Annotated in this window: 89 protein-coding genes and 1 pseudogene (1 of these 90 cut by a window edge); 37 read left to right on the top strand and 53 right to left on the bottom strand. The window is 61.3% G+C overall.

The annotated features are described in order from the left end of the window. Window positions 1–284 precede the first annotated feature (284 nt). The 10 genes from DL86_RS01335 to DL86_RS01380 all read right to left on the bottom strand — a co-directional run bounded on the left by DL86_RS01335 (window position 285) and on the right by DL86_RS01380 (window position 12715). Window positions 285–635 (bottom strand): hypothetical protein, encoded by a 351-nt coding sequence (locus tag DL86_RS01335; protein ID WP_156964416.1) that lies wholly within the window; start codon window positions 633–635, stop codon window positions 285–287. Between the two features lie 293 nt (window positions 636–928). Beyond that, window positions 929–1180: a formate dehydrogenase subunit delta gene (locus tag DL86_RS01340; protein ID WP_202899142.1), complete on the bottom strand. Its 252-nt coding sequence runs from the start codon at window positions 1178–1180 to the stop codon at window positions 929–931. Continuing rightward, window positions 1170–2018 (bottom strand): formate dehydrogenase accessory sulfurtransferase FdhD, encoded by an 849-nt coding sequence (gene fdhD / locus DL86_RS01345; protein WP_051952469.1) that lies wholly within the window; start codon window positions 2016–2018, stop codon window positions 1170–1172. The genes DL86_RS01340 and fdhD overlap by 11 nt, the downstream gene beginning before the upstream one ends. After that, complete coding sequence (gene fdhF / locus DL86_RS01350) at window positions 2015–4861, bottom strand: formate dehydrogenase subunit alpha (protein ID WP_036257391.1); 2847 nt, start codon at window positions 4859–4861, stop codon at window positions 2015–2017. The genes fdhD and fdhF overlap by 4 nt, the downstream gene beginning before the upstream one ends. 11 nt (window positions 4862–4872) lie before the next feature. Further along, the gene (locus DL86_RS01355) at window positions 4873–6420 is read right to left on the bottom strand and encodes a formate dehydrogenase beta subunit (protein WP_036257393.1); all 1548 of its coding nucleotides are present in this window, start codon (window positions 6418–6420) and stop codon (window positions 4873–4875) included. Beyond that, window positions 6417–6893: a formate dehydrogenase subunit gamma gene (locus DL86_RS01360; protein ID WP_036257394.1), complete on the bottom strand. Its 477-nt coding sequence runs from the start codon at window positions 6891–6893 to the stop codon at window positions 6417–6419. Before DL86_RS01360 ends, DL86_RS01355 begins: the two co-directional genes overlap by 4 nt. 127 nt (window positions 6894–7020) lie before the next feature. Further along, window positions 7021–7911 (bottom strand): LysR family transcriptional regulator, encoded by an 891-nt coding sequence (locus DL86_RS01365; protein ID WP_036257395.1) that lies wholly within the window; start codon window positions 7909–7911, stop codon window positions 7021–7023. Further along, on the bottom strand, window positions 7908–9416 hold the full coding sequence (locus tag DL86_RS01370; protein ID WP_036257396.1) for a glycoside hydrolase family 15 protein: 1509 nt from the start codon (window positions 9414–9416) through the stop codon (window positions 7908–7910). The genes DL86_RS01365 and DL86_RS01370 overlap by 4 nt, the downstream gene beginning before the upstream one ends. Window positions 9417–9426: 10 nt before the next feature. Then, complete coding sequence (locus tag DL86_RS01375; protein ID WP_051952470.1) at window positions 9427–10707, bottom strand: glucoamylase family protein; 1281 nt, start codon at window positions 10705–10707, stop codon at window positions 9427–9429. 172 nt (window positions 10708–10879) lie between these two features. Then, entirely contained in the window at window positions 10880–12715 is a 1836-nt protein-coding gene (locus tag DL86_RS01380; RefSeq protein WP_425348882.1) for an ABC transporter ATP-binding protein/permease, read from the bottom strand. A gap of 101 nt (window positions 12716–12816) precedes the next feature. Between DL86_RS01380 and DL86_RS01385 the strand changes: the two genes are divergently transcribed. Next, the gene (locus tag DL86_RS01385; RefSeq protein WP_051952471.1) at window positions 12817–15003 is read left to right on the top strand and encodes a glycoside hydrolase family 3 N-terminal domain-containing protein; all 2187 of its coding nucleotides are present in this window, start codon (window positions 12817–12819) and stop codon (window positions 15001–15003) included. A 38-nt stretch (window positions 15004–15041) separates the two neighbouring features. On the opposite strand, the gene DL86_RS01390 is transcribed toward DL86_RS01385, so the two are convergent. The 10 genes from DL86_RS01390 to DL86_RS01435 all read right to left on the bottom strand — a co-directional run bounded on the left by DL86_RS01390 (window position 15042) and on the right by DL86_RS01435 (window position 25893). After that, entirely contained in the window at window positions 15042–15563 is a 522-nt protein-coding gene (locus DL86_RS01390) for an RNA polymerase sigma factor (protein ID WP_051952472.1), read from the bottom strand. A gap of 342 nt (window positions 15564–15905) precedes the next feature. Continuing rightward, window positions 15906–16277 (bottom strand): hypothetical protein, encoded by a 372-nt coding sequence (locus DL86_RS01395; protein ID WP_036257397.1) that lies wholly within the window; start codon window positions 16275–16277, stop codon window positions 15906–15908. A 45-nt stretch (window positions 16278–16322) separates the two neighbouring features. Further along, window positions 16323–17072, bottom strand: coding sequence for an SDR family NAD(P)-dependent oxidoreductase (locus DL86_RS01400; RefSeq protein WP_036257398.1), 750 nt, complete (start codon window positions 17070–17072; stop codon window positions 16323–16325). Between the two features lie 172 nt (window positions 17073–17244). Continuing rightward, window positions 17245–18735: an amidophosphoribosyltransferase gene (gene purF, locus DL86_RS01405; RefSeq protein ID WP_036258019.1), complete on the bottom strand. Its 1491-nt coding sequence runs from the start codon at window positions 18733–18735 to the stop codon at window positions 17245–17247. A gap of 373 nt (window positions 18736–19108) precedes the next feature. Further along, window positions 19109–19720, bottom strand: a complete 612-nt coding sequence (locus tag DL86_RS01410; RefSeq protein WP_036257399.1) for a CvpA family protein — start codon at window positions 19718–19720, stop codon at window positions 19109–19111. 243 nt (window positions 19721–19963) lie between these two features. Then, entirely contained in the window at window positions 19964–21406 is a 1443-nt protein-coding gene (gene radA / locus DL86_RS01415) for a DNA repair protein RadA (RefSeq protein ID WP_036257400.1), read from the bottom strand. Between the two features lie 2 nt (window positions 21407–21408). Then, entirely contained in the window at window positions 21409–22551 is a 1143-nt protein-coding gene (gene alr, locus DL86_RS01420; protein WP_051952473.1) for an alanine racemase, read from the bottom strand. Further along, complete coding sequence (locus tag DL86_RS01425) at window positions 22548–24056, bottom strand: replicative DNA helicase (RefSeq protein WP_036257401.1); 1509 nt, start codon at window positions 24054–24056, stop codon at window positions 22548–22550. Before DL86_RS01425 ends, alr begins: the two co-directional genes overlap by 4 nt. Window positions 24057–24368: 312 nt before the next feature. Further along, entirely contained in the window at window positions 24369–25442 is a 1074-nt protein-coding gene (hemB, locus tag DL86_RS01430) for a porphobilinogen synthase (RefSeq protein WP_036257402.1), read from the bottom strand. 133 nt (window positions 25443–25575) lie between these two features. After that, on the bottom strand, window positions 25576–25893 hold the full coding sequence (locus tag DL86_RS01435) for a DUF3572 domain-containing protein (RefSeq protein WP_036257404.1): 318 nt from the start codon (window positions 25891–25893) through the stop codon (window positions 25576–25578). A gap of 110 nt (window positions 25894–26003) precedes the next feature. On the opposite strand from DL86_RS01435, the gene DL86_RS01440 reads away from it, so the two are divergent. Beyond that, window positions 26004–26375: a response regulator gene (locus DL86_RS01440; protein WP_036257405.1), complete on the top strand. Its 372-nt coding sequence runs from the start codon at window positions 26004–26006 to the stop codon at window positions 26373–26375. A 62-nt stretch (window positions 26376–26437) separates the two neighbouring features. After that, window positions 26438–27853, top strand: a complete 1416-nt coding sequence (locus tag DL86_RS01445) for a PleD family two-component system response regulator (RefSeq protein WP_036257406.1) — start codon at window positions 26438–26440, stop codon at window positions 27851–27853. Between the two features lie 500 nt (window positions 27854–28353). Here DL86_RS01445 and parE read toward each other — a convergent pair whose 3' ends face one another. The 6 genes from parE to DL86_RS01480 form a co-directional block, all read right to left on the bottom strand. Further along, window positions 28354–30432: a DNA topoisomerase IV subunit B gene (gene parE, locus DL86_RS01450; protein ID WP_036257407.1), complete on the bottom strand. Its 2079-nt coding sequence runs from the start codon at window positions 30430–30432 to the stop codon at window positions 28354–28356. Window positions 30433–30759: 327 nt separating this feature from the next. Next, window positions 30760–32169, bottom strand: coding sequence for a type I glutamate--ammonia ligase (glnA, locus tag DL86_RS01455; protein WP_036257408.1), 1410 nt, complete (start codon window positions 32167–32169; stop codon window positions 30760–30762). 78 nt (window positions 32170–32247) lie between these two features. Then, window positions 32248–32586, bottom strand: a complete 339-nt coding sequence (locus DL86_RS01460) for a P-II family nitrogen regulator (protein ID WP_036257409.1) — start codon at window positions 32584–32586, stop codon at window positions 32248–32250. Between the two features lie 589 nt (window positions 32587–33175). Next, window positions 33176–33559: a hypothetical protein gene (locus DL86_RS01470; protein WP_036257413.1), complete on the bottom strand. Its 384-nt coding sequence runs from the start codon at window positions 33557–33559 to the stop codon at window positions 33176–33178. 380 nt (window positions 33560–33939) lie between these two features. Next, window positions 33940–34791: a 3-mercaptopyruvate sulfurtransferase gene (gene sseA, locus DL86_RS01475; RefSeq protein ID WP_036257416.1), complete on the bottom strand. Its 852-nt coding sequence runs from the start codon at window positions 34789–34791 to the stop codon at window positions 33940–33942. A 125-nt stretch (window positions 34792–34916) separates the two neighbouring features. Further along, window positions 34917–35732: a S1 family peptidase gene (locus tag DL86_RS01480; protein ID WP_084572617.1), complete on the bottom strand. Its 816-nt coding sequence runs from the start codon at window positions 35730–35732 to the stop codon at window positions 34917–34919. Between the two features lie 48 nt (window positions 35733–35780). On the opposite strand from DL86_RS01480, the gene DL86_RS01485 reads away from it, so the two are divergent. The 7 genes from DL86_RS01485 to DL86_RS01515 all read left to right on the top strand — a co-directional run bounded on the left by DL86_RS01485 (window position 35781) and on the right by DL86_RS01515 (window position 42552). Continuing rightward, entirely contained in the window at window positions 35781–36107 is a 327-nt protein-coding gene (locus tag DL86_RS01485) for a PepSY domain-containing protein (RefSeq protein ID WP_036258022.1), read from the top strand. 30 nt (window positions 36108–36137) lie between these two features. Continuing rightward, a complete protein-coding gene (locus DL86_RS01490) occupies window positions 36138–36803 on the top strand; it encodes a response regulator transcription factor (RefSeq protein ID WP_036258023.1) in 666 nt (221 codons plus the stop codon). 119 nt (window positions 36804–36922) lie between these two features. Next, entirely contained in the window at window positions 36923–38353 is a 1431-nt protein-coding gene (locus tag DL86_RS01495) for a sensor histidine kinase (RefSeq protein ID WP_051952534.1), read from the top strand. A 60-nt stretch (window positions 38354–38413) separates the two neighbouring features. Further along, complete coding sequence (gene ccmI / locus DL86_RS01500) at window positions 38414–39565, top strand: c-type cytochrome biogenesis protein CcmI (RefSeq protein WP_036257417.1); 1152 nt, start codon at window positions 38414–38416, stop codon at window positions 39563–39565. Window positions 39566–39573: 8 nt separating this feature from the next. Continuing rightward, entirely contained in the window at window positions 39574–40035 is a 462-nt protein-coding gene (gene ccmE / locus DL86_RS01505; protein ID WP_036258025.1) for a cytochrome c maturation protein CcmE, read from the top strand. A 37-nt stretch (window positions 40036–40072) separates the two neighbouring features. Continuing rightward, on the top strand, window positions 40073–42061 hold the full coding sequence (locus DL86_RS01510) for a heme lyase CcmF/NrfE family subunit (protein WP_036257418.1): 1989 nt from the start codon (window positions 40073–40075) through the stop codon (window positions 42059–42061). 2 nt (window positions 42062–42063) lie between these two features. Next, window positions 42064–42552, top strand: a complete 489-nt coding sequence (locus DL86_RS01515; RefSeq protein WP_051952476.1) for a cytochrome c-type biogenesis protein — start codon at window positions 42064–42066, stop codon at window positions 42550–42552. A gap of 21 nt (window positions 42553–42573) precedes the next feature. Here the strand turns inward: DL86_RS01515 and aat are convergent, their stop codons facing one another. Next, window positions 42574–43251, bottom strand: a complete 678-nt coding sequence (aat, locus tag DL86_RS01520) for a leucyl/phenylalanyl-tRNA--protein transferase (protein WP_036257420.1) — start codon at window positions 43249–43251, stop codon at window positions 42574–42576. 192 nt (window positions 43252–43443) lie between these two features. Here aat and DL86_RS01525 point away from each other — a divergent pair, with 192 nt between their 5' ends. The 3 genes from DL86_RS01525 to DL86_RS01535 all read left to right on the top strand — a co-directional run bounded on the left by DL86_RS01525 (window position 43444) and on the right by DL86_RS01535 (window position 44827). Beyond that, window positions 43444–43746 (top strand): DUF6156 family protein, encoded by a 303-nt coding sequence (locus tag DL86_RS01525; protein ID WP_036257421.1) that lies wholly within the window; start codon window positions 43444–43446, stop codon window positions 43744–43746. 42 nt (window positions 43747–43788) lie between these two features. Beyond that, a complete protein-coding gene (locus DL86_RS01530; RefSeq protein ID WP_036257422.1) occupies window positions 43789–44127 on the top strand; it encodes a YbjQ family protein in 339 nt (112 codons plus the stop codon). Between the two features lie 241 nt (window positions 44128–44368). Then, window positions 44369–44827 carry an SRPBCC family protein gene (locus DL86_RS01535; protein WP_036257424.1) on the top strand — a complete coding sequence of 153 codons (459 nt, stop codon included), beginning with the start codon at window positions 44369–44371 and terminating at the stop codon, window positions 44825–44827. A gap of 73 nt (window positions 44828–44900) precedes the next feature. Here DL86_RS01535 and DL86_RS01540 read toward each other — a convergent pair whose 3' ends face one another. Further along, window positions 44901–45242, bottom strand: coding sequence for a (2Fe-2S) ferredoxin domain-containing protein (locus tag DL86_RS01540; RefSeq protein WP_036258026.1), 342 nt, complete (start codon window positions 45240–45242; stop codon window positions 44901–44903). A 433-nt stretch (window positions 45243–45675) separates the two neighbouring features. On the opposite strand from DL86_RS01540, the gene DL86_RS01545 reads away from it, so the two are divergent. The 9 genes from DL86_RS01545 to mazG all read left to right on the top strand — a co-directional run bounded on the left by DL86_RS01545 (window position 45676) and on the right by mazG (window position 55071). Next, entirely contained in the window at window positions 45676–46620 is a 945-nt protein-coding gene (locus DL86_RS01545) for a septal ring lytic transglycosylase RlpA family protein (RefSeq protein ID WP_036257426.1), read from the top strand. A gap of 178 nt (window positions 46621–46798) precedes the next feature. Next, complete coding sequence (locus DL86_RS01550; RefSeq protein WP_425348889.1) at window positions 46799–48001, top strand: D-alanyl-D-alanine carboxypeptidase family protein; 1203 nt, start codon at window positions 46799–46801, stop codon at window positions 47999–48001. After that, window positions 47998–48699 carry a dTMP kinase gene (tmk, locus tag DL86_RS01555; protein WP_051952477.1) on the top strand — a complete coding sequence of 234 codons (702 nt, stop codon included), beginning with the start codon at window positions 47998–48000 and terminating at the stop codon, window positions 48697–48699. The genes DL86_RS01550 and tmk overlap by 4 nt, the downstream gene beginning before the upstream one ends. Then, window positions 48689–49786 carry a DNA polymerase III subunit delta' gene (locus tag DL86_RS01560; protein WP_036257427.1) on the top strand — a complete coding sequence of 366 codons (1098 nt, stop codon included), beginning with the start codon at window positions 48689–48691 and terminating at the stop codon, window positions 49784–49786. Before tmk ends, DL86_RS01560 begins: the two co-directional genes overlap by 11 nt. 44 nt (window positions 49787–49830) lie before the next feature. Continuing rightward, complete coding sequence (gene metG, locus DL86_RS01565; RefSeq protein ID WP_036257428.1) at window positions 49831–51405, top strand: methionine--tRNA ligase; 1575 nt, start codon at window positions 49831–49833, stop codon at window positions 51403–51405. A gap of 47 nt (window positions 51406–51452) precedes the next feature. Beyond that, window positions 51453–52256, top strand: coding sequence for a TatD family hydrolase (locus DL86_RS01570; protein WP_036257429.1), 804 nt, complete (start codon window positions 51453–51455; stop codon window positions 52254–52256). Continuing rightward, a complete protein-coding gene (locus DL86_RS01575; protein ID WP_036257430.1) occupies window positions 52253–53050 on the top strand; it encodes an MBL fold metallo-hydrolase in 798 nt (265 codons plus the stop codon). The genes DL86_RS01570 and DL86_RS01575 overlap by 4 nt, the downstream gene beginning before the upstream one ends. Before the next feature lie 423 nt (window positions 53051–53473). Further along, on the top strand, window positions 53474–54133 hold the full coding sequence (locus DL86_RS01580; RefSeq protein ID WP_036257431.1) for a cold-shock protein: 660 nt from the start codon (window positions 53474–53476) through the stop codon (window positions 54131–54133). Between the two features lie 86 nt (window positions 54134–54219). Then, a complete protein-coding gene (gene mazG, locus DL86_RS01585; RefSeq protein WP_036257433.1) occupies window positions 54220–55071 on the top strand; it encodes a nucleoside triphosphate pyrophosphohydrolase in 852 nt (283 codons plus the stop codon). 162 nt (window positions 55072–55233) lie between these two features. On the opposite strand, the gene hflX is transcribed toward mazG, so the two are convergent. The 8 genes from hflX to DL86_RS01625 all read right to left on the bottom strand — a co-directional run bounded on the left by hflX (window position 55234) and on the right by DL86_RS01625 (window position 63604). Continuing rightward, window positions 55234–56613, bottom strand: coding sequence for a GTPase HflX (gene hflX / locus DL86_RS01590; RefSeq protein WP_036257434.1), 1380 nt, complete (start codon window positions 56611–56613; stop codon window positions 55234–55236). Between the two features lie 125 nt (window positions 56614–56738). Further along, window positions 56739–56996, bottom strand: coding sequence for an RNA chaperone Hfq (gene hfq, locus DL86_RS01595; RefSeq protein WP_036257436.1), 258 nt, complete (start codon window positions 56994–56996; stop codon window positions 56739–56741). A 181-nt stretch (window positions 56997–57177) separates the two neighbouring features. After that, window positions 57178–58038 (bottom strand): D-amino-acid transaminase, encoded by an 861-nt coding sequence (locus tag DL86_RS01600; protein ID WP_036257439.1) that lies wholly within the window; start codon window positions 58036–58038, stop codon window positions 57178–57180. Window positions 58039–58055: 17 nt separating this feature from the next. Further along, window positions 58056–58595, bottom strand: a complete 540-nt coding sequence (locus DL86_RS01605; protein ID WP_036257441.1) for a chromate transporter — start codon at window positions 58593–58595, stop codon at window positions 58056–58058. After that, window positions 58595–59167, bottom strand: coding sequence for a chromate transporter (locus tag DL86_RS01610; protein ID WP_036257443.1), 573 nt, complete (start codon window positions 59165–59167; stop codon window positions 58595–58597). The genes DL86_RS01605 and DL86_RS01610 overlap by 1 nt, the downstream gene beginning before the upstream one ends. A gap of 94 nt (window positions 59168–59261) precedes the next feature. Next, a complete protein-coding gene (ntrX, locus tag DL86_RS01615; RefSeq protein ID WP_036257445.1) occupies window positions 59262–60629 on the bottom strand; it encodes a nitrogen assimilation response regulator NtrX in 1368 nt (455 codons plus the stop codon). 8 nt (window positions 60630–60637) lie between these two features. Then, the gene (locus DL86_RS01620) at window positions 60638–62902 is read right to left on the bottom strand and encodes a sensor histidine kinase NtrY-like (protein ID WP_036257447.1); all 2265 of its coding nucleotides are present in this window, start codon (window positions 62900–62902) and stop codon (window positions 60638–60640) included. Window positions 62903–63391: 489 nt separating this feature from the next. Further along, window positions 63392–63604 (bottom strand): hypothetical protein, encoded by a 213-nt coding sequence (locus tag DL86_RS01625; protein WP_245276165.1) that lies wholly within the window; start codon window positions 63602–63604, stop codon window positions 63392–63394. Window positions 63605–64044: 440 nt separating this feature from the next. On the opposite strand from DL86_RS01625, the gene DL86_RS01630 reads away from it, so the two are divergent. The 6 genes and pseudogenes from DL86_RS01630 to glgX all read left to right on the top strand — a co-directional run bounded on the left by DL86_RS01630 (window position 64045) and on the right by glgX (window position 77524). Next, on the top strand, window positions 64045–66555 hold the full coding sequence (locus tag DL86_RS01630) for a glycogen/starch/alpha-glucan phosphorylase (protein ID WP_036257450.1): 2511 nt from the start codon (window positions 64045–64047) through the stop codon (window positions 66553–66555). 1 nt (window position 66556) lies between these two features. Continuing rightward, window positions 66557–68779: a 1,4-alpha-glucan branching protein GlgB gene (glgB, locus tag DL86_RS01635; protein WP_036257451.1), complete on the top strand. Its 2223-nt coding sequence runs from the start codon at window positions 66557–66559 to the stop codon at window positions 68777–68779. Between the two features lie 71 nt (window positions 68780–68850). Then, window positions 68851–70107, top strand: a complete 1257-nt coding sequence (gene glgC / locus DL86_RS01640; RefSeq protein ID WP_036257452.1) for a glucose-1-phosphate adenylyltransferase — start codon at window positions 68851–68853, stop codon at window positions 70105–70107. Further along, window positions 70104–71531, top strand: a pseudogene (gene glgA / locus DL86_RS20205) (glycogen synthase GlgA); the annotation flags it as partial. The gene glgC and the pseudogene glgA, both read left to right, overlap by 4 nt. 69 nt (window positions 71532–71600) lie before the next feature. Continuing rightward, the gene (locus DL86_RS20210; RefSeq protein ID WP_036258029.1) at window positions 71601–73229 is read left to right on the top strand and encodes an alpha-D-glucose phosphate-specific phosphoglucomutase; all 1629 of its coding nucleotides are present in this window, start codon (window positions 71601–71603) and stop codon (window positions 73227–73229) included. A gap of 17 nt (window positions 73230–73246) precedes the next feature. After that, a complete protein-coding gene (glgX, locus tag DL86_RS01650; RefSeq protein ID WP_051952478.1) occupies window positions 73247–77524 on the top strand; it encodes a glycogen debranching protein GlgX in 4278 nt (1425 codons plus the stop codon). On the opposite strand, the gene DL86_RS01655 is transcribed toward glgX, so the two are convergent. Next, window positions 77489–80860, bottom strand: a complete 3372-nt coding sequence (locus tag DL86_RS01655; protein WP_036257453.1) for a transglutaminase family protein — start codon at window positions 80858–80860, stop codon at window positions 77489–77491. The genes glgX and DL86_RS01655 overlap by 36 nt on opposite strands. A 317-nt stretch (window positions 80861–81177) precedes the next feature. Between DL86_RS01655 and DL86_RS01665 the strand changes: the two genes are divergently transcribed. Together DL86_RS01665 and fixJ are read left to right on the top strand one after the other, a co-directional pair. Beyond that, window positions 81178–82725, top strand: a complete 1548-nt coding sequence (locus DL86_RS01665) for a PAS domain-containing sensor histidine kinase (RefSeq protein WP_425348883.1) — start codon at window positions 81178–81180, stop codon at window positions 82723–82725. Continuing rightward, complete coding sequence (gene fixJ, locus DL86_RS01670) at window positions 82715–83332, top strand: response regulator FixJ (RefSeq protein ID WP_036257456.1); 618 nt, start codon at window positions 82715–82717, stop codon at window positions 83330–83332. Before DL86_RS01665 ends, fixJ begins: the two co-directional genes overlap by 11 nt. A gap of 37 nt (window positions 83333–83369) precedes the next feature. Here fixJ and DL86_RS01675 read toward each other — a convergent pair whose 3' ends face one another. Continuing rightward, window positions 83370–83837 (bottom strand): host attachment protein, encoded by a 468-nt coding sequence (locus tag DL86_RS01675; RefSeq protein WP_036257457.1) that lies wholly within the window; start codon window positions 83835–83837, stop codon window positions 83370–83372. A gap of 301 nt (window positions 83838–84138) precedes the next feature. Here DL86_RS01675 and DL86_RS01685 point away from each other — a divergent pair, with 301 nt between their 5' ends. Further along, the gene (locus DL86_RS01685) at window positions 84139–84483 is read left to right on the top strand and encodes a c-type cytochrome (RefSeq protein ID WP_036257460.1); all 345 of its coding nucleotides are present in this window, start codon (window positions 84139–84141) and stop codon (window positions 84481–84483) included. Window positions 84484–84556: 73 nt separating this feature from the next. Here DL86_RS01685 and DL86_RS01690 read toward each other — a convergent pair whose 3' ends face one another. The 5 genes from DL86_RS01690 to DL86_RS01710 form a co-directional block, all read right to left on the bottom strand. Beyond that, the gene (locus DL86_RS01690; protein ID WP_036257462.1) at window positions 84557–85204 is read right to left on the bottom strand and encodes a BON domain-containing protein; all 648 of its coding nucleotides are present in this window, start codon (window positions 85202–85204) and stop codon (window positions 84557–84559) included. A gap of 113 nt (window positions 85205–85317) precedes the next feature. Further along, window positions 85318–86466: an ABC transporter permease gene (locus DL86_RS01695; protein ID WP_036257463.1), complete on the bottom strand. Its 1149-nt coding sequence runs from the start codon at window positions 86464–86466 to the stop codon at window positions 85318–85320. Window positions 86467–86478: 12 nt separating this feature from the next. Next, entirely contained in the window at window positions 86479–89238 is a 2760-nt protein-coding gene (rbbA, locus tag DL86_RS01700; RefSeq protein ID WP_036257464.1) for a ribosome-associated ATPase/putative transporter RbbA, read from the bottom strand. 99 nt (window positions 89239–89337) lie between these two features. Next, entirely contained in the window at window positions 89338–90453 is a 1116-nt protein-coding gene (locus tag DL86_RS01705) for an HlyD family secretion protein (protein ID WP_036258031.1), read from the bottom strand. Between the two features lie 315 nt (window positions 90454–90768). Continuing rightward, window positions 90769–91455: a helix-turn-helix domain-containing protein gene (locus DL86_RS01710; RefSeq protein WP_036257465.1), complete on the bottom strand. Its 687-nt coding sequence runs from the start codon at window positions 91453–91455 to the stop codon at window positions 90769–90771. Between the two features lie 256 nt (window positions 91456–91711). Here DL86_RS01710 and DL86_RS01715 point away from each other — a divergent pair, with 256 nt between their 5' ends. From DL86_RS01715 to DL86_RS01735, 4 genes are all read left to right on the top strand, one after another. Beyond that, window positions 91712–92443: a hypothetical protein gene (locus tag DL86_RS01715; protein ID WP_051952479.1), complete on the top strand. Its 732-nt coding sequence runs from the start codon at window positions 91712–91714 to the stop codon at window positions 92441–92443. Window positions 92444–92514: 71 nt separating this feature from the next. Next, window positions 92515–92748, top strand: a complete 234-nt coding sequence (locus DL86_RS01720; RefSeq protein WP_036257466.1) for a hypothetical protein — start codon at window positions 92515–92517, stop codon at window positions 92746–92748. A gap of 208 nt (window positions 92749–92956) precedes the next feature. Further along, window positions 92957–93226 carry a hypothetical protein gene (locus DL86_RS01725; RefSeq protein ID WP_036257467.1) on the top strand — a complete coding sequence of 90 codons (270 nt, stop codon included), beginning with the start codon at window positions 92957–92959 and terminating at the stop codon, window positions 93224–93226. A gap of 513 nt (window positions 93227–93739) precedes the next feature. Next, entirely contained in the window at window positions 93740–94297 is a 558-nt protein-coding gene (locus DL86_RS01735) for a hypothetical protein (RefSeq protein ID WP_036257469.1), read from the top strand. 188 nt (window positions 94298–94485) lie between these two features. On the opposite strand, the gene DL86_RS01740 is transcribed toward DL86_RS01735, so the two are convergent. Continuing rightward, entirely contained in the window at window positions 94486–95178 is a 693-nt protein-coding gene (locus tag DL86_RS01740) for a DJ-1/PfpI family protein (protein WP_245276168.1), read from the bottom strand. Between the two features lie 133 nt (window positions 95179–95311). Continuing rightward, a complete protein-coding gene (aspS, locus tag DL86_RS01745; RefSeq protein ID WP_036258034.1) occupies window positions 95312–97120 on the bottom strand; it encodes an aspartate--tRNA ligase in 1809 nt (602 codons plus the stop codon). A gap of 222 nt (window positions 97121–97342) precedes the next feature. On the opposite strand from aspS, the gene rnd reads away from it, so the two are divergent. After that, complete coding sequence (rnd, locus tag DL86_RS01750; protein WP_036257472.1) at window positions 97343–98530, top strand: ribonuclease D; 1188 nt, start codon at window positions 97343–97345, stop codon at window positions 98528–98530. A 136-nt stretch (window positions 98531–98666) separates the two neighbouring features. Here rnd and DL86_RS01755 read toward each other — a convergent pair whose 3' ends face one another. From DL86_RS01755 to DL86_RS01770, 4 genes are all read right to left on the bottom strand, one after another. After that, complete coding sequence (locus DL86_RS01755) at window positions 98667–100184, bottom strand: Ppx/GppA family phosphatase (protein ID WP_036257474.1); 1518 nt, start codon at window positions 100182–100184, stop codon at window positions 98667–98669. 7 nt (window positions 100185–100191) lie between these two features. Beyond that, the gene (locus DL86_RS01760; protein ID WP_051952537.1) at window positions 100192–102360 is read right to left on the bottom strand and encodes an RNA degradosome polyphosphate kinase; all 2169 of its coding nucleotides are present in this window, start codon (window positions 102358–102360) and stop codon (window positions 100192–100194) included. Window positions 102361–102876: 516 nt separating this feature from the next. Continuing rightward, window positions 102877–103362 carry a DUF6163 family protein gene (locus DL86_RS01765; RefSeq protein WP_036257476.1) on the bottom strand — a complete coding sequence of 162 codons (486 nt, stop codon included), beginning with the start codon at window positions 103360–103362 and terminating at the stop codon, window positions 102877–102879. Continuing rightward, window positions 103359–104423, bottom strand: coding sequence for an enoyl-CoA hydratase/isomerase family protein (locus DL86_RS01770; protein ID WP_036257477.1), 1065 nt, complete (start codon window positions 104421–104423; stop codon window positions 103359–103361). The genes DL86_RS01765 and DL86_RS01770 overlap by 4 nt, the downstream gene beginning before the upstream one ends. 332 nt (window positions 104424–104755) lie before the next feature. Between DL86_RS01770 and DL86_RS01775 the strand changes: the two genes are divergently transcribed. Beyond that, window positions 104756–105739 carry a catalase family peroxidase gene (locus DL86_RS01775; protein ID WP_036257479.1) on the top strand — a complete coding sequence of 328 codons (984 nt, stop codon included), beginning with the start codon at window positions 104756–104758 and terminating at the stop codon, window positions 105737–105739. A gap of 221 nt (window positions 105740–105960) precedes the next feature. Here the strand turns inward: DL86_RS01775 and rpoC are convergent, their stop codons facing one another. From rpoC to rplJ, 4 genes are all read right to left on the bottom strand, one after another. Continuing rightward, entirely contained in the window at window positions 105961–110178 is a 4218-nt protein-coding gene (rpoC, locus tag DL86_RS01780; RefSeq protein ID WP_036258038.1) for a DNA-directed RNA polymerase subunit beta', read from the bottom strand. A 137-nt stretch (window positions 110179–110315) separates the two neighbouring features. Beyond that, the gene (gene rpoB / locus DL86_RS01785; protein WP_202899151.1) at window positions 110316–114434 is read right to left on the bottom strand and encodes a DNA-directed RNA polymerase subunit beta; all 4119 of its coding nucleotides are present in this window, start codon (window positions 114432–114434) and stop codon (window positions 110316–110318) included. Window positions 114435–114687: 253 nt separating this feature from the next. Further along, window positions 114688–115065 (bottom strand): 50S ribosomal protein L7/L12, encoded by a 378-nt coding sequence (rplL, locus tag DL86_RS01795; RefSeq protein ID WP_036257485.1) that lies wholly within the window; start codon window positions 115063–115065, stop codon window positions 114688–114690. Between the two features lie 56 nt (window positions 115066–115121). Beyond that, window positions 115122–115343, bottom strand: the final stretch of a protein-coding gene (gene rplJ, locus DL86_RS01800) for a 50S ribosomal protein L10 (RefSeq protein ID WP_036257487.1). Its footprint extends 294 nt past the window's final position; 222 of the gene's 516 nt are visible here — the last part of the coding sequence; its start codon lies off the right edge, out of view; it ends in the stop codon at window positions 115122–115124.

Raw genomic sequence — 115343 nt, forward strand, 5'->3', positions numbered from 1 at the left:
CGGCCCTAGAGCGCTTTCGGTTTCCGCGGAATCAGAAAGCATCTCGAAATCTTTAGTTTGTCCCGTCTTCGTAAGCGCGAGCCGGTATCCGCTTCCGCTTCGCTTGAAAGTGCTATAGGACCGCGCAACAATCTTCCGAAAGCCAACCTCCAACACTGCGACGCGACCTCGCCATGAACGAAATCGATGCGCCGGCTTCGCTACGAATGCGCGAGACTTATGTGGAGGAGCCAAATTCAGGCCCGCGTTGTGCAGCCTGACAAGCGGTCGCCGGGAAGAATCCTTCAAAGGCCCAGGGGAGGAGCGCGGGCGGCGAAGTAGAATTTCTGGGGCGACTGCGCGGCGATGCCGGAGAACGGCGTCCAAACGATGGCGGAAACCTTGCGCGCCGGGAAGTCGGCGGCTTCTGGCGGCGTCGCCACATAGGCGCCGCCCGCGACGGCGCAGCCCAGCACGCAACAGAGGCAATGCTGATGGGGCTCGCCGCCATTAGGCGACTCCGAGCCCAGGCTGCTCGGCGCGCATGTAATTTCGCCATAGGAATCGCGGGCCTCGGCCTGTGCGGCTGCGGCAAGAAAACCTTGCAGCAACAGCGCATAAAGCGAGATCACGCTAATCGCGACGCGCTTTGACACCGATCCTTGGCGAAAATTATCCATAGTTTAACCTAGCATGGCCATCGGCTATTGCAATGGATTGGGCGGCCGCTAGACGCGTGGATCCCGGCATCGGGGAGCGGCTTGTTGACGCATTGCCCATTTAATCTGTGGGAATACCAAGCGCTGCTTGGGGACTTGAAGGGGGGAACGAGGCTTCCGATCGGCGGCTTGACGCATATTTCCTTTTACCGAAGTCGCGGACTGTTTCCCTTTGGCGCACAGAGCACCTTCAAATTCCGCGGAAACGAAAGCGCTCCAGCCGCGACGCCTTAGTTGGCGGGTTCCGGGCAAGCGTGGTCTTTCAAATGATCCTTGCTTGCGAGCTTTTGCACCGCCTCCTTGACGAGCGCGTCGAGCCCCTCGCCGCCATGCTCAAGGTGGCTCTCTATCTTGGCGTGCATGCTTGGATCCCAGAATTTGGCGAGATGATCGGCGATGCCGTCGACCGGGGAGCCGGCTTTCTGGCTGGCGAAAAATTTGCCGATTTGGTTGGCCATATAGATCAGCTTGTCAGGCGACATGATGGGCGGCTCGATCAATGATGCGGTCAAAATGGGTGAAAACTTCGAAGTCCTGGCCTCGCGCTACCGCAACCAGCGTAATGCCGCAAGCTTCGGCGAGACGGATTGCGGCGGCGGTCGGCGCCGATACAGCCACGACGACAGGCGCTCCAAGCCGGGCCGCTTTTTGGATCAACTCGATCGAGACCCGGCTCGTCAGAAGAACGATGCCTTGCGCGGCCGAAATGCCGCCGCGGGCGAGCGCGCCAACCAGTTTATCAAGCGCATTATGGCGGCCGACGTCCTCACGCAAGGCGACAAGGCCGCGCACAGGCGCCCAAAAACCCGCAGCGTGAACCGCATGGGTCTGCTCGTGCAACCTCTGTCCTGCGGAGAGGGAGGCCATGGCGTCGACAATGGCCGCAGCGTCGAACCGGCGCGCGCCGACGACGGCAAGCGCCGGACGCATCGCCTGCTCCAGGCTTTCGATGCCGCAGAGGCCGCAGCCGGTCGGCCCCGCCATGCTGCGGCGGCGCGCGGAGTAGGCCTTGGCGCGATCCTCGGGCAACCAAAGTCGCGCTTCGATGCCGAGCTCCGTCGTAACCACTTCGAAGCTCGAAATCTCGGCCGGCGTTTCGATCAACCCTTCCGTGAACGCGAAACCCAGGGCGAAATCCTCGAGATCGGCCGGAGTCGCCATCATCACGGCATGAGTCGCGCCGTTCACAGTGAAGGCGACGGCGGTCTCTTCCGGGACAGTGCGGACGGAGGCGAAAACCTCCGATCCGCGCCGCGCGACGCAGGGCGCGCTGACGGCCGGCGCCGGCGGCGAGGCCTCGATGAGCGAGTCGTCGATCATTCCGCTGCTTCGACGGCGTGGACGATGCGGCGGCTTTGCTCGGCCTGTTCGCGATATTGCTCCTGCCAGTCGCTTGGGCCGTTTGAACGCGAGATCTGGACGGCCGTCACCTTGAACTCGGGGCAGTTGGTGGCCCAATCGGAGAAGTCGGTCGTCACCACATTGGCTTGCGTCGTCGGATGATGGAAGGTCGTGTAGACGACGCCTGGCGCGACCCGATCGGTGATCAGGGCGCGCAACGTTGTCTCCCCGGCGCGGCTATGCAACTTCACCCAATCGCCATCGCGGACGCCGCGCAGTTCTGCGTCATGCGGATGGATCTCGAGGAGATCTTCTGGATGCCAGGCGACATTTTCGGTGCGGCGGGTCTGCGCTCCGACATTATAGTGGCTGAGAATGCGCCCGGTGGTGAGCAGGAGCGGGAAGCGCGGCCCTGTCCGCTCGTCGGTCGGCACATATTCCGTGATGACGAACTTGCCTTTGCCCGAGGCGAAGCCGCCGATGTGCATCACCGGAGTGCCCTCTGGCGCGGCTTCATTGCAGGGCCATTGAATCGAGCCTGCCTCGTCCAGCTTGGCGAAGGAGACTCCGGCGAAGCTCGGCGTGGTCCGCGCGATTTCGTCCATGATCTCGCTCGGATGGGCGTAATCCATGGCGAAGCCCATCGCCTTGGCGAGCGCCAGGGTGATCTCCCAATCGCCGAGTCCGTTTTTTGGGCTCATGACTTTGCGGACGCGCTGGATGCGTCGCTCGGCGTTGGTGAAGGTCCCATCCTTTTCCAGGAAGGTCGAGCCAGGCAGGAACACATGCGCGTAATTCGCGGTCTCATTGAGGAACAGGTCCTGGACGACGACGCATTCCATTGCGGCCAGTCCGGCGGCGACATGATGCGTGTCCGGGTCGGACTGTAGAATATCCTCGCCCTGGATGTAGATGCCGCGGAACGCGCCTTCGACGGCGGCGTCCAGCATGTTGGGGATGCGCAGGCCAGGTTCATTGTCGAGCGGGACGCCCCAGAGGGTCTCATAGATTTGCCGCGCGGCGTCGTCCGAAACATGGCGATAGCCGGCGAATTCATGCGGGAAGGAGCCCATGTCGCAGGCCCCTTGCACATTGTTCTGACCGCGCAAGGGATTGACGCCGACGCCTTGCCGACCGAGGTTTCCGGTCGCCAGCGCCAAATTGGCGATAGCAAGGACGGTGGTCGAGCCCTGGCTGTGCTCGGTGACGCCAAGACCGTAATAGATCGCGGCGTTGCCGCCAGTGGCGTAAAGCCGCGCCGCCGCCCGGATCAGGTCCGCCGGGACGCCGGAAAGCTTTTCGACTTCTTCCGGGCTGTTGTGGGCGTCCGCGACGAAGGCCGCCCAGTCCTGGAATTCCGACCAGTCGCAGCGCTCGCGCGCGAATTTTTCGTTGACGAGCCCTTCAGTGACGATGACATGGGCGAGCGCGGTCAAGACCGCGACATTGGTTCCCGGCTTCAAGGGCAGATGATAGTCGGCCGCGACATGCGGCGTCCGCACGAGATCAATCCGGCGTGGGTCGATCACGATGAGCTTGGCGCCCTCGCGCAGCCTTTTCTTCATCCGCGAGCCGAAGACCGGATGCCCGTCGGTCGGATTGGCGCCGACGACAAGGATGACGTCGGAGTGTTCGACGGAATCGAAATCCTGCGTCCCGGCGGAGGTGCCGAAGGCGGTCTTCAGGCCATAGCCGGTCGGCGAATGACATACCCGCGCGCAGGTATCGACATTATTATTGCCGAAGCCGCCGCGAATGAGTTTCTGGACCAGATAGGTCTCCTCATTGGTGCAGCGCGAGGAGGTGATTCCGCCGATGGAGCGTTTGCCATAGGCGGCCTGAATCCTCTTGAATTCGGAAGCCGCATGGCCGATCGCCTCCTCCCAGGAGACTTCGCGCCAGGGATCGCTGACCTTGGCTCGGATCATCGGGTTCAAGATCCGATCCCGGTGGGTGGCGTAGCCCCAGGCGAAGCGACCCTTGACGCAGGAATGGCCGTGGTTCGCCTTGCCATCCTTGTGGGGAACCATGCGGACCAGTTCCTCGCCGCGCATTTCAGCCTTGAACGTGCAGCCGACGCCGCAATAGGCGCAAGTGGTCACGGCGGAATGTTCGGGTTGGCCGATGGCGATCACCGATTTCTCGGTGAGGGTCGCGGTCGGGCAGGCCTGGACGCAGGCGCCGCAGGAGACGCATTCCGATTCAAAAAAGGGCTCGTCCTGGCCGGGCGCGACGCGGCTTTCGAAGCCGCGCCCGTCGATCGTCAGGGCGAAGGTTCCCTGGACTTCCTCGCAGGCGCGCACGCAGCGATTGCAGACGATGCATTTGGCCGGGTCATAGGTGAAATAGGGGTTCGATTCGTCTTTCTTCTCGGCGAAATGATTGGCGCCATCATAGCCGTAGCGGACTTCCCGCAGCCCCACGGCGCCCGCCTGCGTCTGCAATTCGCAGTCGCTATTGGCGGCGCAGGTGAGGCAATCGAGCGGATGGTCGGAAATATAGAGCTCCATGACCCCTTTGCGCAGCGCCTTCAACCGCTCGGTCTGGGTCTTGACGACCATGCCTGGCGCGACCGGCGTCGTGCAGGAGGCTGGTGTTCCGTTGCGGCCCTGGATCTCGACGAGGCAGAGCCGGCAGGAGCCAAACGCCTCGAGCATGTCGCTCGCGCAGAGTTTTGGAATTTGCGTCCCGATCTCCATCGCGGCGCGCATGATGGAGGTGCCTTCAGGCGCATGGACTTCGACGCCGTCGATGGTCAGCGTGACCATCTTCTCCGACTTCGACGCTGGGGTTCCGTAATCGATCTCGGTGACAAGAGCCATGTCGGTCTACCTTATTCAGCCGCGAGCGCGCGCGGGGCGAAATCTTCTTTGAAATGGTGCAGCGCGCTCAGCACGGGGTAGGGGGCGAAGCCTCCGAGGGCGCAAAGCGAGCCGAATTTCATGGTCTGGCAAAGATCTTCGAGAAGCGCGAGATTTTCCGCAACCTTGACGCCCTCGATCACATGATCGACGACCTCGACGCCGCGCGTCGACCCAATGCGGCAAGGGGTGCATTTGCCGCAGCTCTCGATCGCGCAGAACTCCATCGCGAAGCGGGCCATCTTGGCCATATCGACCGTATCATCGAAAATAACGAGGCCGCCATGGCCAATAAGACCATCGCGCGCGGCGAAAGCCTCATAATCGAAAGGCGTATCGAACAGCGAAGGCGGGAAATAGGCCCCGAGCGGACCGCCGCATTGCACCGCCCGCACTGGCCGGCCGGACGCTGCGCCGCCGCCGATCTCTTCGACGATCTCGCCAAGGGTCAGCCCGAAGGCGACCTCGAAAAGTCCGCCGTAACGGACGTTGCCGGCAATCTGGAGCGGCATCGTCCCGCGCGATCGGCCCATGCCGAAACCAGCGTAGAATTCGCCGCCGCGATCGAGAATCAACGGCGTCGCAACGAAGGACAGGACATTGTTGACGACCGTCGGCCGTTCGAAGAGACCCTTATGCGCAGGCAGGGGAGGCTTAGCGCGCACGATGCCGCGTCTGCCCTCCAGACTTTCCAGCAAGGCGGTCTCTTCGCCGCAGACATAAGCGCCGGCGCCCATGCGCAATTCGATGTCGAATGCATGCCCGGAGCCTCTAACGTCCGCGCCGAGATATCCGGCGGCGCGCGCAATCTCCAGCGCTTCCGCGAAGGTCTTGGCGGCGTGGGGATATTCGGAGCGGCAATAGACATAGCCTTTGGCGGCGCCAATGGCGATGGCGCAGATCGCCATGCCTTCGATCAGCGAAAAAGGATCGCCCTCGACGATCATGCGATCGGCGAAAGTGCCGCTGTCGCCTTCGTCGAAATTGCAGACGACATAGCGGCGGTCGGCCGGAGCATCAGCGACGGTCTTCCATTTAATTCCGGTCGGAAAGCCCGCGCCGCCGCGCCCGCGCAAGCCCGATTTCGTGACCTCGGCGATGATCGCGGCGGGACCGATTTCGATGGCGCGCGAAAGTCCGCGCCAGCCGCCATGCGCTTCATAATCGGCGAGGGACAGCGGATCGACGATTCCGCAGCGGGCGAAGGTCAGACGCGTCTGGCGCGCCATGAAGGGATGCTCCTCGGGCCGACCGATGCGCAGGGGATGCGCGCCGCCCGAAAGGAGTCCTGCATCGAAAAGCGAGGCGACATCTACAGCCGCGACCGGCCCGTAGCCGATCCGGCCTTCGCCGGTCTCGACCTCGACCAGCGTCTCAAGAAAATGCATGCCTCGCGAGCCAGTGCGGATGATTTCGATCGCCTGCCCGCGCGTTGACGCCTCCGCCGCGATCTTCGCGGCGACCTTATTGGCGCCGACCGCGAGGGCCGCGACGTCCTTGGGAATGAAAATTCGGGTCATAGGCCGCGCGCCTCGTCGATCGCCTCGGCCAGCGTCGCGGCAGTGAGCCGCGCGAGCGGTTCGCCGTCGAGCAGAGCTGAAGGAGAGGAGGCGCAGAGGCCGAGGCAATAGACCGGCTCCACGGTCAATTCGCCATCGCGCGTCGTGCCGCCCCACTCGACGCCAAGGCGGCCGAGAAGGCTTTGCGCGAGCGCCTCGCTACCCATGCTCTGGCAGGCTTCGCCACGGCACAGCTTCAGAACGCGCCGTCCAGCGGGCTCATGGCGGAAATCATGATAAAAGGAAACCACCCCATGCACTTCGGCGCGGGATAGATTCAGCGCCGAAGCGATCAGTGGAACGGCGGACTCGCCGACATGGCCGAACTCTTCCTGCAACGCATGAAGAATTGGAAGCATAGGACCTTCAAGCCCGGCATGTTTGGTGACGATCTCCTGGGCGCGCTCCGCGTTCCAGGGGCTGGCCTCTAGCATTGGCTTCCACCCATTGATTGCTTATTTTTGAAACCATGCGACGATAATTCGCATCAATCAATAGAGCAGTCCCGTTGCTCCATAGAGCGATCCTATAGATCGACCGCGCGCGATTGAAATCGCAGCTCTACTGCTGCGCGAGCTCGAGCTTGTTGGCTTCCGCCAAAAGAGCTCGGGTGAGCGGCGGCATTGGCTCGCGGCGCGGCAGGACAAGCCCGATCTTGTGCACCTCCTGCGGTTCGATGATCGGGATGGAGCGCAGAGGCTCGCTCATTCCAAGCAATTCGGCGAATGTTTCCGGCACGATGCTGGCCCATTGGCCGGTCCGGACATGGGCGAAGAGAACCACCGTCGAATTGGATTCCAGCATCGGCGCGAGCGGCTTGCCCGAGGTTGAAAGCAGCCGGTCGATGATGCGCCGATTCTGCATGTCCGGGGTGAGCAGGCAGAGCGGAATCGCGCCGACCTCCGCCCAAGTGACGCTGGCGCGGTCGCCCAGCGGGCAATGGGCCGAGGTCAGGAGCCGGTATCGCTCGTAATAGAGGGGCGCCGTCCGAATCTGTCCAAGCGGCTCATTGTCGAGATAGGTCAGGCCGGCGTCGATCTGGAGATCGTCCAGCATCGTTAGGATTTCGCGCGATGTGTGGGACAGGATTGTAAATCGGACGCCGGGATGTTTGGCCCGGAACGGAGTCGTGAGCGTCGCCACCATCCCCAGCGCGGTTGGCACGGCGGCAATGGTCAAGTGCCCGGTGAGAGCGGTTTTTGACGCCCGAACGTCCTGGCGCATGGCCCGAGCGTCGCCGACGATGCGCTTGGCCCATTCCAGAACGCGCTCGCCCTCCGCCGTCAATCCATGAAAGCGCGAGCTTCGATTGATGAGCAGAACCCCCAGTGTTTCTTCCAGTTGTTTGATTCCCGAAGATAAAGTCGGCTGGGTCACGCCGCAGCTTTCGGCCGCGCGGCTAAAGCTGCGCTCGCGCGCCACCGCCAGGAGGAATTCGAGCTTGTCGATCACGCCGCTGCGCCAAGAGCGGCGCCGCGGCTCGCGTAGGCCGTGATGAAGGCGGCGTGGCTCCAGGCAAGAGACTTCGCCGATGTCTGCGCCCCGGTTGCCTGATCGAACTGTTCAGACAGTTCCCCCGACGCTGGCGCATAGGCCCTAACCGTCGCCATGAATTGATCTCCACGTCGAAGGAGCGCATCGAAATGGGCCGGGCCTCGCGCAGATGGTCCAGGACCCGAGCCGTTATTCTTCATGGAATTGGCGGCGAGTCGACCCAGGATATCCCGGAATTCCGGGCTCTCGGGGAGTACCGCTCCGACCGCCGCCGCTTCGGCGAGGCGGAAGTAGAATTGCGCGGCGGCGAGCGTCGCGAAGTAATAGGCGCCGCCGCTGTAATAGCGGTCGCCGGCATAGCGTCCCATCGCCGGGCCGCAATCGTCCGGGGCCGCCCGGTTGATCGGGTAGCGCGAGGCGAAAAGGTCCTCGAGCCGGATCAGCGTGGCCAGAGCTTTGGGATCGAGGATGCTATGGGGTCCCTCTTTCCGGTCGGCATGGATGACCGCAAGAATTACCGCGATGTCGAGCTCTTTCTCGGCTGTCTCGGCCGGGGCGCCAAGGCGGCTGAGGTAATATCCTTTAGCGGGACTCCAATAATCATCGAGATGGCGCGCGACTTCTTCTCCGGCCTGTTCGAGGGCGTCGGCGCGGGCGGAATCGCCGATGTCGTTCATCCATCTGGCCCCGTCGGCGAGAGCGGCGCGTTGAACCAGCCGCGTATAGTAATGGCGCCCCAATTCCTCCTCCCAAATGTCAAAAGAGGGTTGGCGCCAATGGCGATGGGTAAAGGCGAGATCCTGCTCGATCAAGGCGCGCATGCGGGCGCGGGTCTCGCTATCGCCAACTGCGTCGAGCCTCCAGAAGCGCAAAAGGACAAGGGCGCGCATGGCCGGGCCATCGTGCTGCGGCCGCGACCATTTGAGAATGTCGAGCCCGCCATCCGGATTGAACCTCGGTTCGCCCAGCACGCGCTCGCCAGTGATGTCGCGCAGATCGTCGTCGGACCGCACATATTGCAAGAACGCCGGATCGACTTTATCTCGGAAGTCTCCGGCTTGGGCGAGGAACGCGCCGCCGTCGAGCCCACTGAGTTTTGCGCTGAAAGCGAGAAAATCCTTAAACCGATCAATCTCTTCATTGGCGAGGCCAGCGCCTGCGATCGTCCCGTCGACGATCAGGCGGCGCAGGGCGTCTATGACGATGGCGGAATCACGGATCCAATGGAAGAAATAATCCGGATCAGGATCGTAGGAGGCGATGATCGGCGAGGCCAGCACGGAACCCTTGGCCGGCCGGATGACCTGGCCGAAGGCGCTCCGGTCCTTGACGAGATGGGTCGCCGATATGGCGCTCAACATTGCGGTCGCGGACAGGCGATATTGCCGCTCCATCCAATCGTGCAATGGCGCCGTTGCACCCCCCGCCCATTCGCTGTGCGTCGCCGGGCGGCTTTCCGCCATCGGTTTGCTCCTAAGCCAAATGCGGTCCCTCGAAGCCCAGGCGCTTCAAGCCTCTCTGTACGTCGGGATCGGCCATGAACAATTTCCAAAGGAGGCCGGTGCGATAATTTTCGATCATGATCACAATAGGCCCCTGATCGATTGCAAGATAGGACTTCGCGCACCAGTCCTGCGTTTCGCTGAAGGCGTCGACGAAGCCAAAGCGGCCCCATATCCGGTCGCCGAGATCTTCGTAAAAATGGCGCAGCGCGCGCATCGCTTGCTCCGGCGCGTAGGGAAAGCTCGAGAGAGCGGCGGTTGGCGAAATGACGCCATTGTCATCGTCCGGGGCATGCGCCTTATAGCCCTCTGGATCGTCGCTTGAGGTCAGGCCCCAACACGAGGGGCCATAGCCTTTATGGCGATTGGGATTGCGGACGCAATGTTCGTAATTGATCAGCGTATGCTGGACATTTTGGTGAAAATAATCGGCATAGGAGTCCTGCAGCCAGCGCGGGTCTAGGCCGCAGAAGGAATAATGGGCGAAGAACAAAGGCCCGCCGAATTCGGGCCCGAGCGGCAGTTCGATATCGTAATAGCGGCGCCGGTTGATAAAAGCGCGGCCTTGCGCCCAGCCATTGTGATAGAGCGCCGGATCGATCGGATAGGTCGGCGAGGCGGCGGCGAGCACATAGGCGATGAGGCATTCGTTCCAGCCCCTGACGCTGGCGTCGAGGCTCCAGCCATTGTTCGGGCTCCAATGCCAGGTTAAGGCATTGCGCCGCTCGCGGGCGTGCCAGCTCCATTCGACGTCGCGCCAAAGCCAAGTGATGCGATCGCGAAGTCTCTTTTCAGCTTGAATCGATCCATCAAAATATTGCCGGGCGCACAAGAGGCCTTGGAGCAAGAGGGCGGTCTCGACAAGGTCGCCGCCATCGTCCTTCCGGCCAAAACGGATAGTGCCGCCCGTGCGGCCGTCGAGATAATGAGAAAAATGGCCATGGTAGGAGGTCGCGCGCTCCAGAACGCCGACCGCGGACAAGAGGCGCTCGACGGCTTCATCGCGCCGGATCCAGCCCCGTTCCGTCGCGACGATGATAGCCATGACGCCAAAGCCGGAGCCGCCGGCGCAGACGAGATCGTCGTCTGGATCGGCATCGATCCTGCTGCGATCGCGCGCGAGGCCGCTGGCGGGATGCGCCCCCTCCCAAAAAAAGTGGAAGGTCTGCCTTTGCACAAGGTCAAGCAGCGCCTCGTCGGTTGAGCGGCCGCGAGGTATCCGGGTCGATGCATGCTTCTTGGAGTTTGGCATTGGAGGCGTGATCCTAGAGCGCATCCAGATGAAATGGAACCACATCATCTAGATGCGCCGGGAACCCAAAAGGATTCGCTTGAAGCCGAGAGCGGGAGCTGACGCTTTTTTCGGACGGCCGCGCCTGTCTCGCGATGCCCTCGATGCGACATGATCCAACTTCGTCGAGCGCTCAGGGGGCGGAGGCTGTCTGCTCCATCGCACGGGCCGGCGCCTTCGGGAAGATGGTGGGAACCAAGCGCAGTCCCTCCGGGTCCTTGGTCAGGCTTAGGACGCGCGTGAAGAAAGCTTCCTCGGGCTCCTGCCGTCCGATGTTTATGACCGCTGTCTGCGGCAACTCCCGCTGGAGCAAGTCAAGGACGCGGGCGCGGCCGCGGCTGTCGAGCGCATCAATGGCTCCGTCGATCAGGATCCAGCGGGGCTTATGCAGCAAGAGTCTTGCGAAGGCGAGATCTCGCTGTTCGGCATCGCTCAATTCCTTGTCCCAGCGCGCGCTGCGATCGAGCCCCGGCGCCAGCCGCGAGAGCCCCATGCGATCGAGCGCGGCGACGAATTCGGGATCGTTGAAATTGTCGGCCCGTGAGGGATAGGCGAGCGCGTCACGCAACAATCCGGCCGGGATATAGGGGCGTTGAGGCAAGAATTGCATGGAGTTTAGCGATGGCAGCAGGATGCGCCCGCTCCCCCACGGCCAGAGGCCCGCGATGGCGCAAAAGAGATTGGTCTTGCCGATGCCTGGGGCGCCGCGGATCAGAACATGCTCCGCCGGCGCAATCGCGACATGCGGCTCGCTCAGCTTGGTGCAGCCAGAAGGCGAGGCGATGCCCAAATTGTCAAAAGTCAGCTTGTCGTCGGTTGCCGGAACTCGTTCAATTCTATTGGTCTTATGGCCAAGCTTGTCCATTTGAACGAGCGCCAATCGAAAGCTCGCCACCCGAACAAGCGTCGCCCTCCAGTCGGCAATCGTGCTGAAATTGTCGACGAACCAGCGCAGCGCCTGCTGGACCTGGTTGAAGGCTCCAACGACCACCATCAATCCGCCAAGGGAAAGATCGCCCGAGAAAAATCCCGGCGCCGCGACGACGATTGGCGCGACGATGGCGAACCATCCATAGCCCGCCGTGATCCAGGTGAGCCGCGTCACTCCGGTGACAAGACTGCGCATGATGACGAGAACCTGATCCAGTTCGCGGTTCAGTCGATCTTTTTCATTCCTTTCGCCGCATCCGACCGCTAGGGCATTGGCGCGTTCGTTGACCTTTACGAGCGCGAAGCGCAGATCGGCCTCGCGCGCATAACGTTCGGCGTTGAGATCGATCAGGGGATGCCCGACCCGCCAGCTCAGCCAGGAGGCGGTGCCGGCATAGAGCAATGCGCACCAGACCATGTAGCCGGGAATGACGAAAGTCGAGCCATGGATCGTGAAGGCCACATGGTCCGACAGAATCCACAAGACGCCGACGAAACTTGCCAGGAGGAGCGTCGCCTGGAGAAGACCGATGCCAAGATCGGTCGACAGTTCCGTCAAATGACGGGCGTCCTCGTGAATGCGCTGATCCGGGTTAATCCCGATTTGGCCTGAGCCCGCGAGGCGAAACGCCCGCATGGGTTCGAGCCATTGATCGAAAAGGTCCCGGGTAAGCTGTTCGCGCAGCTTCATCTTGGTCATTTGATTGAGCCAGACCTGGGTCACATTCAAAATTAGCAAGATGACGGCGATGCCCGCGAAGATAGCGAGCTGATGCGCGAACTCCACAACGTCCTTGCGCGCGAGCGCGTCATAGAATGGCTGGTTCCAGGCGTTGAGCCGAATTTGGCCATAGGCCGTCGCGCCAACTACGGCGCATATGGCGACGCCGAGCGAAATCATTTTATAGCGCCCGGGCGACGCGATGAAGGCGCGGGCCATCGATGCGATCTGGGGTGCGAGCCCATTGTTGGATTCCATTGCGCCGAGAGCGTCGGCGGAGATTGTCTTGGTTTGTTCCACGATCGGCCTCGGTTTCATATTCCGGTCAGCCACAATAGCATTACGGGCGTCGCGGATCGCGCTGGATTGTTTCTTATACCGTCCATGGGCTGGGCCGAGGCCATGAACGGGAGCAGGCGATGAATCCGACCGGCAATCGCTTCGACGCTAATCTCCTGGCGGCCAATCTCCTTGCCGAGATGACGCTTGAGGAAAAGATCGGTCAGCTCACGATGGTCGCCGCGGGAGACGTCGTCACTGGGCCCATCCGCGCAGGCGAGGTGGCGGATGCGATTCGGGCGGGCCGCGTCGGCAATCTTCTCAATCTCTGGGGTGCGGAGCAGGTGCGCGCCATGCAGGCCATCGCAGTGGAGGAAAGCCGCCTAAAGATCCCGCTTTTGATCGGCTTTGATGTTCTGCACGGACATAGAACCATATTTCCGATCCCGCTCGCCGAAGCGGCGCTGTTTGATCCGCATTTGTGGGAGCGCAGCGCTCGGGCGTCGGCGATCGAGGCGGCGAGTGATGGGATTTCCCTGGCATTCGCGCCAATGCTCGACATTGCGCGCGATCCTCGATGGGGGCGAATTGCCGAGGGACCGGGGGAGGATCCCTGGGTCGCCGCAACATTTGCTACGGCCAAGGTGCGGGGCCTACAGGGCGCAAGCTTGGCCGCGGTTGACGCCGTCGCCGCGACAGCCAAGCATTTTTGCGGCTATGGCGCCGGTTTGGCGGGACTGGATTACGCATCCGCGGATATTTCCGAGCGCCTTCTGCATGAAGTCTATTTGCCGCCCTTCAAGGCGGCGGTCGCCGCCGGTTGCGCCGCGATCATGCCGAGTTTCAATGACGTCAACGGGGTTCCGATGACCGCGCATATTCCCCTTTTGCGCGACTGGCTGCGCCGCGAGCAGGGGTTCGAGGGCGTCATCGTCAGCGATTATTTTGCGATCGCGGAATTAATGCGTCATGGCGTCGCCGCCGATTTGGTCGAAGCGGCCGCCGCGGCGCTCGCAGCAGGGGTCGACATAGACATGATGAGCGACGCCTACCGCCTCGGCCTGCCGGCTGCGCTCGAGCGCGGCGTGGCGTCGATGAGCCAGATCGACGCCGCGGTGCGGCGCGTGCTCGCGCTGAAGGCGCGGCTCGGGCTGTTCGACGATCCGCTCCGGCGCGGCTGCACGGCAAGCTCGGGTCCGCTCGATGCAAAGGCTAGGCGGGATCTCGCTCGCGACGTGGCGCGGCGCGCAATTGTCGTCTTGACCAACAAGCGCGTCTCGCCCAATCGAAAAATCTTGCCGCTGGCCGCTGGGCTGCGCCGAATCGCCCTCATCGGTCCACTCGCCGATAATAGCGCCGATATGCTGGGTCCCTGGGCGGCCGTCGGGACTCCGGGGCAAGCCGTCACCGTCCGGCAAGGTCTCGAGGCGGCGCTGCCCAATGCCGAGATTGTCTGCGCGTGCGGCGTCGGAATAGAGGACGAAGATATCTCGGGGATCGCTGGCGCGCTCGAACTCTGCCGCGGCGCCGATGTCGTTTTGCTCTGTCTTGGCGAATCCGCCACCATGAGCGGCGAAGCGGCATGCCGGGCAAATCCCGTTCTGCCAGGTCGCCAATGGGCGCTTGCGCAAGCGGTGCTAGACTTGGGCAAGCCGGTCGTTGCGCTGATTTTCTCCGGGCGGCCTCTGATGATCCCTGCGCTGGTGGAAAAAGCCGATGCCGTGGTCGCCGCGTGGTTTCTTGGGATCGAGGCGGGAAACGCCGTGGCCGATGTGCTCAGCGGTCATTTCAATCCGACCGGCCGACTGCCGATCACCTGGCCGCGCGAGATTGGTCAGGTTCCAATTTTTTTCGCCGCGCGACCCTCGGGCCGGCCGGCCTATCCGGGCAATCGCTACACCAGCATATATCTCGACCTCCCGGTGGAGCCGCAATTCCCATTCGGACATGGCCTGTCCTACAACGACGCCACCCTGACCAATCTCCGCGCCAGCGCGAAAGAGTTCAAACTTGGCGATGAACTTGTAGTACTGGTCGATGTCGCCAATCTAGGGCCCGTCGCTGGCGAAGAAACGGTTTTCCTTTTCGCTCGCGACGTCGTGGCCAGCATCGCGCGGCCTCATCTCGAACTCAAGGGATTTGGCAAGATCGCGCTTCAAGCAGGTGAAAGCGCGACCCTCTCTTTGCCGCTGCGCGCGGACCAGCTTTGCTTTCCTGGTCCGGACCTTCGGCCTCGTTTCGAGCCCGGCGATTTCGAACTGTCCGTTGGCGCGAGCGCGGATCCGCTGCGCCTGCTGACGATCACCGTTCGCGCTCTGCCCGGTTGAGGCGTTGGATTAAAATTGATTCGTTTAGACGAGATCGATCATGCCGCTCGGCCCTTCTGCGGTCCCTGAAACCGTCGCCGCACATGGTTCAATGCCCTGACCATATGTCGATCGATCGTTCGGACCGACACGCCAAGCCGTCTTGCGATCTCGGCATGGGTCAGGTCATCGGTCAGGCTGAGGAGAAACGCCTCGCGGCAGGGAGCCGGAAGCTCTTTGAGGCATGCATGAAACCGATGTGCGACAATGGCGCCGTCGACGGTCGTCTCGGGACCGGCGGCGCTTGACCCGAGGCCGAGAAATTCGATCTCGTCTTCGGCGTAGCGGGTGCGCGTCTTGGTTTTGCGGGCGGCGTCCACCGCTAGATTAGAGGCAATGCGGAAGAGAAAGGCTCTTGGATGTTCGAGTGTTTCGAAACCGTCTTTCTGGAGGAGGTGCAAATAGGCGTCTTGCACGACGTCCTCCGCCTCCTGCCGTCCCACGCGGCGGCGGGCGAACCCGTGCAATTCGTGAGCATGGGCCTGGTAAAGACCCGCGAGCACAGCTTCAGGCGCGGACATGAGCCGCTCCTCTGGCCTTAAGGGTCTCGAACACAACAACTAGAATCAAGGCGAGCGCCATCGCGCCGCCGCCTGATGCAAAATGCAACATTGGATGACCTTTTTGAGAAGCGCCGCCGCGGGAAAGCGCGGGCGGGCCTTACAAAGGAAAATGGAGATTTTTGCCGCTGATCGACGGCGGCGCAGCGCATCGCGCGCCATGGTTCCAAGCCGGCTTGAAGCGGTGAGGGGGCCTTGCCGGGTTCAGCCAAGCCGCGCCAAAGGCGCGCTTAGTCTTGAGCCGGGAGCAGGCGGCCGTCAGGGCCTTCGCCAAGTCAGAGAAACCATGCCGAGAAGGCGCGATCAGAGGCTTTGGGGAGGACCGCGCGCGGCGAAATAAAACTTCTGCGGCGGGCGATTTGGCAGCGAAGGAGTCTGCGCCCAGACAAAGGGCGAAGCCGCGCGGATGGGAAAAATCGCGATCCCGGACGCCATCGCGACATAGGCGCAGGCGGCGGCGCAGGCCAGAATACAGCAGAGCCCATGGTGACGATGCTGTGCGCCGCCCGGCGTTGGCGTCCCCGACGCGTCTTGGACGCAATTCGAACCGTCAAGGAAATCGAAGCCGGAGGCGGGAGCTGCGGCGGCTACGAAAGCCTGCAGCATAAGCGCATAGAGCGCGATCACGCTGATCGCGACGCGCTTTGCAATCGAGCCTTGGCGAAACCGTCCCATGGACGCAACTTTAACACGCAACGCGTCTATTGCAATGGAAGGATGTTAGCTGGGCGCCCTGAAACACAGCACCCGATCTTGCGGAAAATCATACAGCTTGCCGGTCTGCGTCCACTCCGGCGCGCAGAGTGCGACGATTTTTGGCGCCAAGTCTTCCGGCGTCTTCAGGACCATCGGATCTTCGCCAGGCATCGCCGCCGCGCGCATGCGCGTGCGCAGCGGCCCAGGATTGACGGCCATGACCTTGACCGCCGACATATTCGCGGTTTCCGCGGCATAGGTGCGGACCAAGGCGTCAAGGGCGGCTTTCGAGATCGCGTAAGGCCCCCAATAGGGTTTGAAATTCGCCGTATGCCCCGCCCCCGAGGAGACGAACACGGCGCGCCCGGCCTCAGCAGCGCGGAGCAGCGGATCCAGAGACCGAATCAGCCGCCAATTGGCCGTGACATTGATTGCCAGCACATCGTCCCATTGCCGAGGATCGACATGGGCGAGGGGCGTCACTGGCCCGAGCATCCCTGCGTTGCCGATAAAGATATCGAGCTTTCCCCACCGCTCGAAGATCGCGGCGCCGAGGCGGTCGAGGGCGGGAAAGTCCTTTACGTCGCAAGGCGCCAGAGTCGCCTCGCCGCCCTCGCCGCGAATAGCATCGTCGAGTTCCTCCAGCGCGCCTTGGGTGCGGGCGAGGGCGATGACATGCGCGCCGGCGCGGGCGAGTTCGAGCGCGACCGCCCGGCCTATGCCGCGCGATGCGCCGGTCACGAGAGCGATGCGGCCATCAAGACGGGGGGACATAAGAGCGCTCGCGACGGATAGGTTTGGTGAAGCCAAGGCCGCGCATCAAGCCCCTTTTGCCAAGTCTGGGAGTAGCCGCACGTTCGCACATGCCAGCCACACTGATTAAAAAATCACTTTGTATTTACGCGTGATCTTGTCCAGCCAGTCGGCAACGTCTTGGAGCGATGCCTTAGCCAGCTTCGGCGAGAAGCGACAGCTGGCTTTTCGCCTCGCCGCTGACATCGGTGAGATGGGTCGGATAATCGCCGGTGAAGCAATGGTCGGTGAATTGCGGACGGAGCGGATCCCGGCCCTTCTCGCCCATCGCGCGGTAGATGCCGTCGACCGACAAAAAGGCCAGCGAATCGCAGCCGATATAGGCGCGCATTTCCTCCAGCGAATGGGTCGCCGCGAGCAATTTGTCCCGCTCGGGCGTGTCGATGCCGTAATAGTCCGGATGAGTGATCGGCGGCGAGGAGATTCTGAAATGCACTTCACGCGCGCCCGCCTCGCGCATCATCTGGACAATCTTGACGGACGTCGTTCCGCGCACGATTGAATCGTCGATCAGCACGATGCGCTTGCCCTCCACGACCGCGCGATTGGCGCTGTGCTTCAAACGCACGCCGAACTCGCGAATGGATTGGGTCGGCTGAATGAAAGTGCGGCCGATATAATGATTGCGGATAATCCCAAGTTCGAAGGGAATGCCCGAGAATTGCGCGTAGCCGATCGCGGCGGGGACGCCCGAATCGGGGACAGGCACAACGACATCGGCCTCCAGCGGCATCTCGCGCGCGAGTTCCGCGCCCATGGCCTTTCGCACATTATAGACCGGGCGCCCATGCACGATCGAATCCGGACGGGCAAAATAAATGTACTCGAATATGCAAGGGCGCATCGGCCGGATTGGAAACGGCCGCAGGCTCTCGATGCCTTCCTCCGAGATGACGACGATTTCGCCATTTTCGATGTCGCGCACGAAACGCGCGCCGATAATATCGAGGGCGCAGGTTTCGGACGCCAGAATGTAATGGCCGTCGAGTTCGCCGAGGACGAGCGGCCTTATTCCCAGCGGATCGCGGGCGCCGATCAATTTCTTATTTGACAGGGCGACGAGCGCATAGGCGCCTTCGATCGCACGTAGGGCTTCGATAAATCTTTCGACAAGGCGCTGCCGACGGCTTCGAGCGACGAGATGCAAAATAACCTCCGTGTCGGAGGTCGATTGATAAATGGCGCCGCCTTGTACGAGTTCCCGGCGGAGCGAGAGCCCATTGGTGAGATTGCCATTATGGGCGAGCGCGAAGCCGCCCGAATTCAGCTCCGCGAAAAGCGGCTGGACATTGCGCAGAATGGTTTCGCCCATTGTCGAATAGCGGACATGCCCAATCGCGGATTCGCCGGGCAGGCGGTCGATCGTGGAGGCGCTGGAAAAATGTTCGCTGACGAGGCCGAGTCGGCGCTCCGAATTATATCGGGCGCCATCGTAGGCGACGATGCCCGCCGCCTCCTGGCCGCGATGCTGCAAGGCATGCAAACCAAGAGCCGTGATCGCGGCGGCGTCGGGGTGGCCAAAAATGCCAAAAACCCCGCATTCCTCGCGCAATCGATCCCCATCGAGATCGAAATCCTCAAAATCCGGCCCTGCCGGGGATTCCGGGACGCGCGTTTGCTTCATCAAGGGATTGGAGCTGGAGCCCGGACTTTGTCCGCCGTCGGCCGCCTCACCCATGACCTATCTCCCGAACCTGTTCCTGTCGAGCTGCTCGACGCCCACCATCGCGCCACTCCGAGTAACCGCCCGCCGCTCCTTTGCGTAAAGCAAGTCGCAGGCCGACGTGGATGCCTAAAATCTATACCACGCGCCAATGCAAAGAGCCCATGCGTCATGGGCGAATTGCTGGCATTTCACAGGAATCGCTCTCATTCGCGCATTCGTGCAATTCCCGGTTCCTCAAACGCTACATAGTTGCCCTCGCTTCAAATGTCAGCATCGCCGGCTTGGACGTAAAGTCGCGTTTGCTTCGCCTGTGTCTTTGCTACGCCCGCGCTTAAGTCTTTTTTCCTGCGCCGGCTTTCTCCGCTGGGCCGGTGGGCGAGGGCTTCTGATCGTCGTCGCTGTCGGGCGCCGGCTCGCCGCTGGGCGCTGCGACTTTTGGCTTTTTCAACTTGGCGAGAAGGCCTTCGGGGTCGTCCGGAAGCACCGCCATGAGCTGATCGCCCGTCGCCAGCAAGAGCGGTCTCATGCGCGCGTTCTTGACCCATTCGGGCTGGGCCTGCGCGGGCACGAGCCAATTGAAGAAGATAAAGGCGATGACGCAAAGGAAGAGCCCGCGCGCCGCGCCAAAGACGAAACCAAGCGACCGGTCGAGCGCGCCGACCTTGGAATCGAGGATTGCGTCGGAAAGTTTGATCGTGATCAAGGAGACGACGATCAGGGTCGCGAAAAAAACCGCCGCGGCGGAGGCGGCTTGCGCGACGACTTCCTTGCTGATGTAGGGTTTGGCGTAAGGCAGGACGAACGGGTAAAGATAGATCGCCGCTACGGCCGCCGCGCCCCACGAGGCGATTGCAAGGACCTCGCGGGTGAAGCCGCGCAACATCGCGAGGAAGGCCGAAATCAGGACGACGACGATCAAGCCCAGATCGAAATAGGATGGCATTGTCTTTAGCCCTCGCGCCACGAACAGGAAAATATCTTGGAGCGGGCGCGCTCTAGCGCCGCAAAAAATTCTTAGGACGCATCGGCGCTTCGCTCAATGCTCATCCTGCAGCCAAAGGCGAGACCTGAGGAAAGCTCATCGGCGCGACGCGTCGCCGCAGCGACTTATAGCGGGGCGAATGGCTCCAGTCATCCTGCAAAGAGAAAGGTTTCCAGGCGTTTGCAGAAATTTTCCAGATCGAAATCAGCGCCCGCGAGGGTTTTGCGGCGGCCGTCCGGGATCAAGCGCCTTCGGTCTGCTCGCGGCGATCTCGGCGACGAGCCCGGAAATATGCTTGCAACTGCGCACGATGAGCTCCTTGGCGGAGCTGTCGCCTTTGTTCCGGCCCTGTTCCGGCGGGCCTTGCGGCGTGGTGGCCTGGCAAAAGCCGAGCTTGGCGGCCTCCTTGAGACGCGCCATGCCATGCGCCACCGGCCGGATCGCGCCCGATAGCGCAATCTCGCCGAAGAAGACCGAATCCGAGGCGAGACTAACTCCGGTCAAGGAGGAAACGAGGGCCGCCGCAGCGGCAAGATCGGCGGCTGGTTCGCCGACGCGAAGGCCGCCGGCGACACTGAGATAGATGTCATATTGGCCGAGTTTGAGGCCGGCATGAGCTTCGAGGACAGCGACGACCATGGCGAGCCGGGCCGTGTCCCAGCCAACAACCGCCCGGCGCGGAGTTCCAAGTGAACTTGGCGCGACAAGCGCCTGAAATTCAACGAGAAGCGGGCGGGTTCCCTCCATTCCTGCAAAGACGGCGGCTCCCGGCGCGGCGGCGTCGCGGGACGATAAAAACAAGGCGGAGGGATTGGCGACTTCCTCGAGCCCGCGCCCGGTCATTTCGAACACGCCGATTTCGTCGGTCGGACCGAAGCGATTCTTGACGGCGCGGAGCAAGCGAAGGTCGCGTCCGCCTTCGCCTTCGAACGAAATCACCGCATCGACCATATGTTCGACGACGCGCGGGCCGGCGATCTGGCCATCCTTGGTGACATGCCCAACGAGTATGACCGCCGCGCCCGTCGTCTTGGCGAAGCGGATCAGCGCCTGCGCCGCGCCGCGCACCTGGCTGACCGTGCCGGGGGTGGACTCGACAAGCTCCGTCCACATGGTCTGGATCGAATCGATGACGACGAGGGCGGGGCGCTTCCCATGTCCGAGCGTCGCGACGATGTCTTCGATACTGGTTTCGGCGGCGAGCTCCACCGGAGCGCCGCCAAGGCCAAGACGCTGCGCCCGCAGACGCACCTGATCCACCGCCTCTTCGCCGGAAATATAGACGACGCGCCGGTCCGTCGCAGCAAGCGCGGCGCAGGCCTGAATGAGCAGCGTTGACTTGCCGATGCCAGGTTCGCCGCCAAGAAGAATGACCGAGCCGGCAACAAAGCCGCCCCCCGTGACGCGGTCGAGTTCGGCTATGCCTGTCGTGATGCGCGCCGGCGCCGGCCGGTCGGTTTCGATAAGATTGGAAAGACCGAAAATCCGTCCCTTGCGGGCGCCGAGTGCCGTCTTGGCGCCAATTCCCGAGGCTGGGCTTTCCTCGGCGATCGTGTTCCACGCGCCGCAGGACTCGCAGCGGCCCTGCCAGCGCTGGCTGACCGCGCCGCAGCTCTGGCAAACAAAAGACGCGTGCTGCTTGGCCATCGTCAGAGCGTGGTGTAGCGGCGATAGAAGCGCTGGCCGAGATGAGTCAGAATTTCGTAGCCGATCGTGCCGGCGCGGGCGGCGAGTTCGTCGATCGTGATCGTCGGCCCGATCAGTTCCGCCTGATCGCCTCGCTGGACGTGCTCGACGTCGGTCACGTCGAGCACGGCGAGATCCATCGAGACGCGTCCGACGAAGGGGCAGCGCCGGCCATGGATGAGCGCCTCTGCGCCGGGCCGCCGATCGCTTCCCATTGCGCGGAAGGGAATGCCATCGGCATAGCCGGCGTTGATGGTCGCGAGCCGCCGGCGCGCCTTTGCGGTCCAGCGCCCCTCATAGCCGACGCTTTCGCCGGCTTCGACCTCACGAACTTGAATGATTTTGGCGTCGAGCCGGACCACGCCGCGCATCGGATTGTTCCGGCCCGGCGTTGGGTTGCCGCCATAGAGGGCGTAACCGGGCCGGACGAGATCGTAGAGAGGCGTCTGATCGAGAAAAATGCCGGCTGAATTGGCCATTGAGGCGGGGACATCGAGCCATTGCGCGCGCAATCTGCTGAACAGCTCGATCTGCCTCTCGTTCTTGACGTCATTAGCCTGGCCGGACCAGACGAAATGGCTGAGGACAAGAGCGATATTCAAGTGACGTGTGAGCTGTTCGGCGGCGTCGAAGTCCTTTTCCTTGAGCCCCAGCCGGTTCATTCCGGTGTCGATCTGCAAGGCGGCGGCGAGGGCGTCGCCGTCGGGCGCCCGGGCGCCCCCCCACAGAGCGACGAACTGCAGCCATTCCTCGATTTCGGGAAGGGAGCCGAGCACGGGTCGAAGCCCGTCCTGCGCATAGGCCGGCGCGGAGCCCGGGAGGAGGCCGTTCAGGACATAGATCACCGACTCCGGGGCGAGCCCGCGCACGCGGCGCCCTTCAAAGACATGCGCGACAAAAAATGTCTTGCAGCCGGCGTCCCTGAGCGCCTCGACGACAGGAGCCAATCCGATTCCATAGGCGTCCGCCTTAACCACAGCGGCGCATTCGGCGGCGCCGCAGACGGCCTGAAGCGTGCGCCAATTCTCGACTAAGGCGTTGAGGTCGATGCTGAGGATCGCGCCAGCTTCGAGGCAGGAGACGTCGAAGCGCTGGGCCGTGCTCATATGTGCTCCGGCAAGGATTCTTCGCGCGCCAGATTGGAGAATCGCGTCATTTCGGCCTCGAAGGCGAGTTCGACGGTTCCGGTCGGACCATGGCGTTGCTTGCCGATGATGATTTCAGCCTTGCCATAGGCCTTTTCCATTGCCGCCTGCCAAGTCACGAATTCCTCGGTTCCTTCGCGAGGCTGCTTGTTCTTCAGGTAATATTCCTCGCGAAAGACGAACATGACCACATCGGCGTCCTGTTCGATCGAGCCTGATTCACGTAAATCCGACAATTGAGGCCGTTTGTCGTCACGGCTTTCCACCTGCCGCGACAATTGCGATAAAGCGATCACCGGAACGTTCAATTCTTTCGCCAGGGCCTTCAGCCCAGTGGTGATCTCGGTGACCTCTTGCACCCGGCTGTCGGAGCGCGATTTTGATCCGCCGAGCAATTGCAGATAGTCGATGACCAGAACGTCAAGGCCGCGCTGGCGCTTAAGCCGCCGCGCCCGCGCCGTCAATTGGGCGATCGAGAGACCGCCGGTCTGATCGATGTAAAAAGGGATGGACTGCATTTCCCGCGCCGCCTCGGCGAGACGGTGGAATTCCGGCTCGGTGATGTCGCCCCTGCGGATCTTATAGGAGGCGACGGCGGCCTGTTCGGCGATGACTCTGGTGGCCAATTGTTCGGCCGACATTTCGAGCGAGAAAAATCCGACGATGCCGCCATTGGTGGTTTCCGCCGAACCGTCCGGCTTGAGCCTGAATTCATAGGCCTTGGCAATGTTGAAGGCGATATTTGTCGCCAGCGCGGTCTTTCCCATGCCCGGCCGGCCGGCGACGATTACGAGATCGGAAGCCTGCAAGCCGCCCATATAGCGATCGAGATCGGCGAGGCCGGTTGCGATTCCGGACAATCTTCCGTCGCGTTCGAAAGCCTTGGCCGCCATGTCGACCGCGATGGTCAAGGCGTCGGAAAAGCGCTGGAAGCCGCCCTCATAGCGGCCGAGCTCCGCGATCGAATAGAGCTTGCGCTCGGCTTCCTCGATCTGGTCGCGCGGCGAGGCTGCGACCGGCGCGTCATAGGCGGCGTTGACGATGTCTTCGCCAATAAGGATCAGATCGCGCCGGACCGCGAGGTCATGAATGGTGCGGCCATAATTCTCGGCGTTGATGACGGTCGTCGCCTCGGCCGCGAGGCGGGCGAGATATTGCGGCACGGTGACGCCGCCGAGATCATGCTCGCCAAGAAATGTCTTCAAAGTGATCGGCGAGGCAAGCTTGCCGGCGCGGATCAACTGCCCCGCGACCTCATAGATGCGCCGGTGCATTTCCTCGGAGAAATGTTCTGGCCTCAGAAAATCGGACACCCGATCAAAGGCGTCATTATTGACGAGGATCGCGCCCAGCAAGGCTTGTTCGGCTTCGATATTATGCGGCGCAAGGCGAAACGCCGGCTCGGGGGATGGGTTCGAGGCTGCTGAAAAGCCAAGTCTCTGGGCGAATTGGTCAATCGCTGGCATTGGACTTTCTTGGGTCCGCGCTGGCCTTGCGCAAGGAGGCGCGAGGCCGACGCCGAATCAGTTTGGATGCGGATCGTTCTTGTCGCACGTCATCGCGGGCAAAAGGAGAGGGTTTTTTACGGGCGGCGCAGGCGGCCACCGCTATCCACACAGGTCCACAGACATGAAAAAAATGAAAATAAATGCCTGGACTTCCTGCGATTTCCGTATGATCGCAGCATCGGAGAGACAGGGATGAACAGCCTTTATCCGAGTGTCAGCTTCAAAGGCGGTCGTCGTCTTATGCGAGGCCGCCGCCAATTGCAGCCAAGGTCACGCTTGCTCCTTCAATCTCCGCGCTGCGCGTGGCGCGAAATAGGTGAGAATCGCATCCGCTCCGGCGCGCTTGAAGCAAAGCAGGGACTCGAGCATCGCCTTATCGCCATCGATCCAGCCGTTGTTCGCGGCTGCCATGATCATCGCATATTCGCCGGAGACCTGATAGGCGAAGGTCGGCAGGCCGAAGGCGTCTTTCACCCGGAAAATAATGTCGAGATAGGGCAGGCCGGGCTTCACCATCACCATATCGGCGCCTTCCTCGATGTCCTGGACGACCTCGCGCAGGGCCTCGTCGGAATTGCCGGGGTCCATCTGATAGGTCCGCTTGTCGCCGATCAGCGTCGCATTGGTGCCGACCGCATCGCGGAACGGGCCATAGAAGGCCGAAGCGTATTTGGCGGCATAGGCGAGAATCTGCACCTGTTCGAAATGCTCCGCATCGAGCCCGGCGCGGATCGCGGCGACGCGGCCATCCATCATGTCGGAGGGCGCGATGATGTCGGCCCCCGCGCGCGCTTGGTTCAGGGCCTGCTTGACGAGGACGAAAACCGTCTCGTCGTTCAAAATCTCTTCCCCGCGCAGAAGTCCATCATGGCCGTGGCTGGTGTAGGGATCGAGCGCCACATCGGTGATCAGGCCGAGCTGCGGCGTCGCCTGCTTGATCGCGCGGCAGGCGCGGCAAACAAGATTATTTGGGTTGAGCGCTTCGCTGCCCTGTTCATCGCGCAAGGAAGGGTCGGTGTAGGGAAACAGCGCGATCGCCGGAATGCCATATTCGACGGCCTCGGTCGCGGCGCGAACCGCTTCGTCGATCGAGAGGCGCTCGACAAGCGGCATGGAGGGGATCGGCTCACGGCGGTTGTCGCCCTCGACGAGAAAAATCGGCCAAATGAGGTCGGCGGGCGTCAGCACATTTTCGCGCACGAGCCGGCGCGCCCAGTCCGCCTTGCGGTTCCGCCGCAAACGCAGCGGGAGGGCCAGTTTTTTGGCCTCCTGCGGCCGCTCCGACAGCGCTTGCGCTTGCCGCAACGGCTCGAATTTAGCTTTGGGCTTGATGGGCCAAATCATAAAGGATTCATCCGCGCCGAATTCTTGCGCACAAGGCCGCGCGCAGAGGAGGCTGGCTCTGGTGGCTCTTTAGGCTGGGCATTCCGCAGTTGCAAGCGAACGGCATCAAGATCACATCTGCCGAGCGCCCGGGTCATGGCGTGGGCTCGGGCGGCGCGAGGCTTTGCCTGGCCTTTGCAATAGTGGCCGGATCGCGCCCTGCATTTGCGGCGAAGGCGAGGAACATCGGTTCATCCGCCGCGAGGTGATCGAGGATCGCGGTGAAAAAGCCGGGCTCCGTTGCAGCGGAGCGCAAATGATCGACAGAAAGGCCGGACAGCGCCATGAAACGCTCAAGGCGCTCGGAATCAGCGGCGATAAAGCTCAAAACCTCGATGGCGATTTCTTCGGCCGCTTCGCGCGACAGCGGCGCCGATTTGAGCTGGGCGGCCTGAATAGGTCCTTTTTGCATGACCAAGATTTCCCTTTCGTCAATTTCTGTCCGTTAAAGCCTGGAAGTATGATTGGACTGTTCCTGGTGGAAATCGTCCGCCGCCCCGCCGGGTGGAATAGGTTCATATTATGCAAAAAAGCATTCTGATCGTCGAAGACAATGAATTGAACATGAAGCTGTTCAACGATCTTCTCGAAGCGCATGGCTATAAAACGGTGCAGACGCGCAGCGGCGTCGAAGCCCTGGCGCTTGCGCGCCTCCATAAACCCGATCTCATTTTGATGGACATCCAATTGCCGGAAGTGTCGGGACTTCAGGTCACCCAATGGATCAAGGATGACGAGGCCCTTCGCCATATTCCGGTGATTGCGATCACAGCTTTCGCGATGAAGGGCGATGAGGAAAAAATCCGGCAAGGCGGCTGCGAGGCCTATCTTTCGAAGCCGATCTCCATCGTGAAGTTTCTCGAAACCGTGCGCAATTATCTGTACGAACAATAGCGCTTTCAGCAACGCTGGCGCGCGGGCGCTGGAAAGCAAAGGCTAAGGGAAAGGAGAAAAGGATGAGCGCCCGGGTCTTGGTCGTCGACGATATCCTTCCCAATCTCAAGCTGCTCGAAGCGCGGCTCACCGCCGAATATTTCGAGGTTCTGACCGCCACGAATGGAGCGCAGGCTTTGAAAATCTGCGCCAGAGGGGAATGCGATATAGTCCTTCTCGACGTGATGATGCCCGGACTAAATGGATTCGAGGTCTGCCGCCAGCTGAAGCAAGACCCGGCAACGTCGCATATTCCTGTCGTCATGGTGACCGCGCTCGATCAAGCCTCCGACCGCGTGGCGGGCCTTGAGGCCGGAGCGGATGATTTTTTGACCAAGCCGGTCGATGAGATCGCGCTGCTCGCGCGGGTTCATTCCCTCGCCCGTCTGCGGCTTGTCCTCGACGAATTAAGGAGCCGCGCCATGCGCTCTGCGAAGCTTGGCGTCGACGATCCCTTCGCCAAGGCGGCGGCGGACAATGGCGCCGACGGCCGCATCCTGCTCGTCGACGACCGCCGTTCGTCGGCTGAGGCGATCGAGGCCGCCTTGCGAGGCGATCACGATGTTGAACTTAGAGCAGACCCTCGGGAGGCGCTGCTGGAGGCCGCCGTGGGCGACTACGATCTTTTCATCGTCAGCCTTGGCCTGACCAGCTATGATGGGTTGCGGCTTTGCAGTCAGATCAGATCGATTGACGCCACCCGGCACATTCCAACGCTTGCTATCGCTGAGGCGGAGGATCGCGGCCGCATCTTGCGCGGTCTCGACCTCGGTCTGAATGATTTCCTCTTGCGTCCGATCGACCGCAACGAGCTCATTGCGCGCGTGCGCACGCAAATCCGGCGCAAGCGCTACGCCGATTGCCTGCGCCAGAACGTCGAGGCCTCGATCGAAATGGCGGCGGTGGATCCGTTGACGGGGCTAAACAATCGCCGCTCCCTCGACGTCTGTCTCGCCGACCTTGTCGATCAGGCGGGCCGCGACAGCCGGCCGCTGTCCTTGATGATCCTCGATATTGATCGCTTCAAGGCGGTCAATGACAGCTATGGCCACGAAGCCGGCGATCGGATCTTGAATGGATTTGCTGCGCGGGTCAAAAGCCTCATCCGCGGCGTGGATCTGTTTTTCCGGCTGAGCGGCGACGAATTTGTAGTCGTCATGCCCGATGCCCGAATTGAACAGGGCGCCAAGATCGCGGAGCGGGTTCGGTCTGGGGTCGCGGCGGATCAATTCCGCCTGGCGGCCGAAAGAAGCGCGATCGGCGTGACGGTTTCGGTTGGCGTCGCGCAAAGCGCCGATGACGCCTATCCCGAACTCCTCCGCCGGGCGGATAAGGCTCTCTATCGCTCAAAGCAAAATGGCCGCAATCGGATTTCGCTGGACGCAGGTCAATCTCCGGCCGAACCTTTCGCCGGGTTAAAGGCAATCAAGGTTTTTTGAGCATTTTGGCGTTAACGAAAGATCAACCATGATCAACAAGCCGATTGCCTTTTTGCGCTGGCGCGCGATAACGTTGGCTTGCCGGGCCTCGTTTCGATTGGGCGGCTTGGAATGGGCTTCGTTAAGAAAGCCTTAACCGCGCCTCTGCGCATATTCATGCGTTATCGGCACTGTGACTTAAAGATACCCTGCGGAGTGCTCAGGTCCGCCGCATCTCCTGGGTCCGTAGGGTTGGCCGGCGTGCAAGTGGAAGGAGTGGCCTCCTCGAAACGCCACTTGCCGCCGGCCACCTTCGCGCAGGCATACCGCGCCGCATGTTGGATGCCGTCGGCGCGCGGGCGTCAGTGGCCGTGAAGTTTCATTCTGGTGAAATTTGCAGAGGTTATTGACGCAAGTCGATGCGCGGCTTGAGACATTGGCAAAGCCCGCGGGAAGAAAACGAGACCTCCCGCAACTCTTTCTCCACCCGGCCATTTATGCGGCGGCGGGTCCGGGCCTGTTCAAACGACGACAAGATCAGCGGCGGCGGCGAAGGCGGCGCGCTCCTGAATGAAGACGAACCTCGCCTCTGGCCTATTGCCCATCAAGCGTTCGACGGAATCCGACGTGCCTTCCTGATCTTCCGCGCGCACCACCACGCGAAGCAGATGACGCTTCCTTGGATCCATTGTCGTTTCTTTGAGTTGGGCGGGAAGCATTTCTCCTAAGCCTTTGAAACGGCTAATCTCTACCTTTCCTCGTCCGGTCAGGGTCTTGGCGATCAATTCATCGCGATGGGCTTCGTCGCGGGCATAGACCTGGCGCGCGCCTTGGGTCAGCCGGTAAAGCGGCGGAACCGCGAGATAAAGATGGCCGGCCTCGATGAGTTTGGGCGTCTGCCGATAGAAAAACGTGATGAGGAGGGAGGCGATATGAGCGCCGTCCACATCAGCGTCGGTCATGATGATGACCTTCTCATAGCGAAGTTCCTGCTCCTTATATTGCGCGCCTACGCCGCAGCCGAGCGCCTGAATGAGGTCTGCAAGCTGCTGATTGCCGGCGAGCTTATCGCGCGTGGCGCTAGCGACATTCAAGATCTTGCCGCGCAAGGGCAGGATCGCCTGATTGGCGCGATCCCGAGCCTGTTTCGCGGAGCCGCCGGCAGAATCGCCTTCAACAATAAATATTTCAGAACCTTGTGCTGTATTATTAGAGCAATCTGCAAGCTTTCCAGGGAGCCGAAGTTTGCGGCTGGCCGTCTTGCGGGCGACGTCTTTCTCGGCGCGGCGGCGCAGCCTCTCCTCGGCGCGCTCGATCGTCCAGTCGAGGAGCCTCAAAGCGTGCGAGGGCGCTGCGGCGAGCCAATGGTCGAAAGCATCGCGCAAGGTTCCCTCGACGATGCGCGAGGCCTCGGTGGTCATCAACCGGCCCTTGTTCTGTCCTTGAAACTCCGGTTCGCGAATGAAAACGGAGACCATCGCGGCGCAAGAGGCCATGATGTCGTCGCTGGTAACGGCTGCGGCGCGCTTGGCCTGCCCGATCCGCTCGGCGTGATCCTTGAGGCCGCGGAGCAGGGCGGCGCGCAAGCCGGCTTCATGAGTTCCGCCGTCGGGGGTCGGAATCGTATTGCAATAAGAATGGACGAAGCCATCGTCGACGGTGAGCCAGGCCAGCGCCCATTCGAGTGAACCATGACCGCCGGGCTTTTCGACCTTTCCGGCAAAAATCGGCTCGATGACGAGGTTCTTGCCTTCGATGTCCTGCGCGAGATAGTCCTTAAGGCCGCCAGGAAAGCGGAAAACCGCCTCTGGCGGGATATTGGCGTTTGCATCGAGCCATTGCGGCGCGCAATGCCAGCGGATCTCGACGCCGCCGAAAAGATAGGCCTTCGCGCGAGCCATCTTGAACAGGCGGGCCGCCTTGAAATGGGCGCCCTTTCCGAAAATCTGCTCGTCGGGCTTGAAACGCACGCGCGTGCCGCGCCGGTTCGGCGCCTTGCCGATCTGTTCCAGCTTGCTCTTGGGGCAGCCGCGCTCGAAAATCTGCCGGTACAATATCTGGCCCCTCGCGACCTCGACCTCGAGGTGCTCGGAGAGCGCATTGACGACCGAGACGCCGACGCCATGCAGGCCGCCGGAGGTCTGATAGGCGTCGGAATCAAATTTGCCGCCCGCGTGAAGCGTGGTCATGATGACCTCAAGCGCGGATTTCTTCGGAAATTTTGGATGCGGATCGACAGGAACGCCCCGCCCATTGTCCGTCACGGCAAGAAAGCCCGAGGCCTCAAAACTGACATCTATGAAAGTAGCGTGTCCGGCGACAGCCTCATCCATCGCGTTGTCGATGACTTCCGCGAAAAGATGGTGGAGCGCCGCCTCATCGGTGCCGCCGATATACATGCCGGGCCGGCGCCGGACTGGCTCCAGCCCCTCCAAAACCTCAATCGAGGCGGCGGTATAGCCGGATTCACCCGGCGTGCCGAGCTGGGCGGATGCGCGAGTCGGCGCACCCCCGCTTGTGGCGGGGGCCGCTTTCACATCGCGCCGAGCAGGGGCCTGCTTGCGGGCTGCGCCGCCGAAGAGGTCGCCGCTATTGGCCATGAAACTTACCTTACAGGCTGATTCGTTCAGCCCATTTTATAGCATGAAGCGGGCGAGAAAGAGAACAAATCAAAAACAGAAAAAGCGCTGGCATTTGCGCCAAATGTAAAAATTTGGAGGCAGCTTTGCGGAGGGAGTGGGCTGGGAGCGCATCGTCCGGCGCTACGCTGCAATGCAGCAAGATTTGTCGCACAATATTGGATGCGGGTTTCGCGCACATTCAACGCAATGAACGAGGCGCTCTTCGCCTTCGAAAGAGCCAAACGATCCCGGCCCGAGCCGGGATCGCAGAGTGCATCCGCAAGATCGCGTGATGGTCGATTCAGGTCAATACGAATAGTACATATCGAACTCAACCGGGTGCGGCGTCATCTCGAAGCGCATGACGTCGGCCATCTTCAGTTCGATATAGCTGTCGATGAAATCATCGTCGAAAACGCCGCCGGCCTTGAGGAAGGCGCGATCCTTGTCGAGATTGCTGAGCGCCTCGCGCAGCGAGCCGCAGACGGTCGGAATTTTCTTCAATTCCTTCGGCGGCAGATCATAGAGGTCCTTGTCCATCGCCGGACCGGGATCGATCTTGTTAAGGATGCCGTCGAGACCGGCCATCAGCATGGCGGAGAAGGCGAGATAGGGGTTCGCCATCGGATCGGGGAAGCGGACCTCGACGCGTTTCGCCTTGGGATTGGTCGCGAAGGGAATCCGGCAGGAGGCGGAGCGGTTGCGCGCGGAATAGGCAAGCAGCACCGGAGCTTCATAGCCCGGCACCAGGCGCTTGTAGGAATTGGTAGAGGGATTGGTGAAGGCGTTCAGGGCGCGGGCGTGCCGGATAATGCCGCCGATGTAGTACAGGCACTCCTGGCTGAGATCGGCGTATTTATTGCCGGCGAACAGCGGCTTGCCGCCTTTCCAGATCGATTGATGGACATGCATTCCCGAGCCATTGTCGCCGAAGATCGGCTTAGGCATGAAAGTCGCGGTCTTGCCATAGCTCTGCGCGACTTGATGGATGCAATATTTATAGACCTGGAGATGGTCCGCCATCGTTGTCAGCGGTCCGAACTTGAGGCCAAGCTCGTGCTGAGCGGAAGCCACTTCATGGTGGTGCTTTTCGACTTTTGCGCCCATCTGCGCCATGGCGGCGAGCATTTCGCCGCGCATGTCCTGCGCGGAATCCTGCGGCGGCACCGGGAAATAGCCGCCCTTGGTGCGGATGCGGTGGCCAAGGTTTCCGCCCTCGTAAGGGGTGCCCGAATTGGACGGCAATTCAGCCGAATCCAGCACAAAACCGGTGTCATAAGGATCGGCCTTGAAGCGGACGTCGTCGAATACGAAAAACTCGGCTTCAGGACCAAAATAGACCGCGTCGCCAATCCCGGAAGAGGCGGCAAAAGCTTCGGCCTTCTTGGCGATGCCGCGTGGATCGCGACTATAGGGCTCGCCGCTGCTGGGCTCCAGAATGTCGCACACAATCACAAGGGTCGACGCGGCGAAGAACGGATCGATGACGGCGGTAGACGGATCGGGCATCAAGGTCATGTCGGACTCGTTGATCGCCTTCCAGCCGGCGATCGAGGACCCGTCGAACATCGTCCCTTCGGTGAAGATTTCCTCGTCGATCATCGTGACGTCGAACGTGACATGCTGCCATTTGCCGCGAGGATCCGTGAAACGGAAATCGACGTATTTTATGTCATTGTCCTTGATCGCCTTGAGCACGTCTTTGGCGGTCTTCATGTCTGTCCCTCTTGGTCTGAATGAATGTCGTTGCGGTGGGATGGGTGGTGAAAGAGAGGATCGGCCCGAGGCGGGGCGTCAGATCGCGTCGGTTCCGGTTTCGCCAGTCCGAATGCGGATCGCGCCTTCTATATTGGATATGAATATCTTGCCATCGCCGATGCGCCCGGTCTGCGCGGCTTTACGGATCGCCTCGACCGCGGCATCGAGAACCGCGCTGGAAACGACGACTTCAATTTTGACCTTGGGAAGGAAGTCGACGATATATTCCGCGCCGCGATAGAGTTCGGTATGGCCTTTTTGCCGGCCAAAGCCCTTCACTTCCGTGACGGTGATTCCAGCCACTCCCGCATCGTGCAGAGCCTCTTTGACCTCATCAAGCTTGAAAGGCTTGATAATCGCCTCAATCTTTTTCATTGGCGTTTCTTATGTCGCATCGTTTTGGCGAATTCGGTCCCGGCGAATGTGCGGAAAACCAAAAATTGCTATTTCGATCAGCTTTTAGCACCTGCCCAGCTAAACTGCCATGCAAAAGTAGCAAAAAAACGTCATCTGAGGCGCTGGATCGAAGGGAATCGCGGCAGGCGGCGTCGACAAAGCAATAGCTGGGCCAAACTGGCGCGCGCCTCTCGAAGCTTCGTCGTGAGGCTAATAGGCTCCGTCGCCGCGCCACATGCCGTAAGGACGTTTCGGCCGACGCCGCCCAGCAATGGCGTCGATCCCGCCTTAATAAGCGCTGCGATCGGGGCTCGCTCATTGACCGGCGCGGAAAATGCCACGAACCGAAAAAAAACCGTTCCGCGCCGAAGCCGCGGAACGGATCTTGTGGGCCTGAGCAAGGGGACCGCTGGGCGCGCTTTCCAACGGACTCATTGAGCCGATGCTTGGTCTCGAGCCGAGCGCGGGACCATGTCCTTCGGCATTAGCGCGCGATCCGGTCAGCTGATCGCACCGCGCGCTTAAGCACTTGGCAAAGCATGTCGCGAAAGCCTTCGCGAATCATGCCTTAGTCGATCGTCTCGAGCGTGGCTTGACGGTCGCGGACGACTTGTGGCTTGGCCGCTGGGACAACGAGCATCGCGCCGACGCCCGAGCCGAGAAGCTGCAACGATATTTCCTTGCCATTGTCGAATTTCACGCCGTCGCGATAGGCGCCATGTTCCAGCCGAGCAAAGACAACATGCTCGCTGGCGGCGACGCCCAAACGCGTTTGCAGATCGTTCGATATTCCTTCGAGATTGAGATGCGTATCATATTGAACGCAGACTGCGGTCGTGCAGTCGCCGGGCGCGGCGAGGCCAATGCTTCCGGAAGGAAAACGGGTGGTCACGTACTTCTCGGACTCGCGCGCAGGCCGGGAGGCATACATTTCAAGCGAATAGTCACACATTTGTGTCACTCCTAATGTCTCGAGACGGATTTATCCCCTTCCATGCAACGCCCACCCGCCAAGAGGACATATGGCAAGGTCAAGCTTTAGAGCTGAAAGCGGGTAGCCTCCCAAAGCAGGGAGGAAAAACGTGGAGGCCTCACAGGGGGCCAGCTGGCTCGATCCTGAAGAATGCGCCAGCGCGGGCCAGCGTCGGATAAGAGCCCCATCCGGCGATCGCCAGATGTTCCACCTAGGCGTCGAACGCAAGAAACCCCTAAAAGTTTCAAGCTCATTCGCGCTTAACTGTATGCTAGCGCAGCCCTTTGCGGCGTCAAGCTTTTTCGCAGGCATCGTTCGCTTTGTTGCGAACAAATCGGCGCGCTGGAGTCAATCCGCGTTCAGCCCTTCGCCACTGGCAGATCAGCGCGGGAGCCCCATTCGCTCCATGACCCGTCATAGAGAACAACGCCGCTCTTTCCGATCGTTTCAAGCGCCAAGAGAAGGATCGAGGCGGTCACTCCCGAGCCACAAGTCGTGATGACGGGCCGCGCGACGTCGACGCCCGCCTTGGCGAAGACAGCTTTGACATCCTCCGCCGGCTTAATGCGGCCCTCGGCGACCACCTCGCGCCAGGGGATATTGGCGCTGCCCGGGATATGGCCCGAGCGCAGCCCTGGCCGCGGTTCGGGCGCCTCTCCCTTGAACCGCGCCGCCGCGCGCGCATCGACAATTTGCGCCGAACCGGATTCGCTGGCCTGCTTCACATTTTCGGCATCGGCGACGGCGGCGGCGGAAAAACGCGCCGCAAAAACCCCCGGCGCGCGCGTTGCCGGACCGGAGTCGAGGTCCCGCCCTTCGGCGCGCCATTGCGGCAGTCCGCCTTCAAGAATCCTGACGCTTTCCGCGCCAAAAACCCGCAATGTCCACCAGACTCGCGCCGCGCCGAGCAGGCCAGTCGCGTCATAGACGACGAAGCGCATGCGATCGCCGAGGCCGAGTTGCCCCATCGCAGTCGCAAACGCCTCCGGCGTCGGCAGCATATGCGGCAGGTCGGTCGCTTGGTCGGCGATCGCATCAATGTCAAAAAAGACCGCGCCGGGAATATGGCCGGAGAGATATTCCGCTCTTGCGTCGCGTCCTTCGTCGGGCATGAAAAACGTGCCGTCGATCACCGCAAGATCGGGTGCGGCCAGGTTTTCCGCGAGCCATGCTGTCGAAACGAAAAAGGAGGAATCCGTGCTTGCGGTCATGGCTGCGGCCTTTGCCTGGCGAAGAACTTTGAAGTTTCTGACCCAATAATGGAGAAATGGACAGAGCAGAAGGGGGCCCGGCTTGGCTACGATTCATGGGCGGCGTAGGCCGCTTGGCAAATAAGTCAGCGCCGGTCGTTTCCGGTCATGCTCCAGAGCCGCAATATATCCTCGATCCATCGCCGTTGCGGCGCGATCAGCACTGCTTGGGTTAAGGCGCCGCATAAATTTCCGTTTTCGCCTTGGGCCCACACCGCGACGGCGACGAGGACCGGCTGTTTTGCCGTGAAAATGGGCGCGCCGGAATCGCCCGTGCAGGCTCCAAGACCTCGATTATTGGGGTCTCTCGCCCAAAGAAGAATCGCCGATTTCGGTCCGCTCGCAACGACATTTCCGGCCCGCAAGACGCCTCCTGTCTTATGATTGGCTTCATCGGCGATGCCATAGCCAGCGATGCGGAACATTTGTCCGACGTCGACCGGCCCAGAGTAAAATGAATCAATTGGCGTAAAATTCGAAGGCAAAGGCTCGGCGAGTCTGACCAGCGCAAGATCGATCGAAACCAGGCGTCGACGGATGGCGTCCGGCCTATAACCGGGGTTGATGGCGATAGACGCCACGTCGAGCAAAATCTTTTGCCCTTGCGCGTCGCGGAAATGAACCCGTGTGTCGGCCGGAGTCGTTACGCAATGGGCGGCGGTCAGAACAACATTTTGCGCTATCACGCTGGCGCTGCAAAAGCTGGCGCTGCCGCCGCTCCGGTTCAACACCATTACGACGAAGCGATCGAGTTCCGGCGCCTCGATGGCGGGCCCGACCAAGGCGACGGCCGACGTCGGCAAAAGCATGGCGAGCAAACGGGCCAGCGCCCCAAGGCATCGCCTCTTTCGCCAGGGCTGAAAGCAGGCCGGGCGGCGGGCCAATTGAAAAGCGGTTCTCATGATCGACTATTCATCGTCCATTCATTGTCGCTGCGCCAGCATCAATCCATGAACTCTTGCGTCTTGGTCTTGATCGCAGCCACGTTTTGCGGCGGCTTTGGCGCGGGTTGCCGCGCGGAACCCGCACGGCCGCGGTTATGTTATTCCACGGCCGAGACGCGCGACAAGATCGCCTCTCATGGACTGTTCGAGCCATTTCATATGATGCTGAGCGAGGCGTCGAAGTTGCAGGCGGAGGCGATCGGCGCCAAACTTTGCCGGTGGAGCGACGAACTCGTCTATGAAATAAGCCTCTTGCGCCGCGATGGCCGCATCATCCACATTTTCATCGATGCGAAGGACGGCCGGGTCGTCGGTTCGAAAAACCAGGATTGAAATCGATCTCCAAGCGTGGGATGGGCGACGGTGCGGCTGCTCGTGGTCGAGGACGACAAAGACCTCAATCGTCAGATCGTCGCGGCGCTCGGGCTGGCGGGCTATGCCGTTGACCGCGCCTTCGATGGTGAAGAAGGCTGGTTCTTGGGCGATACGGAGCCCTATGACGCTGTCGTGCTTGATCTCGGCCTGCCGAAAAAGGATGGCGTCTCCGTCCTGTCCGATTGGCGGAGGGCAGGGCGCACCATGCCGGTCTTGATCCTGACCGCGCGCGATCGCTGGGGCGACAAGGTCCAGGGCTTCGACGCCGGCGCCGACGACTATGTCGTAAAACCTTTCCATATGGAGGAGATCCTCGCCCGGCTGCGCGCGCTGTTGCGGCGGGCCGCGGGTCACGCCTCCAGCGAGTTTTGCTGCGGCCCGGTGAGCCTTGACGCGCGCGCAGGGCGGGTCTTCGTCGATGGCAATTTGATCAAACTCACATCGCATGAATATCGGCTCTTATCCTATTTGATGCATCATGCCGGCAAGGTCGTGTCGCGCGCTGAAATCGTCGAGCATCTCTACGATCAGGATTTCGATCGCGATTCCAACACGATTGAAGTTTTCGTCGCAAGGTTGCGGAAAAAGCTTGGCGTCGACATCATTCAGACAGTGCGCGGGCTCGGATATCTCTTGGGGCCGCCGGACGCCTAAAGCGTTCGCAGACGTGAAAGTTTTCGGGCAGCTGGGCGCCAATGAGCCGCAATCGAAGGGCATTGAAGCCAAGCCGAAAGCGCTTTCCGGCGACGAAGCTACCGTTCGGCAACGCGAAAATGCAGCAACTCCAAGACAAAGAGCCGAAGCGGCCAAAGCCGAGCGCAAAATCCATCGCGACGCGGCTTTTTCTATCCGCCGCGATTCTGAGCTTCACGATTCTCCTCGTCGGGGGACTTGGTCTCTCCACGGTCTACCGCCGCGCGGCTGAAGCCAATTTCGACGACCGTCTCAGCGTCTATTTACGGGCGCTCGTGGCCGATATCGCGACGTCCGACGAAGCCGGCCCAGACGAACTCAGCGATCCGCAATTCGCATTGCTCTTGTCCGGCTGGTATTGGCAGATCACCAGACTGGACATGGACAAGGCGCGAATCAGAAGTTCGCGCTCGCTTTTCGCGGCGCGGCTTCCGCGCCTGTCCGACCAGGGCGTCGCAGCGGGGATCGGCGGCGCGCGCAAAGGCTATGTGAAAGGGCCCGATGAACGGCCCTTGCGTCTGCTTGAACGGACCATCGACACTGGCGATCAAGGGATTTTTCTCGTTCAGGTCGCTGCGACCACGCGAGAATTCGAGGCGCAGATCACTCGCTTCGAGCTTGATCTCGTCATTACGTTTGCTTTGCTGGGCTTGGCGCTGGTCGGCTCGGCGGCGCTCCAGCTGCGCTATGGACTTAAGCCGCTCCGGAAATTGCAGGATGGGGTCGCCGCGATCAGGCGGGGCGAAAGCGAGATGATCGAGGGCGACTTTCCGCCGGATATTTCGCCGCTCGCCGGCGAGCTTAACCAGCTGATCGCCGCCAATCGCGAGGTGGCGGAGCGCGCCCGCACTCAGGTCGGCAATCTCGCCCATGCTCTGAAGACGCCGCTGAGCGTGATCATGAACGAGGCGGCCGGCGACGCCGGCCCGCTTGCGGCGAAGGTCGAGGAACAGGCCTTGATCATGCGCAATCAGGTCGCCTATTACCTCGACCGCGCGCGCGCCGCCGTTCGCGCCGGCGCTTTAAGCGGCGGCGCCGATGTCGCCCCGGTCGTCGAAGCGCTGGTTCGCACCTTCGAAAAAATCTATTCTTCGCGCCCGATTCACTTCACCGCGGCGGCGGCCGAACCGGTTCGCTTCCTCGGGGAGCGCCAGGATCTTGAAGAAATGATCGGCAATCTCGTCGATAATGCCGGGAAATGGGCTGTTAGCGCGGTGACGATCAGCGTTGCGCCGGAGTCTTCGCGCGACGCTGCGGGGCGCTCCTATTTTCATGTTGAAATCGACGATGATGGACCAGGGCTCGCGCCGGAACTGCGCGAGAGAGCGCTTCATCGGGGCGGGCGGCTCGATGAAACCAAGCCGGGATCGGGACTTGGCCTTTCGATCGTCGCCGAGCTCGCCGCGCTCTATGGCGGCGGGCTGGCGCTCGATTCAAATCCGAAAGGCGGACTTCGCGCGCGGTTGAGGCTGCCCTCGACGGCGAACCCTGGCACCCTCACGCGATCGTAATGACGATCGCGATCGAATGAGCCTTTGCAAGCGTCGGGGCAATCACTATTAAGTGGCGCCATGCTATGGGTGATTTTCGCTATTTTGACCGGATTTGCGGTCTTGAGCATCCTTTGGCCGCTCGCAAAAACGCCGCGCGGCGTTTCCCGCGGCGCGTCGGACATTGCTTTCTACAAATCGCAGCTTGCCGGGATCGAGCGGGACGCCGTCCAAGGGCTCATGACGCCGGAGGACGCGCAAGGCGCGAGCGCCGAAGCCGCTCGCCGGCTCATGGCTTTGGCCGAGCCGCCGCTTGAACGCTCCGTGGCGGGGGCGGGAAGGGCGGTGCGATTCGCCTCCATCGCCGTCTTGATTTTCGTGCCGGCGCTCGCCCTTGGGCTTTATTCGGTCATCGGCGATCCGGCGCGGCCAGACCTGCCTCTCGCGGCGCGGAACGAGGCCTCGCCCGCGCGCATGGACCTCATGGCGGCGGTAGCGAAAATCGAGGCGCATATTGCTCAAAACCCCGACGATGGCCGCGCCTACGAGGTCTTGGCGCCGGTTTACCTTCGGATGGGCCGCGGCAACGACGCGGCGCAAGCCTATGCCGCCGCGCTTCGTCTGTTGGGGCAGACCCCCGAGCGGCTGGCCCTTTATGGAGAAGCGCTTATCTACGCGGCCAATGGCGCTGTGACGGAGGAAGCCCGAAAAATCTTCGAGGCGGCGGCGAAGGATCCTTCATTGGCGAAGCCCCGGTTCTTCCTCGGCCTTGCCGCCGCACAAGATGGCGACCTGTTGCGCGCCCGCGATATCTGGGAAAGGCTTCTAGCGGAAGCGCCCGATAATCCGCCTTGGGCGCAAGCGTTGCGGGAGAGGATGGCGGCAATGCCCGGGGCACCTGCGGCGGCGCAAAATGAATCAGCGGCGAGAGATGCGCCCGCCGTTGAAGGCGGCTCGGGGGCGAAAGCCAATTTGGCGGCGAAAATCCAAGCGATGCCCGAGGCCGAACGCTCAAGCGCCATTCGCGGCATGGTGGACGCTCTCGCTGCGCGCCTCGCGCAAAATGGGCAAGATGTCGACGGCTGGCTTCGCCTCGTGCGCGCCTATGCGGTTCTGCGCGAGCCCGACAAGGCGCGCGCGGCCTTGGTTGACGCCAAGCGCAATCTGGCCAATGACGCGACGGCGATCGGCCGGATTGAGGCGCTGGGGCGCGAGCTTGGCTTAGAGGGTTGAAGCTCATCATGACGCGCAAAAAACGCCGCCTGGTTCTGATTTCCTCCGCGCTATTGACGCTCAGCCTCGCCGTGGGCCTGGTGCTCTTTGCGCTGCGCGACAATATCGTCTTTTTTTATGGGCCGAGCGAATTGGCGCAAAAGGCCCCCCAACCAGGGACAAGGCTGCGAATTGGCGGCCTGGTCAAGGAAGGCTCCCTGAAACGCCTGGACGGCCAAAGCGTGCGCTTCGCCGTCACCGACATGAAGAGCGAAGTCGAGGTCGCCTATACCGGGCTTCTGCCCGATCTTTTCAAAGAGGGACAAGGCGTCGTCGCCGAGGGCGCTTTGGGAGAGGACCATGTGTTTCGCGCCGACAGCGTTCTCGCCAAGCATGACGAACGTTATATGCCGCGCGATGTCGCGGACGCCTTGAAGAAACAAGGAGTTTGGCAAGAAGGCGCGCAACAGCTGGCGAGCCCTGGCAAATGAGGGTCTATGAGGCGGGATTCGCAAGAGCGAGGTCGAAATGATCGTTGAAACCGGCCACTATGCGCTCGTGCTCGCTTTAGCCCTGGCCCTGGTCAATTCGGTCTTGCCGATATGGGGAAGCGTGACCGGCGACCGCCGTCTGATGGCGGTTGCGCCCTCAGTCGCGCTGATGGGCTTCGGACTCGTCGCCTATGCATTTTTCGCTTTGACCTACGCCCATGTCGCGTCTGACTTTTCGCTCGCCAATGTCGTCGAGAACTCGCATTCCGCCAAGCCCTTGATTTACAAGATCAGTGGCGTCTGGGGCAATCACGAGGGCTCGATGTTGCTGTGGGTGCTGGTCCTCGCCCTTTTCGCCGCGGCGGTAGCGCTGTTTTCGAGTTCGATGCCGGACGATTTGCGCGCGAATGTGCTGGCCGTCCAATCCTGGATCGCCTCGGCGTTTCTCTTGTTCATTCTCCTGACCTCGAATCCATTCGCCCGCCTCGCCAATGCGCCGGCGGAGGGCAATGACTTGAATCCGCTGCTTCAAGATCCCGGCCTCGCGATCCATCCGCCTCTGCTCTATCTCGGCTATGTCGGTCTTTCGATCACCTATTCTTTCGCGGCGGCGGCCTTGATCTCCGGCCGGATCGATGCGGTCTTCGCAAGATTCGTGCGGCCTTGGACCTTGCTTGCCTGGATTTGCCTGACGCTCGGCATCGCGATGGGCTCTTACTGGGCCTATTATACTTTGGGCTGGGGCGGCTTCTGGTTCTGGGACCCTGTCGAAAACGCCTCGTTGATGCCATGGCTCGCCGCGACGGCTCTGCTGCACTGCACGGCGGTCATGGAAAAGCGCGAAGCCCTCAAGATCTGGACGATCTTTCTCGCGATCCTCGCCTTTTCTCTGTCGCTCATCGGGACCTTTCTCGTTCGCTCCGGCGTCCTGACCTCGGTTCACGCCTTCGCCAGCGATCCCCAGCGCGGGATCTTCATTCTTCTCATCCTCGTTGTATTTATCGGCGGATCGCTCGCGCTCTTCGCCTGGCGGGCAGGGGGACTGAAACAGGGCGGCCTCTTCGCCCCGGTCTCGCGCGAGGGCGCCCTTGTCTTGAACAATTTGCTTTTGACGACCTGCTGCGCCACGGTTTTCATCGGCACGCTTTATCCGCTCGCGCTCGAAGCCCTGACAGGGGAAAAGATTTCGGTCGGGCCACCCTTCTTCAATCTGACTTTCGCGCCTTTATTCGCGCCGCTGTTCGTTCTGATGCCGATTGGCCAGAACCTCGCTTGGAAACGCGGCGACTTTTTTGGCGCGGCGCAAAGGCTTATCGTCGCCATCGGAGCGGGGCTCATCGCCATGCTTGCTCTGGCGGCGTGGCGCGGCGGTCCGGTCGTGAGCGTCGTCCTCTCCGGGCTCGCGATCTATGTGATCGTCGGCTCTTTCGCCGATCTCGGCCGGCGGCTTTTTGTTGGCGGCGGGGCAACTGCCATCATGGGAGCAGGCCAGCGGGCGCTTAGGCTCCCGCGGCAGGCGTTCGGCACGGCTTTCGCCCACGCAGGCCTTGGCGTCACCTTGCTCGGCCTCGCCGCCACCGGCTGGGGAGCAGAGAAGATCACCGCCTTAAGGCCGGGCGATGAAGTTGAGATCGGTCCCTACCAACTCACTTTCGAGAGCGTTCAACCGCGCGCCGGCCCAAATTTTGCCGAACGCATCGGGCGCACCGCGATCCGCTCCAGCGGCGTCTTGATCGCGACGATCGAACCTTCGACCAGATTTTATCCCGCCCGCAAGATGAACCGGTCCGAGGCCGGCATAGCGACGATCGGCCTTGGCCAGGTCTATATGAGCATCGCGGACGTAGCGGCGAATGGCTCGGTCAACGCCCGCGTCTTCTGGAAGCCGCTCGTGTCCTTGATTTGGATCGGCGCCTTGATCATGGCTTTCGGCGGCTGCCTTTCCTTAAGCGACAGAGGCTTTCGGATCGGCGTCGCCCGCCGCGCCGCCAAGGCGGCCGCGTCGAGCCCGCAACCGGCGGAATGACGATGAATTTTCCGTGTGGGCGGGCATTCGCGGCTGTGGCCTTCTTTGGCCTTGTTCTTCTTGCGCCGCGCATGGCGATGGCGGTTCAGCCCGATGAAATCATGGCTGACGCCAATCTCGAAGCGCGTGCGCGCCATCTCTCCGCGGAGCTGCGCTGCATGGTCTGCCAGAATGAATCGATCGATGATTCCAACGCAGAGCTCGCGCGCGACCTCCGGATTCTCGTCCGCGAACGGCTTCAGGCGGGCGATAGCGACGAGGCGATCCGCGCTTTTCTCATCCAACGCTACGGCGACTTCATTTTGTTGAGGCCGCCGTTCAAGGCCACGACCTGGCTGCTGTGGGGAGCGCCATTTCTCGTCCTTGTCGTAGGCGCCGCTGGCGTCATCCTCGCCGCGCGGCGGCGCAGAACGCGTTTTGAGGATGCCCGGATTTTGACCGACAGCGAGCGCGCCAAACTCAAGACCTTGCTCGAGGAAGAAGGCTCTTAAAGCTGCGCCTCGGAACATGCTCTAGCGCTTGGCCGCCGGCAGCGCGGCGAATGCCTCCCGACCAGAGACGCGCTGTCCTTTCGGCCAGGTCCAGAAATTGCCCTCGCGCGAGATCGCCTGGGTAAGCTCACGCCGATAGCGTTCTTTCCCCACCTCTATGGCCCCGAGCGAAGCAAGATGCGGCGTGACGAATTGCGCATCGAGCAAGCCGAAGCCGCCGCGCACTAGCCGCGCCACGAGATGCGCTAAGGCCACTTTCGAAGCGTCGGTCTCGCGGTGGAACATGCTTTCGCCGAAAAATGCGGCGCCAAGGCAGACGCCATAGAGGCCGCCGACGAGCGCGCCATCGCGCCAGGCTTCGACCGTATGGACCCGGCCTACATCGAATAGCTGGCGATAGAGTTGCTTGATGCGCGCATTGATCCAGGTTTTGTCCCGATCAGGGTAGGATGCGGCGCAAGCATCGATTACCGCATCGAAATCATGATCGACCCTGATTTCAAAACGATCCGAGCGGATCGTTTTGGCGAGGCTTTTCGATATGATCAGACCATCGAGCGGGAAAATGCCGCGCAGTTCCGGATCGACCCAGAACAGATTTGGGTCCTCGGCGCTCTCGGCCATCGGGAACAAGCCGATCGAATAGGCCCGAAGCAAAATATCGGCGGTGATCTCGAATTGTTCGCGCGGGCGGCTCATGCCATGAGACTGGGCTTCGCAGACAGGCCCGTCAAGCGGGACGATGATCGCCGGGCCGCCCGCGCCGTCGTGCTAGTCGAACTTGCTTTTTCGGAAGCGGGGCCATTGTGAATCCGCCGGCTTCTATCGTATTGTCGATTTTCTATCTTCCTCTCGCACTTCCTCTCGCACTTCCTCTCGACGAACCAGGACATGACCGCGGAAAACCCTGACAACAGCCGGTACTTCGTCTCCTATACGGGAGTGAAGCTTCCCTTGAGACTGATCAATCCGATCGAAATCGCCGATTTGACCAATCGCAACACCTTCATCCGCGCCTCCTTCGACGCGCAGGAGCGGCTGGTCAGTTTCGAAAAGATGGTCTATGGCGAAGTGGAAATGTGGCATCGCTATGAGTATGACGCCGAGGGCGTGTTGCGGCGCGCCGAGATCAGCATGGATGAAGAAATCACCGAGTTGCGTTTCGATGCGAGCGGCGCCTTGGTGCCCGCTTAAGATCTTCTGCGCGGCCCAGGCCATACAGATGCGGGCGAACTCATGATCGTTTCCACGACGAATGATGTGGCTGGGTTCAAAATCGTCCGCCATCTTGGGCTCGTCCGGGGCATCACGGTCCGCTCCCGCAGCGTCGTGGGGAATTTTGTCGGCGGGATCCAATCGATTTTTGGCGGCCAGATTAGCGCTTATCTCGAGCTTGCGGAACATGCGCGGCAGGAAGCCTTCGATCATATGTGCGCGCATGCCGGCCAGGCAGGCGCCAATGCGATCATCGGGATGCGCTACGACGCTAATGACATCATGGATGGCATTACCGAAGTCCTCGCTTACGGAACGGCGGTTTGGGTCGAGCCAGCAGGAGAGGGCTCCAACGCCTAGACCGCTTTCAACCTCCGCAGAGTTAGAGCATTTTCGAGCGAAATGGGTACCGGTTCGCGTTAAGAAAATGCGACAAAACAAAGACCTAGAGCTGCTTTCTGATTCCGCCGAAACTGAAAGCGCTTTAGAAAGCAGCTCTAACTTTTAATATTATTGGATTTTCTTAACGCGAACGGGAATCCACCTCGCTCGAAAAATGTTCTAGAGATCGCGCGGCCCATGCTGCGAGGGAGGTTGAGTCGTGGCGGATCCAGAGGAATCGCGTTCGATCGTTGTCGAAGGCATGCTTGTGCAGCCAGCCGAAATCGTTTGGCGCGCCTTGACGGAACCCGAGCTGATCGCCCGCTGGTTCATGCCAAATAATTTTGCCGCCGAAGTCGGACATGAGTTTACCTTCCGCAGCGCGCCCATGGGCGATTGGGATGGCGTTTCGGGAGGCGAGGTGCTCGAGGCCGAGCCCTATTGGCGGTTGCGCTATTCCTGGCGCGGCGGCTCCCAGACATTGGAGGGCTTTGGCCGCTATATCGACACGGTGCTGACCTGGACGCTTTCGCCTTTGCCGAACGGGACCCACGTGCGGCTGGAGCATACCGGTTTCACGGCGGATTCCGCGCCGGTCCATGCGATCATGAATGGAGAAAATGGCTGGAGCGCCGTGGTCAATAGATTGGCGAAGGTGGTCGTCGAATTGGCCGATTGAGCGGCTTCTCTGTTCTCATTGGCGCCGAGCCGCGCATCGAGCTTAACAACAATATCTTTTTAAAACAATATTTTCAGTCACTTTCTTCAAGAATCAGATCGTGCATTGGCCGGTGGTTCAGGACATGCTCGCGTAAAATAAGCAAAAGATTTTCCACAGAGAGCCGATGGTACCAAACGCCGTCCGGCTCGACATAGGCCAAGGGTTCGCCGGTGCATTTGCCGAGACATGAGCGGCGAACGCAGGAGACCGCGCCGATCAAGTCTCCTCCATCCTGGTTTCTTGCATCCAGGAGCCGCGCCCGAAGCGCCTCGAGCAGAGCCTGGGCTTCACCGGTCCTGTTGCAGCATGGCCCGGTGCAAATCATCAGGCGCCGGGCCGCCGCGGGGCGATCAAAAATATCCTTGACGAGCATGGAGGCAGCCTCGGGCGCTTCCCGATCGGAGGGAGTCATTCGATTGACAGCGAACCGCTGCTATCCCGAGGAATGGAGCATGTCGGAGTCGAAAAGCCGATCAACTTTGAAAGTTCGTTGCGCGACTCCGACGAGAGGTCAATCCGCATTCGTCAAGCGCCGAATTGCACGCACTGTTGCAGAAATATCCAACACAATGATTTTCAAGGAGATTTTTGCAGGCCATCACGAATTTTCGGAGGCATCAATCGTGGGCTGCGTCAAAATTATGTCGGAATCTCCAGGCTTCTAATGCATATTGCCCAGCGTTGCCGCTGCCTTAAGCCTTCGGCAACGGATGTCATGGAAGCTGCTAGTCGGACCAATTCCGGGCTCTTCGCCTTTTTGATATCGGGCGCCACGAGCCAAAGCTTGGAAGCGAGAGGAAACACTGATGCGGGCGAAGGAGCATTTGTCCTTCTCATCAAGGCCTTTCGCGGCTCTTTGGGGCCTTTCCTTCAAATCCGACGCGCCGCGCGGCTCCGTCATCGCGGGGCTTGCCGGACTCGCGGCTTTGGGTCTTGGAGGCTGCGCCCAGCAGCCTCAGACGCAGCAACGCGTCGCCCATTCCAAAGAATATTTCCCATCCTCGATCTATGGGCGGGCGAGCCCCCGCGTCGTCGCCGATGGCGAGCCCGTGCCGCGCGGCGGCGGCACATATATGGTCGGGAAGCCCTATTCGGTCGCCGGCCAGACCTATTATCCCAGCGAGAAGCATTACGCCGCGGTCGGCCTTGCGTCCTGGTATGGCGATGCTTTCCATGGCCGCCGCACCGCCAATGGCGAGGTTTACGACAGCGCATCGATTTCAGCGGCGCATCCCACGATGCCTTTGCCGAGCTATGCCCGGGTCACCAATTTGCGTAATCACCACTCGATGATCGTGCGCGTCAATGATCGTGGACCGTTCAGCTCCAATCGGATCATGGACGTGTCGCGCAGAACCGCCGAAACCTTGGATTTTATGCGCACTGGCACGGCGCGGGTGAAGGTTGAATATGTCGGCGCGGCAGGCCTTGCCGGCTCTGACGATAGCAAATTGCTTGCAACCTTGCGTCTGGACGGCCCCGCGATGCTCGATGGCCAGACCACCCGCACGATGGTCGCCGAGCGCGCGCCCCTGCGCACTGCGTCAGCGGAGCCAACGCGCAGTGAAACCGCCGCTGCGGCCTCCAATGCCGCTGAAGCGGCGACAGCCGGCGCGGCTGTCCCGATGCCGATCAGCCGGCCTATCGTGGGCGCGGCGCCGCTGCCGCCCGCTCGGCCATTTGACCTTGGGACGATCCGGAGCGCCGCCGCGCCGCTCGCAACGCGGACCCGGCAAGCCAACTTGCGCTGATAAATCGCCTCGGGCCATTGATCTTGCCTTGTTTCCGATGCAGGATTCTTCGCCGGACCCGGCAAATCAAATTCGACTGATTCTCGTAAGGGATTTGGCTGGGGTGGCGCGGGACGGCGATCGATAGCCGCGGTCGGTCGGCCGGCCTCGCTGCGATGCGGAAGGGATCTGCTTGACCATTCAACTCTCGCTCTCCTGGCCCTCGCGCCTAATTGCGGGCCTCCGCCTGGCGCCATTTCTGATTGCCCTGGCCGGGGTCGCTGATACGGCCATCGCCCAAGCGATTCAGACTAGCGCGCCTCATGCCATCTTGATCGATTCAGACACCCAAAGCGTTTTGTTTGAGAAGGACGCCGACACGCCTGTCATCCCCGCTTCGACGGTGAAGGTCATGACGGCCGAAGTGGTGTTTCACGAGATCGCCGAGGGGCGCCTGAAGCTCGACGATGAATTCCTGATGAGCGAAACCGCTTGGCGAAACGGCGGCGCGCCGTCGCGCGGCTCCAGCATGTTTGCTCCCTTGAACAGCCGCGTCAGAGTCGAAGATTTGATCCGCGGCCTCGTGATTGTATCGGGCAATGACGCGGCCATAGCGCTTGCGGAAGGAGTCGCCGGCTCCGAGGGCGCATTCGCCACGCTCATGATGAAGCGCGGCCGCGAACTTGGCGTGACGCATTCGACTTTCACAAATTCATGGGGCAGGGGCGACCCCGAGCAAAAGGTCAGCCCCAGGGACATGACCCTTCTGGCCAATCACGTCATCAAGACCTATCCCGATCTCTATAAATATTTCGGCGAGAAGGAATTCACCTGGAACAAGATCAAGCAGTCCAATCGCAATCCGCTGCTGACAATGGACATCGGCGCGGATGGGCTGAAAACCGGCAATATTGACGCGAGCGGCTATGGCCTTATCGGATCGGCCGTTCAAAATGGCCAACGACTAATCCTAGCGCTCTATGGCGCGACGAGTTCGAAGGAGCGCGCCGACGAAGCGCGCAAGATTTTCCTTTGGGGATTCCGGTCATTCGACACGAAGACGATTTTCCAGGCGGGCGAAACGATCGGGAGCGCCAGGGTCTATGGCGGCGCCCTCTGGGACGCGCCGCTTGTCGCCGATTCGGAAGTTAGGATTCTCCTTCCGCGATCTGGCGGCGAAAAATTCACCGGCCGCATCGTCTATAATGGCCCATTAATGCCGCCAATCCCCGCGGGAAAGGAAGTTGCTCGCCTCAAGGTCTTTCGTGGGACCGCCCAAGTGCTCGATCTGCCGTTGAAGACCGCGGCGGCGGTGGAGGCGGGTTCGCTGCCGCGCCGGGCGATGGATGCCGGGCTCGAATACGGCGCCGTTCTTTTCCGAAGATATGTCACAAAGCAATGAGTGAGGCGCCGGGGCAAGCCCAGCCGCCGCGGCGGCGTGGATGTTTCATCACCCTCGAGGGCGGCGAGGGCTCTGGCAAGACCACACAGATGGGCCATATTCTAGAAAATTTGCGCCAAGCCAGGATCGAAGTGGTAGCAACTCGCGAACCGGGCGGATCGCCTGGGGCCGAAATCCTGCGTAGAGTGCTTCTATCGGGCGCCGTCAAATCGCTTGGGCCCGCGGCCGAAGCGATCCTTTTTTCAGCGGCGCGAATTGATCATATCGACAAGACAATCGCACCCGCCTTGGCGGCGGGGCTTTTTGTCGTTTCCGACCGCTTTTCGGATTCGACGCGGGCCTATCAAGGCGCGCTCGGGCGAGTCGATCCTGCTTTCCTGCGCGCGCTCGAGCGCGTCACTTTGGACGGATTGCATCCCGATTTGACTTTGATCCTTGATCTTTCGCCAGAAGAAGGCCGCGCTCGCGCTGAGCGGCGTCGCGGGACGGAGGAGGGGCTCGACCGCTTTGAACGCGAAGACATTCGCTTTCATCAAAGCGTGCGCGCCGCCTTTCTGGCCATCGCAGCCGCCGATTCGCACCGCTGCGTTGTGATCGATGCTTCGCTCTCCGAAGCCGAGGTGGCGCAGGCGATCTGGGACGCGATTTTCGGCAGGTTGATCGCTCGGCCGGAGCCGGCGCGGGCGCATGGCGCTTAGACCATCCGCGTCCGGCCCGCTTGACGCCATCCCAGAGGCAGACCGATTTGACACAACGCCGCATCCGCGCGAAGCGACGCGGCTGTTCGGTCACGCCGAGGCCGAGAAAGATCTTCTCGATTCCTATCGGGCGGGGCATTTGCCGCATGCCTTCATCATTGGTGGGCCGCCAGGGATCGGCAAAGCGACCTTCGCCTGGCGGCTAGCGCGCTTTCTCCTCGTCAACCCCGACCCTGCGAGCGCCGCATGCGCAGAGGCGGTGGATCTTTTTGTGCCGGGCGACCATACCATCGCACACCAGATCGGCTCGCTGGCGCATCCTGATCTTTTTCTTCTCCGGCGCTCATGGAACGAGAAAACAAAGAAGCTTTTCACGGACATCCGGGTCGAAGACGTCCGCGAAGTCATTCACAAGTTCCACCAAGCGGCGGGACGGGCCGGCTATCGGATTTGCATTCTTGACAGCGCTGAGGATCTTAATGCCTCGAGCGCCAACGCCCTTCTGAAACTCATCGAGGAGCCGCCGCCGCGTTCGGTCTTCCTCATTGTCGCGCATAAGCCTGGCCAGGTGCTCGCCACCATCCGCTCGCGCTGCAGGAAAGTGGCGCTGAAACCGCTCGGCCCCGCTGACATCGCTCTGATCGCGGCCGCGCTTGGACCTCCCTGGTCGCTGGCCCCGGAGGGAGCGCTGACGGCCGCGATCGCGCGGGCGCACGGCTCCATGCACGAGGTTTTGCGGTTGCTGAATGGGCCTGGGGTCGAACTCGACGCTCAACTAAGCCAGATGTTGGACGATCTGCCGGAGATCGACTGGCGCAAGGTCCATGCTCTCGCCGATCGGGTCTCGCTGCGCGACAATGGCGATGATTACGCTGCGCTGCTTGTTTCGGTTTTCGACTGGCTTCATGCTTGCGTGCGGCGCCAGGCCGAGGCGGGAGAGGCGCGGGCGCTTGCGCCCTACGCGCAGGTGTGGGAAAAAGTGAGCGAGGCGGCGCGCGAGGCCGATACGTTCAATCTCGACAAGCGCCCGCTTGTTCTGTCCATTTTCGCCGATCTGGCGGCCGCTGCCCGGGCTTTTTCATCCTGATGCGCTTCGGCTGGAGCCCGCGCGAACCTTAAGATTGCAGGTCCATGTCCGCCCTGTCCGCGTCCGCCCGCCCGTCGTTTTATATCACGACGGCGATTCCCTACGCCAATGGCGCCCCGCATATCGGGCATGCTTATGAGCGGATCGCCACCGATGCAATCGCAAGGTTCAAGCGGCTGGATGGCTTCGACGTGTTGTTCGTCACAGGGATGGACGAACATGGCCAGAAAATGCAGCAGACGGCGGCGCGCGAGGGCCTTACGCCGCAGCAACTCGCAGATCGCACCGCCTCTCAATTTGCCGCGTTGGGAGATGCGCTGAATGCCCCGGCCGATGACATTGTCCGCACTACGCAGCCGCGCCATCATGCGGCCGCGCGGGAGATCTGGACCAGAATGGCGGACGCCGGAGACATCTACCTGTCAAAATATCCAGGTTGGTATTCGGTCCGGGACGAAGCCTTTTTCGATGAGTCCGAACTGACCGAAGGCGCCAATGGAGCGCGCCTTGCGCCCACAGGCGCGCCAGTCGAATGGGTCGAAGAAGAGAGTTACTATTTCAAGCTGTCGGCCTATCGGGATCGGCTGCTCCAGCTTTATCGAGACCGGCCCGATTTCGTGACCCCCGAAAAATACCGGAATGAAATCATTGCCTTCGTCGAGCGCGGCCTGACGGATCTTTCGATCAGCCGCTCGACCTTCGACTGGGGCATTCCGGTGCCGGAGGATGCCAGACATGTCATGTATGTCTGGGTCGATGCATTAACAAATTATATCACCGGCGTGGGTTTTCCCGATAAGAAATCGCCGCGGGCGCATTTCTGGCCGGCCGACGCCCATGTCATCGGCAAGGACATCACGCGATTTCACGCGATCTATTGGCCGGCGTTTCTGATGTCGGCCGGTCTCGCTCTCCCCAAACAGATCGTCGTGCACGGATTCTTGTTCAATCGGGGCGAGAAAATGTCCAAGTCGGTCGGCAATGTGATCGATCCTTTTGCACTGGCCGAGCAATATGGCGTCGACCAGTTGCGCTACTTTCTGCTCCGCGAAGTGCCCTTTGGCCAGGATGGCAATTACTCACATGACGCGATCGTCGCGCGGATCAACGCCGATCTCGCTAATGACCTTGGAAATCTCGCTCAGCGCTCTTTGTCGATGATCGAAAAATACTGCGCCGGAAAATTGTCGGCCCCGGCCGCATTGACCCCAGCTGACCTTGCGATTCTTTCGCAGGCGACAGAGCTCGTGGGGAAGGCCCGCGCGTTGATGCAGGACCATGCGTTGCATCTCATCTTGACCGAGATCTGGCGCGTGGTCGGCGAGGCGAACCGCTACTTCGCCAGCGAAGAACCCTGGATCAAACGCAAGACCGACCCCGATCGGATGGAGACGATTCTCTATGTGGCCGCCGAGGTTTTGCGGATTGTCGCGATCATGGCGCAGCCTTTTATGCCGGCGTCGATGGCGAGGCTTCTCGATCTTTTGAATGTCGCTGGCGACCATCGCGGTTTTGCCCAAGCCGAAGGCGCGCAAGGGCTTGTCACGGGTGGGCCTTTGCCTGCTCCTGCGCCGATCTTTCCGCGCTATATTGAGCCGGAGGCGGGCGCCTCCGCCTGAGCCATTGGTCCGCGCCAATTGGCCCAAGTTTTGGATTGAGCCATCGCATGTTGATCGACAGTCATTGCCATCTCGATTTCGAGGATTTCGAAGCAGAGCGCGACGCCGTGGTGGCGCGGGCTCGCGCCGCCGGGGTCGCCCGGATGATCACGATTTCGACGCGGATGGAGCGTTTTTCAGCGATAAGCGCTCTCGCCGAGGCCTATGACGATGTTTTTTGCACGGTCGGCGTCCATCCCGAATATGCAGATGAAGGCGCGCAGGCCACAGTGGCTGGTTTGGTCGAACTGGCTCGCCATCCAAAATGTGTGGGAATTGGCGAAACCGGCCTTGATTATCATTACGATCGGGTTCCGCGCGCCATAGCCGAAGTGGTTTTCCGCACCCATATCGCGGCCGCGCGGCAAACCGGCTTGCCGCTCGTCATTCACGCCCGCGACGCCGACGCAGATATGGCGGCGATCCTGCGGGACGAGATGGGGAAGGGGCCTTTCAAGGCCCTCCTCCATTGCTTCACATCTTCGAGAATGCTGGCGGAAGCCGCGTTGTCGCTCGGGCTTTCGATCTCGTTTTCGGGCATTCTCACCTTCAAGAAATCGGATGAACTCCGGGACATCGCGCGCGCTGTGCCAATGGATCGGCTTTTGGTTGAGACCGACGCGCCTTTCCTGGCCCCGGTTCCTCATCGAGGAAAACGCAACGAACCGGCCTTTGTCGCGGAAACCGCTAGGGCGCTCGCCGAAGTGAAAGGCGTATCGCCGGAGAAACTGGCTGCGGAGACCAGCGCCAATGCTTTGCGCCTGTTCGATAAAATGCCGGCTCCCAAGCAGAGCGGAGCGGAGGCCGCATGAGCCTCGCCATTACGATTCTTGGCTGCGGATCCTCCGGCGGCGTCCCGCGCGTCGGGCAAGGCTGGGGCGCTTGCGATCCAAACAATCCAAGAAACCGGCGCCGCCGCTGCTCCATACTGGTCGAACGGGATGACGGCGGAACGGCAAAGACTCAGGTGCTCGTCGATACATCGCCCGATCTCCGGGAGCAATTGCTGGCGCTTGGAATCACCCATCTCGATGGGATCTTGCTGACCCATGCGCATGCGGACCATACGCATGGGATCGATGACGTTCGCCCATTGGTGATCATGGCGAGGCGCAAAATCGACTTGCATATGGACGCGCCGACCTCAGCCGTCGTGCGCTCCCATTTCGGCTATATATTCGAGACGCCGCCCGGCAGCCAATATCCGGCGCTTTTGAACGAACGCCGTCTCTATCCCGGCGAAGTCGTCAGCGTTATGGGCCCCGGAGGCTCGATCGACGCCTTGCCATTCCGCTTGGAACATGGCGAAATCGACGCACTCGGCTTTCGCTTCGGCGATATTGCTTATTCGCCGGACGTCAATGCGATCCCCATCGAGAGTCGCTCCAGCCTTGAAGGCCTCGATCTATGGATCGTCGACGCCTTGCGCTATACGCCGCACCCCAGCCATTTTTGCTTGCCGGAGACGCTGGATTGGATCTCCAAGCTTCAGCCGAAAAGGGCGATTCTAACCAATCTTCATACAGACCTCGACTTTGAGCGGCTCAAGGGAGAGCTTCCAGACAATGTTCAGCCGGCGTTCGACGGCATGCGCATCGTCGCTTGAGGATCAGATTGGAAGCTGTTGAATTTATTGAGAGCTACCGCTCTCCATTTGACGTCACATTAGGTTCCATAATATCGATTATGCGAATCATGGAGAGTTCTGCTCTTTTTGTTTGGCGCTGCTTGCCGCCATCGTTTGCGGCGCGGTCTCCTTTCCAGCTCGGACGACGCCGAACCGCGCGATTGCAGTAGCCAAGCCCGCTGACAGTTGATATGTTTTGCCGGACACGGGGCTTTCGGCATTCAGAATGGATACCATCGGCGACTACTTTGGGCTGGCACCTGTTGGTTGCTGGCCTTTTGGCGTAACCAAGCCCGTGATGGCTTCGGAAGCTCCGCCCGGCGTCATCAAACGACAGCGGCGGGCGGCGCACGCCGGATGGACAGCACATCGCGGTTATAGGCGGAGACGAGCAGGCACATCATGAGCAAAGGTAGAGATTTCCGGGGACCCAAGAAGCGCGGCTTCGATGATGACGGGCCCTCTCCCTATGACCCGCCACGGCAGAGCCGCACCCCACGCTCAAGCTTCGGCGGCGGAAGCGGCGGCGGTCCGGAGCTGTCGGCCCCCCCAAGCGGTCCGAGCATCGACGCGGTCGTCAAATGGTTCAAGGGTGACAAAGGCTTCGGCTTCGTCGAATTGGGCAATGGGAGCGGCGACGCATTTCTTCATATTGGCGCGCTGCAGGCCGCGGGATACGAAACCGTTCCTCCAGGCGCCAAATTGAAGGTGAATGTCAGCAATGGCATCAAGGGCGCGCAAGTGACGCGGGTTCTCGAGGTCGATACGGCCGGCGCCATGGAGAGAGCGCCGCAGCCGCGCACATTCGGCGATGCTCCCCGGCCGCCGCGCCGGGCTCCGGATCCCTCCACCGCCGTCTCGGTCACAGGAACGGTCAAATGGTTCGATGACAACAAAGGCTTCGGCTTCGTGCAATCGAATGACGGCGGCAAGGACGTCTTCGTCCATATCTCGATACTCGGTCCATCAGGCATCCAGCATCTCGCGGAAGGACAGCCGGTGAGCATGCGGGTCGTCGATACGCCAAAAGGGCGTGAAGCTCTGTCGCTGTCGCTCGAATAGGCGATATCAGGCAGATTTGTTCGCATTGTTGCAACGAGCGAGGGAGCGGTTCCGCTGCGCCCTCGCTTTTGACTGCCTTGGCTAGCATGCAGCCCTCTTCCGATATCAATCGCCTCATCGAAATCATGGCCGCCTTGCGCAGCCCTGAAACAGGCTGCGGATGGGATCTCGATCAAACGTTCGAGACCATCGTCCCTTTCACGATCGAGGAGGCTTACGAAGTCGCCGATGCCGTGGCGCGGCGCGATATCGCGGATTTGAAGGATGAACTGGGCGACCTTCTCCTGCAGGTGGTCTTTCAGGCCAGAATCGCCGAGGAGACCGGCCTTTTCGATTTCGGCGGCGTCGTCGAGGCGATTACGCAAAAGATGATCCGGCGCCATCCGCATGTCTTCGGAAAGGCGCAAGGCCTCTCTCCAGAAGAGGTCAAAGCCCTCTGGGCGCGGATCAAGGCCGAAGAATCCGCTGAAAAAGCAGCTGCGCGACGCGCATCCGGCGGCGTTGACGGCGCGGCGGCCGAAGCTCCGGAAATGAGCCTTCTTAGCGCAGTTCCGCTTGCCCTGCCCGGCCTGACCCGCGCCGTGAAATTGCAGGCGAAGGCCTCAACCGTCGGATTCGACTGGAACGACGCGCGTCTGGTGATGGCCAAGATCCGCGAGGAAACCAACGAAATAGAAGCTGCGCTTGACGCCGCGGATTCGGGGGCTGTCGCGGAAGAAATCGGCGATCTGCTGTTTACGATCGCCAATCTCGCCCGCCATATGCGAACAGATCCGGAGGCTGCGATACGCAGCGCCAACTCCAAATTCGAACGGCGTTTCCAATTCATCGAGAAGGCATTGATGCGCGAAGGCAAGGCGCTGGGCGATGCAACCTTGGCGGAGATGGATGCGCTCTGGACAGAGGCGAAGCATCGCGAAAAACAAAACGGAGGCTAGGGCGCTGTCAGATTCATTGGATGAGATCACGCATTAGCATGCGCATCTCATGATAGGCTTATGCATTAGAAATAGTTTATAACTATTTGTTTTATATGTATATTTAAGGCGAACCTACAAAATGAGTAGCGCCTAACCATTGTGGCGAGGCGCGGCCTCGCATCATGCATGGTTGATCGCGGACCTTAGAAACCTCCGCCGCACAGGCTCGGCGCGCTCAGGAGCCACGCGAACAGTCACATGGACCGCGCCATCGGCCGCCGTGCTTTTGCGCATGACTTCTGTGTTCTCATAAAGCCAGTTGAGACCTTTGCCATTGACCGGATCGAGGGCAATTTCGAAGACCACCCGGCCAGTGGCCAGCCGCGCCTCGATCGCGTCGCGGAGGTCATCGAGCCCCTGCCCGGTCAGCGCCGAAACAATGATCGGTTTGGCATTTGCAGATTTTCGGAGCGCTCCGTTTCGCGCCGCCGCGAGGCTGTCTTCGTCGAGAAGATCGGCCTTGTTCCAAACCTCCATCAGACGGCGGTCGCCGGCCATATCGATGCCGAGATCGGAGAGAATGGCCTCGACGTCGGCCAGTTGCGCCTCCGCGTCCTCATGCGCGATATCCCGGACATGCAGGATAATGTCAGCTTCGAGAACTTCCTCGAGCGTCGCGCGGAAAGCGGAGACAAGCATTGTCGGCAGTTCGGATATGAAGCCAACGGTGTCCGACAAAATGATTTCAAATCCATGCGGAAGCTTCAGGCTTCGCAAGGTTGGATCGAGGGTCGCGAAGAGCATATTTTCCGCAAGGACGTCGGCCTGCGTCAATCGATTGAAAAGAGTTGATTTACCCGCGTTAGTATAGCCGACAAGAGCGACGATCGGATAAGGCGTCGTCCGGCGGCTCTTGCGGTGCAGTCCACGCGTCCGCTTAACGCCTTCCAGTTCGTGTTCGATTTTGGTCATCCGTTCTTGGATGAGGCGGCGGTCGGTCTCGATCTGGGTTTCGCCGGGGCCGCCGAGAAAGCCGAAGCCGCCGCGCTGGCGTTCGAGATGGGTCCAGGACCGGACCAGCCGCGATTTCTGATAAGCCAGATGGGCGAGCTCGACCTGAAGCGCGCCCTCCCGGGTGCGCGCGCGCCGGCCAAAAATTTCGAGTATCAGTCCGGTCCGGTCGATAACCTTAGCGGAAAACGCCTTTTCGAGATTGCGCTGTTGCACTGGGGACAAGGCGCAATCCATGATGACGAGATCGATTTCTGAAGCGCTGACCAGATCGGCGATTTCGGCGACTTTGCCTTTGCCGAGAAAACTTGCAGGACGAATCTGCCCGAGCGTCACGATTTTGCCATCTGCGATATCGAGATCGATGGCTTCGGCTAGTCCCTTCGCTTCCGCGAAGCGCGCCTCCTGCGAGCGCTTGCGCTGCGCCAAAGCCCCGGCGCGCTCTGCGCTTCGGCTCGCTCGCTCATCGAGATAGGGGCCGATGACGAGGGCGCGCGTTCGGCGCGCAAGCGCATTTCCAACATCACCCTTTGAAGAAGCCGATTTCACTCCGTTCCTTGAACCTTCGATGCTTCTCTCCTGTCCGCCATCGATTTCCGGCTTTAAAGCCGGAGCGGGATCATCCGCGTCAAAACCACATATGGTGTCGCAGCATCAATTTTGGTAATAATTTTTTACACGCCGATTTGCCCGCCGTCGTCCCCGGTTTCGAACATTTGGATCGGTTGCCCGGGCATAATGGTCGAAATTGCATGCTTGTAGACAAGTTGAGAATGTCCGTCGCGACGCAGCAGAACACAGAAATTGTCGAACCAAGTAACGACACCCTGCAGTTTCACGCCATTGACCAAGAAGATCGTCAACGGAACTTTGTTCTTGCGCACAAAATTAAGAAAAGTGTCCTGAAGATTCTGTGGCCGTTCTGCCGCCATCGTAAAATCCTATTTTTTCTTGGCGCCGTGGCCAGCGCGATTTGAATATTTAAGCGGCTGGCGCTGCTTCGCCCCGGTTGGAGACCGATTGGCCCAGCCATAGATGTCATATTAGACCGATCTAGAGCGACGATGGCAAATTTTGTTGGGCCCACGCGAATTGCCCGCGCGCCGGGCAATGCTACGATGATCGCGCCGCCGTGTCATGAAAGATTGCCCGCAATCTTTGCGCCACCGGTCCCGGCGCTCCCGCGCCTATCTTGCGCCCATCAATGGCGATAACCGGCATGACCAGCGTGGTCGCGCCGGTGACGAAGGCCTCCTGCGCGGCGAAAGCTTCTTCGACGCTGAATTTTCTTTCCTCGAAGCGCAGCCCCTCGGCGGCGATAATCTCGATCAATGTGGTTCGGGTAACGCCGCGCAGGACGCAATGATCGAGCTGGCGCGTGATGATCGCTCCGGAGCGATCGATGATCCAGGCGTTCGAGGCCGCCCCTTCGATGACCATGCCCTCAGAATCGATCAGCCAGGCTTCATAGGCGCCCTGCTCTTTCGCTGTTTGGCGCGCCAAGACATTTGGAAGCAGAGAGATCGTCTTGATGTCGACCCGCTTCCAACGAAGATCGGGCGTCGTGACCACGCTAATGCCCTTGCGCGCGGCCCTTTCGCCTTTTTCCGGATCGATCTGGCGCCCCGTGACGACCAGGCTCGGGCGCACCGGCTTTTCCGGGAAAGTATGCTCGCGCGGCGCCACTCCGCGCGTCACTTGAATGTAAACATATCCATTCGTGACTTTGTTTCGGACGATCACTTCACGCAGGATAACTTTGAGCGCGCCAGCCCCTAAAGGCGCGTCGATGCGCAATTCGGCGAGCGAGCGCGCAAGTCTTTCCATATGCCGTTGCTCGTCGATCAAGGCGCCGTGAAAGACTTCGCAGACTTCGTAGACGCCGTCGGCGAATTGGTAGCCGCGATCCTCGATATGGACCTTGGCGTCGCGGCTGAAGACATATTGGCCATTGACATAAGCAACCCGGCTCATGCGTGCTCCACAAAGGTTCAGAGGGAAAGACCGAGCCGGCCGCAGGCCAAGCCCAGAATCGCGCCCGTCGCAATTCCCCACAGAGGATTCAGCCGCGTGAAGGCGATGACGAGGGTCATGCCGGCCGTGATCGCGATCGTCAAGCCGCCGCGGTCGGCCGCCCGCGCCATGATGAGGCCGCTGGCGAGCATGAGGCCGATGGCGATCGGTGCCAAGGATTTTTTCAAAACCAAAATTGCGCGGCTCGACGAAAAATGCCGCATGGTTCGTCCAGCCCCCAGGGCGACCAGCGAGGATGGCAAAATCATCGCCAGCGTGGCGACGCAAAGACCGCCGAGCCCGGCGAGATGCAAGCCGATCGCGCTGGCGACCAGGACATTTGGACCCGGCGCGGTTTGCGCGATCGTGACCAGCCTGGCGAAAGTTGCGTCGTCCATCAGATGCAATGCGCCGACGACCTCCCGGTGGATTTCCGGCAGGGTCGCGTTCGCGCCTCCAACCGCCGCAAGCGACATCACCGAAAAAGTCAGGCCGATCTGCCCGAGGATTGAGCGCATCAGCGCCGCCGCTCAACGACAGCGACGGCGAGAATGCTTGCCGGGATAAGTGTGGCCAAAGTCGCGACGAGCGGAAGATGTAAGACCCCAGCGGCGAGGAAAGCCGCTCCCGCAATGAGGATAGCTGCGGCGTCGCGGCGAATCGCTCGGACCATCTTATAGGCGTTTCCAATCATCAGCCCCGCTGTCGCCGCCGCCGCCCCGCCAAGCGCGCCCTGCACGTCGGGAAGAGCCGCAAAACGATCATAGAGCGAGACGACCGCGATAAGGATAAGAATTGGAGCGATGAGGAGACCGAGCAGCGCCGCTGCGGCGCCGGACGCGCCATTATAGCGGTCGCCGAGCATAGTCGCCAAATTGACCGTATTTGCGCCCGGCAACACATGAGCGACGCCAAGCAGTTCGGCGAATTCGCGATCGTCGAGAAAGCCGCGCTCCTCGACGACGATCTGGCGCACCCAGCCCGTGACGCCGCCAAAGCCGAGGACGCCGATCTTGAAGAATGCCGTGAACAGCGCGCGATGCGAGACAATGGTTGCGCACTGGCGCGGCGAAGGGGATGCCGGAATCATGATGCAAACCGCTCGAGAGCGCTTGCCGATCGCATTGATTTGGAACGCAACGCTCGTCCTTTACGCCGCCGCGGCTGCTTCGCCCGAAAGCGCCTTAATCGACCCGCAGCGACTTCAGCTTGCGATGAAGCGCCGAGCGCTCCATGCCGATGAATTCGGCCGTCCGTGAAATATTGCCGCCGAATCGGTTGATCTGGGCGACGAGATATTCACGCTCGAATCCCTCGCGCGCCTCACGCAGCGGAAGACTCATCAGCTTCTCGCCGCCGGCGCCATTGGGCGTTGAGGGAACCAGCGCGCCAATCTCGGCCGGCAACATATCCGCGGTGATCGCAGCGTCGGGATCGCCGGCGGCGAGGATCATCAACCGCTCGACATTGTTGCGCAACTGCCGGATATTGCCTGGCCAGTCATGCGACTGCAATACCGCCATCGCGTCATCGGCGATCTCGCGTCGAGGCAAGCCGGTCGTCGTCGATACCTGGTCCATGAAAAAAGCGATTAGCTCCGAGATATCTTCACGCCGTTCCGAAAGCGAAGGAACCCGAACTGGCACGACGGCGAGGCGGTGGAACAGATCTTCGCGAAAGGATCCGTCGGCGATCAGGGCGGCGAGATCCCGCGAACTCGAGGAGAGGATGCGGACATCGACGAAGACCCGGGTCGCGCCGCCGACGCGCTGAAAATTCTGCTCGACCAGCACGCGGAGAATCTTGCCCTGAGTTTCCTTCGGCATGTCCGCGATCTCGTCGAGATAGAGCGTGCCGCCATGGGCCTCTTCGAGCGCCCCGACCTTGCGGCTGCGATCCTCCCTGCCCTCGCTTCCGAACAACTCCATCTCCATCGTTTCGGGCGCGATCGTCGCTGAATTGATGACGACGAAGGGACCGCTGGCGCGGCTGGAGGCTTCGTGGATCGTTCGCGCCGCGAGCTCTTTGCCTGAGCCCGGGGCGCCGGTGATGAGAATTCGCGAATTGGCGGGTCCAATGCGTTCGATCACTTGGCGCAACTGATTGATCGCCGTCGACTTGCCGATGATCCGATTGACCACGCCGGCGCGCGAGCGAAGCTCGCTCACCTCGCGCTTCAGACGCGACGCTTCAAGCGCCCGCTCTGCGACAAGCACCAATCGGTCGGCCTTGAAGGGCTTTTCGATGAAATCATAGGCGCCGAGCTTGATCGCCGAGACCGCCGTTTCGATATTGCCATGACCGGAGATCATGACCACCGGCAACATCGGATTCTGCTCCTTGATGATGCCGAGCAGCTGCAAGCCATCGAGCCGAGAGCCCTGAAGCCATATGTCGAGAAAGACGAGATTGGGACGCCTCGCCTCGATCACAGCCAAAGCCTCGTCGGAATTCTTGGCGGTGCGCGCGCCATGGCCTTCATCCGACAGGATTCCGGACACGATGTCGCGAATGTCGGCTTCGTCGTCTACGATCAGGATATCGCTCGCCATGAGATCCTTCACGATCCTTGTTGCGCCGCCGCCGGGGCGGCTTCATCCGAAGCGTCGGCGAAATGATCTGCTCCGTCGCTCCACGGGAAATAGAGTCTGACCCAGGCGCCGCGGCTTGTCGGCGCGTCGCGCAACTCGAGCCCGCCGCCGTGATCCGCCAGGATCTTGGCAACGATCGGGAGGCCGAGTCCAGTGCCCTCCGACCGCGTCGTCATATAGGGTTCGAGGAGCCTTTGCCGATTTTCGCGTGGAAAGCCCTTGCCATTGTCGATAACGTCGATTGTAGCCGTCTCCGCCGCGACGGAAAGCCCCACTGAAATTTGCCCCCTAAAACCCGCGTCGCCAGCATGGGCTTCGATGCCTTCGGTCGCGTTCTTAACGATATTCGTCAAGGCCTGCGATATCAGCCGGCGGTCAAACCTTCCAAGGACCGGATGGTCCGGCAGCTGCTCCTCGAAATCGATATCCGGATGAGCGACGCGCATCAGGAAAAGCACGCGGCGCACGCATTCACCGAGATCGTCGATTTCGACGCGCGGCTTGGGCATCCGCGCGAAAGCTGAAAACTCGTCCACCATGCGCTTGATGTCATCGACCTGACGCACGATCGTATCGGTGCATTGATCGAAAATGTCGCGGTCCTGAGTGATCAGACGTCCATATTTGCGTTTCAGCCGTTCCGCGGAAAGCTGGATCGGGGTGAGCGGATTCCTGATTTCGTGGGCGATGCGCCGCGCGACATCGGCCCAAGCGGCAGTCCGCTGCGCTGTGACGAGATCGGTGATGTCGTCTAGAGTCACGATATAGCTCTTGTCGGCGCGCTCCGTCGGCTCGCTGGTGATGCTGACGCTAAAAAGCCGATCAAGGCCGCCCCGCGACAGCGAGATCTGGCGCGGGGTCAGCCGAGACTGGCCAGCGCGCGCTTCGGCGAGCGCCTCCTTGATTTCCGGCAGGACGGCGTCGGCCGCCTGGCCAACGAGCTTGGTCGCCTCTTCTCCGGTTCGTGGGATAAGGCGCTCCGCCGAAGGGTTCAGAACGGTGATCTCGCCTTTGGAGCCCACGCCGACGACAGCCACAGGGACGCCGGAGAGCACCGCCTCCGTAAACAGACGGCGTTCGTCGATGAGATTGCTTGCCGCGATCAGGCGATTTTGCTGCAGGCGCAATTCAGATGTCATCTTGTTGAAGGTTTCGCCAAGATGCGCCAGATCGCCCTCCGATTTGCTCACCGCCACTTGCACGTTGAGATTGCCGGAGGACACCTGGTCGGTCGCCGCGATGAGACGCCTGATCGGCGCGACCAGACGATTTGCGAAGGCGAGGCCGAGCCAGGTCGCCGACAACAGCATGATCAAGGCGATCAAGACGAACATGGTCGCGAAAACGATCTGCAGCACGCGCCTATGGCTGTCGAACGCATCATAAAGCGTGACGAGCTTTTGCGCCTGACGCGGAAATTCGACTGTGAACGGATCGACTGGCCGCCCCACATAGAGAAAGGTATCCTGGAACGAGAGGAGCCGGCGCAAGGCGACGAAAGTTCGCCCTTCGTCCAGGACGATGCATGTGGATTCGTTTTTCTTTGCGTCTTCGAAATCACTCGCCTCCGGCCGAACCACCGAATTTCCGACCATGGCGCCGGTGTCGATGCGCTCCACGACCGTCCCGTCGGCCTTGAGGAGCGCCGCCGCCGTGAAACCGAGAAATCGCGCCCGCGACTTGAAAAATTCTCCAAACAGGGATCGGTCGAGCTCGAACATCGGTTTGGCGCGATCGAGATCCAAGGCCGTCAAACTGGCTTCCTGGAGCAGAGATTTGCACTGCGCCTCCCGAAACAGCTGCGCCGCGTGGATCGTGTTGAGCACGAAGCCGCGGCCATCCTGCATGAAAGCTGGATTGAGGCTGCGCTCCAGCGCCACCGAACCGACCCAGGCCATGAGAAGGGCCGGTGCCACGGCGACGATGGAGAACAGTCCAACGATCCGCACGTGCAGCTGCGCCCCGGCGACGCCGGCGCGTCGCGCCCTGAAAAGAGCATAGGCTTCGGCCGCCACGAAGCAAAAGACGAGGAAAATTCCAAGGACATTGGCGAAAAACAGTCCGAGAACGACGGCGTCGGTAACCGGAATCGGCGTATAGCCGGCAAAAATCAGGAAACTGACCAGCGCGACGACCAAGGATAGGACGACGACCGCCGGCCCGAAGCGAGCGGTGAACCGGCGTTCGCCATTCCCTTCGACTGATGTGGTCCACGCTGCTTGTTTGTCGCTCATTTGCCGTCAGAAAAAAATAACAAGCTAGAGCGCTTCCAGATCAAAGGGACTTATCGGATTGAAAAGGAATCGCTCAGAAACAAGGGTGGCGCATGCCGGATCCGACAAAGCTGATCACGTTTTTGAAACATGCTCTCGATGCATGAAAGAAATGAATCGGCCCAGTTGCGATTATGCCACAGTGTTGCCAGATTACGACATTTCCAAGGCTTAGGATTTAAGGCACAAAAATACAAATATTTCAAAGAAAATGATTCAGCACTGACCGTCTCGAAAGCGCCGGAGCATATTCTTAAAAAAGTTGATCGACATTTTCGATATTTAGACATCGGATATATCCGACAGCCAAAATGAGATGGACCAGGAGCAGGCTCAGCGCATAGCCGACCTTCCTCCTCATGATAGGACATAGCGGTCCACTCATACCCAGCGCCCGGCGGCAGCGCGCTCTTGGCGATTTCCTGAAGAACCGTCAGGCCTTGTCCCGAACTATAGCCTTGCGCCGTGTTCGCGATGATCATCGCCGCGGGATGCGGGATAAAGATTGTAGAGGCTGATGAGCGAGGGGCCGGCGACGGTTCTGATGTCGGCCAAAGCGCCAAGCGGCGCCATGGCGCCGCCGCCGTTGCGCACTTGCAGTGTTTTCAAGGAATCGGCGTTGATGCGCGCTGAGGCCTCGGCCTGGACATCAATCTGAAACACGCGACCGAACCGGTTGAACCGCCCCACATAGCTATGGCCCCCAGTATGTCCGATTGAGCGGACAAGCGCAGAACGTCTCCAAACGCTCAAGGAGTCGCGGGCAGGCCAAGCCCTGAAGACCAGCGCCTTCGAGGAATTCCCCACCCCTTCCAACCCCTTTCAACCCCTTCCGCGCGCGGAGCGTCCAAACGGGCCCCGTCCCGCAATGATTTCCGCGTTGATGCACATGCCCCGGACAAGCACAACCTTTTATGAGCGGCATGGATGCGTTAGGATGCGGCTCATAAAAGCGACGGCTGGCGCGGAAGACGTTTAGCATCCGCCGACCGCTGATAGCGATCGCACGCAGGGCGACAGGTACGGCAGCCGTCATCTGGAAGTCACATCGAGCGGTTGCGCCCTTGCTGGTTGGCGCGGGCAAACGAGGGATTTCCGTCGCAATGGTATTGGACACCGAAATCGCGCCAGCCGCCGAGACCCCTTCTCGCCCCGACCGGGCGTCGCCATCCGGCGGCGGCGACGTCGCAGCCCTCAGGAACGCAATCCTCGCCAAGCTCACCTATTCGGTTGGAAAAAACAGCGCGGCGGCGCGCCCCCATGACTGGTTCATCGCGACGGCGCTCACTGTGCGGGACCGGGTCGTCGAACGCTGGATCGCGTCAAATGACGAAAGCCGTCGGACCGGCCGCAAGCGGGTCTATTATTTGAGCCTCGAATTCCTGATCGGCCGTCTTTTGTTCGACGCCTTGACCAATATGGAGATGGTCGAGCCGATGCGCGCCGCGCTCGCCGAACTTGGCGTCGATCTCGACGAATTGCGCGAGGTCGAGCCGGATGCGGCGCTCGGCAATGGCGGCCTGGGGCGCCTCGCCGCCTGCTTCATGGAAAGCATGGCGACGCTCTCGATCGCGGCCTATGGCTATGGCATCCGCTACGACCACGGCTTGTTCCGCCAGCGCATCAAGGACGGCGTTCAGCTCGAATATCCTGAGGAATGGCTGTCCTGCGGAAATCCCTGGGAGTTTCAACGCCCGGAGGTCGACTACGAGATCGGTTTCGGCGGCGGGATCGAGGCCGAGTATTTGGCGGACGGGACAGCCAGGCACATCTGGCTCCCCGGCGAGACCGTCGAGGCGATCGCGTATGACACTCCGATCGCGGGCTGGCGCGGCGCCCACATCAACACCCTGCGGCTATGGTCGGCCCGGGCGCCCGATCCGCTGCGGCTCGACAAATTCAACAGCGGCGACCATGTCGGCGCCCTGATGGATCAGGTCCGCGCCGAATCCATCTCCAAGGTGCTCTATCCGAGCGACGCCACGCCGGCCGGTCAGGAGCTCCGCTTGCGGCAGGAATATTTCTTCGCGTCCGCCTCGCTACAAGATCTCGTGCGCCGCCACCTTGACCAGCATGGCGACATCCGTTCGCTCGCCGACAAGGCCGCGATTCAGCTCAACGACACCCATCCCGCGATCGCGGTGGCCGAGCTGATGCGCATCCTCGTCGATCTTCATAACGCGCCCTGGCGCGAGGCCTGGGCAATCACACAGGCCACATTCGGCTACACCAACCACACGCTTCTGCCGGAGGCCCTTGAGACCTGGCCGGTGCCGCTGATGGAGCGGCTGCTGCCGCGCCACATGCAGATCATCTACCTGATCAACGCCATCCATCTCGATCAGGTCAGCAAGCTTCCCGACTCGACCGGCGAAACGCTCGCCGCGATTTCGCTCATCGACGAATCGCACGGGCGCCGGGTCCGCATGGGCCATCTCGCATTTTTAGGTTCGCACAAAGTGAATGGCGTATCCAAGCTCCATTCGGATCTGATGAAGGTCACGGTGTTCCGCCAGCTCGACGCCGTGCTTCCGGGGCGGATAACCAACAAGACCAATGGCGTCACATTCCGTCGTTGGCTGAAGGAGGCCAATCCCGGATTGACCGCCCTCCTGACCGAGGTCGTCGGCGACCGGCTGCTCGACAACGCGATGCTGCTCGAAAAGGTGAGCGCGTTCGCCGACGATTCCTCCTTTCAGGAGCGCTACGGCGCCGCACGGCGGACGAACAAAGTCGCGCTCGCCAAGCTGGTGCGCGAACAGCTCGGGATCAGGATCGATCCCGATGCGCTGTTCGATGTGCAGATCAAGCGCATCCACGAATACAAGCGCCAAGTGCTCAATATTCTGGAGACCATCGCAGTCTATGACGCGATCCGGGCGCAGCCGATGCGCGACTGGATTCCCCGGGTCAAGATTTTCGCCGGAAAGGCGGCGGCGAGCTACGCCACCGCGAAGCTGATTATCCAGCTCGCCAATGACGTCGCCAAAATCATCAACGCGGACCCGACGGTGCGCGGACTTTTGAAGGTCGTCTTCCTGCCCAACTACAATGTGAGCTTGGCGGAGAAGATCATCCCAGCCGCCGATCTTTCGGAGCAGATCTCTACCGCAGGCATGGAGGCGTCGGGCACGGGCAACATGAAATTCGCGTTGAACGGCGCGTTGACGATCGGCACGCTCGATGGCGCCAATGTCGAGATCCGCGAGAAGGTCGGCGCCGCCAATATCTTCATCTTCGGGCTCACGACGGAGGAGGTCGAGGCGCATCGGCGCCAAGGCATCGACGGGCGCGAGGCCATCGCCCGCTCGGCGAAGCTTGCCGAGGTGCTCGAAGCCGTCGCTTCTGGCGTCTTTTCGCCGGGCGAGCCGGACCGTTACCGCGGCCTCGTCGATGCCCTGAGCCATCACGATTATTTCATGGTGACCGCGGACTTCGAGAGCTATTTCGATGCCCAGCGCGCCGTATATCGGCGCTGGCGCGACAAGCCCGCGTGGTGGCGCGCGGCCGCGCTCAATACAGCGAACATGGGCTGGTTCTCCTCCGATCGGACCATCGCCGAATATGCCGAGGAGATCTGGAGCGTTCCAGTTACGCCGCCTGGACGGGGCTGAAATGAACCACGTCCGCGGGACCCAGGATGCCGGGGCGGAATGGCGGGTCGACGCCAAGACCGCGCAAGCCATCGTCGCCGCGCGCTGGCAAGATCCCTTCGCCGTGCTCGGACCGCATGAGACGCCGCAGGGGACCGCGATCCGCGCCCTGGTCCCCGATGCCGAAGCCTTGAGCGCCATCCCCAAGGATGGATCGGCGGAAATTCCGCTGACGCCCCGCGGCGGCGGCCTTTTCGAAGGTTTGGCCGCGGGGCGCGAAGGCCGGTTTCGTTATTCGCTGAGGGCGGCCAATGCCGAAGGGTCCTGGGAGTTCATCGACCCCTATGCGCTAGCGCCGGTGCTCGGCGCAATGGATGATTATCTTCTGGTCGAGGGCACGCATCGTCTCTTGTATGAACGGCTCGGCGCGCATCCGATGCTCTTCGACGGGTTCGATGGCGTGCATTTCGCCGTCTGGGCGCCGCATGCGCAGCGGGTTTCCGTCGTCGGCGATTTTAACGGTTGGGATGGGCGCCGCTGCCAGATGCGCAAGCGCATCGATTCCGGCGTTTGGGAAATTTTTGCGCCGGGCGTGCGCGAAGAGGCCGTTTATAAATATGAAATCATCTCCCGTGACGGCCGCCTCCTGCCGCTGAAGGCCGATCCGCTCGGCTTTGCCGCCGAACTGCGGCCCTCGACCGCCTCGATCGTCGCACGAACCGACCGCTTTGCATGGACGGACGCGGATTTTCGCGCGCGCTGCGCGAAGGGCGATTTCCGACGCAAGCCAATGGCGATCTATGAGGTTCATCTGGGGTCCTGGAAGCGCGGCGAGGCGGGGCGGTTCCTCACCTATGACGAACTTGCCGACGAATTGATCCCCTATGCCGCCGATCTCGGCTTCACCCATCTGGAACTGCTGCCGATCTCCGAACATCCGCTCGACGAATCCTGGGGCTATCAGCCGATCGGGCTTTTCGCGCCGACCCGCCGATTTGGCGATCCCGCCGGCTTCGCGCGCTTCATCGATAGAGCTCATGCCGCCGGGCTCGGCGTGATCCTCGATTGGGTTCCGGCGCATTTCCCGACCGACATCCACGGGCTCGCGGCGTTCGACGGCGAACCGCTCTACGAACATGGGGACCCGCGCCGCGGCTTCCACCCCGACTGGAACACCGCGATTTATGATTTTGGCCGCCGCGAGGTCACGAATTTCTTGACCGCCAACGCCCTGTTCTGGCTCGATCGCTATCATACCGACGGCCTGCGCGTCGATGCGGTGGCCTCCATGCTCTATCTCGACTATTCGCGCCAGCCGGGCGAATGGGCGCCCAACCCGGACGGCGGCAATGACAATCGCGACGCCGTCGCTTTTCTCAGAAGCGTCAACGAACTCGCTTATGCAACCGATCCAGGCGCCGTCACGATCGCGGAGGAATCCACCGCCTGGGACGGAGTCTCAAGACCGACGAGCGCCGGTGGCCTTGGCTTCGGCTTCAAGTGGAACATGGGCTTCATGCACGATACGCTCGACTACATGGCCCTCGATCCGGTGCACCGAAAATGGCATCACGACAAGCTGACTTTCGGCCTGCTCTATGCGTTTTCGGAGAATTTCGTGCTGCCGCTGAGCCATGACGAAGTCGTGCATGGCAAGGGATCGCTGTTGCAGAAAATGTCCGGCGACGATTGGCAAAAGTTCGCCAATCTTCGGGCCTACTACGCCTATATGTGGGCCCATCCTGGCAAGAAGCTTCTCTTCATGGGCCAGGAATTCGCTCAGCGGCGCGAGTGGTGCGCGGATCGGGGGCTCGACTGGAGCCTCCTCGAGGCGCCCATACACAAAGGGGTGCAGGATCTGATCCGGGATTTGAACAAGCTCCACCGGACAATGCCGGCGCTTCACGCGCGCGATTGCGAGGCCGAAGGCTTCCGCTGGATTGTTTCGGAGGATCGCGATCAGTCAGTCGTTGTCTTTGCGCGGTTTGGAGCCGAGCGCGACGCGCCGGTCGTCATGGCGACGAATTTCACGCCGGAGCCGCGCCTGCGCTACAAGATCGGCCTGCCTCGGCCGGGGACGTGGCGCGAGATCCTCAACACCGACGCAAGCCCTTATGGCGGCTCGGGCATGGGCAATTTCGGCGCGGTCATCGCAAGCAGCGAGCCGTCGCATGGCCTGCCCGCCAGCGCCGAACTCACCCTGCCCCCGCTCGCCAGCCTCTATTTCACGCCTTCCGATGCATGAGAAGGCGCGGCGCGCGGCGAGCGATCATTCGCGCCGGTTCGATCGCGTAACCGGACCACCGGGAGGACCCTATGAGATTGAGCGCGCCGATCGGGCGGCAAGCCATGGCCTTCATTCTTGCCGGAGGGCGCGGCAGCCGCCTGATGGAATTGACCGACCGGCGGGCGAAGCCGGCGGTCTATTTCGGCGGCAAGTCGCGGATCATCGATTTCGCTCTCTCCAATGCGCTGAACTCAGGCATCCGCCGCATTGGCGTCGCGACGCAATATAAAGCCCATAGCCTCATCGGCCACCTCAATCGCGGCTGGAACTTCTTCCGCCAGGGCGCCAACGAAAGCTTCGACATCCTGCCCGCGAGCCAGCGCGTTTCGGAGACCCAATGGTACGCTGGCACCGCCGATGCGGTTTATCAGAACATCGACATTATCCGCGACCGCGCTCCGAAATATATGGTCATCCTCGCCGGCGACCATATCTACAAAATGGACTATGAAATGATGCTCCAGCAGCATGTCGATTCCGGCGCCGCAGCGACCATCGGCTGCCTCGCCGCGCCGCGCAAGGAAGCCAGCGGTTTTGGCGTCATGCATGTCGACGCGAGCAATCAGATCATTTCCTTCGTCGAAAAGCCGGAGGACCCGCCAGCAATGCCGGGCGATCCGGAAAAGTCGCTCGTCTCGATGGGCATCTATGTTTTCGAAACCGATTTCTTGTTCGATCAACTCGAACGCGACGCCGCCGACCAGCATTCGAGCCGCGATTTCGGCAAGGACATCATTCCCTACATCGTCAAGCACGGCAAAGCGATCGCACACCACTTCTCCCAATCCTGCGTGCGCTCCTCGAACGAGGCGCTGGCCTATTGGCGCGACGTCGGGACGGTGGACGCCTATTGGGAGGCCAATATCGATCTAACCGACGTCGTTCCCGATCTCGATCTCTTCGATCAGGAATGGCCGATCTGGACCGATGGCTCGGTGACTCCTCCGGCGAAATTCGTCCATGATGTGGACGGCCGACGCGGCATGGCGATTTCGTCGCTCGTATCGGGCGGCTGCATCATCTCCGGCGCAAAGATCAAGCGCTCGCTTCTCTTCACCGGAGTGCGGGCCCATTCCTATTGCGACATAGAGAATGCAGTCCTCCTCCCCTATGTCCAAATCGGCCGTTCGGCGCGGCTCGCCAAGGTGGTGGTCGACCGCGGCGTCAAGATCCCCGAAGGCCTCATCGTCGGCGAGGACCCCGCGTTGGATGCCAAACTGTTCCGGCGGACCGAAAACGGCATCTGCCTGATCACCCAGCCGATGCTCGACAGGATTGGCGCATGAGCGGCGTCGCGGTTCTGGCGATCGCCTCGGAGATCTATCCCCTGATCAAGACCGGCGGCCTCGCCGATGTCGCCGGCGCCCTCCCCGGCGCCCTCAAGGCGCAGGGAATTTCGGTGACGACGCTCGTTCCCGGCTATCCTTCTGTCATGGGCGCCATCGAGGCGGCCGAAGTCGCCCTCGTCCTGCCTGATCTTTTTGGCAGCGACGCCAGGCTGTTGCGCGCGCAAGCGGCCGGTCTCGATCTCTTTGCGCTGGACGCGCCGCATCTCTTCGCCCGTCCCGGCGGCCCCTATGCTGGACCAGATGGGAGCGACTGGCCGGACAATCCTTTCCGTTTCGGCGCGTTGTGCCAAGCCGGCGCCCGGCTCGGATTGGGTCTTGCTCCGGGCTATGCGCCCGATATCGTCCATGCCCATGACTGGCAGGCAGGCCTCGTTGCCGCCTATCTGACCTATGACGGGAGGGAGCGGCCCGGGACTGTCTTTACAGTTCACAATCTCGCCTTCCAGGGCCAATATCCAGCTCATCTCCTCGCCCCCCTCGGGTTGCCGGCGCATGCCTTCGCGATCGAGGGCGTCGAATATTATGGGATGATCGGTTTCCTCAAGGCGGCGCTGCGCCTTTCCGACGCAATAACGACGGTGTCGCCGACCTATGCCGCGGAGATCCAGACCCCGGAGGGCGGGATGGGGCTCGACGGCCTCCTGCGGGAACGCGCGAAGGACGTGACCGGCATCCTCAATGGGATCGACGACAAGGTTTGGAATCCGGCGACGGATCCGCTGATCGCGGCAAATTATACGCTTCAGTCACCGGCAGGGCGGCGCGCCGACAAGGCCGCCTTGCAGCGGCTCTTTGGGCTCGAAATCGATCCGGCCGCGCTGCTGTTTGGCGTCGTGAGCCGATTGTCCTGGCAAAAGGGACAGGACCTCCTCCTCGCCAATCTCGCGGTTCTGGAGCGGCTCGGCGCACAGCTCGCGGTCCTTGGCGCCGGCGAGCCCTCGCTCGAGGAAGGCTTTCGCGCGGCGGCCCGAGCGCGGCCCGGCAAAGTCGGCGCGATCATCGGCTATGATGAGCGGACCGCCCATCTCATTCAAGCAGGCGCCGATGCGTTGCTGATCCCTTCGCGCTTCGAGCCTTGCGGACTGACGCAGCTTTGCGCGCTGCGCTATGGCGCGCTCCCGGTTGTCGCCCGCACCGGCGGCCTCGCCGACACAATCATCGACGCCAATGAAATGGCGCTCGCGTTAGGCGTTGGGACTGGCGTTCAGTTTTCGCCAGTCGTCAGCGAGATGCTCGGCGCGGCGATCGAGCGCGTCGGCCGCCTCTGGGCGCAGCCAAAGGTCTGGGGCCAATTGATCGAAAATGGCATGATGACGGATGTCTCCTGGCGCAGGCCGGCCGCCGCCTATGCCAGACTGTACCGGGACCTCATTGCGCGGCATCGCGCCGCGAATGGCAACAAACGTGAAATCCCCACATTGGAAAGCCCCATGATCCAAACGCTCGCCACAACGCCTTTCGAAGGCCAGCGGCCTGGAACCTCCGGCCTGCGCAAAAAAGTCAAGGTGTTTCAACAGCCTCGCTATCTTGAAAACTTCGTCCAATCGATCTTCGATTGCCTCGAAGGCGCGCACGGTCAGACCTTGGTCGTTGGCGGCGACGGGCGGTTCTTCAATCGCGAGGCGATCCAGATCGTGGTGAAGATCGCCCTCGCCAATGGCTTTGGCCGAATTCTGATCGGGCGCGGCGGCATCCTCTCGACGCCGGCCGCCTCGAATCTCATCCGCAAATATGGCGCCTTCGGCGGCGTCATCCTCAGCGCCAGCCACAATCCCGGCGGCCCGGACGGCGATTTCGGCATCAAGTATAATGCGTCGAATGGCGGTCCGGCGCCCGAAAAACTGACCGAGGCCGTGTTCGCTCGAACCAAGGCCATCAAGGAATATCGAATCCTCGATGCGCCCGACATCGACCTTGACCGCCTGGGCGCCCTCGGCCTCGGACCCGGCCTTATCGAGGTGATCGACCCTGTCGATGACTACGCCCTGCTGATGCAGAGCCTGTTTGATTTCGACAAGATTCGCGGCTTGCTGCAATCCGGCTTCCGCTTGCGTTTCGACGCAATGTCGGCGGTGACCGGACCCTATGCCAAGCGGATCTTCGTGGACCTGCTCGGCGCGAGCGCGGACTCCGTCCTGAATGGGACGCCGCTTCCCGACTTCGGCGGGCATCATCCAGATCCCAATCTCGTCAATGCGAAGCATCTTCTCGACCTCGCCATGTCAAAGGATGGTCCAGATCTCTGCGCGGCATCGGATGGCGACGGCGACCGCAATCTCATCATCGGCGCTGGCCGCTATGTCACGCCGTCTGACAGTCTCGCGATCCTGGCCGGCAACGCGCATCTGGCGCCGGGCTATGCGAGAGGCGTCGCCGGCGTCGCCCGCTCCATGCCAACGAGCGCTGCGGCGGACAAGGTCGCCGAGCGGCTGGGCGTCAATCTTTACGAAACGCCGACGGGGTGGAAGTTTTTCGGCAATCTGCTCGACGCTGGGCTGGCGACAATCTGCGGCGAGGAGAGCGCCGGCACCGGGTCCGACCATGTCCGCGAAAAGGACGGGCTCTGGGCGATCCTGCTCTGGCTCAATATTCTCGCAGTCCGGGGGCAGAGCGTCGCCGCCATCGTCGCCGATCATTGGGCCGAATATGGGCGCAACTATTACTGCCGGCGCGATTATGAGGAGGTCGAGGCGGAGGGCGCCAATGCGCTGGTCCAGGCGCTGCGCGATGCCCTGCCCGAATTGCCGGGCAAATCCTTTGGCGGGCTCAAAATCGCCAAGGCCGACGACTTCGCCTATCACGATCCGGTCGATGGGTCGGATACGACCCAACAGGGCATCCGCCTGCTCTTTTCCGAGGGCGGCCGCATCGTCTATCGGCTCTCCGGCACCGGCACGTCCGGCGCGACGCTTCGGGTCTATATCGAGCGCTATGAGCCAGATCCCGCCAAGCAAAATCTCGATACGGAAACTGCGCTCGCCGATCTGATCGCCCTCTCGCAGGAGATCGCCGGCATCGCGCATTACACCGGGCGTCTCGCGCCGTCGGTCGTCACCTGAGGATTGGGGCCGCAAAGATGGGCCTGAAGGTCAGCGCAGGCCGGCCGGAGCCGCTCGGCGTTTCGATCGATGGCAATGGGATCAACGCGGCGCTTGCCTCAACCAGCGCCGAAGCGGTTTTTCTATCGCTCTTCGACGATGCCGACAGGGAGAGCGCGCGGATCAAGCTTCCCGCCCGGACCGGAGATGTTTTCCATGGCCATATACACGGCGTCGGCGTCGGCGCCGGCGCGCGCTATGGCTTTCGCGCCCAAGGGGCCTTCGATCCGACGCGCGGCCACCGCTTCAACCCTGCGAAATTGCTTGTCGATCCCTTCGCGACAAGGCTTGATCGCCCGTTCAGTCTCCATCCCGCCTTGTTCGATGCGCGGATACAGGGCGCGGCGTCCGATGAGATCGACAGCGCCCCCTTCGCTCCAAAAGCAATTGTCGAGGCGCCCGCGCCGCTCATGCCGCCGCGCCGTCCTGACGTCGCGTGGCGCGACCTCGTCATCTACGAGATGCATGTGCGCGGCTTTACCCGCCTGCGCGAGGATATCCCGGAGGCGATCCGCGGAACCTTTCAGGCGTTGGGCCATCCCGCCTCGCTCGGCCATCTGACGAGGCTCGGGATCACCGCGGTCGAGCTTCTGCCGGCTGCGGCCTTTGTCGACGAACGCCATCTGCCGCCGCTCGGGCTGAGCAATTACTGGGGCTACAACCCGGTCGCGCTGCTCGCGCCCGATCCGCGCCTCGCTCCCGGGGGCTTCGCCGAAGTGCGCGGCGCAGTCGACGCGCTGCACGGCGCCGGGATCGCCGTGATCCTCGATGTCGTGCTGAACCATACCGGAGAGAGCGATGAATTCGGCCCGACCCTATCGCTTCGCGGTCTCGACAATGCCGGCTTCTATCGGCTCCGGCCTGGCGACCCTACGCGCTATGTCAATGATTCCGGCTGCGGCAATGTGCTGGCGCTTGAGCGCCCATTGGGCCTCCGGCTCGCGCTCGACGCCTTGCGCATATGGGCGACGCGCGCCGGAATCGATGGCTTCCGCTACGATCTCGCGGCGACGCTCGCTCGGCGCGAGAACGGGTTCGACCAAGAGCACCCCCTGCTGGCCGCGATCGCGCAAGACCCCTGCTTGCGCGAGCTGATTCATATCGCCGAACCTTGGGACCTCGGCCCCGGCGGATACAGGCTCGGCGCCTTTCCGACTGCCTGGGGCGAATGGAACGACCAATCCCGCGATATTTTCCGTCGCTATTGGCGGGGCGACGAGCGGTTGACCGGCGCGCTGGCGACCCGGCTCGCCGGCTCCGCCGATATTTTCGCTGAACGCCGCCGGCCGCTCTCGCGCTCGATCAATTTCGTCACCGCGCATGACGGCTTCACGCTGAAAGATCTTGTCTCCTATACGGCCAAGCGCAACGAAGCGAATGGGGAGGGCAATCGCGACGGAGCCGACGAAAATCTGTCCTGGAATTGCGGCGCCGAAGGCGAAAGCCGCGACCCCGCCGTCGCAGCGCGGCGCGCGGGCGATATCCGCGCCCTGCTGGCGACCCTGATCGCGGCGCGCGGGACGCCGATGCTGACCATGGGCGACGAACTTGGCCGCTCCCAGGGCGGCAATAACAACGTCTATGCGCAGGACAACGCGCTGGCCTGGATCGACTGGGCGAGCGCCGATGCAGACCTGACCGATTTCACCGCAAGGCTGATCCATTTGCGCCGTTCGACTGGAGCGCTCAATGGGGAGGCGGCCTTGACCGGGGCGCCCATCGACGCCAGCGGCTTTGCCGATGTCGAATGGCTGACCGCGGAAGGCGCCCCCTACGCGGTCGCCGACTGGGAGGAGCCAGGCGCGAAGCCGCTTATCGCAGTGTTCTATGATCCCGGCGAGGGCTTGCGCGCGCCGAGCCGCGCCGCCGTGCTGCTGAATCGGGACGGCGCGGCGATCGAGGTCCGCTGTCCCCCTCTGCGCGACGGCCATGGCTGGAGCATCGAAATCGACTCCGCTCACCCGGCTCGGGCGGCAGAGATCACCGTCGAGGATCGTATCGCGCTTGCCGGCCGATCGGTCGCCATCCTGGTTGAGCGTCCGGTCCCTAGAGAGGCGCGACGCCAAACCGGGGCCGCCGACGATGTGCTCGACGCACTCGCCGAGGCGGCGGGAATTGCGCTGGAATGGTTCGATGTCGATGGCGGGCGCCATTTGGTCGGGACCGAGACGAAACGGGCGCTGCTCGCGAGCCTCGACCTTGCGGCGTCGACGACGGGCGAGGCGCGCGCCCGCCTCGCTGAGCTTGCCGAGGAGCGCGCGCTTCGACCTCTGCCGGTCGCATCCACGATCCGCCTTGGTGGCGACTCTGCCCTGCGCCTCGGCGGTCCGCTCGCCAATCTTGAACGAAAATTTGCGCTATCCATTGCCCTGGAGGATGGCTCGACCCGCCAAATCGAGATCGCTTCCGATGCTGGAAGGCGTTGCGCCATCGCGGCGGCGGATGGACGCCAAGCGCTGGTTCGGCATGTCCCGCTGCCGGACCTGCCGCTTGGCCGCCACACAATTGTGAGCGACGCTGCGCCAGACCGCCCGGCGCATCTCGCCATTGTTCCGGCTGCGGCCTTCCTGCCGCCGCTACTGCGCGATGGCCCTCCGGTCTTTGGCGTCAGCGCGCAGCTTTATGGACTGCGACGCGGCCCTGGCGATCAAGGAATCGGCGATTTTACGACGTTACGCCTGTACGCCGAAGAAGCGGCGCGCGAAGGGGCGAGCTTGGTTGGCCTCAATCCGCTCCATGCCCTGTTCCCCAGCGACCCGGAGCGCGCCAGTCCCTACCACCCATCGGACCGGCGCTTTCTCGATCCTTTGGCGATCGACGCCTTCGACCTGCCCGAGCCGCTCCTGTCACTGGGGGTCCGGACTGAGATTGAGCGGGCGGGGCCAGAAGCCGCGCGCCTTGCCGCCAAACGTCTGGTGGACTATCGCGCTGTCGCCGCGCTCAAAAACCCGCTGTTCGACGCCGCCCATGCGGCTTTTGCGGAACTCTCCCTCGCCCGGCCCGATCATCCGCTCGTCGCAGATCATGCCGCTTTCGTCCGCGCGGGCGGGCAAATGCTTTGGCGATTCGCCATCTTCTCCGCAATCGAGGCGCATTTCGGCGCGACGCTCGGGCAATTCCCCAAGGCTCTGAAGGCGCCCGACGGCGTCGGGATCGCCGCTTTCGCGCGGACTCATGAAGAGCCCATCGCGCGCGCGATTTTCCTGCAATGGCTAGCTGACCGGCAATTGGCCAGCGCCGCTTGCGCCGCGCGCGCGGCGGGCCTGCGGCTTGGATTCTATCGCGACCTTGCTGTCGGCTGTGCGCCTGATGGGGCGGAGGCCTTTGCCGAAGCGGACAAATTGATGCGAGGCGTCTCGATTGGCGCGCCGCCCGACCCGTTGGGGCCGAACGGGCAGGTCTGGGGCCTGCCGCCCTATGATCCGAGGGCGCTTGCGCGTGACGGCTTTGCCGGATTTGCGCAACTGATCGCCTCCAACATGGCCCATGCCGGGGTTCTGCGGATCGACCATGTCCTTGGCCTCAAAAGGCTATTTCTCGTCCCCGATGGGATGCAGGGGGCGGAGGGCGCCTATCTCGCTTGCCCCTTCGAGGATCTTTTGGGCCAGGTGATGCTCGAAAGCGTCCGCGCTGGAGCCGCCGTCGTCGGCGAGGATCTGGGCACGGTTCCAGACGGCATCCGCGCGCGGCTCGCACACGCCCGCATCCTCTCCTATAAAGTCATGCGCTTCGAGCGGGAGGAAAGCGGATTCTTGGCGCCCGAACGCTATCCGCGTCTTGCCGCCGCCTGCCTCGCCACCCATGATCTGCCGCCGCTGGCCGGCTGGTGGTTGGGCGCCGACATCGCTGAGGCTGATGGGCTTGGTCTTCTCGCCGATGCCGCTTGCGCCGCCGCGACCCGCCGCGCGGAAAAGTCCGAACTGGTCGGAGCGATTGGCGGGACGGCCGATCTCGAAGCCGCGCTGGAAGCGCCTTTGAGCGCGGACCTCGCCGCCGCCGCGCATGGCTATGTGGCCCGCTCCAATGCGGTCCTCGTCCTGGTCCAGGCCGATGATCTCGCCCTGGAGACGGTTCCGGTCAACTTGCCCGGCACCGACCGAGAACGCCCGAATTGGCGGCGCAAGATTAGCGAGCCTGTGGAGAGCCTGTTTTCGCTCCCCTCGGCGCGGACGATCCTCGAGGAGGTCAGCCGCCGCCGGCCTGGCCCGGCCGATGAGTCCTCAGAGCCCGGCGGGGCGGCGCAGATCGAGCGTTAACGGGAAATCGGCTGAGCGTTCCTCCGAGGGCGCGTCGAAAGGTCCGGGCGTATGCCCAAAACCCTGGAAACGCGCAAGCCGGCGCGCTTCGGCCTCATAACTATTTACCGGAAAGGTATCGTAGTTGCGTCCGCCGGGATGAGCGACATGATAGACGCAGCCGCCAAGGGCGCGGCCGCTCCAGGTGTCGACGAGATCGAAGGTAAGGGGAGCATGCGCCGGAATTGTCGGATGCAGGCCATTGGCTGGCTGCCAGGCCTTGAACCGCACGCCGGCCACCGCCTCGCTCGAGGCTCCCGTGGCCGTCAGCGGCATCCGGCGGCCATTGCAGGCGATGACATGGCGCCCTTCGACAAAGCCATTCGCCTTCACCTGCAAGCGCTCGACTGAGGAATCGACATAGCGCACGGTGCCGCCGATCGCGCCCTGCTCTCCCAGCACGTTCCAGGGTTCGAGCGCCTGCCTCACCTCCAGCCGCACGCCGCCATATTCGACGACGCCATAGAGCGGAAACCGGAATTCGCGCTGGGCCTCGAACCAGACCGGATCGAAAGCATAGCCGCTCCGTCCGAGATCGGCGAGAACGCCGAGAAAATCTTCCCAGATGAAATGCGGCAGCATGAAGCGATCGTGCAGCGTCGTGCCCCAGCGGACCAGATTGCCCTGCTGCGGCTCGCGCCAGAACCAGGCGACCAGCGCGCGCAGCAGCAATTGTTGAGCAAGGCTCATCCGCGCGTCAGGCGGCATTTCGAACGATCGAAATTCGAGTAGCCCGAGCCGCCCGGTCGGACCGTCAGGCGAATAGAGCTTGTCGATGCAGATTTCTGAGCGGTGCGTATTGCCGGTGACGTCGACGAGAAGATTGCGGAACAGCCGGTCGACCAGCCACAAAGGCGCCGGCTGGCCCGGAGCGGGAACGCTGGCCAGTGCGATTTCGAGTTCGTAGAGCTGGTCGTGCCTTGCCTCGTCGACGCGAGGCGCCTGACTGGTCGGGCCGATGAAAAGACCGGAGAAGAGATAAGACAGCGAAGGATGGCGCTGCCAATAAAGCACCAGGCTCTTCAGGAGATCCGGCCGACGAAGGAACGGCGAATCGGCAGGGGTCGCGCCGCCGAGGACCACGTGATTGCCCCCGCCCGTCCCGGTGTGGCGGCCATCGGTCATGAATTTGTCGGCGCCGAGCCGGACTTGGCGCGCGTCCTCGTAAAGGCCCTTGGTCGTCTCGACCGCCGCGCGCCAACTCGCCGCCGGATGCACATTGACCTCGATGACGCCAGGGTCGGGCGTCACCTTGATGACGTCGACGCGCGGATCCTGGGGCGGCGGATAGCCCTCGATATGGACCGGCGTCCCGGTCGCCTCGGCGCTGGCTTCGACGCAGGCGAGAAGGTCGAGGTAATCCTCCAATTTCTCGACCGGCGGCATGAAGACGCAAAGAACGCCATCGCGCGGCTCGACCGAAAGCGCGGTGCGCACGGCGCCTTCGATCGCCTCCTGCTCAATGCGCTCTTGCCGGGCGTGCGCAGGCGCTTCGGTGCGCTCGAAATGCTGCGCGATCTCATGCGGGTCCGGCAAGGGCGCGCGGGGCTCGAGCGGATCTTGCGGGATAATGAATGGATAGGATGATGGCGGGACCCAAGGCAGCGACGACAGCGGCAGCCGGTAGCCGACCGGCGAATCTCCAGGCACGAGGAACAGCTTGCCGCGCCGCAAATTCCATTTCTCGCTCTTCCAACGCGCTCGCAGTCCGGGATCGGCTTGCGCGTTCCAGCGCTGCACCGGCAGGACATAGCCGGACGGGTGGGTCAAGCCGCGGGAAAAGGTGCGGATCATGCGGCTGCGCTCTTCCGCGTCCTCGAGCTTGGGATCGAGCGGATCGGTATTGTCCGGCAGATTGCCTTCCTTGAGAAGCCAGGTCGCGGGATCTTCGTAGGCTGGCAGGATGCAGTCGGCCTCGATTCCAAGCCGATCGGCGACGCCGGCGACCAGCCGCTCGGCTTGCGCCACATTGCCTGGCGCGGCCGCCTCCGCGATCCGCTGTTCCAAAACCTTTGCTTCAGGGCCCTTTGTCGTGATCTCCCTGGTTTCGGCGACCTGCGCGATCAGCGCGGGATTCTTCCAAATCGGCTGGCCATCCCTGCGCCAATAGACCGAAAACCCCCAGCGCGGCAGGCTCTCGCCCGGATACCATTTGCCTTGGCCATAATGAAGCATGCCGCCGGGCGCGAAACGTGTCCGCAACCGGCGGATCAGCTTGTCGGCGAGCGCCCGTTTGGTCGGGCCGACGGCGGCGGTGTTCCACTCCTCCGACTCGAAATCGTCGATCGAGACGAAGGTCGGTTCGCCGCCCATGGTCAGGCGGACGTCCTGCGCCAAGAGGTCGGCGTCGACCCGTTCGCCGAGAGCGTCGAGCCTGTCCCATGCCGAGTCGGAAAAAGGCAGGGTGATCCGCGGCGCCTCGGCGACCCGGGTCACCTGCATGTCGAAATGGAAATCGACATTGGCCGGCTCGACGACGCCCGAGATCGGCGCGGCGGAATTATAGTGCGGGGTGGCCGCGACCGGCAGATGGCCCTCACCACAGAACAGGCCCGAGGTCGCATCCATCCCAATCCAGCCGGCGCCGGGGAGATAGACCTCGGCCCAGGCGTGGAGATCGGTGAAATCATGCTGCGTCCCTTTGGGCCCCTCGACGGGCTCGATATCGGCGCGCAATTGGATGAGATAGCCGGAGACGAAGCGCGCCGCGAGCCCGAGATGGCGCAGCATCTGGACCAGCGCCCAGGCGGAATCGCGGCAGGATCCGGAGCCAAGATCGAGGGTCTCTTCAGGCGTTTGGACGCCTGGCTCCATCCGGATCACGTAGCGGATCGATTGCTGCAGCCTGGCGTTCAGGTCGACCAGAAATGTGACGATATGGATCGGCCCCTGCGGCAAGGCGGCGATATAGGCGGCAAGGCGGGCCCCGAGCGGTTCAGCGGCGAGATAAGGCGCAAGCTCCGCCCCCAGCGAAGCCTCATAAGCGAAAGGAAATTGTTCGGCATAGGGCTCGATGAAAAAGTCGAAGGGATTGAAGACGGCGAGTTCGGCGGTCAGATCGACCTCGATCTTCAATTCCGTCACTTTTTCAGGAAAGACGAAGCGCGCCTGCCAATTGCCATGCGGGTCCTGCTGCCAATTCACGAAATGATTGCCGGGCGTCAGCTTGAGCGAATAGCCGAGGACCTTGGTCCGGCAGTGCGGGGCGGGACGCAGGCGGATGGTCTGCGGCCCCAGCGCGACGGGCCGATCATATTTATAGTGGGTGACGTGATGAATGGCGGCCGAGATGCTCACGGATGCAGATGCTCTCTGATGAAAGTCCGAAATGCCATAGCGGTTCCGGCCGGCCCGGCCCCGCGCCTCAAGACTTTGAGCCGCCTAAAGATGGGAGCTATATCAATCAACTTCGCCGATAGAAAGGCCGCGCGGAATGTCCCGCCATCGTCCTTGCGGCCTGAGGCCGCCAAGACCAAGTCCTCATTTTGAGGAGGACAGCCTAGTTTCGATTCAAGCAAGAATGACGCCGCACTGGAAAAAGACGCCCCCTGGCGCAGCGAGCCTCCTCCCGAAATGCTGGCATTCCCCCCGAATTTGACTAAGATCAAATCGAAATGCCATTCAGCAAGGAAAGCGCACGGGCCGGAGGCCATATGGCGGGTCACCCGCATGACAGCGAGCACATGCGCTTCGCGCTCGAGGCCGCTGGAATCGGCTCTTTCGACTGGGACTTCGAGCGCGACGCCATCACCTGTTCTGACATTTGCGCCAGCTTGCTTGGAGCGCGCCCAGGCGCGGCCTTGAACCATGCCGGATTTACCGCCCTCCTGCACCCTGACGATCGCGACCGGGTGGACTTGGCCATCGCCGAAGCCAAAGAGCACGGCGACTTCGACATCGAGTACCGCGTTATTTCCCCGGACGGCGGAATGCGATGGCTGCATGCGAAGGGCCGCGTTTTCAGCAAGCGCGGCCCCAATTCGACGCGGATGAACGGCGTCATTCTACCGATCGACGAGCGGAAGCGGACCGAACAAGAGCAGCGCGCCAATGAGGAGCGCCTCCGCTCAATTCTCGACAGCGTGCCCGACGGAATGATCATCATCCACGCGAATGGAGTCATACAGTCCTTCAGCGCCGCCGCGGAGCGCATTTTCGGCTATTCCGCGGAAGAAGCGATCGGCCAAAACGTCGGCATTTTAATGCCGGAGCCCGATCGCAGCCGCCACGACGGCTATATTGCGCGCTACAATCAAACCGGCGAAAAGCGCATCATTGGCGTTGGCCGCGTCGTTACCGGCCGGCGCAAGGACGGCTCGACATTCCCGATGCATTTATCGGTCGGCGAGATGCATTTGGCGGAAAGCCGCCGTTTCACCGGCTTCATACGCGACCTGACCGATTGGCAAAAAACCCAGGCGAAGCTCCAGGAGCTTCAATCCGAACTGCTCCACGTCTCCCGCCTGAGCGCGCTCGGAGAAATGGCCTCGAGCCTCGCGCATGAGCTGAACCAGCCGCTCGCCGCCATCAACAATTACCTCAAAGGCTGCCAGCGCCTGCTTCAGGACAATGAGCACCCGCATGTGACGACGATCCAGGACGCTCTCGAAAAGGCCGCCGGTCAAGCTCTGCGCGCCGGTGAAATCATCCGCCGGCAGCGCGATTTCGTCACCCGACGAGAAACCGACAAGACCATCCAGGCCGTCCGGCGGCTCGTCGAAGATGCGAGCGCCCTTGCCCTCGTCGGCGCTGGGGAGCGGGGCGTCACGGTTCGCTTTCAGATCGATCCCGCGATCGATAGCGTCCTCGCCGACGGCGTGCAAATCCAGCAAGTCCTCGTCAATCTTTTCCGAAATGCGCTCGAAGCCATGCAGGGATCGAAACGCCGCGAGCTCATCGTGACCGTCGGGCCTGGCGAAGTCGACATGGTTGAAATCATGGTTTCGGACACCGGCGACGGCATATCGGCGGAAATTTTGCCCCGGCTGTTCGAACCTTTCGTAACCTCCAAGGCGACGGGAATGGGCGTCGGGCTTTCGATCAGCAAGACGATCATCGAGAGTCATGGCGGGCGCCTTTGGGTCGAGCCGAACCCCGGCGGCGGCGCCATATTTCACTTCACGATTCCAGCGGCGAAGGAAGCGAAAAGCGATGGCCTGTAACAGCACAGTACACGTCATCGACGACGATCCCGCCCTGCGCGACTCGCTTGATTTCCTGCTTGCCTCGGCCGGCTTCTCGGTGAAACTTTTTGAGTCGGGGGAGGCGTTCCTCGAAACTTTGCCGTCTCTCTCCGGCGGGTGCGTCGTCACCGACGTCCGGATGCAGGGCGTGGACGGCATCGAACTGGTGCGGCGTCTTCGCCAAACCCATCAGGCGATGCCTGTGATCGTCATCACCGGGCATGGCGACGTGCCTCTGGCGGTCAAGGCGATGAAGCTGGGCGCGACCGATTTTATGGAAAAGCCTTTTGACGGCGAGGCTCTGGTCGCGGCCGTGCGCTCGGCTGTTGCCTTGGATGCGCCATCGCGCCCGGCAAATTGCGCAAGCGATGAACTGACCGCGCGGCTAGCGTCCTTGAGCCAGCGCGAATCGCAGGTTCTCCATGGGCTGATGAACGGTCATACCAATAAGGAAATCGCGCGCCAATTCGATCTTAGCCCGCGCACCGTCGAGGTTTACCGCGCCAAGCTAATGACAAAGATGGAGGCTGGCAGCATTTCCGAATTGGTGCGGCTCGCGATCAAGGCCGGCATATCCGGCGTCTAAGCCAGAGACCGGCGCGCTGGCTGGCAGCCTATCGCGTTTACGTCGTCCTGCCCTCCTCCCATTTCAGAAGGCGCTGTTCAATCTCATAGACCGGCAAATGGGTGAGATCGCGCTCAATCTCCGCCCGGATCGCTGCTTTCACCGAAGCTGAATATCCCTTCCGGATCAATCCAAGGACATGCGCCGGCGCAACGATGATAAAGCCTTTGACGCCGCCGGCGGCGATCGCCTCCTCCAGCCGCGCGGCCACTCCGGCGATAAAAGCCCGTTCCTCGTCTTCGTGCCGGTCGGTCTGCTCGACCGAACTGCGCGAGCTTGTCGCGGACTCATGCACCCTTCCCGGCTTGTCCGAATTCAAGAGCCGGTTTGGCGCATCCGCATGCTCGCGGACTTCGCGCGTCTTGAGGTTGAGAATTTCGTCATCGCCCTCATTCTCCAGCAGAAGCGCCTTACGCCCGTCCACGACGATGACCCAGTCGCCCGTTCGAATTCTCAAATGCGGCATTATATGCTCCTATAGATCGGGACCGGTTCCTCGCATGGCGGCTTGGCGTCGAGCCATGTTCCGGCTACGGATTGGCCCCGTGGGGACGCGTTTGATTCCAAATTTCCGGTTTGGCCTTGATTGAAGTCAACTTCAAACTCACCGGCTCGCGGCATGTTGTTGACATGCGGGCGGCGGCAGATTCTGATCGCGTCGAGACAGACGTAGCCCCATCGTCATTGGCGCCGCGCCGGCCATCAACGGCGTCCAATTCATCGGTTGAGCGCGGTTCGCGCGCCAATCCTTCAACGCGGGTTCCTTAATGCTCAAGCCAAATCGAAATGCCTTAGCCGCCACCCTTATTTTCCTTTCCGTCGCGTCCGTCCAGGCGGCGGACGGGAACCCGGGCCTCGGTCAAAAGCTGGCGCAGGAATGGTGCGCGAAATGCCACGCCATCGGCCCTTATGGCCCAAGTTCGCTGCAGATCGCGCCTCCCTTTCGTGAATTGCACCTGCGCTACGGCGTGGAGGATCTCGCGGAATCTTTCGCCGAAGGCATCACCGTCGGACATCCCACGATGCCTGTGTTCCGCTTCGATCCCGACCAGATCCAAAACCTCATCGCCTATCTGAAGACGCTGGAGCCTCGACAGCCTGATCAACCCTAGCCCCCACGCGCCTTTCGCGAAGACCAATTCTCAGGAATGCGAAACGCGGCGGCGTTTCGCACTTCGATGTCGATCAACCAAGCGTGAGCCGGTCCTCGACAGATTTGACGCCGGGCGCCGACCACGCCGCGCGCTCGGCCACGCCGCGTTCGTACCAGGCCTTGACCTTGCCTTCGAGGATCACCTTGTTGTCATCGACGCTGACACGAATGGAATCAGCCTCGAGCTCGGCATTGCGCTTCAACGCATCGATGATCTTTTTTCTGACATCGGGGGCGTCGACATGCGGCTTAATCTCGATAAGATTGGTGACGCCGAGGACGCCGCTCAGCTTGTGAATGGCAGCTTCGGCGGCGATCTTTTGAAACTGCCATTCGACCGCCCCGGTCAAAGTGACCCAGCCGCGCTGGACTTTGACATGAATGACGCCTTCGGGAACCTGCGTGCTCCAGCTCAGGATGTTCACCGCCCGCTGAGCGATCTCGTCGTCCGATCGCTTGGGTTCATCTCCATAGCGAACCTCGATCTCCTCGGCGATCGCCTTCACGCCCTTGACCCGTTGGACAACGCGTTCGGCCTCGATCTTCTCAACATAGCTGCCGACATGTCCGGTCAGCGTGACCACACCTTTTTCTACGGCGACGCCGATGTGGGCGGCGTGAATGCTCGGTTCGAAATCGAGTTCGTCAATAATGAATTGACGAAGAACCTTATCGTCCATTTCGAGTCTCCTCTGTGATCGATCTGCAGCGTAGCTCTTCAATCGTCAGCCGCTCGATAATGACCGAAAATGGCTAAGGTCGATTGATTTGAGTCAAGAGGCATAGAGGCCTCTCATCCGGCCTGAACCACGCTGCCGCGAAAACGCATCAAGGCCAGCGCAAGAAAGCAGCAGCCGATAAGGCCGACCGCTAGAAACTCCGGCCAGACTACGGCAAAGCCAGCGCCGCGATAGAGGATGGCTTGCGCGAAGGACACGAAATGCGTCGACGGAGAGGCGAACATAACCGTTCGCAGCGCCGGCGGCATGCTCTCCAGCGGCGTATTGGAGCCCGACAACAGATTCATCGGCATGGCGACAAGTAGGTAGAGCAAACCCAATTGCGGCATGGATCGCGCAATCGTCGCCAGAAACACTCCAATCGCCGTTGCGAAAAACAGATAGAGAGCCACGCCGCACATGAACAGCAGCACGGATCCGGCGATCGGGATTCCAAGCAGTTGGCGCACGACGACCGCGAGCGAAAAGCCAACCGCGGCCGTAATCACAAGGCCGTTTGCCCAGATCTTGGACATTGCTATTTCGAACGGCGTCAGCGGCATGACGAGCAAATGATCCATCGTGCCATGTTCACGTTCGCGGACGACAGCCGCTCCCGCGAGGATGATGGCGAGCATGGTGACGCTATTGATGATGCCCATCACGCTCGTGAACCAGGCGGTCGTCGCGTTTGGATTGAACGCGATGCGCACCGCCAGGTCGATTGGCGAACCAAGGGCGCCTTGCCGCTGTGGCGCGAAGGCTGCGTCCGTCCCAGTGAGATAATTGCCGATCTCGCTCGTGAAGATCTGCTGAAGATAGCTGGAGCCCAATCCCGCTTGCACCATGGCGGTGGCGTCGACATTGACCTGGAGGGCGGGAGATCGTCCGGCAACCACATCGCGCGCGAAATGGGGCGGAATCACAATCACGAATGTATAAGCCGCAATGTCCATCGCATGGTCGATGTCTCGCTCCGCGATCGCGACCGGCGGCTTGAAAAATGGCGGCAAGAGCGCGCCGATGAGCCGACGCGACAGCGGCGAATGGTCCTCGTCGACGAAGGCGATTGAAGCATTGTGGAGTTCTTGCGAACTGCTGCTCGCCTGCACGTAAACGGCGAAGGAAAACGAATAAATCACAAGGCCGAGCAGCACGTAGTCGTGAAAGAAAGTTCTCAACTCCTTCGCGCCGAGCCAAAAGATATTTTGCAGCTTGCGCATATCGCATCGCCCTCACGTTTCCTGAGGACGAAGAAGGGCGACGCTGAGAGCCGTCAGGATCGGGATAAAGATAAGCAGAGCAAGAAGATTGAAGCTGAGGTCCCAAAACCCTAGCGATTTGGTGAATGTTCCGACGGTGATGCGAAGGTAGTAAACCATCGGAAAGCCGCGTCCCATGAGCGCGGGCGCGCCCGTCAATGAGGAGACCGGAGTAAGCATGCCCGAAAATTGAGTCGCCGGCAAAATGGTAAGAATCGCGGTGCCGAACAGGGCCGCGATTTGCGTCCGGCAGAAGGTGGAGATCACCATGCCAATGCCGGTGGTGGCGAAAACATAAAGGAATGTCCCCAAAAGCAACGTCGCAAAACCTCCTTTCAATGGCACATTGAAAAGAAACAAGGCTATCAAGCAAAGTAGGATGAAATTCGCCATTCCGGTGATGACGTAAGGGATCTGCTTCCCGAGCAGAAATTCGAGGCGCGTGACGGGCGTCACATAGAGATTTGTGATCGAGCCGAGCTCCTTCTCGCGCACCACGGCGAGCGCCATCAGGATCGCGGGAATGAGCACGAGCAGGAGCGCGATTGTGCCCGGCACGATGGCGTAGACGCTGTCGAAATCCTGATTGTAGCGAAACCTTATTTCGATGACCGCGGGCTCAACCGTCGCCGCACTTTGACCGTTTCGCCTCGCAAAATCCAACAGGGCTTGTTGATGCGCGCCTTGCAGGTAGCCTCGGATCGTTTCGGCGCGAAACGGCATGGCGCCGTCAACCCAGGCCCCAACGGTTGCCGGCAAGCCCTTTTTGATATCGCGGCCAAAATTCGGCGGGATCTCGATTCCGGCCTTGATGTCTCCGGAGAGAAGGCGCTTCTCGAGATCGGCTTGATCCTTGAGCGCCGGCCTTTCGAGAAAATAACGCGATCCTCGCAACTGTTCGAGATAGAGGCGGCTTTCCGTCGTAACGTCGCGGTCAAGAACCGCGAAGGTCAGATTATTGACGTCGGTCGAGATTCCCATGCCGAAGATGCTCATCAGAAATACAGTTCCAAAGAGCGCAAATCCCAGCCGGATCGGGTCGCGGATCAGTTCGAGGCTTTCGCGAATCGCATAGGCGATGAGACGGCGCGGGCTGAACCAGGGCCGCGCCCTTGGCTCGACCATCATGTCCGCGCCGGCGGCCTCGATATCTTGCGCGAATGAGGGCGCGCCAGCTTCGTGCGCCTTGGCGGCTTCTTCGAGATAGGCGATGAAAGCCTCCTCCAGGTTCGGCGCGCCCCGCGCCGCAACAAGCGCCGCCGGCGTTCCGGTCGCAAGGACGCGGCCGGCGTCCATCAGCGAAATGCGGTCGCAGCGCGCCGCCTCATTCATGAAATGCGTCGAGATGAAAATGGTCACGCCCTGATTTCGGGACAGGTCGAAAAGCAGCGCCCAAAACTGATCGCGCGCGATCGGATCGACGCCCGATGTCGGCTCGTCGAGGATCAACAACTCCGGCTCATGCACGATCGCGACCGCCAGCGAAAGGCGTTGACGAATGCCAAGGGGAAGATCGGAGGCCTGCTGATCGATATAGGAGGACAGTTCGAACTGCGCCACGAGTTCGGCGATTCGGGCGCTGGCGCGCGGCAGATGGAACAAACGCGCATGCAGCGCCAGATTTTGCCGGACCGTCAGCTCGGCATAAAGGGAGAAGGATTGCGACATATAGCCAACCCGCGCGCGGGCGGTTATGTCGGACGCATCGGCGGGCTTGCCGAACAATAGCGCCTCCCCCGATGTGGCGGGCAACAGTCCCGTCAGCATTTTCATCGTGGTTGTCTTGCCGCAGCCGTTCGACCCGAGAAAGCCAAAGATCTCGCCGCGCTGGATGGAAAACTCCACATGGTCGACGGCCACGAAATCGCCAAAGCATCGGGTGAGGCCATGCGCCACGATCACAGGCCGCTCGTCCGCGCGCGGGCGCCAAGGCGTCATGACGAGCTTGCGTCCGCGCCGGCGCGCTTCCGGCAGCAAAGCGATGAAACATTGCTCGAGCGTTTGCGCGCCGGTTGCCGCTTTCAGCGCCGCCGGCGCCCCGGTCGCAAGCACGCGCCCGGCATCCATCGCGACGAGCCAGTCGAAGCGCTCGGCCTCCTCCATATAAGCGGTCGCGACGAGAACGCTCATGCCTTTGCGCCGTTCGCGCATCCGATCGATCAGGTCCCAAAATTGCCGGCGCGACAGCGGATCCACGCCTGTCGTGGGCTCATCCAAAATCAACAGATCGGGGTCATGAATCAGCGCGCAACAGAGCCCGAGTTTCTGCTTCATGCCGCCCGAAAGCTTGTGGGCCAGCCGGTCGCGAAAAGGCTCCAGGCCAGTGGCGCGCAAGAGTTCGGAAATCCGCCGCGCGCGATCAATGGCCCGCTGGCCGAAGAGACGGCCAAAGAAGTCGATGTTCTCGCCGACGCTGAGGTCGGGGTAGAGGTTCCTTCCCAGGCCTTGCGGCATATAGGCAATTTTCGGGCAGACCTCGGCGCGATGGGCGCGATCGCTCATGTCGCCGCCCAGCGCGCGGACATCGCCCTCTTGGATGCGGCGGGCGCCGGCGATGAGGCTCAAGAGCGAGGACTTGCCGACCCCGTCCGGGCCGATCAGGCCGCTCATGCATCCGGCGGGAATGCTCAAATTGATCGCATCGAGGACGATGGTCGAACCATAGCGCAGCGAAACATCGCTAAGTTCGGCGACGTTGAAGCGGGTCCCGAAAAAGGCGCCAGTCTCCGACACGGATCCGCTCCAAATCTCTGCCGCATTCGTCTTGGCGCATCATCATTCTGGCGCATGATCCTGCGCCCGGGCAAAGTCAAAAAGCCGGAGAAGATGCGCTCATTGGCGCTTGGGACCGGCGAGCCGTTCCGGCCATTCCGCCTTTGGATCGAGCCGAACATAGGCGATTCCGGGCAATCCCGTGCGCACTTCCGCCGCATGTCGGCGGAGGAGGTCAGGATCAATCCGCACTTTCACCCGAAACATCAGCTTGTCCCGCTCGCTTTTGGTTTCGACGGCTTTTGGCGTGAATTGCGCCTGGGTGGCGACAAACGAGACATAGGCCGGCGCGGCAAAATTCGGATAGGCGTCGAGTACGACCCGCGCATCCGAACCGACTTTGGCGCGTCCGGCGTCCGCCGTCGGCAGATAGACATTCATATAGACATCGGCGATGTCGAGCATCGTGAAGACCTTGCCGCCGACGGGAAGCACCTCGCCGACATTGGCGATCCTGTATTGAATGCGTCCCTCGCGCGGCGCGATCAGCGTATTGTCGGCGATATTGACCTCGTAGAGCTCGACCTCATGTTGCGCGGCCTCAAGCGCATATTCCGCCTGGTTGACCCGCGCCCTTGCCGCAATCGCCTTGGCGTTCGCGCTATTTAGGGCTTGCTGACGCTGATCGAAGGCTTGGCGGGTGGTGAATCCGCGCTTAAGAAGCGCGCTGGCGCGTTCGAACTCCGCTTTCGCCAGCGTAACCTCGGTTTCCTGCTGCGCAACCAAGGCGCGCGCTTCCTCCAGATTGCGGCGGCCCTGCAGGACCTGCGCCTCGGCCTTCTTTAGCGACGCCTCCAGATCCCGCGTATCCATTCGCGCGATAACTTGCCCCGGCGCGACCATATCGCCTTCCTGAACCGCCAATTGCGCGATCCGCCCCGCGAATTTCGTGCTGATGTCGATCTCTTCGGCTTCGATCCGGCCATTGCTCCATACGATGCCCTGGGGCAGCGGGGGAAGGCGCGAAAGCCACCAATAGCGCCCGCCCGCCGCTGCGCCCACGCCAAGGAGAGCGACAAAAAGCAGGATGCGGAGCCGGGATCGCGGCCGCTTCTCGAGGACTGGAGCCTGGCGAAGCGTGGCCGGCAGTCTCTCCTGCGCCGGCACGAGCGCTATCGACGCCGACGAAGGAGACTCGCTTATTCCAAGCGGATTCGCCTCGCCAACCTGACCCATCTCGGCAACCGGATCCGGCTTGGACGTCAGGATCTCCGGCTCTTTAGCTTCAAAGCTCGGCACGCTCGCTCAATCCGAGGTTCGAAATTTCGACGCGCTTGGTTCTGGCGGACCTGCCGCTCCCATGCGCTCATGCTATCGAAAAGGGCCCATATGCCCAAGATTAGGAGCCGGCCCTCGGCGCAAAAGTCCAGCAACGTTTTCGTGATCCGCCCTTAGCGCGCCTGCCGATCGAATCGACTTATCCGATCGAAAAGGAAGGCTCGGATTCGAAGGGTTGGAGCATATGCTGATCGAAACATGCCTCGGCGCCCCTTATGCTCCCATCGCTTCGAGCACGGCGCGCTTGCGCAAGATGACATGGCGCGCGCCATCAAGCTCAACCACCCCTTCGCTTTGCAGTTCGGAGAAGCTGCGCGAAACCGTCTCCAAGGTGAGGCCGAGATAGTCAGCGATGTCGCGACGCAGCATCGGAAGTTCGACCAAACCGGTTTCGCCGCCTCTTGCATCCATCTCGAGCAGGAAGGCCGCGAGCCGCTCAAGCGCCGTTTTCCGGCCGAGCAGAAGCATATGGTCTTCCGCATGCTTCAAGTGATTGGCCGTCATGAGCCAAAGCTCGCGGGCGGCGGCGTGATTATGCGCCACGAGGGCTTCGACCTGACGCCGTTTGAAAACGATGACCGTGCTATCCATGACCGCCTCGGCGGTAAGATGATGGCGATCGCCAAGATCCAGGCCAAAGAGGTCGCCGGAAAGATGAAATTCTCCAATCTGCCGGCGCCCATCCCGCATGAGCTTGTAGGTCCGCACGGCGCCGCTCGCGACTTTGTAAACGAATTCCGTATGCTCTCCCTCGCCGTAGATCTCTTCATCCCTGGAATAGTTGAAGCTCAGGCCCGAAAGTTCGGCGGTGGAGGCGAAAAGCCCGGTTTCAAATGCCCCAAGTTGCGGCTCGCCAAACAGAGGCCGCGATGAATTCGTTCTGATCGTCTGAATGAGCATTGAGGCGCCTCCTTCATCATGTCGGAACCTAGCCCGGCAGTGATTGTCCGGAACATTCGGGGCGATCCCTTACGATTGTTCCCGTAGGTAGAACGACGGAGCCCGCGGGAACGATCCAGGCGGCGGCCGTTTGGCCACGCGCACGCGGGCGCCGGCCTTTTTGCCCCCGAGGGAGCGGATTTGCCGCCTCCCTCCGGCGCCAATCTTGAATGGAATATTTCCAAGCGAAACCACCAGGCTTGCGAGGAGAATTTCGATGCCGGAGGGGACTTTTATCGTCTTATCGGACCCAGTTCCCAAAAAGGAGGCGGCCTACCACGAATGGTACGCCGATTTCTTCAAGCAGATCGAGGCCATGGCGGGGGTCAAATCCGCCCATAATTACATGTTCGCTCCGAACCAGATCGATGTCCGCCCTCTGCAGCAATTTCTGGCGATCTTCGAGGTCGACGACGTCGAGGCGGTCCGAGGCCTGGTCGCCGAGAAATATGGCGTCAAGACAAGCAAGGAGTTTTTGCGGCTTGGCGACAGCATCGACCAGACCACCGTCATGCCGACATTTTACGAAATCGTCTCGGAGCGCCAAATCGCGCCCGACGCACCGGACACGCCCTTCGACCAGCAGAACGTCCTCATTTCCTTGATCAGCGTGCCCTTGGACAAGCAGGCCTCTTTCGCCGAAGCCTATATCGGCGAGCGGCTTGGCGACATGCTAAGCATTCCGGCTCAGATTTCCGGCCAACTTTTCCAAGTCAGCAAACATCAGATCCAAAACCCGCTTTATCCATTTGTCGCGATCTATCGGAACAATGACAGCAAGGCGATCCTTTCAGCTTGGCCGGCGCCGGGCACCAATTGGCGTTCGATCGCCGCCGCCCGCGAGCGCGACCCCTCGATTCGCGCCGACGGCCGCCTTGCCGGCATGAAGACGCGCGACTTCCTGTTCGAGCCTTATGTCGCGCCGGAATCGGCCAAGGCGGCAGTGTAGGATTTGGAGCAGGATCGATTCAGCTTGGGGCGATCGCGCTTCAAGGACGTCAACCCAAGGCAGAGGCGAAAATGAGCGATAAAGACAGCATTATGAAGGGTCTGATCGAAGGCATGTTGAGCAAGGCCAAGAATGCCCACAGGGACTTCAAGATGACGACCGTGGCGGGGGCCACGCATACCATCTCGGGGCATAGCGTCCAGGACCAGGAAATCACAGTCGGCGAGGTGGCGGTCTCCTGGACCGACGGCAGCCGCACCTATCTCATTCCCTATTCCTCAATCGATCATATTCTGATGGTTTAAGCTCCAAGCCGGCGGCGGCGAAGACAAAATGTGCTAGAAGAACCGGTCGCAGAAGCAGCCGGCGAGTTCTATCGCCAAGGCACATCAGAGTGGGCATGAGAGCGGCCTCGGAGCCGCTCCTTAAGCTATTAGGTTCGACCCGCATTAGTAGGCGAACCTGAACCTTGTCGAGAAACCTTGACCTGCGCCGGTGAGGGGGGAGTTGATTATGGCGGAAATCGAAGAGCTTGGCGCCTTTATCGAGGGCGGCGAAGAATATGAATTGCGCTCGAACGAAGACAAATCGGCCTATACGCTCCGCTTCAAGACCGAAGACCAGATTGTCTTCCTTCAGGGCGACGATCTCGACGCCTTCCTCAAGGAATATAATCTGATCAAGGTGCAATATCCCAACTACAGCGCCGATCAGCGATTGGCTCAGATTTGGGATCAGGGCGGCTATAGCTGGTTCGCAGCGGGCCAGGAGGGCGAGGAATAGAAGGCCTGCCTCTGAACTCTCGGATGAATCATTTGTGATTCCCTTGCATTGGTTGATTCGGAGGAACGCTTCAATGTGGAGACCTGAATATTTCCTGGCCATGAGCGCCGCGGCCTTCATTGTCAGGTTGCCATGACGGAATCCGAAGGGCGCTGGGTGCTTGAAATTCGCGATCGTCAGGCGATCTGATCTCCGCCGCAGCGGCTAAGTGCCGAAGCGAGGGCTTGTCAAACGGAGCTGGGTCTGGGTCTGCGTCAGCCGGGACCGCCACCTGATCCAAGACTCCGAACGCTACGCCGCGGCCTTCGTTCGCCCTGAAATGGCCCGGCTCTGACCAAACCAAGGCCTTGCCCATAAATCCCTTCTTCCCGGATCGGCCTAAGTCAGCCGCAGCGTCGATGACGTGTGATTTCCCACATCTTGCCGCTACAGGCCAGGCTATAGATTGGCTCGCATCGACGCGATATAAAGCATCTATGCTAATATTTCCCTTCATAGCCAAAGGAAAACACAATGGCTTATTATCAAAGAGCATTGTTTGCAATATTGATAGCCACGGTTGCGCCAAGCTATTCGTGGGCTGGAGAGCACATCTTCGCAAATTTTGGTCAAACTATCACGCTCAACGGAACCATTGAAAACGACAACACCAACAATGCTGATCCATTTACGCTCCAAGTCTTCTCGGCAGGGAACGAATGCCTGCGGATAGCAGTCTTGAATCAGGGCGCCAACGATCTTGAAGCTACGCTCGTTGGACCTTCAGGCGTCGTCTTTCAAGACGATGATGGCAACGGGAGCCTTCGCCCGCTCATCAAGGCGATCACTCAGCCGGCTAATGCGCAGGGCTTCAATAATGGGCGCGGATGGTACGCCCTGTCGATATCAACTTTCGATGGGAGGCCCGTGCACGGGGACTTCTCGTTCCAAATCGCCCGCCTCGCCAGCACTGACGCACAGTGCGCGGCGCCCACAGGTCCAAGGGTCTTTGCCGCAACCTCGTCCGCAACGAAGGCGTCACAGCAAGTTCAGTCCGGAGAGAGCACCTTCTCGGGAGGCACGGGTAAATAACGCCCACTTCTCTCAAAGCCTTTTGTGAGGCTAGGGCGCGGCGACCGCGCCCTAGCCTCACCTTTTCCGGGAAATTTTGCGACCCAAAGCAAAGCTCATTGGTCCACTGGCGCGGCGATCTGGTCTCGCGGCGGATGGCGCCGAGCCCTGTCTGTTATTGATCTCTCGCCATTTAAGGCGCGATTGGCTTAAGGCGCCAATTGCTTAAGCCGCAAAGCGGCGGCGGCGCGGCGGGCGACATCGTCCCGCGCCTTCTGGAAGTCCGCGCTCGAAGCGCGCAGACTGGCGACGATCGCCGGTTCGGAGCTTGCCGGCGATCCCCCCGCAAAGGGCGGCTTTGGATCATATTCCATGGACAGCTGGGTCGCTTTGGCGCGTTCGTCGCCAAAAAGGCGGGCGGCCAAGCTCAAAGCAAAGTCGACTCCCGAGGTGACGCCGGCGCCGGTGACCCGGTTGCGATCGACCACAACCCGCTCAGCGACCGGTATCGCCCCGAAATGGGCGAGCTGATCCAGCGACAGCCAATGGCTTGTCGCGCGGTAGCCGGTCAGCAATCCGGCCGCGGCCAGCACAAGGGAGCCGGTGCAAACCGACGTCACGTAGCCCGCCTGCCCGGCCTGCTGGCGCAGGAAATTCAGGACCTCGCGATCCTCCATCAGATCGATCTGGCCGTATCCGCCGGGAACGAAGAGGATATCGGCCTGCGGACACTGCGAAAGAGTCGTAGTGGGCAAAAGCCGCAAGCCGCCCACGTCAATCACCGGATCGACGGTCTTCCACGCCAGATGAAGGGTCAGCTCCTCGAAGCGGCCGAAGACCTCGTAAGGCCCGGTGAGATCGAGCTGCGTCAGCCTTGGATAGAGGAGCATGACGACGCGCAAGGAAGTCCTCCACCCTTTTGGACGCGACCGGCGCTCGGCTCATATCCGGCATTAAGCGTTCTAGATCTTTGTTTTATCGCATTTTCTTAACGCGAACCGGTATCCACCTCGCTCGAAAATGCTCTAGTAATATCTATTTGTCCGGCAGATTGAGACGGATGTGCAACTCGCGCAATTGTTTCGGCGTGACGGTCGAGGGCGCCCCCATCAGCAGGTCCTCGGCGCGCTGATTCATCGGGAAAAGCACGATCTCGCGCAGATTTTCCTCGCCTGCGAGAAGCATGACGATCCGGTCGACGCCGGGCGCGATCCCGCCATGGGGCGGCGCGCCATATTGGAACGCCCGATACATCCCGCCGAATTTTTCCTCCAGCACGTCCTCGCCATAGCCGGCGAGCGCGAAGGCCTTTTTCATGATGTCGGGACGATGATTGCGGATGGCGCCCGAGGATAATTCGACGCCATTGCAGACGATGTCATATTGAAAAGCCTTCATGCCAAAAATCGTCTTCTCGTCGGCGGGATCGAGCGCGAGGAAGGCTTCGGATTCGAAATTCGGCATCGAAAAGGGATTATGCGAGAAATCGATCCGCTTTTCGTCCTCGTTCCACTCATACATCGGGAAATCGACGATCCAGCAGAATTCGAAGACTCCGGTTTTCGACAGTTTCAGCTCATGGCCGATCCGCACACGCGCGGCGCCGGCGAGCTTGGCCGCCTTTTCCTCCTGGTCGCAGGCAAAAAATACGGCGTCCCCAGCTTTGAGGCCGGCCTTCGCCGCGATTTTCTTCTGCACGTCGGCGGGCAGGAACTTAGCGATGGGCCCCTTGCCCGCGAGCGAATCGCCCTCGCCTTCGAAGATGACATAGCCGAGGCCCGCCGCCCCCTCCCCCTTCGCCCAATCATTCAGCTTGTCGAAGAAGGAGCGCGGCTGGGCGCCGGCCCCCGTCGCCGGGATGGCGCGCACGACGCCGCCCGCCTTGATGACGTTCTTGAACGCATTGAAATTCACGTCATCGCGCGAAAACTCGTCCGTCACATCGACGATCACCAGAGGATTGCGCAGGTCCGGCTTGTCGGTGCCATATTTCAGCAGAGCCTCGGCATAGGGGATCATCGGAAATTTTTGGGTGACCGGCTGGCCGCCGCCAAACTCCTCGAAAATGCCGCGCAGCACCGGCTCCACCGCTTCAAAAACATCCTCTTGCGTGACGAAGCTCATCTCGACGTCGAGCTGATAGAATTCGCCCGGGCTGCGGTCGGCGCGGGCGTCCTCGTCGCGGAAACAGGGCGCGATCTGGAAATAGCGGTCGAAGCCCGCCGCCATCACCAATTGCTTGAACTGCTGCGGCGCCTGCGGCAGCGCGTAGAATTTTCCCGGATGGAGGCGGGATGGCACGAGAAAATCGCGCGCGCCTTCCGGGCTCGAAGCGGTCAGAATCGGGGTTTGAAACTCGAAAAAGCCTTGAGCCTTCATGCGGGCGCGCAGCGAATCGATCACCCGGCCGCGCAACATGATGTTTTGATGAAGCTTTTCCCGCCGCAGATCGAGAAAGCGATAGCGCAGCCTGATATCCTCGGGATAATTATGCTCGCCGAACACCGGCATCGGCAATTCGGCCGCTGGCCCCAGGACCTCGATCTCGGCGACATAGACCTCGATGAGGCCGGTTGGCATTTCGGCGTTTTCCGTGCCGGCCGGGCGCTGGCGCACCACGCCGTCGATCCGGACCACCCATTCCGAGCGGAGCTTTTCGGCAAGGGCGAAAGCCTTGGAATCGGGGTCCACGACGCATTGGGTCATGCCGTAATGATCGCGAAGATCGATGAACAGCACGCCGCCGTGATCGCGAATGCGATGGCACCAGCCGGAAAGTCGGATTGTTTCGCCGGCCAGCGTTTCGCGCAGGTCGCCGCAAGTATGGGAACGATAGCGGTGCATCATTTCGTCACGGTTGAGAGGATCAGGCATTTGAATGGAAAAGGCTCGGCGATGACCTGCGGTTTTCGCGAAGCGGGCGGAGAACCGCATGGGCGCGGGCTTCTGTCAAGGCGTCCGCCGTCCTCGCAAGCCGGCGAGGGCCAAGCTATTGCCGCCGATCGGCCCGCGCGACGTCGCTTCGACCCTATAGCCCGCCGCCCAGCTTTGCTTTATTGAGCAGACATGAGCCTTATAGCGACGACGCAGAATCTGGCGGCGGCCTGCCGCCGTCTTGCGAACCACCCCTATGTCACGGTCGATACCGAATTCTTGCGTGAAACCACGTTCTGGCCGCGTCTCTGCGTCGTGCAAATCGCCTCGGATGAAGAGGCCATCGCCATCGACGCCATGGCGGACGGACTGGATCTTACGCCCTTTTTCGAGCTGATGGCGGATCAGAAACTCACAAAAGTATTTCATGCGGCCCGGCAAGATATCGAAATCATTTGGAATCTTGCAAAACTGATTCCGGCGCCCTTGTTCGATACGCAGGTCGCGGCCATGGTCTGCGGCTTCGGCGATCAGGTTTCTTATGGCGATCTTGTCCAGACCGTCACGAAAGTCACGCTCGACAAATCGTCGCGCTTCACCGATTGGTCGCGCCGTCCATTATTGCCGGCCCAGGTCGACTACGCCATCGCTGACGTAACTTACCTGCGCGATATTTATGCCTTTTTGCGGCAGAAGCTCGAGCAGACCGAACGGCTCGCCTGGCTCAGCGACGAGATGGCGCTGCTGACCTCGCCCTCGACCTATGAACAGCACCCTGAAAACGCTTGGGAGCGATTCCGCAACCGGGTCCGCAAACCGCGCGATCTCGCCGTCCTGATGGAAGTCGCCGGATGGCGCGAAGCCGAGGCGCAGGCGCGCGACGTGCCGCGCTCGCGCGTGCTCAAGGACGATGTCTTGATCGAACTGGCCCTTGCCGCGCCGCGAACGGCGGACGCCCTCGGCAATCTCCGCGCCTTTCCGCGCGGCATGGAGCGCTCGCGCGCCGGGCTCGACATTCTGGCGGCGATCGAACGCGGCCTCGCCCGCGACCCAAAGGCCCTGCCAAAACTCGAACGCGAGCGGCGCACTGGAGGCAATGGCGCGACCGTCGAACTCCTGAAAGTGCTCCTGCGTCACGTCAGCGAAAGCCACGGGGTGGCGACCAAGATGATCGCCACGGTCGACGACCTCGAAGCGATCGCCGCCGACGACAACGCCAAGGTCGCCGCCCTGACCGGTTGGCGGCGCGAACTGTTCGGCGCCAAGGCGCTCGAATTGAAACATGGCCGCCTCGCTCTCACCGTCGAGCATGGCAAGGTGATCACCCTTGAATGGCAGGACGCCGCGCGCGAAAGCGCCGCTGAACCTATTGGCCGCTAAAGAATTGGGCCGCTAAAGAATTTGCGGGCCAGCGCCGGTTCCAACTCGTAGAATCTAAGCGCTTCCCTCGCGTTCATAAAACGGCGGCGCCGCTGGTCTGAGTCGGCCGCCTAACACGCTGTCGTGGCGGCGATCGTCACCCCGCGATCGTGATCACCGGCTCGCGGCCGATAAGCCGCGCGAGCTGCTTGAGGCGGGAATAGAGACGATCGCTTGCGAGGTCGGCGAGATCGGCCGGCAAAGTCAGCATCACTTTGGCCTTGACGCAAACGAGCGGCGTGCGCGGCAGGACGTCGGGCATCGCCGCCGATACGAGATGAGCAAGGCGCGTCGCGGCGGCAAGAATGCGCGCCTTGTCGAGCATCCTCGAAGAGACAAGCGCACGGATTTGCGGGCTGACGTCCGCGTCAAGGCCCAGATAGCGATAGGACATCGTCAAAGTAAGAAAAGACCGGCCGGGATGATCGACCCCGGTGAAAGCGCTGTTCTCGATCAAGTTCAGACTTTCCTCGCTTCGATAATCTGGATGCGCGCGCCAGTTCACATCCGCAAGAAGACAGGCGACATAGCGAAGCCGCCTCTCCTCGACGGTTTCCTCAAGATGCGTGGATTTCATAAAGCGATCGGTCCAGTCGCATAGATCCTCGGCATGGCGCGGCGCGCGCGAAAGCAACTGATTGAACTCGGAGGCCGCGACCAGCAACGGATCCTGCTGGCGTTGCGCGAGGTCGAGCATTTCATACAACAGGCCCTCCCGCACGCCGGCGGTCGAGATCATGATTTCTTTTGGCTCCGCCCGGCGAATGATCTCCTCGAGCACCACCGCGCCATAAGCGAGGAGCGGCCGGCGGGCCGCGTTGACGGAATCGATCGAAATCAACGTATCGGTGTTCACGCGTTCGACGAGGCCGGCAAAATCAACCGCGTCCTGGGCCGGAATCACATAGCCATGCATCACGGTCAGCGGATAATTGCGCTGGCTCATGTGAAGCTTGGCGAGCGCCCTCCAGGTGCCGCCAACGGCGTAGAAAGTGCGCCCGGTGAGACGTTCGAGAACGCGCGATTTCGCCAAGGCCTCACGGACGATTTTGACGGCGGCGCGCGGCGAGCGGCCGGAGGCGTCCATCAAAGTTAGGCCGCCCAGCGGCAGGCTCGCGCCTTTGCCCAAATGCGCGCCCTTGACATCGATCAGTTCGAGCGAGCCGCCACCGAGATCGCCGACGACGCCGTCTGGCCGGTGAATGCCGGAGATGACCCCTTGCGCCGACAGTTCCGCTTCGCGGTCGCCAGCCAGGAGGGTGACCTGCGCGCCGATCGCCTGCGCCGCCGCCGCGAGGAATTCGCCGCCATTCACGGCGTCGCGCGCGGCGGCGGTTGCGATCACATGAAGGTCGGAAATGCCCATAATGTCGCTGAGGACGCGGAACCGGCGCAATGCGGCGAACGCCTTCTCCATGCCGGCTTTCGGAAGCTTGCCGGTCGTGGCGACGCCATTGCCGAGAGCGCAAAGCGATTTTTCATTGAAAATCGGGCGCGGCGACCTGCTGAGGCTCTCATAGGCGACGAGGCGGACGGAGTTCGACCCAATATCGACGATGCCAACAGGCTGCTTCACCGAGACCTCCGGCGCGCTTTGATGTCCCTCTGCAAGCATGGACGAGTCAGTGGCTCTCCAACCGTTTGAAGAGCGTTTTTGGACTTGAGTTCTTGAGAGATTTTCCACGACCGGACAGACTCGGGTTTGTCATAAAATACGAATGCGCATTGAAGGGCTCTTCATTTTGCGCGGCATGTATGCGCGCGCTCGATCCATCCGGCAAGACCCGATAGCTCTGTTGGTTGTCGATCAGATTGGCGATCATGATCTGATCGAGAACCTGCTCGTGAACGGTTGGATTGAGGATCGGCAGGAGCGCTTCGACGCGGCGCTCGAGATTGCGCTGCATCAGATCCGCGGATGAAATATAGACAAATGCCTTCGGGTGCGGCAATCCATGACCGCCGCCGAAACAATAGACCCGCGCATGCTCGAGAAAGCGGCCGATGATCGACTTGACCCTGATGTTTTCGGACAGGCCCTGCACGCCCGGCCGCAGGCAGCAGATGCCGCGCACGATCAGATCGATGGTTACGCCGGCCTGGCTCGCCGCATAGAAGGCGTCGATGATTTCCGGGTCGACGAGGGAATTGCATTTCCCCCAGATTGCCCCGGGCTTGCCGGCTTTGACGAATGCAATCTCCTGAGCGACATGATCGAGGAGGCGAGTCTTCAGCGAAATCGGCGAGACCGCCATGCGCTCAAGGCCGGCGGGGTCAGCGGAGCCGGGGATGTAGTTGAAAATTCGGGAGACATCGCGCCCGATCGCCGGATCGGCGGTGAAGAAGGAAATGTCGGTGTAGATCTTTGCCGTCACCGGATGATAATTGCCGGTGCCTACATGGCAATAGGTGACCAGGGCGCCCGCTTCGCGGCGAACGACCATCGACAATTTGGCGTGCGTCTTCAATTCGATGAAGCCGAAGACGACTTGCACGCCGGCGCGTTCGAGATCGCGCGCCCAGCGGATATTGGCCGCCTCGTCAAAGCGCGCCTTGAGCTCGACGAGAGCCGTCACCGACTTGCCCGCTTCCGCCGCGTCGATCAGCGCGCGAACGATCGGACTGTCCGAGGATGTCCGGTAGAGCGTCTGTTTGATGGCGACGACATTGGAATCGACCGCGGCCTGATTGAGAAATTGGACCACGACGTCGAAGGATTCATAGGGATGGTGGACGACGAGATCCTTCTGCTTGATGGTCAAGAAGCAATCGCCGCCATTGTCGCGCAAACGCTCTGGAAAGCGCGGATTATAGGGCTTGAACTTGAGATCCGGCCGATCGAGGCTCACAAGTTCCGAAAGCTCGTTCAAGGCCAGCATGCCATCCAGGATGAAGACCTCCTCCGGCAGAACATTGAGTTCCTCGGCGACGAAGCCGCGGAGTTCCTCGGGCATGAGACTGTCGAATTCGAGCCGGATGACCGAGCCAAGGCGGCGACGCTTCAGCGCGGTCTCGAATAGAAGGACCAGATCCTCGGCCTCTTCCTCGACTTCAAGATCGCTGTCGCGAATGACCCGGAATAGACCAAGCCCACGCACCTTGTAGCCCGGAAACAGACTCTGCGTGAAAAGGCCGATGAGACTCTCCAGCGCGACAAAGCGCTGGCGCTTATCTCCAGCGCCCTCGGGCAGCCGGATAAAGCGCTCGATCTTCGCCGGCAGACGGATCAACGCCTTGGAGTTCTTGAGTTCGCTTGGTCCGATTAGTTCAAGCGCAATGGTGAAGCCGAAATTCGGAATAAACGGGAAAGGATGCGCCGGATCGATGGCGAGCGGCGTCAAGACTGGAAAGACATGCGATAGGAAATATTGCTCAAGCCACTCCGTCTCGGCCTTACTGAGATCCGCCGGATCGACGATTGAAATGCCGACCCCACTCAACTCCTGTCGCAACTCCCGCCAGCGGCGCTGTTGCTCCACCGCCAGAAGGCTGACGCGCTCGCGGATCCTGGCGAGCTGCTCGGGAGGGGTAAGCCCGTCCTCCGACGGCGTCGCGACTCCGGCGCGAACCTGGCCGCGAAGGCCAGCGACGCGCACCATGAAGAATTCATCGAGATTGGTCGCCGAGATCGACAGGAAACGCAATTGCTCCAGCAGCGGATGATTGCGGTTCGACGCCTCCTGCAAAACCCGCCGGTTGAATTCAAGCCAGGACAATTCGCGATTGATGAAACGCTTCGGCGAATGCGCAAGTTCGCCGGCCGGCTCAATGCTGTCGGCAAGATTATCCATCACCGGAATCGACGCCGCCGGAACGAGGTCCGCCGCAAAGGCCTCCCCGTCCAGGCTCGATCCCGCGCCCACGGACGAAGACTCCGGCTGTTCCGGCGGCGCGGCGGAAATTGGCGGCGCAAGGGTCGCAGCAACAGGTTTGTTTCTTGCGACGCGCTTCGTTTCGAGGCCGCGTTTTGCTGCAACCGGTTTGGGTCCTTCAACCTGCGAGCTCAATATCGCCTCCTTAGGGAATTCGCCGGAATTTCGTCATGTTTGGTTACAGGCGCGTGACCGAAGCCGCGCTTAAGCGCTCGGAGGGAGCTCATTTTGCCGCAATAGCCAAGGTTCTTCGGGCTTTGAGGGAAGATTGGTCGCTGTCGCCAAGGTTGTAAAGGGCTTTAGAACGCGTGGTTCCTCATCAGAATCGAACTTGCGCTCCGCTTCTGTGTAAGGCGAATTTTATCCGCAAGGGCTGCGGCTTTTGGCGTCGCGGACGATTGCCGGCTCAACCGCGTTTCTTGCCAAGATGCGCGATCAGGCGCCTTTCAACTTGGCAAAGGGAGCGCTCGCTCGGCCGGCCTGCCAAGTCAGGATGAAATAGACGACGATCAAGACAATATTGACGCCGATCCAGATTAGGGAAAAAAATCCCTGGATCGCCAGCGCGACAAAAATCTGCGCGATCGCCCCAAGCAGCCAGATCACGCCGCCCCAAGGGGTCGCAAGCCACAAGCCTACCGCCGCCACGAGATCAAAGACAGCGAAGAAAATCACCGCCGCGCCCCAGAGAGCCGTCACATTATCAAAGAGCGCCTCGCGCGGCAGCAGAAGGGCGCTCCATTGCAGCAGGCCCTGAAAGACCCAGAGCACGGCAAGGAGACGCATGAAAACAACCAATAAGAGGCCCCAAAAATGATCTGGACGGGCTTCCTCGAGGACATGCGCCGTGTCGCCCAGGCGGATCGCAGCGCCTGAATCGGCGCGCTCGGCGTTCTTGCTGACGCCGGGCAAGAATCTCATGACGTGTGAACTTGCATCGAAAACTGGAGTTCCCCCTCGGGCAGAGGAGCGAAATAGGGATCGATGTCGGCCGGCTTCAAGGCCTCGATTTCGGCGGGACTCCAAATCGGCCGGTTGTCCTTGTCGATGATCGCTGCGCGGACGCCTTCGTAGAAATCGCGTCCTTTGGCAATCCGCGAGACGATCCGGAATTCGGTCCGCAGGGCCTCATCGATGTCGAGCTTTGCGCCGATCTGCATTTGGCGGAGCGCGATCCCGAGGCTCAACGGCGATTTCGAGCGTATCGTGTCATAGGCGGCGAGGGCGAACTCCGAACCGCCATAGCCCGCGTCGTCGATCTCCTCCAAAATGGCCGGAAGCGTAGCAGGCGCGAAACAGCCGTCGATGAAATGTCTTTGGCCGGCCAGCGCGGAACTCGGCGGCGGCGCGCTTTCCGCCGCGATGGCGGCGGAGGGATCCTCGCCCTCGATCAACCTTTGCGCCAGCGCCGCATGCCGCGCCGAAGGCGCATAGGCCGCAGCGACTTCAAATGCGAGGGCGTCGCCGCAGGTCATTCGAGCTCCGGTCAGGGCGAGATAGACGCCAGTCTTGCCAGGCAGACGCGGCAGAAAAAAGGTCGCTCCAACGTCGGGGAAAAAGCCGATGCCCACTTCTGGCATGGCGAAGTTGAAATCGTCGCCGGCGACAATATGCGAACCATGCAGGGAGACGCCCGCGCCGCCGCCCATGACGATTCCATCGATGAGAGCGACATAGGGCTTGGGATAGAGCTTGATGCGACGATTGAGACAATATTCCTCGCGCCAGAAGGCAAGCTGGTCGGCGTAGCGCCCCGCCCGCCCCAACTCGTATAAATTTCTGATATCGGCCCCGGCGCAGAACGCCCTCCCCGCCGCCCTGATCAGCACGGTCTGGACCGCCGGATCGCTCTCCCAAAGGTCGAGCGCGCGGGCGATCTCGCGCACCATATTCAGGGTCAACGCGTTGAGGACATTGGGGCGATCAAGCGTGATGACGCCGCAACGGCCGATTTTCTCGCATGTGATTTCTGGCTCGCTCATTATCCCTCCTGGCCGGAGGCATTAGACCCGCAAAGGGCATGCCGTCAACGCGCGGCCGAGAAGGGTCAGATCCGGGCAATTCATGGCTGGCCTTCGACGATATGCGGCGGGCGCAGACTCTGCAGGGAAATTGAACGGCGCCCCTTGGACGCGCTGATAGGGTCCTCTAATTATCTAGAGCATTTTCAAGCGAAGTGGATACTGGTTCGCGTTAAGAAAATGCGACAAAACAAAAACCTAGAGCTGCTTTCTGATTCCGCCGAAGCAGAATGCGCTCTAGGCCTTGGACGCGCGGCGCGCTGGCCGCGTCAACCGCACCTTGGAGATTTGTCATGGCGGGAAACAAACTTCGATTGGCGTTAGGCGCGCTGATGCTGATGGCCGTCTCGGGACTTGCCGCGGCGCAGGACTCCGACATCGCGAGCCAAAGCGTTGACGCAATGAACAAGCTATTTGGCGTTCATCCCGGATTTCGCGCCAATCACGCCAAGGGCGTCGTCGCCACAGGAACCTTCAAGCCCACTCAGCAGGCGGCGGAGCTAAGCAAGGCGACCCTGTTCAAGGGCGGCGGCATCCCGGCGACTGTGCGCTTCTCGGACGCGACCGGCGTTCCAAATGTGCCGGATGGATCAGGCGAAGCCAATCCGCACGGACTGGCGATCAAGTTTCATTTGCCCGACGGCGGCGAGACCGACATGGTCACCAATTCCTTGAAATTCTTTCCTGTCTCCACCGCCGCCGAATTTCGTGACCTGCTGCTGGCGCTGACCGAGAGTCCGCCAAATGCGCCAAAGCCGACGAAATTCGAACAATTCCTAGCCAGCCATCCGACTGCGCCGCGCGCCTTTGCGACGCCCAAAACGCCAGCCAGCTTCGCCGACGAAGAATATTACGGGATCAACGCCTTCGTCTTCGTGAACAACAAAGGCGAGAGGCAAGCGGTGCGCTATGTCGTGACGCCGGAAAAGATCGTCCATCTCGACGCAGCCGAGGCGGCCAAGAAGGCGCCGAATTTCCTGGTCGATGAACTTGCCGCCCGTCTTGCGCAGGGCCCCGTGACGTTCCGCCTGAAGGCGCAACTCGCCTCGCCAGGCGAGCCGACGAACGACCCCTCCCACACTTGGCGCGACGATGACAAGATCGTCGAACTTGGGACTCTAACGATCGACAAGGTCGCGCCCGACAGCGTGGAGGCGCAAAAAAAGCTCTTGTTCCTGCCGGGTGCGCTCACCGAGGGGATCGAACCCTCCGACGATCCGATGATCGACGCGCGCGATCAAGCCTACGCCATTTCCTTCTCGCGCCGCAATCCGTGACGCCTGAGGGTTCATGCCGGCCGTTGCCATGGCGCTTTCCGATCGAATGAAGTCATTCGATCGATTGGAAATCGCTCCCGTGTTAAAGAGTCAGAGCATCTTCCGAACAGATTGATCCAATCCGTTCGGAAGATGCTCTGGCGGGTGCCTCAAAAAAAATGCCTCGGGACCATCGCCCCGAGGCATTAGAAAGTTGGCCCTGCGATGGCTCGCCCGGCCGCCTATTCCTCCGCCGGCACGCGGGGCTGCTCCAGCAGGGGCTGCTCCAGCAAAGGCGTCTGCGCAGGAGCAGCTGCCCGCGAGGCTTCCGCCTTTTGCGCCAGGATCATTTCATCTCTCATCGTGGCGACGCGACGCAATTTCGCCATCGCCGCGCCAGTGCCCGCGGGAATGAGCCGCCCGACAATGACGTTTTCCTTCAGGCCTTCCAAAGTATCGGCCTTGCCATTGACGGCCGCCTCGGTGAGCACCCTGGTCGTCTCCTGGAATGAGGCCGCCGAAATGAACGAGCGCGTCTGCAGCGAAGCCTTGGTGATCCCGAGAAGAACCGGCGTTCCCGAGGCAGGCTTCTGGCCCATTTCGATGGCCTTTGCATTGGCCTCTTCGAGCTCGGTCTGGTCGACCTGCTCGCCCGGCAGAAACTCAGTGTCGCCGGGCTCGACGATATCGACCTTCTGCAGCATCTGGCGGACAATCACTTCGATGTGCTTGTCGTTGATGCTGACGCCCTGCAAGCGATAGACTTCCTGGATCTCATTGACGAGATAGGCGGCGAGTTCCTCGACGCCCTTGATCGCCAAAATATCGTGCGGGGCGGGATTGCCATCGACGATATAATCGCCCTTTTCGACGACGTCGCCATCCTGGAGATGGATGTGCTTGCCTTTCGGAATCAAATATTCGATCGGCTCGGCGCCCTCCTCGCTCGGGATGATCGAGATCCGCGTCTTGTTTTTGTAATCGCGTCCGAATTGCACCGTGCCGGAGGCCTCGGCGATGATCGCGTGATCCTTCGGCCGGCGGGCTTCGAACAATTCGGCGACGCGCGGCAGACCGCCGGTGATGTCGCGCGTCTTCGCCGATTCCATCGAGATTCGAGCGACGATGTCGCCGGCCTTGACCCAGCCGCCGGGATCGACGCCGATAATCGAATCGACCGGCAGCGTGTAGCGGGCATCGCCGCCGCGCTGCAGCTTGCCGATCTTGCCGTCGGCGGCCTTGATCACGATTGATGGCTTCAAAGTCGCCGAACGCTGGTTGAGCCGCCAGTCGATGACCATGCGCTTGGCGATGCCGGTCGCCTCGTCGATGGTCTCCGTCATGGAGGCGCCCTCGACAAGATCCTCAAAGCCGATCACGCCATCGATCTCGGTCAGGATCGGCCTCGTATAAGGATCCCACTCGGCGATGCGCTGACCGCGCTTGATCGTGTCGCCTTCATCGACCTTGAGCCTCGCGCCATATTGGACGCGGTGGACGGCGCGTTCGGCGCCATCCGGGCCTTCGATGACGACGGCGACATTGCGCGCCATGACCATCAAGTCGCCCTCGGTATTGCGGGCGAGATGGCGATTGCGGATCTTCACCGCACCGTCGAAATTGGATTCGATGAAGGACTGATCGGCGATCTGCGCCGCGCCGCCGATATGGAACGTGCGCATCGTCAACTGCGTGCCGGGTTCGCCGATCGACTGGGCCGCGATGACTCCCACGGCCTCGCCCATATTGACTGGCGTTCCGCGCGCAAGATCGCGGCCATAGCACTTTCCGCAGACGCCATTCTTGGCTTCGCAGGTGAGCACCGAGCGGATCTTCACTTCCTGGATGCCGGCCGCATTGATGCGATCGATATGCCATTCCTGAATCATTTCGCCGGCGGGAACGATGATCGTCCCATCGATCTCCTTCAAGTCCTCGGCGGCTGTCCGCCCAAGAATGCGCGTTGCGAGCGAGGCGACGATCTGACCGGCGTCGATAATGGCGCGCATGCGGATTCCGCCCTGCGATCCGCAATCGACCGTGGTGATGATCGAATCCTGCGCGACGTCGACGAGACGGCGAGTCAGATAGCCGGAGTTCGCGGTCTTCAAAGCGGTGTCGGCGAGCCCCTTTCGCGCGCCATGCGTCGAGTTGAAATACTCGAGCACGGTAAGCCCTTCCTTGAAGTTCGAGATGATTGGGCTCTCGATAATTTCGCCTGAGGGCTTCGCCATCAATCCACGCATCGCGGCGAGCTGCTTCATTTGGGTTGGCGAACCGCGCGCGCCCGAATGCGACATCATGTAGATCGAGTTGATCGGCTTGTCGCGGCCGTGCTCATCCTTTTGCACGGACGAGATGCGCGCCATCATCTCTTCGGCGAGCTTGTCGGAGCATTTCGCCCAGGCGTCGACGACCTTGTTGTATTTTTCGCCCTGCGTGATCAGGCCGTCGTTATATTGCTGCTCATATTCCTTCGCGAGCGCGCTCGTCTCCGCGATGATGCGCGGCTTGGTTTCCGGCACGACCATATCGTCCTTGCCGAAGGAAATTCCGGCCTTGAACGCCTCGCGGAAACCCAGCGCCATGATCCGGTCGCAGAAAATGACCGTCTCCTTCTGCCCGCAATTGCGGTAGACGACGTCGATCATGTTCGAGATTTCCTTCTTCGTCATGAGCTTGTTTACGACGTCGAAGGGAATCTTATTGTGGTTCGGTAGAAGTTGGCCGAGGATCAGCCGCCCTGGGGTGGTGTCGAAGATCTTTGACGCGCGCTGGCCATCGGCGTCATAGGTCCAGGCGCGGCCCTTAATCCGCGAATGCAAGGTGATCGCCTTGGCGTGCAAGGCATGTTCGATCTCGCCAATATTGGCGAACATCATGCCCTGTCCAGGCTCGCCATCACGCATCAGCGAGACATAATAAAGGCCGAGCACGATATCCTGGCTTGGCACGATGATCGGCAGACCATTGGCCGGATGCAGAATATTGTTGGTCGACATCATGAGCACGCGCGCCTCAAGCTGCGCCTCGAGCGAGAGCGGCACATGAACCGCCATCTGATCGCCATCGAAGTCGGCGTTGAACGCCGCGCAGACGAGTGGATGCAGTTGGATCGCCTTGCCTTCGATCAACTTCGGCTCGAAGGCCTGGATGCCAAGACGATGCAAGGTCGGAGCGCGGTTCAGCATCACCGGATGCTCGCGGATGACCTCGTCGAGAATATCCCAGACTTCCGGCTTCTCCTTTTCAACCAGCTTCTTCGCCTGTTTCACGGTCGCCGAAAGGCCCTTCGCGTCGAGGCGCGAATAGATGAAGGGCTTGAACAGTTCGAGCGCCATCTTCTTCGGCAGGCCGCACTGATGCAGCTTGAGATCGGGACCGACGACGATGACGGAGCGGCCCGAATAATCGACGCGCTTGCCGAGCAGGTTCTGGCGGAACCGGCCCTGCTTGCCTTTCAACATGTCGGCGAGCGACTTCAAGGGCCGCTTATTCGCGCCGGTGATGACGCGGCCGCGCCGGCCATTGTCGAACAGCGCGTCGACGGCCTCCTGCAGCATCCGCTTCTCGTTGCGGACGATGATGTCGGGCGCGCGCAATTCGATCAGCCTCTTCAGGCGATTGTTGCGGTTGATGACGCGGCGATAAAGATCGTTCAGGTCGGAAGTCGCGAATCTTCCGCCGTCGAGCGGCACGAGGGGACGCAGATCCGGCGGTATGACCGGAACCTCGGTGAGGATCATCCATTCCGGCTTATTGCCCGAATGCATGAAAGCCTCGATGATTTTCAATCTCTTGGCGAGCTTCTTCGGCTTCAACTCGGTGGTTGACTGGGCGATCTCGACCTTGAGCTGCTCGGCGATCGTCGGAAGGTCCATATTGCGCAGAATTTCACGGATCGCTTCGGCGCCGATCAGGGCGGTGAAGGAATCCTGGCCATATTCGTCCTGCGCGCGGAGATAATCCTCTTCATTGAGGAGCTGGCGATCCTTCAGCGGCGTTAGACCGGGATCGAGAACGATATAGGACTCGAAATAGAGGATGCGCTCGAGATCCTTCAACGTCATATCGAGCAGCAGGCCGATGCGCGAAGGCAGCGACTTCAAGAACCAGATATGCGCCACCGGCGCCGCCAAGGAAATGTGGCCCATGCGTTCGCGCCGCACGCGCGACAAGGTCACCTCGACGCCGCATTTCTCGCAGATGACGCCCTTGTATTTCATCCGCTTGTATTTGCCGCACAAGCATTCGTAGTCCTTGATCGGACCAAAGATCCGGGCGCAGAACAGCCCATCCCGCTCAGGCTTGAAGGTCCGATAATTGATCGTCTCCGGCTTCTTGATTTCGCCAAAGGACCAGGACAGAATTTTCTCCGGGCTGGCGATCGATATCTGGATCTGATCGAAAGCCTGCGGCTGCGCGATCGGATTGAAGAGATTCATGACCTCTTGATTCATTGCCATCTCCTGATGCTTGGGCCTGCACGCTTGGGCCTGCGCGGGCGACGCAGCCGGGCCACTTGCCGGAAACTCAAAAAAAGCGCGGTGCGCCGCGAGCAATAGAGAGGCTCGCGGCGATTTCGTAACGGGTGATCTTATTCGGCCGCCTCGGCCGGCGCCGGACCGGGAAGCTTCGTCGTCGATGTCAGTTCGACGTTGAGACAGAGCGATCGCATTTCCTTGACCAGCACGTTGAAGCTTTCTGGAATGCCGGACTCGAAGGCGTCATCGCCCCGCACGATCGACTCATAGACCTTGGTGCGCCCGGCGACGTCATCGGACTTCACCGTCAGCATTTCCTGCAGCGTATAGGCCGCGCCATAGGCCTCGAGCGCCCAAACCTCCATTTCGCCGAAACGCTGGCCGCCGAACTGCGCCTTGCCGCCGAGCGGTTGCTGCGTCACAAGGCTGTAGGGCCCGATCGAACGCGCGTGGATCTTGTCATCGACGAGATGATGCAGCTTCAGCATATAGATGTAGCCGACGGTCACCTTGCGGTCGAAAGCCTCGCCGGTGCGTCCGTCATGCAGAACGACCTGACCGGATGGGTCGAGACCGGCCTGCTCCAGCATTTCCACAATGTCCTTTTCATGGGCGCCGTCGAAGACCGGCGTCGCGATCGGAACGCCGCGGCGCAGATTTTCGCCAAGCTCGACCACAGTCTCGTCGTCAAGCTCGGTGATTTCCTTATCTGCATCGTAGATCTCGATCAGCTTCTTGCGAAGCGGCTGAGTATCCTTGTCGCGGAGATAGGCGTTGACTGTCTCGGCGACCTGCTTGCCAAGGCCGGCGCAGGCCCAGCCAAGATGCGTTTCAAGGATCTGCCCGACATTCATCCGGCTCGGCACGCCAAGCGGGTTCAAGACGATGTCGACTGGCTGGCCATCAGCGAGGAAGGGCATATCTTCCTGCGGCACAATCTTGGACACGACGCCTTTATTGCCGTGCCGTCCCGCCATCTTGTCGCCGGGCTGAATCTTGCGCTTCACCGCGACGAAAACCTTCACCATCTTCATCACGCCGGGCGACAATTCATCGCCGCGCTGGAGCTTTTCGACCTTGTCGAGAAAGCGGCTCTCGAGCCCCTTTTTCGCCTCGTCATATTGCTTCCGCATCGCTTCGAGTTCGGTCATGGCCTGATCGTTCTCGATCGCGAAAATCCACCATTGCGAACGCGGATAATCCTCGATGATTTCCTTGGTGAGCAGGCTATCCTTCTTGAAGCCCTTCGGTCCAGCGATCGCCTTCTTGCCAACGAGGACGTCGAGCACGCGCGCATAGACGTTGCGGTCAAGGATCGCGAGCTCGTCGTCGCGGTCCTTGGCGAGCCGCTCGATTTCCTCGCGTTCGATCGCCTGGGCGCGTTCGTCCTTTTCGACGCCGTGGCGATTGAACACGCGCACCTCGACGATCGTGCCTTGCACGCCCGGCGGAACGCGAAGCGACGTATCGCGCACGTCCGAGGCCTTCTCGCCAAAAATCGCCCGCAGCAGCTTTTCTTCCGGGGTCATCGGGCTTTCGCCCTTCGGCGTGATCTTGCCGACGAGAATATCGCCCGCCTGCACCTCGGCGCCGATATAGACAATCCCGGCCTCGTCGAGATTCTTCAACGCCTCTTCCGAAACATTGGGAATATCGCGGGTGATTTCCTCAGGTCCCAGCTTGGTGTCGCGCGCCATCACCTCGAATTCGTCGATATGAATCGAGGTGAAGACATCGTCCTTGACGATGCGTTCGTTGAGAAGGATTGAATCTTCGAAATTATAGCCATTCCAGGGCATGAAGGCGACGAGCACATTGCGCCCGAGCGCGAGATCGCCGAGGTCGGTCGAGGGTCCATCCGCGATGATGTCGCCCTTGCGCACGAAATCGCCGACCCGCACGAGAGGCTTCTGGTTGACGCATGTCGACTGGTTCGAGCGTTGGAACTTCATCAGCCGGTAGATGTCGACGCCAGGCTTGCCGGCGTCGGTTTCTTCGGTCGCGCGGATGACGATGCGGGTCGCGTCGATCTGATCGATAAAGCCGGTCCGCCGCGCGGCGATAGCCGCGCCCGAATCCCGCGCGACGACGGCCTCCATGCCGGTCCCGACGAGCGGCGCATCGGCTCTAACCAAAGGCACCGCCTGGCGCTGCATGTTGGAGCCCATGAGGGCGCGATTGGCGTCATCGTTTTCAAGGAAGGGAATCAGCGCCGCCGCCACCGACACGAGCTGCTTTGGCGAGACGTCCATGAAATCGACGCGTTCGCGCGGCACCATCACGACGTCGCCGGAATGACGGCAGACGACGAGGTCCTCGACGAGCCCCATCTCCGCGTCGATCGGCGCATTCGCCTGCGCGACGTAATATTTGCCTTCCTCCATCGCCGAAAGATAGACCACCTCGTCGGTGACGCGGTTGTCCTTGATCCTGCGATAGGGCGCCTCGATGAAGCCATATTTGTTGACGCGCGCGAAGGTCGCCAGCGAGTTGATCAGGCCGATATTCGGGCCTTCCGGCGTCTCGATCGGGCAGATCCGCCCGTAATGGGTCGGATGCACGTCGCGCACCTCGAAGCCCGCCCGCTCGCGGGTGAGGCCGCCCGGACCCAAGGCCGAGAGCCGCCGCTTATGGGTGATCTCCGACAGCGGATTGGTCTGATCCATGAACTGAGACAATTGCGACGAGCCGAAGAACTCGCGCACCGAAGCGGCCGCGGGCTTGGCGTTGATCAGATCCTGCGGCATCACCGTATCGATGTCGACCGAGGACATGCGCTCCTTGATGGCGCGCTCCATCCGCAGCAGACCGAGCCGGTACTGATTCTCCATGAGTTCGCCGACCGAGCGCACCCGGCGATTGCCCAGATGGTCGATATCGTCGATTTCGCCGCGCCCGTCGCGAAGATCGACCAGCGCCCGCATGACCGCAATAATGTCCTCTTTGCGCAAGGTCCGAACGGTATCGGCGGCGTCGAGATCCATGCGCATGTTCATTTTGACTCGGCCGACCGCCGAAAGATCGTAGCGCTCCGGATCGAAGAACAGCGAATGGAACATCGCCTCGGCGGTCTCGAGCGTCGGCGGTTCGCCAGGACGCATCACCCGGTAGATGTCGAACAAGGCCTCCTCGCGGGAGCTGTTCTTGTCGACGGCGAGCGTGTTGCGAATATAGGGACCGATGTTGATATGGTCGATGTCGAGCAGCGGCAATTCATCGAATCCGGCCTCGATGAGAAGCGGCAGCGTCTTGGCGCTGATTTCATCGCCGGCTTCGGCAAAGATTTCGCCGGTCTGCGGATTGTAGAGATCGACGGCGATATATTGGCCGTAGAGGTCCTCGTCCTGCACCCGCAGGAATTTGACGCCTCTTTCGGCAAGTTGGCGCGCGGTGCGAACCGTCAGCTTCTTGCCGGCTTCGAGCACGACTTCGCCGGTGTCGGCGTCGAGCATGTCGACAACCGCCTTCATTCCCTTCAGGCGATCCGGATCGAAGGGCTGGCGCCAGCCGTCCTTGTCGCGCGCAAAGGGGATCGTCTTGTAAAATGTCGAAAGAATTTCCTCGCCGTCCATGCCGAGGGCGTAAAGGACCGAGGTCGCGGGAATTTTCCGGCGCCGGTCGATGCGCGCATAGACGATGTCCTTGGCGTCGAATTCGATGTCGAGCCAGGAGCCGCGATAGGGAATGATCCTGGCGGCAAACAGAAGCTTGCCGGAAGAATGGCTCTTGCCTTTGTCGTGATCGAAAAACACGCCAGGCGAGCGGTGCATCTGCGAAACGATGACGCGCTCAGTGCCGTTGACGATGAAGGTGCCGTTCATCGTCATCAAGGGCATGTCGCCCATGTAGACATCCTGCTCCTTGATGTCCTTGACCGAGCGCGCGGCGGTGTCCGGATCCACATCGAACACAATAAGGCGCAAAGTGACTTTGAGCGGGGCGGCGAAAGTCATGCCGCGCTGGCGGCATTCATCGACGTCATATTTCGGCGCCTCGAACTCATATTTCACGAATTCGAGCAAAGCGGTGTTCGAAAAATCCGCGATGGGAAACACCGATTTGAAGACCGCCTGCAATCCTTCGTCCGGACGGCCGCCGCGCGGCTCGTCCATGAGCAGGAACTGGTCATAAGAGGCTTTTTGAACTTCGATCAGGTTCGGCATTTCCGCGACTTCGCGAATATGGCCAAAAAATTTGCGGACACGCTTACGGCCGGTGAACGTCTGCGCCAAATGATGAGCCATGTCGGTCCTCGCACCTCGTCAAAACGGCGATTTTCCCGAATGGAAATTCGCCTCGCCCGCGTCCAGCACGGATGCTGGCGACGGGACTTCTTCAGTCCAACGCATCGCGGCGCACTTGCCGCCAACGCTTTTGCTGGAACGGTCCAAACCGACCCTTCCGCAACAGATCGACGGCCCCGCGGGTTTCCACGGGACCGTCGCTTGAGCTAGACCTTAGATCGCACGGGCGATCCAACCAGCATCACTTAAGCTCGACCTTCGCGCCGGCCTTTTCGAGGGCGGCCTTGATCTTCTCGGCCTCTTCCTTGGTCGCGCCTTCCTTGACCGGCTTGGGAGCGGCTTCGACGAGATCCTTGGCCTCCTTCAGGCCAAGACCCGTCACCGCGCGCACTTCCTTAATGACTTCGATCTTCTTGTCGCCGATCGCCGCGAGGACCACGGTGAACTCCGTCTGCTCCTCGACCGGGGCGGCGGCGGCGCCTCCCGCGGGACCGGCGGCGACCGCAACGGCCGCGGCGGCCGACACGCCCCATTTTTCTTCGAGCAGCTTGGCGAGTTCCGCGGCTTCGAGCACGGTGAGGCTCGACAGGTCCTCGACGATCTTTTCCAAATTAGCCATTTCTACTTCCTTCGATGGGTCTTAATCGTGATGTATTGTCTCTAAAGATCAAGCCGTCAGGCGGCGTCTTTGTCGGCATAGGCCGCGAAAACGCGCGCGAGCTTGGCCGCCGGCGCGGTGGTGAGCTGCGCAAGCTTGGTCGCCGGAGCCTGAATGAGGCCGAGGAGCTTGGCGCGCAATTCATCCAAGGACGGCAGCGTCGCGAGCGATCGCACGGCGTCCACATTCAGGGCGGTTGAACCCATGGCGCCGCCGAGGATCACGAGCTTTTCGTGGTC

Origin of the sequence: Methylocapsa aurea, from assembly GCF_000746085.1 — a bacterium.
In the GTDB taxonomy this organism is placed as follows: domain Bacteria; phylum Pseudomonadota; class Alphaproteobacteria; order Rhizobiales; family Beijerinckiaceae; genus Methylocapsa; species Methylocapsa aurea.

Coding starts and splice junctions, on each gene's coding strand:
- DL86_RS01690 (WP_036257462.1), bottom strand. CDS start 85,204: ATGGACGATAAGGTTCTTCGTCAATTCATTATTGACGAACTCGATTTC.
- DL86_RS01665 (WP_425348883.1), top strand. CDS start 81,178: ATGCCATTCAGCAAGGAAAGCGCACGGGCCGGAGGCCATATGGCGGGT.
- glnA (WP_036257408.1), bottom strand. CDS start 32,169: ATGAAGACCGCCAAAGACGTGCTCAAGGCGATCAAGGACAATGACATA.
- tmk (WP_051952477.1), top strand. CDS start 47,998: ATGAGTGAGGCGCCGGGGCAAGCCCAGCCGCCGCGGCGGCGTGGATGT.
- DL86_RS01695 (WP_036257463.1), bottom strand. CDS start 86,466: ATGCGCAAGCTGCAAAATATCTTTTGGCTCGGCGCGAAGGAGTTGAGA.
- ntrX (WP_036257445.1), bottom strand. CDS start 60,629: ATGGCGAGCGATATCCTGATCGTAGACGACGAAGCCGACATTCGCGAC.
- DL86_RS01540 (WP_036258026.1), bottom strand. CDS start 45,242: ATGCTCGTCAAGGATATTTTTGATCGCCCCGCGGCGGCCCGGCGCCTG.
- DL86_RS01340 (WP_202899142.1), bottom strand. CDS start 1,180: ATGTCGCCTGACAAGCTGATCTATATGGCCAACCAAATCGGCAAATTT.
- rpoC (WP_036258038.1), bottom strand. CDS start 110,178: ATGAATCAAGAGGTCATGAATCTCTTCAATCCGATCGCGCAGCCGCAG.
- DL86_RS01770 (WP_036257477.1), bottom strand. CDS start 104,423: ATGAGCGAGCCAGAAATCACATGCGAGAAAATCGGCCGTTGCGGCGTC.
- DL86_RS01525 (WP_036257421.1), top strand. CDS start 43,444: ATGACCGCGGAAAACCCTGACAACAGCCGGTACTTCGTCTCCTATACG.
- fdhD (WP_051952469.1), bottom strand. CDS start 2,018: ATGATCGACGACTCGCTCATCGAGGCCTCGCCGCCGGCGCCGGCCGTC.
- glgC (WP_036257452.1), top strand. CDS start 68,851: ATGAGATTGAGCGCGCCGATCGGGCGGCAAGCCATGGCCTTCATTCTT.
- DL86_RS01360 (WP_036257394.1), bottom strand. CDS start 6,893: ATGCTAGAGGCCAGCCCCTGGAACGCGGAGCGCGCCCAGGAGATCGTC.
- metG (WP_036257428.1), top strand. CDS start 49,831: ATGTCCGCCCTGTCCGCGTCCGCCCGCCCGTCGTTTTATATCACGACG.
- rplL (WP_036257485.1), bottom strand. CDS start 115,065: ATGGCTAATTTGGAAAAGATCGTCGAGGACCTGTCGAGCCTCACCGTG.
- DL86_RS01385 (WP_051952471.1), top strand. CDS start 12,817: ATGAATCCGACCGGCAATCGCTTCGACGCTAATCTCCTGGCGGCCAAT.
- DL86_RS01630 (WP_036257450.1), top strand. CDS start 64,045: ATGGTATTGGACACCGAAATCGCGCCAGCCGCCGAGACCCCTTCTCGC.
- DL86_RS01480 (WP_084572617.1), bottom strand. CDS start 35,732: ATGAGAACCGCTTTTCAATTGGCCCGCCGCCCGGCCTGCTTTCAGCCC.
- DL86_RS01715 (WP_051952479.1), top strand. CDS start 91,712: ATGCCGGAGGGGACTTTTATCGTCTTATCGGACCCAGTTCCCAAAAAG.
- aspS (WP_036258034.1), bottom strand. CDS start 97,120: ATGCACCGCTATCGTTCCCATACTTGCGGCGACCTGCGCGAAACGCTG.
- DL86_RS01580 (WP_036257431.1), top strand. CDS start 53,474: ATGAGCAAAGGTAGAGATTTCCGGGGACCCAAGAAGCGCGGCTTCGAT.
- hemB (WP_036257402.1), bottom strand. CDS start 25,442: ATGATTTGGCCCATCAAGCCCAAAGCTAAATTCGAGCCGTTGCGGCAA.
- radA (WP_036257400.1), bottom strand. CDS start 21,406: ATGGCCAAGCAGCACGCGTCTTTTGTTTGCCAGAGCTGCGGCGCGGTC.
- DL86_RS01710 (WP_036257465.1), bottom strand. CDS start 91,455: ATGCTCATTCAGACGATCAGAACGAATTCATCGCGGCCTCTGTTTGGC.
- sseA (WP_036257416.1), bottom strand. CDS start 34,791: ATGACCGCAAGCACGGATTCCTCCTTTTTCGTTTCGACAGCATGGCTC.
- mazG (WP_036257433.1), top strand. CDS start 54,220: ATGCAGCCCTCTTCCGATATCAATCGCCTCATCGAAATCATGGCCGCC.
- alr (WP_051952473.1), bottom strand. CDS start 22,551: ATGAGCACGGCCCAGCGCTTCGACGTCTCCTGCCTCGAAGCTGGCGCG.
- DL86_RS01720 (WP_036257466.1), top strand. CDS start 92,515: ATGAGCGATAAAGACAGCATTATGAAGGGTCTGATCGAAGGCATGTTG.
- DL86_RS01435 (WP_036257404.1), bottom strand. CDS start 25,893: ATGCAAAAAGGACCTATTCAGGCCGCCCAGCTCAAATCGGCGCCGCTG.
- rnd (WP_036257472.1), top strand. CDS start 97,343: ATGAGCCTTATAGCGACGACGCAGAATCTGGCGGCGGCCTGCCGCCGT.
- DL86_RS01485 (WP_036258022.1), top strand. CDS start 35,781: ATGAACTCTTGCGTCTTGGTCTTGATCGCAGCCACGTTTTGCGGCGGC.
- DL86_RS01605 (WP_036257441.1), bottom strand. CDS start 58,595: ATGCGCTCAATCCTCGGGCAGATCGGCCTGACTTTTTCGGTGATGTCG.
- DL86_RS01570 (WP_036257429.1), top strand. CDS start 51,453: ATGTTGATCGACAGTCATTGCCATCTCGATTTCGAGGATTTCGAAGCA.
- DL86_RS01575 (WP_036257430.1), top strand. CDS start 52,253: ATGAGCCTCGCCATTACGATTCTTGGCTGCGGATCCTCCGGCGGCGTC.
- DL86_RS01460 (WP_036257409.1), bottom strand. CDS start 32,586: ATGAAAAAGATTGAGGCGATTATCAAGCCTTTCAAGCTTGATGAGGTC.
- purF (WP_036258019.1), bottom strand. CDS start 18,735: ATGAAGCAAACGCGCGTCCCGGAATCCCCGGCAGGGCCGGATTTTGAG.
- DL86_RS01390 (WP_051952472.1), bottom strand. CDS start 15,563: ATGTCCGCGCCTGAAGCTGTGCTCGCGGGTCTTTACCAGGCCCATGCT.
- fdhF (WP_036257391.1), bottom strand. CDS start 4,861: ATGGCTCTTGTCACCGAGATCGATTACGGAACCCCAGCGTCGAAGTCG.
- DL86_RS01725 (WP_036257467.1), top strand. CDS start 92,957: ATGGCGGAAATCGAAGAGCTTGGCGCCTTTATCGAGGGCGGCGAAGAA.
- DL86_RS01755 (WP_036257474.1), bottom strand. CDS start 100,184: ATGCTTGCAGAGGGACATCAAAGCGCGCCGGAGGTCTCGGTGAAGCAG.
- DL86_RS01530 (WP_036257422.1), top strand. CDS start 43,789: ATGATCGTTTCCACGACGAATGATGTGGCTGGGTTCAAAATCGTCCGC.
- parE (WP_036257407.1), bottom strand. CDS start 30,432: ATGGCCAATAGCGGCGACCTCTTCGGCGGCGCAGCCCGCAAGCAGGCC.
- DL86_RS01400 (WP_036257398.1), bottom strand. CDS start 17,072: ATGTCCCCCCGTCTTGATGGCCGCATCGCTCTCGTGACCGGCGCATCG.
- DL86_RS01775 (WP_036257479.1), top strand. CDS start 104,756: ATGGCGGGAAACAAACTTCGATTGGCGTTAGGCGCGCTGATGCTGATG.
- DL86_RS01735 (WP_036257469.1), top strand. CDS start 93,740: ATGGCTTATTATCAAAGAGCATTGTTTGCAATATTGATAGCCACGGTT.
- hfq (WP_036257436.1), bottom strand. CDS start 56,996: ATGGCGGCAGAACGGCCACAGAATCTTCAGGACACTTTTCTTAATTTT.
- DL86_RS01600 (WP_036257439.1), bottom strand. CDS start 58,038: ATGAGCCGGGTTGCTTATGTCAATGGCCAATATGTCTTCAGCCGCGAC.
- DL86_RS01375 (WP_051952470.1), bottom strand. CDS start 10,707: ATGCCAAACTCCAAGAAGCATGCATCGACCCGGATACCTCGCGGCCGC.
- DL86_RS01545 (WP_036257426.1), top strand. CDS start 45,676: ATGCGGGCGAAGGAGCATTTGTCCTTCTCATCAAGGCCTTTCGCGGCT.
- DL86_RS01425 (WP_036257401.1), bottom strand. CDS start 24,056: ATGCCAGCGATTGACCAATTCGCCCAGAGACTTGGCTTTTCAGCAGCC.
- DL86_RS20210 (WP_036258029.1), top strand. CDS start 71,601: ATGATCCAAACGCTCGCCACAACGCCTTTCGAAGGCCAGCGGCCTGGA.
- DL86_RS01370 (WP_036257396.1), bottom strand. CDS start 9,416: ATGGCGGAAAGCCGCCCGGCGACGCACAGCGAATGGGCGGGGGGTGCA.
- DL86_RS01705 (WP_036258031.1), bottom strand. CDS start 90,453: ATGGGTCAGGTTGGCGAGGCGAATCCGCTTGGAATAAGCGAGTCTCCT.
- DL86_RS01510 (WP_036257418.1), top strand. CDS start 40,073: ATGATCGTTGAAACCGGCCACTATGCGCTCGTGCTCGCTTTAGCCCTG.
- DL86_RS01765 (WP_036257476.1), bottom strand. CDS start 103,362: ATGAGATTCTTGCCCGGCGTCAGCAAGAACGCCGAGCGCGCCGATTCA.
- DL86_RS01760 (WP_051952537.1), bottom strand. CDS start 102,360: ATGGATAATCTTGCCGACAGCATTGAGCCGGCCGGCGAACTTGCGCAT.
- DL86_RS01445 (WP_036257406.1), top strand. CDS start 26,438: ATGAGCGCCCGGGTCTTGGTCGTCGACGATATCCTTCCCAATCTCAAG.
- glgX (WP_051952478.1), top strand. CDS start 73,247: ATGGGCCTGAAGGTCAGCGCAGGCCGGCCGGAGCCGCTCGGCGTTTCG.
- DL86_RS01380 (WP_425348882.1), bottom strand. CDS start 12,715: ATGAAACCGAGGCCGATCGTGGAACAAACCAAGACAATCTCCGCCGAC.
- DL86_RS01620 (WP_036257447.1), bottom strand. CDS start 62,902: ATGAGCGACAAACAAGCAGCGTGGACCACATCAGTCGAAGGGAATGGC.
- DL86_RS01560 (WP_036257427.1), top strand. CDS start 48,689: ATGGCGCTTAGACCATCCGCGTCCGGCCCGCTTGACGCCATCCCAGAG.
- DL86_RS01515 (WP_051952476.1), top strand. CDS start 42,064: ATGAATTTTCCGTGTGGGCGGGCATTCGCGGCTGTGGCCTTCTTTGGC.
- DL86_RS01440 (WP_036257405.1), top strand. CDS start 26,004: ATGCAAAAAAGCATTCTGATCGTCGAAGACAATGAATTGAACATGAAG.
- DL86_RS01685 (WP_036257460.1), top strand. CDS start 84,139: ATGCTCAAGCCAAATCGAAATGCCTTAGCCGCCACCCTTATTTTCCTT.
- ccmE (WP_036258025.1), top strand. CDS start 39,574: ATGACGCGCAAAAAACGCCGCCTGGTTCTGATTTCCTCCGCGCTATTG.
- ccmI (WP_036257417.1), top strand. CDS start 38,414: ATGCTATGGGTGATTTTCGCTATTTTGACCGGATTTGCGGTCTTGAGC.
- DL86_RS01410 (WP_036257399.1), bottom strand. CDS start 19,720: ATGCCATCCTATTTCGATCTGGGCTTGATCGTCGTCGTCCTGATTTCG.
- DL86_RS01610 (WP_036257443.1), bottom strand. CDS start 59,167: ATGATTCCGGCATCCCCTTCGCCGCGCCAGTGCGCAACCATTGTCTCG.
- fixJ (WP_036257456.1), top strand. CDS start 82,715: ATGGCCTGTAACAGCACAGTACACGTCATCGACGACGATCCCGCCCTG.
- DL86_RS01495 (WP_051952534.1), top strand. CDS start 36,923: ATGCAGCAACTCCAAGACAAAGAGCCGAAGCGGCCAAAGCCGAGCGCA.
- glgB (WP_036257451.1), top strand. CDS start 66,557: ATGAACCACGTCCGCGGGACCCAGGATGCCGGGGCGGAATGGCGGGTC.
- DL86_RS01470 (WP_036257413.1), bottom strand. CDS start 33,559: ATGTGTGACTATTCGCTTGAAATGTATGCCTCCCGGCCTGCGCGCGAG.
- DL86_RS01355 (WP_036257393.1), bottom strand. CDS start 6,420: ATGACCCGAATTTTCATTCCCAAGGACGTCGCGGCCCTCGCGGTCGGC.
- DL86_RS01675 (WP_036257457.1), bottom strand. CDS start 83,837: ATGCCGCATTTGAGAATTCGAACGGGCGACTGGGTCATCGTCGTGGAC.
- DL86_RS01395 (WP_036257397.1), bottom strand. CDS start 16,277: ATGGGACGGTTTCGCCAAGGCTCGATTGCAAAGCGCGTCGCGATCAGC.
- aat (WP_036257420.1), bottom strand. CDS start 43,251: ATGAGCCGCCCGCGCGAACAATTCGAGATCACCGCCGATATTTTGCTT.